Raw genomic sequence first — 112,951 nt, forward strand, 5'->3', positions numbered from 1 at the left:
TGGTGGACGCCTGGCGCAGGTTGTCGGTGGCGACCGTGGCGCGCTCGGCTGCGGCGAATGGCGCGGTGAGGTCCCGGGCGTGGTCGAGGGCCGTGCACGGGAAGCCACGGCGGCGGTTGAAGGCCGCGCGCGGGAAGGCCACAGCGGCGGGCGCGCGCAGCAATTGTCCCGGCCGGTGCGGTCGGTTCGTCCTCGAGCGTGGTCCCGGCCGGTGCGGTCGGCCGGTCCTTCGGGCTTAGTTCCGGCCGGTGCGGTCGGCCCGTCCTCGGGCCTGGTTCCGGCCGCTCGTGCGCACCGGCCCGGAGCGACTGCGGCCACCCGTCCGGGCCCGCCTTCCGCGACCCCGGTGATGTTTCTTCCGCCCACGGCTGACAGGCCGGTTCGGGGTTGCCATCCCCCGCCCCCTCTGAGGGAGGATGGCGGAATCCGTACGAAGGGAAATTCACGGTGACCATCGACCCGTCCTCGATTCCGAACTTCGGGGGCCAGCCCGAGCCGCAGCCCCAAGGACCGGCGGGCCCCGTCGTCCCGGATCAGGACCTCGTGAAGCAGCTCCTCGACCAGATGGAGCTGAAGTACGTCGTCGACGAGGAGGGTGACCTCGCGGCGCCGTGGGAGCAGTTCCGCACGTACTTCATGTTCCGCGGGGAGGCCGAACAGGCGGTCTTCTCGGTGCGGACCTTCTACGACCGCCCCCACAAGATCGACGAGAAGCCCCAGCTGCTGGAGTCCATCGACGACTGGAACCGCCGCACCCTGTGGCCCAAGGTGTACACCCACACCCACGACGACGGCACGGTCCGCCTCATCGGCGAGGCCCAGATGCTGATCGGCACCGGCGTCGACCTCAACCACTTCGTCTCCTCCACGGTCAGCTGGGTGCGGGCCGCGATCGAGTTCGACAAGTGGCTGGTCGAGCAGCTCGGTCTCGAGCAGGAGGTCAACGACTCGGACGAACCCGAGGACGACGGGGAGTAACCGAGTCCGGTCAGGTCTGGGGGCGCCGCCCCCAGGCCGCGGTCACGGCTGCCGCAACCGCTGCGCAGCCTCCCGCGGAACCTCCTCGCGCCCGCAGAAGGCGAACCGCACGAGCGGCGCCCCGGCGCCGAGTGGGCGGGGCAGGACGGCCGCCCCGTGACGCGGACGGGACGGTTGCACACGGCAGATGCCCGTGAGCTACCGGCGACGCCACGGCGCGCGCAGAACCGCTGAACTCCCGTGACCCTCGCTGTTCCTGCCGACAAGCACGCGTGCTTCGAGCGAGCCCGAAGGGGGCCCGGCTTCAGGACGTGAGGCGTCGCAGGCGGTCGGCGGCCTCGGCGAGAACGTCGTCCCTCTTGCAGAAGGCGAAGCGAACCTGGCTGCGGCCGGCATCGCGGTCGTCGTAGAAGACGGAGTTGGGGATGGCGACGACGCCGCAGCGTTCGGGGAGCGCGCGGCAGAAGGCGAGGGCGTCCTTCTCGCCGAGGGGGGTGATGTCGGTGGTGATGAAGTACGTGCCCTGGGGCTGGTAGACCTCGAAGCCCGCCGCGCGCAGGCCGTCGCCGAGCAGGTCGCGCTTACGACGGTGGTCGGCGCGGAAGGTGTCGAAGTACGCGTCCGGCAGGCGCAGCGCTTCGGCGACCGCGTACTGGAAGGGGCCCGCGCTGACGTAGGTCAGGAACTGCTTGACGGTCCGGACGGCGGTCACGAGTTCCTGGGTACTGGTCACCCAGCCGACCTTCCAGCCGGTGAACGAGAAGGTCTTGCCCGCCGAACCGATCGTCACCGTCCGCTCGCGCATCCCGGGGAAGGCGGCCAGCGGCAGGTGCTCGGCGTCGTCGAAGACCAGGTGCTCGTAGACCTCGTCCGTCACCACCAGCAGGTCCCGCTCCACCGCCAGCCCGGCGATCGCGGCCAGCTCGGCGCGCGTGAGGACCGTACCGGTCGGGTTGTGCGGGGTGTTGATCAGCAGCAGACGGGTGCGGTCGGTGACGGCGGCGCGCAGCTCGTCCAGGTCCAGCCGGAAGCTCCCGTCCTGCGGCCGCAGGGTCACCGGCACGCGCCGGCCGCCCGCCATCGCGATGCTCGCCGCGTACGAGTCGTAGTACGGCTCGAGGGCCACGACCTCGTCCCCGGGCTCCAGCAGTGCCAGCAGCGAGGCCGCGATCGCCTCCGTCGCGCCTGCCGTGACCAGCACCTCGGTGTCGGGGTCGTACGACAGCCCGTAGCGGTGCAGCTGGTGCGCGGCGACCGCGGTGCGCAGCTCGGGGATCCCCGCACCCGGCGGGTACTGGTTGCCGCGTCCGTCGCGCAGCGCGCGTACGGCGGCCTCCCGCACCTCTTCGGGGCCGTCGGTGTCGGGAAAACCCTGGCCCAGGTTGATCGCCCCGGTCGCCACGGCGAGGGCGGACATCTCGGCGAAGATCGTCGTCCCGAATTCGGCAAGGCGGCGGTTGAGGTGCGGGCGCGCGGTGGAGGTCATGCCGGTCATCCTGCGCCCAAGCTCTGGGCTTCCTCAACATGGCTTCGTCGATGAACACCTGGGGTGTTCGAAATCCAGTAGCCGAAGAAGTGCAGAGCAGAAGCTGCAGCGGAAAGCGGAGGCCGGCGGAGCGGCTTTCAGCTACTGAGTGCCTGCGGGAGGGTTTCGTGGCAGTCGATGACGGTGTCGATGCCGACGATGTGAAGGACGCGCTGCACGGATTGGCCTGGTCGGGCCAGGCGGAGCCAGCCGCCGGCTCCGCTGAGGGCGCGGTGGGCCGTGATGAGGACGTTGATGCCGCTGGAGTCCATGAAGGTCACCTGCCCCAGGTCCACCACGACTCGGGGCCGGGGCGCGTCGGAGACATCGAGGGCCTGGCGGAGCGTGTCACCGGTTTGGTGGTCGATCTCCCCGGCGACGGTCACCACATGGATACCGTCGGTCACAGAGATGGCGGTCGACAGCTTGCCCGCCTGCGCCGCCTGTTCGGTATCCGCCACTTCTCCCTCAGCCATGTCGTGATACTGGCACAGTCATGCCCTCGCGGGAATCGGTGCCCTGAAGGCACGGGGTGATGCGTGGGTGAGACGAGGACAACACAGGGGCGCCAGGCGTCACCTTCCTTGGCGCGGGTATACGCGCGAGGTGTGAACGGGGTAGCGAAGGCGGCGGTCATGGAATCAGCCCCTGTGGGCGAGGAAGGCACCACGCCGGGCGAACAGACCATCCAGACCACAGTGGCCCTGGACGGGACCGGCACGGTCATCGCCGAAGCTCGGCACTTGGCCGCCGATTTCCTCACCCGTGTCCAGGCCGACCACTGCCTGCCGGTCTCCCGGCGCGCCATGGACCTGACCCGGCTGGTGGTGAGCGAGCTGGTCACCAACGCCCTCAAGTACGCTCCGGGGCCGCTGCTGCTGGACCTGCGGATCGTCGGTGACACGGTCGAGGTCGCCGTGTGGGACGCCGACCCGGTACTGCCCGTCGCCCGGGCCGCGGATGCCGGCCGGGTGGGCCAGCACGGCCTGGAGATCGTCATGGCCGTCGCCCAGGGCTTCGAAGCGCAGCGGGAGCCGGTCGGCAAACGCATCACCGCCCGCATCGCCCTGCTGGACGACCCGGGCGGTGCGGTCGCCGGACGACGCACCCTGTAAGGGCAAGGCGGCCGAGCTCCACAGATCCGTCACCCGAGCAGTCTGGTAGCGAACGGGTCCTCTGGCTCCCCTGGCGTTCCTCGCGGTTCCCCGTACGAGCCGGCACGCGTCTGGCACGACCTCTTCGTCCCGAACTACGGGCGCGGCGGTCGCTGAGGCTTGCTGGGCCGGCCGGCCACCGCCCGGATTTCGCGCCGGGTCGCTGCTGTGGGGTGCCTCACGAGAAGATCACGGCCCCTAGACGGCCCAGTGACACCCCCACGGCCTCCGAACCGTCTTTCCATGCAGGGCAGGGGCCGTTGCCCCGCGAGAACCCTCTGGACTTCCTCAACTCTGCTTTGGCGGGGGACGAGCCTGGGCATCCCCCGTTCACCGCGGCCCATGGGGGGCCGCCTCGGGGGAACGGAAAGAAGGTGGCGCCATGGGCACCGTCTTCCTGGTGGTGATGATCGCGGTCATCTGCTTCGGGATCGTCGCGTCCGCGGTCGGCAAGGGAGGTCACGGCCGCCGGTCGTCCCGGTCCTCGTCCTACCACGGGGGCAGCAGCTGGTGGGCCGGTGGGGGAGACGGCGGTTCGTCGTCCGGCGGGCACCACTCCGGCGGGCACCACTCCTGCGGGGGCGGTCACTCGTCGTGCGGCGGGGGTTCCTCGTGCGGGGGCGGTTCGTGCGGCGGCGGGGGCGGGGGAGGCAGCTGACGGGGGTGGCTGCCAGGGGAGGCGGCTGACACGGGGCAGCCGAGCTTCCCGCGCCCGTGCGCTCGTCGGAAGAGGACATCCGGCGGGCGCACGGCCGTCTCGGCCGAGCGCTCGGCGCACGCCGTAGTTGAACAGTTGAACTGGGGAGCCCTCTGAGGGATGGAAACCCCACGAAGTTGGGTAAAAACGCTGTGGCAGCGCCACTGTTCATGATTCCCTCTCAATCACCAACGCAGCCCCTCGGACGTCCCGCAGACTCCCCTCCCCGGCCGGGCCGGCTGGGCTGACCGGGCTGACATGGCCGATCTCCCCCCTCCTTGCGTGCTAGCGGAGCCGATCCATGCTCACGACCCTGAACACCTCCTACACCGATACGCGCGCTGCCGACCTCGCCTGGGCGCTCGGACGCGAACCGCTCCCCGCCCTGGCCACCCTCGATCTCGAACTGACTGGTGCGAAACTGCAGTTGAGGCTGCTCGGCGCATCCCATCAGGTCCTGCTCGAGGAGAAGCGGGGCAACTGTTCGGAGACGGTCGCCTGCATCCCGGGCTCCAGCACCCCGCTGCCGCTGGGCGTCGCCAAGCGGGTCGGGGACTGGGAGTACGAGTTCGCGGCGCGCGTCGAGGTGCTCACGCCGGGCTCGTTCGCGGGCCGCGCCCAGGAGTTGCTGGCCCTCGTCTCCGATCATCCGCACGGACTCGCCGGCGTCTTCCCCGGCAGCCCGCACGCCTTCACCGCCATGCTGGCCCAGCGGCACGACGGCCAGGTGCACTGGCGCACCTGGCACGCCTATCCGCAGGACGGGCAGTTGGTGGCGACGCGGACGCGGGTCGGGGCGCGGGTGCCCAAGGCCCCGGCAATCTAATGCGACATAAGCCCCTCGTACGTCAACTGGCCGCATTTCCACACGTGTGGGTGACGAAGCGTACCGAGCGTGTGACGTAACGTCGCAGAGTGATCGAACCGCACGCCCCCGCGCGCCCGGGTGCACCGACCTGGACAGGCCCCGCACGGCTGCCCGTCCGGCCCGGCACCGGGCGGTTCCTGGTCCTCGTGTGCGTCTTCGTCTGCGCGGCCTGCGGACTCGTGTACGAACTCGAACTCGTCGCGTTCGCCTCGTACTTGATCGGCGACTCGGTCACCCAGGCCTCCGTCGTGCTGTCCGTGATGGTCTTCGCGATGGGCATCGGCTCGCTCGCCGCCAAGCGGCTGCGCTGGCACGCGGCCGCCGGCTTCGGTGCGATCGAGACCGTCCTGGCGCTGGTCGGCGGATGCAGTGCGATGGCGCTGTACGCCGTCTTCGCCTGGACCGGCGGCTGGGGCGGGATGTGGGTCGACGGACCGCGCTGCCTCCTGGTCGCCTTCTCGCTCGCCATCGGTCTGCTCGTCGGCGCCGAAGTCCCCCTGCTGATGGAGCTGATCCAGCGCATTCACCGCCAGGACGCGGGCGGTGCGGTCGCCGACCTGTTCGCGGCGGACTACGTCGGCGCCCTCGTCGGCGGCCTGGCCTTCCCCTTCCTGCTCCTGCCGTTCCTGGGCCAGTTGACCGGCGCGCTGCTCACCGGCGCGGTCAACGTCGTCGCCGGCGGCGCCCTGGTCCTCGGCCTGTTCCGCCGCGACCTGACCCGCCGCGCCCGCTGGACCCTTCTCCTCGTCGGCCTCACCGTCCTCGGCGTCCTCGCCGCCGCCGCCGCCCTCGCCGACGACTTCGAACGCGCCGCCCGGCACGCGGTGTACGGCAGGGACGTCCGGGTCGCCCTGCAGACCGACGTCCAGGAGGTCGTCCTCGCCGGGGGCACCCACGGCCGCCCCCTCGACCTCTTCCTCGACGGCCGGCTGCGCGTCGGCGGCCGCGACGAACGCCGCTACCACGAGGCGTTGGTCCACCCCGCGATGACCGGCCCGCACGCGCGCGTGCTCATCCTCGGGGGCGGCGACGGGCTGGCCGCCCGCGAAGTGCTGCGACACCCGGGCGTGCGCCGCGTCGACGTCGTGGAACTCGACGCCGGCCTGATCGGGCTGGCCCGCAGCGACCCCGGCCTGTCCGCCCTCAACCGGCACGCCTACGACGACCCCCGCGTCCACAGCATCACGGCGGACGCGCTCACCTGGCTGCGCGGGGCGCCGCAGACGTCGTTCGACGTGGTGATCGCGGATCTGCCCGATCCGGGCATCACGGCCAGCACCAAGCTGTACTCCCAGGAGTTCTACGGCCTGGCCCGCCGCGTCCTCGCCGACGGCGGCCGCCTGGTGGTGCACGCCGGCCCCCTCGCCAGCCGCCCCCGCGTCTTCTGGACGGTGGCCTCGACCCTCCGTGCGTCCGGCTTCGCCCTCGCCCCCTACCGGGTCCTCGGCCACGACTCCGGCTTCCCGGCCGGCCCCGACCGTTCTGCGGGAGCGTCCGGGGCCCCGCACGACTGGGGCTTCCTGCTGGCGGCGGCGGGCGACTCGGCGCCGCAGCTGCGCCTCGACCCGCGCGGACCACGGCCGCACACCCTCACCCAGCGCGACCTGGTGGCCGACGCGCTGGCGGCGGAGCGTACACGGATCGGAGGGCTGCCGGCGTCGACGCTGGTGCATCCGCGGTACTGAAGGGGGGGACGTTCCGGTCACTCGTGGGTAGGCTCAGCCGACATGGAGCACCAGGTCTTCGTTCCGGTTCCGGCCGACCGGCTCAGAGAAGCCCTCGCCGACCTCGCTCGGGTGGCCCGGGCGGTCCCCGGGCTCCAGCAGGATGCCGGGGCCCAACCCGTCGCCGGGCGGCTGAAGTTGCGCGTCGGCGGCCACTCCGTCACCTATCGCGGTGCGGTCCGCGTCTCGCCCCACCAGGACGGCACGTACGCCGTCGAGGGCGAGGCCACCGAGGCCCGCGGCACCGGCACCGTCAAACTCGCCCTCACCCTGCGCCTCACGGACACCAAGGGTGGCGCCACCGTGACGGTCGAGGGCACGGCGGACGCGGACGGACGCATCGCCGAACTGCCCGCGGAAGCGGTGCACTCGGCGGTGATCCGCCTGCTGAACCGTTTCGTGGAGAGCCTTGCCGAGAACCCCGAGGAAAGCGCGGAGAACCCGGCGGAGGGGGAGAGCGGGGCGGAGTCCGAGCGCGCCTCCGTCTTCGACACCGAGGTGCCCCCGCCCGCCCTGGACCCCGAGGCGGACCTGGACACCGACCGCCTCTCCGGCTTCGCCGAGACGGGCGAGCCGCCCGCCGAGGCCGCGCACGCGCGCCGCACGATGATCGGCCGCAGCGCGGAGGAGGTGGACCACGCCCCGCCGCGCGGCCGCTACGCCCCCGTACCGGCCCCCCAGACCGTCGCAGGCAACCCGGTCCTGCGCTGGGCGGCACCCGCCGCCGCCCTGGCCCTGGCCTCGGCGATCGTGCTGGGCCGCGCCCTGCGCAAACGACGCTGACGCCCGGGCGGGGCACCCGTCCCGAACCACGCGTGGATCGGGCGTACCTCGACCGGCACGACAGAGACGCCGGGAACGCGCTCGGCGACGGCACGCGCCCACTCGGGCTCGCGCAGTCGATCACGTAGTGGGCGGTCAGCTCTTCGGTCGTGTCCGTGCGAGGCCCGGCCGTCGTCGTCCCGGCCCTCCTCGCACCACCAGGGCGTCGTCGTGTCCGCCGGGAGGGCCCGCCGGAGGGGCCGGGCCGTTCTTCGGTATCCCGCCGGTGTCCGCCCGGCCGCGGTGGACCGGGCGGTGCCCGCGGAACCCTCGGCGCGCTGTTCGTCGGTCACGGCGGCGGTCATGGCGTAGGTGGCCGCCGGATCGGCGTACCTCGGCACCCTGTACTTCGGGAGCTCACCCTGGCACCGCTTGTCCGGCGCACGCCCTCTTGATCGCCCCAGTAGGGTCGTCCCGTGAGTAACGAAGACATCACGCTGACCGCGGGCGACGCGGAAGTGAGCGTGCGGCCCGGCAACGGCGGCCGTATCGGTGGGCTCCGGATCGGCGGCGTCGAGCTGCTGCGGCAGGGCGAGCGCTACGGCTGCTTCCCGATGGTGCCCTGGTGCGGCCGGATCCGGGAGGGCCGCTTCCTGGACGGCGCCACCGTCCGCCAGATGCCCCTCAACTCCCCACCGCACGCGATCCACGGCACCGCACGCGACGGCGCCTGGCGCACCGCCCGCACCTCGGCGGACGAGGCCGTCCTCACGTGCGACCTGGTCGACCCCTGGCCGCACCGCGGCCGCGTCACCCACGTCGTCACGCTCGCCGCGGACAGCCTGACGCTGACCATGTCCGTGGAGGCGTACGACGACTCCTTCCCGGCGCAGATCGGCTGGCACCCGTGGTTCAACCGGAACCTCGGCGGCCAGGACGCCCAGCTGGACTTCAAGCCCGCCTGGCAGGAGGAGCGCGGCGCCGACCACCTGCCCACCGGCAACCGCATCGATCCCAGGCCCGGCCCCTGGGACGACTGCTTCGGCATGCCCGACGGCGTCGACGTCACCCTCACCTGGCCCGGACAGCTGGAGCTGAAGGTGACCAGCCGGGAGGAGTGGGTGGTCGTCTACGACGAACAGGCCGAGGCCGTCTGCGTGGAACCGCAGACCGGGCCGCCCAACGGCCTGAACACCCTCCCGCGCCTGGTCACGCCCCTGGAACCGCTGGAGGCGACGACGACCTGGAGCTGGCGGCGCCTTTAAGCTGGCTGCCATGACGGACGTCAACGAAGTAATGCCGCCAGGCACACGCGCTGAGCTGCTGCAGCAGATCAAGGACAAGGCCGTGGTGCACGGCAAGGTGACCCTGTCGTCGGGTCTGGAGGCCGACTACTACGTCGACCTGCGCCGCATCACCCTCGACGGCGAGGCCGCCCCGCTGGTGGGGCAGGTGCTTCTGGACCTCACCGCGGACCTCGAGTTCGACGCGGTGGGCGGGCTGACCATGGGCGCCGACCCGGTCGCGGCCGCCATGCTGCACGCGGCCGCCGCGCGGGGGAGGAAGCTCGACGCCTTCGTCGTACGCAAGGCGGCGAAGGCGCACGGTCTGCAGCGGCGGGTGGAAGGTCCCGAGATCGCGGGCCGGCGTGTGCTCGTCGTGGAGGACACCTCGACCACCGGCGGCTCGCCGCTCACCGCGGTCGAGGCCGTGCGCGAGGCGGGCGCCGAGGTCGTCGCCGTCGCGACCATCGTGGACCGTGCGACCGGTGCCGCCGAGAAGATCGAGGCCGGGGCGGGCGTTCCGTACCGTTTCGCCTTCTCGAAGGATGAACTGGGTCTGGACTGACGACCCGGATTGACCTGGACTTGACCGGCGCATGGACCATCGGTTCATCTCTGGAAAGATGGGGACGACGATGACGTCACCCCCAAGGTCTAGGTCAGGGCCGTAGTACGCAGAACGCCAACCCGCACACTCAAGGAGCGGACCATGCCCATCGCAACCCCCGAGGTCTACAACGAGATGCTCGACCGGGCGAAGGCAGGCAAGTTCGCCTACCCGGCCATCAACGTCACCTCGAGCCAGACCCTGAACGCGGCGCTGCGCGGCTTCGCGGAGGCGGAGAGCGACGGCATCGTCCAGATCTCCACGGGCGGTGCCGAGTTCCTGGGCGGCCAGTACAGCAAGGACATGGTGACGGGTGCGGTCGCGCTCGCCGAGTTCGCGCACATCGTCGCCGAGAAGTACCCGGTCAACATCGCGCTGCACACCGACCACTGCCCGAAGGACAAGCTCGACGGCTACGTACGTCCGCTGCTCGCCCTCTCCCAGAAGCGCGTCGAGGCCGGCCTCCCCCCGCTGTTCCAGTCGCACATGTGGGACGGCTCCGCCGAGACCCTCGCCGACAACCTGGCCATCGCGCAGGAGCTGCTGGAGCAGGCCCGCCGGGCGAACATCATCCTCGAGGTGGAGATCACCCCGACCGGTGGCGAGGAGGACGGCGTCTCCCACGAGATCAACGACTCCCTGTACACCACGGTCGAGGACGCGATCCGCACCGCCGAGGCGCTCGGCCTGGGCGAGAAGGGCCGCTACCTGCTGGCCGCCTCCTTCGGCAACGTGCACGGCGTGTACAAGCCGGGCAACGTCGTGCTCCGCCCCGACCTGTTGAAGGAGCTGAACGACGGCGTCGCCGCCAAGTACGGCCTGCCGGCCGGCAGCAAGCCGTTCGACTTCGTGTTCCATGGCGGCTCCGGCTCCACGGCGGAGGAGATCGCGACCGCTCTGGAGAACGGCGTCGTGAAGATGAACCTCGACACGGACACCCAGTACGCCTTCACCCGTCCGGTCGCCGACCACATGTTCAAGAACTACGACGGCGTCCTGAAGGTCGACGGCGAGGTCGGCTCCAAGAAGACCTACGACCCGCGCACCTGGGGCAAGCTGGCCGAGGCGGGTATGGCCGCCCGTGTCGTCGAGGCCGCGCAGAACCTGCGGTCCGCGGGCAACAAGATCAAGTAGCCCGTCGCGGCACCTTCGCCGAGCCCGGCGCCTGCCCATGGCGCCGGGCTCGCTGTATACCTGGAGCATGCCCGCCGTCCGGCTGGCCTCGCCCCGGGGCAAGTGGATCCTGCTCACCACGGTCCTCGGCTCCAGCATGGCCATGCTGGACTCGACCGTCGTCAACGTGGCGCTCCCGACCATCGGCCGCGACCTCGGCGCGAGCCTCGCCGCGCTGCAGTGGACGGTCAACGCCTACATGGTCACGCTGGCCGGCCTGATCCTGCTGGGCGGCTCGCTGGGGGACCACTACGGCCGCCGGAAGGTCTTCGTGCTGGGGGTCGTCTGGTTCGCGGCCGCGTCCCTGCTGTGCGGCCTGGCCCCCACCCCCGGCGTCCTCATCGCCGCCCGCGCCCTCCAGGGCATCGGCGGCGCGCTGCTCACCCCCGGTTCCCTCGCGCTCATCCAGGCCTCCTTCCACTCCGACGACCGGAGCCGGGCGGTCGGTCTCTGGTCCGGCTTCGGCGGAATCGGCGCCGCCGTCGGCCCGTTCCTGGGCGGCTGGCTGGTGGACGGCCCCGGCTGGCGCTGGGTGTTCCTGCTCAACGTGCCGCTGGCGCTGCTCTGCGTCCCCGTCGCGGTCCGCCATGTCCCCGAGTCCGCCGACGGCGGCGGCCACGGCCGCTTCGACGTGCTCGGGGCTGCCCTGGGCGCCCTGGCGCTGGCCCTGGTGACCTACGCCCTGATCGCGGCCGGCAACGGCTCCCCGGCGGTGGCGCTGACCGCGGTGGGGGGCGTTGCCGCCGCCGTGGTCTTCGTCCGGGTCGAGCGGCACCGTCCCGACCCGATGCTCCCCCCGGACATCTTCGCCTCGCGCCAGTTCACGGTGGTCAACCTGGTCACGCTGTGCGTGTACGCGGCCTTCGGCGGGTTCTTCTTCCTCACCGCGCTCCAGCTGCAGGTGGTGGCGGGCTACTCCGCCCTGCAGGCCGGTACGGCCCTGCTCCCGACGACGGCCCTGATGCTGCTGTTCTCGGCCCGCTCCGGCGCGCTGGCCGACCGCACGGGACCCCGGCTGCCGCTGACCGTCGGTCCCCTGCTCTGTGCGACGGCGATGCTGCTGATGCTCCGGGTGGGCCCGGACGCCGACTACCCGACGGACGTCCTGCCGGCCCTGCTCGTGATGGGTCTCGGCATGGTCACCCTGGTCGCGCCGCTGACCGCCACGGTCCTCGCCTCCGTCGACACCTCCCGGGCGGGCCTGGCCAGCGGCGTCAACAACGCGGCGGCGAGGGCGGCGGGCCTGATCGCCGTGGCGGCCCTGCCGCTGCTGGCCGGGATGGGCCCCGAGGCGTACCGTTCCCCGGCCGCCTTCGACGCGGCGTTCGACCGCGCGATGCCGATCTGCGCGGGGACGCTGCTGCTGGGCTCGGCACTGGCTTTCGCCCTGGTCCGCCGACCGGCCCCGGGGTGCCGACGCCCGGAATGCCGGACCCACGGCAACGTGACGACTCCGCCGCTTGAGCAGGAGCGCCGACCGTAGCTCCGGCCCGCTGTGTCGGCCGCGGGCTGGGGGGCTTGTCGCGCAGTTCCCCGCAGCCCCGCAGTCCCGTCGGCTCACTACCTGCCCCGACCACCGGACACACTCCGTACGCCCGGGTGCGGGAAACTGAACACATGACGATTCACGAGAACCTCCTCGGCGGGCCGCCCCCGACCCACCTCCCCGACGACCCGGGGCCCCGCGAGCTGCTCGCGCAGGGCACCGCCCCCGCGGATGTCGCCGCCAAGTACCCGACCTCCTCCCTCGCCTGGGCCCAGCTGGCCGACGACGCGTTCGAGCGGGGTGCGGTCGTGGAGTCGTACGCCTACGCCCGTACGGGTTACCACCGCGGCCTGGACGCCCTGCGGCGCAACGGCTGGAAGGGCCACGGTCCGGTCCCGTGGGACCACGAGCCCAACCGCGGCTTCCTCCGCGCCCTGCACGGCCTCGCCCGCGCCGCCCAGGCGATCGGCGAGCAGCAGGAGTACGAGCGCTGCACCCAGTTCCTGAAGGACTCCTCGCCGACGGCGGCCCAGACGCTGGGCTAGCGGCCACGTACCGGCCCGCCTGCTGTGAGCAGGCGGGCCCGCCTTCCGCAGGACCGTCGAAGTGGCTGTCCTCGGGGACCGGGGATCGGCCATCGCCGGGTGCAGCGCACTCGTCAAGGTCTCCGGGTTCCCCCTTCGATGTGCCGCCGCCTGGATTCCCGCGAAGTCGCCGCATGCTGTGCGAAGCGAAGCCGGCCGCGTTTGCCATGTCCGCCACTGAGCGCCCCGACTCGAGTGACGCGGCTGCGGGGCAGGTCAGTGAGTTGGCTCGAGCCGTTCGTATACCGTCACCCTCCGTCCGCGTACCTGTCGGTCCGCGACCCGAGTGAAACAGTCCTTGAGCACTTGCTTCTTCACCTTGTCCCGCGTCGCCGACACCGGCTTGGCCACGGCTGCCGCGTCCGTGACCAGCAGTATTCTCCGCTGAGTGAGCATCGCGGCCCGGATCCGCCCGGGGCTGGTCTCCACGCCCTTGAGGGTCCCGGACTTCCTCGCGTCCTCAGCCAGCGCTATGTCCCGCAGACCGGCGAAGGCACGAGGGGAGACCAAAGCCGTGTCGCGCCGGGCCGCCGGCACGAAGAGAACCGCATCCCCGGCCTGCTTGAATCGCCGCACGTCCGACGCTATCGCCAAGACGTCGTCCACCCGGCTCGCTGGGGACCGCTTGGCCAGTGACTGGGGCAGCAGGGCACCCACCGCCACGCCGAGCGTCAGAGGCAGTATCCACATCGAGGCTCGTGGGAAGCGCGGCCCGGCTGCCCGGATGCCGGCATCCAGTCCCGCACCGATCAACAGAGCCAGACCCAGAAGGCTGAAAAGGACGTACCGATCCAGGAACAGCGGCTGGAACAGAGAAATGCCGATCAGTCCGACCTGCGGCACCGCCAGGAGCGGCAGCCCGACGGCCGCCGCTGACAACCGCCGTGCCGTTGGTCGGTCCAGACACGCACCGAGACCGCCGATCGCCAGCAGGACGGCCGGGCCGATCACCATGTGCCAAGTCAGCGGTGGTATCCAGGAGACCTGGCCGGACTGGCGTCGACTGAAAAGGATTAGCGGCAGCACACACGCTGACGCAACTACCGAGGCCGACAGCCATCGTGCCCACGTTCCGCATCTGGCCCGCGCCCAGAGCAGAGTCACCGCGTGGGCGGGAAGAATGAACAGCGACAGCCAGTTCAGTAGCCCGCACAGCAGAACCGTGCCGCCATAAGCGACCCAGTGCAGCGACGTGCCGCGCCCCTGGAGTGAAGCCACCAGGAGCAGTGTCGACGTCGCGGCCGCGGCTGCGACCAGGGCGTAAGGGCGGCCCTCCTGAAGGTAGAACTGCACGGACGGAAGCAGCCCGAACGCCAGTCCACCGCCCAGACCCGCCCAGGGACCGACCAGTCGGCGGCCGACGACCGCCACGCATGCCGCCGCCACCGCCATGCCCACCACCGACGGGAGCCGCAGGGTCGTGGTACTGGGCCCGAAGCATGCAAATAGCTCGTGCATCAGCAGGTAGTAGAGCCCGTGCACCACATCGACGCTCGCCAACATATGCCAGATGTCGGCAATAGGCCGTTCTGACACTTGCCAAGTCGCGGCCTCGTCCCGCCAGACGCTGTCCTGCCGGGACAATCCCCACAGACCGAGCGCGAGCGTCCACAGCATCGGCAGCAACCAGACGGGCAGGCGACGCCGGAGATCGGCTATGTGGGGGGTCATAAATGTTTGGCCTTGGGGTAGCGGCGAAGAGCCAGGTCAACGGTGCACGCGCAGGAACGGAAGCCTCGGGCCGATGCCATGCGTGCCGGGCACCCGATAGACGCGAAGTTCGCACGTGGAAATTCGAGTGCATGACTCGCGCCGGTCGGGAGGCTACCAGCAACTGACGTGCGAGAACTTCGGTTAATGGATTCAGGCCACCCGGAGTCGAAAATCCCCTTTGTTTTCTGTTGTCCGCATATGTGTCCATGGGTGTCGCGCCAAACGGTGTCCCATGCGGTGATCGGGCCTATGGCAGTGCGAAAGGGAGGGTATGGCGCCAAAAAGACCACCGCGGAAAAAGGCCGACAGGCAAGTGACATGGATCACATGGCCGGAAATTGTGTAACCACTGGCCAGATTTATGCGTCACCATGATCACGACAACGAGATGCCGGAGGGGGCAGGCATCATGTCGGAACTCGGCGTGGAAGGCGTCACGGCAGGGGTTTGAGCCGAAGGCCGCTTTGCATTCCCCTCCGGTGAATCCTGATGAGAAGAGTTATGAAATGACCAGAGGTATAGTCAACCGCACTCTTGCCGCAAAGATTGCGCTGACCGTCGTGCTCGGCGCCGGTGCCGGCCTGGCGGTGGCGCCGATGGCCTCGGCCACCAACGGAAACACCGTGCACAACTGTCGTGGCCAGTACTTCACGACGTCGTGGCAGCAGGCCTGCACGACCGCCGGTGCCGGCGCGACGGGGCAGTACATCTCGAAGGCCGCCTGCGACTACGAGGGTGACCCCTCCATGAACATCTGGCGCTACCAGGGCGACCGCGCGGTCGTGCCGGGCAACGACTGCACGTTCAAGGTGACCTACGTGGACACCGTGTTCCGGTAAATCGCTGATTAATTCGTGACGTCGTGGGTTCGGTGGCTCGCCGAACCCACAGCGTCATGAGAGAGAGTGCATCATGAGCCTTCGACTCGCTGACGTCTATCAGGCCTACAGTGGGACCCCGGTGCTCCACGGCCTCAATCTCGATCTCGGCGCCGGAATAACCGGATTGTTGGGGCCGAACGGAGCCGGCAAGTCTACACTGCTGCGTACCATGGCCACTGTTGTTCCGCCGCGCAGCGGTTCGGTCGAGATCTCTGGCGTTCGCGTCGAGGGCGAACGTTCCGCGCGTCGAGTGCGCAGCCGGATCGGCTACCTACCGCAGGATTTCGGGCACGACCCTGGCATGAGGGTCCTGGAATTCGTGGAGTACGCCGCTTGGCTCAGAGGTGTCCCGGCTCGGCAGCAGCGCGATTCGGCGATGCGGGCGTTGGAGCAGGTTGACCTCGCGAGTCATATTCGCACCAAGATGGGAAACCTGTCGGGCGGGCAGCGTCGCAGAGCTGGAATCGCTTGGGCTGTGGTCGGTGACCCTGACGTGATCCTGCTGGACGAACCGACGGTCGGCCTCGACCCTCGGCAGCGTATTCAGTTTCGCGGCATCATCAAGAACTTCTCTCACGCAACGGTCGTGCTGAGTACTCATTTGACGGACGACATAGAGGCTGTGTGTGATCGCGTAGTCGTCCTGAATGACGGAACAATCACTTTCGACGACACCGTTCCTGCCCTCGCCGCGCTGGGGCATGATGGCCTGCCGGGCGAGTCGGCCTTGGAGCGTGCATACATGCACCTCCTGCCCCAGGAGGAGCGAAACCTGTGAAACCGCTGATCCGGCACCTGCGCTTCTCGGGTCTTTTGTGGTGGATAATCCCCCTTGCTCTGCTCGATGTAGCGACACTCTTTCTGCGCACCAGATACTGGATCGGGATCTGGCCCGAAGCCGGTGCGGCCGCCCAGGTGCCCGCCTTTCTGCTGGGAATCGCGGCCTGCGGGGCTTCGGCCTGGATGTCGGGCGCCCGGTCCAGGAACGGGCTGGATGATCAACTGGCTGCAACCGGCAAGCCGTCCGCACTCATAGACCTGTACCGCCTGAGCGCCGTCGTCACCGCCTTCGCTTTCCCTTACCTGTGCGGGGTCGTAGCCGCCTGGTCGGTCACGTGGCCTACGGACCCACCGGGTATTTCCATGTTCTTCGGATACGTGCTTATGGGTGCCTGCGTGATCGTTTTGTCATGCAGTTGGGGTTGGCTTCTGGGTAAGCTGCTCACGGGGCGTTTCGCAGCCATAGCTTCCGTCTTGACGTGGATCATCGCAACCATGGCGTTTCGGTCGGCAACCAACATCTCCGTCATGAGCGGCCCTCCGTGGAAGGAAGTGGATTTCCCCGCCCTGGTGCTGCGCTTCGGCGCTGTGGCGGCGTTTTCTTGCGCCATACTTTTTCTTCCATCGCGCATATCGCCGCGTAAACTGCCGTCTCGCGTGGCATCTCTGGCGAGCATTGCGGCAGGAATAACAGTCGTTCTCGCAATCTCTGGAGTGCCGGCCGTCGTCGACCGTACGGCACCTGAAAGCCTGCCGTGTACGTCTGGTGCCATGAAAATGTGTTACTGGCCGGAGCATGAGAAGTACCTGGGCCTGATGAAAAAGATCGACGCCAGGGCGGCCACCCTCCCGAAGGGATTCTCTCTTCCGGATCGTGTGTACGAGTACGGCACGCGAGAAGAGGTTTTCCACGTCGATGGAGTCACCCACCGGCAGGCTACTGGGGACTTCACCATCATGGAAGGGAATAGATGGTCTTTGGCGTCCAGCATCTCGAGCGTGATCGCCGGCAAGACGTTTTCTTCCTGTGATTGGCAGGCGGCTGCCGCGAAACATGACTCCACTGCCGACGCGGTCGGACACTGGGTCGAGATCTACTTGGCCGGTGGTGGAGATCCCGACTACCGGCTCGAGGGTGCAACTCCAGAATACGTCAAAGCTAGTGAAGAGAGCGCAGCCGAAGCAAAGACCCACTCGAAAGAAGAGCAGTTCGCGTGGGTCCACAAGAAGATGGAAGACTTCCGTGCGCGGTACTGCAGGTAAAAATCACGAGCGTGCGCTTCTAAAGTGGACTCACTCGCTACCGGGATTCTACGGGCCACGGCGTCCCGTGCTCACCTTGGCGATTGCACTTGCGCTTGGGATCGTCACTGCCCTGGTCGGGCATCAGAGCTCACCTATCCCTACCGCAGATGTGCGTGTAGCGCCTCCTGCCGCTTGGCGGATTCTGCTGCTTGGGCCGGCAGTGCTCCCGGTTCTGGCGCTCTACAGTCCGCTGGCAAGCCTCGAGTCCGTATCCACAGAACAGTTCCACAGGGTACGTGCGAGGTTTCTCGTCGTCATGGCGTCGCTGTGCTCCGGGATATTCCTCGCTGCATCCTCCGTCGTACTGCCGCCTTCTCTCGTGGAGCATGTCGCTCGCTCCATCCCGGGTTGGACCGGCATCGCTCTGATATCTGGATGCACGCTCGGCTGGCGGCTGGCTTGGGTTTTGCCCGTGTGTCTGCTGTGTCCAATGCTGTATTGGGGGACGCCTGGCCCTCACGGACAGTATCCCTGGTGGGAGTTCACCGCCCGTCCGACTGGCGATGTCTGTGCGCTCGTCCTCAATGGTGCGCTTCTCGGGATGGGTGTCTTTCTCTCTTGTCTGACGCCTTGGCGGCTCCAGACGCTGAGGAACAAGTTCAGGCTTTAGAGCTTCGCTGGGACTCGGGAGTCCGGCTGGAGTACCGAGCCGCCCCACGACGGACCCGCCTGTGGTCCGGGCAGGCGGGCCTTGCCCTTATGGAGGATCATCGAAGAGGATTCCCCGCGGGGACCGGGGCCCCCGTGCCGGCATCGGCAGGGGCGGACCGCTACCCGGAGTAACACAGGAGACAGCGATGTCCCAACCGGCTCACTCCCCTCACGAGGCCGCTGAGCCCGAGACCCCGCATCTCGACTTCGCCGGCACCACGCCGTACGAGGACTACGTCAAGGCGGACGTGCTCACCCACCTCCAGCACACCCTCTCCGACGATCCCGGAGAGATGGTCTTCCTGGTCACGACCCAGGTCATGGAGCTGTGGTTCACGGTCCTCGTGCACGAGTGGGAGACGGTCGCGAAGGCGCTCCGCTCGGACGACGTCCCGACCGCCGTCGCCGCACTGAAGCGTTCCGTACGGGAACTGGAGGCCCTGAACGCCTCCTGGAAGCCGCTCGGCCAGCTGACCCCGGCACAGTTCAACTCGTACCGCAGCGCCCTCGGCGAGGGCTCCGGTTTCCAGTCGGCGATGTACCGCCGGATGGAGTTCCTGCTCGGCGACAAGTCCGCCTCCATGCTCGTCCCGCACCGCGGCGCCCCGCGCGTCCACGCGGAACTGGAGAAGGCCCTGCACGAGCCGAGCCTGTACGACGAGGTGGTACGGCTTCTCGCGCGCCGCGGCCACGCGATCCCGGAGTCGGTCCTGCACCGGGACGTGGCCCAGCGCTACGAGCACTCGGACGCCGTGGAGGCGGCCTGGCAGGCGGTCTACTCCGGCGATCAGAACGCCGAACTGGCCCGGCTGGGCGAGGCGTTGACCGACGTGGCCGAGCTGGTGTGGCGCTGGCGCAACGACCACCTGGTCGCCACCCGCCGCGCGATGGGCGCGAAGCCCGGCACGGGCGGCTCCGCGGGCGTGGCCTGGCTGGAGAAGCGCGCCCGCAAGAACGTGTTCCCGGAGCTGTGGACGGCGAGGTCCAATGTCTGAGCTCGCTGTTCGCGCGGAGAAGCTGGACGCGGCGGACGAACTGGCCCCGCTGCGCTCCCGCTTCGTCCTCGACGACGTCGACGACGCCGTCTACCTGGACGGAAACTCCCTCGGGGCCCTGCCCGCCAACGTGCCGGACCGGGTGGCGGACGTCGTCCGCAGGCAGTGGGGCGAGCTGCGCATCCGCTCCTGGGAGGAGAGCGGCTGGTGGACGGCGCCCGAGCGGATCGGCGACCGCATCGCCCCGCTGGTTGGCGCGGCTCCGGGCCAGATCGTGGTGGGCGACTCGACGAGCGTCAACGTCTTCAAGGCACTGGTGGCGGCGATCCGCATGGCGGACGCGAGCCGTGACGAGCTCCTGGTCGACGCGACGACGTTCCCCACGGACGGCTACATCGCCGAGTCCGCGGCCCGTCTGACCGGGCGCACCCTGCGCGCGGTGACGCCCGCACAGGTGCCGTCGGCGCTGTCCGACCGCACGGCGGCGGTCCTGCTGAACCACGTCGACTACCGCACCGGGCGTTTGCACGACCTGCCGTCGCTGACGGCCGCGATCCACGCGTCCGGCGCGCTCGCGGTCTGGGACCTGTGCCACAGCGCGGGCGCGCTGCCGGTGGGACTGGACGAGCACGGGGTCGACCTGGCGGTCGGCTGCACCTACAAGTACCTGAACGGCGGCCCGGGTTCGCCGGCGTACCTGTATGTGCGCGAGGAGTTGCAGGACCGCTTCGACTCGCCCCTGCCCGGCTGGAACTCCCACGCCGAACCCTTCGGGATGAGCCCGTCCTACGCCCCGGCACCCGGCGCACCGCGCGGCCGCGTCGGCACTCCGGACATCCTGTCCATGCTGGCCCTCGAGGCGGCCCTGGAGGTCTGGGACGGCGTCCCGGTCGCCGCGGTCCGGGCCAAGTCCCTGGCGCTGACGGACTTCTTCCTGGAGTGCGTCGCGGCGTACACCGAGCCGGGCCGGGTCGAATCCGTGACCCCGGAGCCGCACGAGGAGCGAGGCAGCCAGGTCGCCCTGCGCTGCGCCGACGCGGGCGAGGTGATGAAGCGTCTGATCGACCGCAAAGTGATCGGCGACTTCCGTCACCCGGATGTCCTCCGCTTCGGCTTCACCCCGCTGTACGTCGGCTTCGCCGACGCGGAGCGGGCGGCTCGGGTGCTGGGTGAGGTGCTCGGGTAGCGGATCCGAGGCAGTGGGGGGCGGGGTGCGCCGGCGCCCCGCCCACCCCTGGGCCTTCTCCCCTGAAGCCTTCCGGGCCTTCTCCCCGGGCCTTCTCCCCGGGCCTTCTCCCCGGGCCTTGTCCCCCGGTCTTCTCCCTGGTCCGGGGACGGACTCCCCAGCGAGCCGAATAATCCTCACCCTGCGTGACAACCCCATGTCCTCGCACGTCACCGGCCTGATACCGTCCCGGCCAACGGCCGACGAAGAATTCCCGCCCGGTCCGCCAAACCCTCCCCCAGTGCCGAAAGCCTGGGAGGTACCCCCATCGTCGCTGAGAGGTTGGAGCATGCCGGACGACGCCGCAGCTGCCCGCGCCGCCGCCGAAGAGGAGTCGGCCTTCTCGCACGCGCCGGTCGACCCCGACGCCACCGCCGCCTACGGCGACCACCCCGACCAGGTGATCGACTTCTACGCCCCCCGCACCGACATCCCCGTCGCCCCCCTGGTCGTCGTCCTGCACGGCGGAGCCTGGCGGGCCCCCTACGACCGCCGTCACATCACCCCCTTCGCGGACTACCTGGCCCGCAGAGGCTTCGCCGTGGCCAACGTCGAGTACAGACGAGGCGGCGACCCCCGGATCCCCGCGCGGAACAGCGGAACCGGCGCCGAAGCCCCGGCCCCCCTGGCCGGCCGCTGGCCCGACACCTTCGACGACGTGGCCGCGGCCCTGGACGCCCTGCCCACCCTGGTCCGCGAAGCGCTCCCGCAGGCCGACCCCCGCCGCACGGTGCTCACCGGCCACTCGGCGGGTGGACACCTCGCCCTGTGGGCCGCGGCCCGCCATGTCCTGCCCGCCGACGCCCCCTGGCGCCTCGACCGCGCGTCCGCCTTGCGCGGCGTGGTCGCACTCGCCCCGATCGCGGACTTCGCGGTGGCCGAGAAGCTGGACGTCTGTGGCAACGCGTCCCTGCAACTCCTGGGCGGGCATGACAGTTTCGCGGAGCGGCAGCCGTACGCCGATCCCGCGCTCCTCCTCCCGACGGGCATCGCGACGACGCTGGTCCAGGGTCGTGCCGATCTGGACGTACCGCAGGCGGTGGCCGAGTCGTACGCGGACGCGGCGGCGAAGGCGGGCGAGGTGGTGGGCCTCACGCTGCTGGAGGACGTCGGCCACTTCCCGCTGATCGACCCGGCGGCGGACGCGTGCGCGGTGGTGGCGGAGGAGATCGCCCAGCTCGCCTGGTGACACGCCTGGTTCGCCCCGGGCCGGCGGGACCTGGTGGGTGGCCCCGGTCAAACCCGTAGTACCTGAGAGCTACAGCGCAGGACAGCTCTCTGGTGGGACGCCGTCGACGGCCCCCGATTCCTAACTTCCTTGTCAGGCAAGCCCGATGGCCGGGCGGACTGAGGGGGAGACGACCATGGGGCGCGCACCGACGACGAAAGCCGTACGGAAAGGGCGACGAGCCCTCCTCCCGGCTCTTCTCACCGCCGCCATAGTCGTCCCGCTCGCAGGCGCGGCGCGCCCCGGAATCCCCGCCCCGCCCCCCGCCGCTGTCGCCCCCCTCGCCCCGTCCGCCCTGCCCACCGCGTACGCGGCGAACCGGGCCAATGCCACCGAGGCGGCCCGTATGGCCGCCGCCCACGGCGACGAGCACCGCGCCGCCGCGGACCGCGCCCTGGCCGCACCCTCCCGCCACCTCCTCTCCTTCGACGGCCGGGGCACCGGGCTGGCCACGGAGGTACTCGGCGACCTGACTCACGCCGACCATGTGGCGGTCCTCGTCCCCGGCTCCGACACCTCCCTGGACACCTACGGCCGCTTCCACAGGGCCGCGGCCGCCCTGTACGAAGACCTCACGCACCGCGCCCCCACCGGCACCCGCGTCGCCGTGGTCGCCTGGCTGGGCTACCGGACCCCGGGGACGGTCAGCACCACGGTGACGACCCCGGCCCGCGCCGATCACGCCGCCCCTCATCTGCGCGCCCTGGTACGGCAGTTGCGTGCCCTCGCGCCCGCCCGGGCACGCGTCTCCGTCCTCTGCCACTCCTACGGCTCGGTCGTCTGCGGCCGCGCCGCCGCGGGCCTGGACGCCGACGACATCGCCCTCGTCGGCAGCCCCGGCACGGGCGCCGGCACCGTCGTCGGCCTGCACACCCACGCGCGCGTCTGGGCGGCCCGCGGCAGCGACGACTGGGTGGCACACGTCCCGCACGTCCGCGTCGACCTGCTGTTCACCACCGTCGGCTTCGGCACCGACCCGGTCTCCCGGGTCTTCGGCGCCCGGGTCTTCGACGCGGCCGACGCCGACCACAGCGGCTACTTCGCCCAGGGCTCGGCCTCCCTCGCCAACCTGGCCCGGATCACCCTCGGCGAGACCTCGGAGGTCACCCGTGTCTGAGCCGGCCCCCCGCGCCCCGCGCCGCGCGCTGCACGCGATACGTCAGGGTGCCCGCCGCGTGGACACCGCCACACCGGCATCCCGGGACCGCGCGGTCGACGCGCTGCGCGCCTTGGCGATCCTCGGTGTCGTGCTCGGCCACTGGCTGGTCACGGCCCTGGTCGCGGACGACGGAGCGCTGCACACGGCGAGCCCGTTGCAGCACATGCCGTGGCTGGCCCCGATCTCCTGGGCCTTCCAGACCCTGGCCGTGTTCTTCCTGGTCGGTGGCCATGTGGCGATCCGCAGCCACGCCTCGGCCCGCGCCCGGGGCGTGCCGTACGGCACGTGGCTGCGCACCCGTCTGACCCGCCTGCTCCGGCCGGCCCTCGCCCTCCTCACCCTGTGGACGGTGGCGGCGACGGCCCTGCTGTTGACCGGCACCGCCTTCGACACGCTCCACACCCTCGTCAAACTGGCCCTGTCCCCGCTGTGGTTCCTCCTGGTCTTCGCCGCCCTGACGGCGGCCACGCCCCTGCTCACGCGGCTCAACCCGCTCTGGCCGCTGGCCGTCGTCCTGCACGTGGACGTCCTCCGCTTCGGCCTGCACACCGGCCCCTCCTGGCTGGCCTGGGTGAACCTGGCGGCGGGCTGGCTGGTCCCGTACACCCTGGGCGCCGCCTGGACCCGCGGCGAGCTGGAGACCCGCCGCGCCGCCTGGGTACTGCTCCTGGGCGGTACGACGGCCACGGCCGCGCTCGTGAGGTGGGCGGGCTACCCGGCGTCGATGGTCGGCGTCCCGGGTGCCGCGATCTCCAACCTCAACCCGCCGACCCTGGCGGCCGTGACCTTCGGTCTGGCCCAGTGCGGTCTGGCCCTCCTGTTGCGCGACCGGCTGCGCGGGGCGATGCGCCGCCCGCTCGCCTGGGCGGCCGTGGCCCTGGTGAACCTCTCCGCGATGACGATCTTCCTGTGGCACCAGACGGCCCTGATGGCCACGACGGCCCTCGCCCTCCTGGCCGGCCGCCTCCCCGGGCTGCACACCCTCCCCGACGGCCTGGGCTGGGTGGCGGCCCGGCTCCTCTGGCTCCCGGTGTTCACCGTGGTCCTGGCCCTGTGCTGGACCGCGTTCCGTTCCCGCGAACAGGGCACACACCGCCGTTCGGGCCGCACCGGCCGGAGGCGCTCACGGGTGGTCCGGGTGCACCGGACCGCGGACGGGGAGGCTGCGCGGGTGGGCCGCCGTGTCTAAGGTGGGCCGCGTGACGGAAACGGGGGGCCGCCGGGCGTTCGTGCTGCTCGCGGGCTGGGGCCGGCGCCGGCTGCGGGTGCTGCACGACGACCTGTGGACCGTCAGGCCGGATCCGCTGCCCGCCTCCGTGTGGCTGCGCTGGCTGCCGCACGGCCTGCTGTGCCTGGCCGCGTTCGGGATCACGCTCGGCGGCGTGGCACAACTCCGGGACGGCGGGCATCTCGGTGGCAGCCCGGCCTTCCTGATCGGCCTCGCCCAGGGTGGCGCGGTCGTCCTCGCGCTGTGGCGTCCCCTTGCGGGCTGGTGGCTGTCGATGGCGGCGACCGTGGCGGGAGCCGTCGCGGTCCACGGAGGCCCGGTCAAGACGTCCGGGGAGACGTTCACCTGGCCCTGGACCGCTCCGGGCATCATCGCGCACCTGCTCGTCCTGCTGCTGCTCGCGCTGCGCGTCCGCACCCGGGTGTCGGTCGAGGCGCTGGCCCTGACCGCGCTGCTCACCTACCTCCTGGAGGGGGTGTGGGGCGGGACGGACTACCAGCCGACCGGAGTCGTCGCGGCCGTACTGTCCGCGGTCGTCGTACTGCTCGGCACCGCTCTGCGCGGCCGCCGCGAGGCGCGCGCCGAACTCGTCGAGCAGACCACCCTCACCGCCGAGGAACGGGCCCGCCGCACCCTGCTGGAGGAGCGCAGCCGCATCGCGCGGGAGCTGCACGACGTGGTCGCCCACCACATGTCGGTCATCTCCATCCAGGCGCAGGTGGCCCCGCACCTCGTCGAGGACCCGTCGGAGGAGCTGATCGAGAATCTGGCGGGCATCCGGCAGAACGCGCTGGAGGCGCTCACCGAGCTGCGCCGGGTGCTCGGCGTGCTGCGTTCCGAGAACCCCGAGGACCCGTACGGGCTGGGGGATCCCGGCACCGGAGCGGCCCCGGACGCTCCCCAGCCCACCCTCGACCGGCTCGACGCGCTGATCGAGAACACCCGCGCGGCGGGCCTGGACGTGACCACCGAGGTCACGGGCAGGGCGCGGCCCTACGCTCCGGGGGTGGAGCTGTCGGCGTACCGGATCGTGCAGGAGGCGCTGAGCAACGCCCTGCGGCACGCCCCGGGGTCCCGGGTACGCGTCGAGGTCGCGCACCTGCCGGACGGCCTGCGCCTGGCGGTGACCAACTCCCGGCCGCGGCACCCCGTCCCCCCGTCCCAGGGTGCCGGACACGGCCTGCTCGGCATGCGCGAGCGCGCGACGATGCTCGGCGGCCACGTCACCGCGACCAGAGCCCCGCACGGCGGCTTCACGGTCTCGGCCTTCCTGCCCCGGGACGGCACCCCGCCCACGCTCCCGGCCGACCCGTCCCCGACAGGAGAACAGACCCCATGACGAGCGGCGCCGGCACCATCCGCGTACTCATCGCCGACGACCAGCAGATGGTCCGGCAGGGCTTCACCGTGCTGCTCGACATCAAGCCGGACATCGAGGTGATCGGACAGGCGGTGGACGGCAGGGACGCGATCGCCAAGGTCGGCGAGCTGACCCCGGACGTGGTCCTGATGGACATCCGGATGCCCGAGCTGGGCGGCATCGAGGCGACCCGCCGCATCACCGCCGAACACCCGGGCATCAGGGTCCTGGTCCTGACCACCTTCGACCTGGACGAGTACGTGTACGAGGCGCTGCGGGCGGGCGCCTCCGGCTTCCTGCTCAAGGACGCCTCCGCCGACCAGCTCGCCGAGGCGGTCCGGGTGGTGGCGGCCGGGGACGCATTGCTCGCCCCCGGTATCACCCGTCGGCTGATCGCCGAGTTCTCCCGCCTGGACGGCTCCCCGCGGTCCCCGCTCAAGCAGCGCGTGGGCGAGCTGACCGAACGGGAGACGGAGGTGCTGGCGCTGATCGCGCGGGGCCTGTCGAACGCGGAGATAGCCGGGCGGCTGGTGGTGGCCGAGCAGACCGTGAAGACGCATGTGGGCCGGATCCTGGTGAAGCTGGGGCTCAGGGACCGTACGCAGGCGGCGGTCTTCGCCTACGAGTCGGGGCTGGTGCGACCGTCCGGATACTGACCCCCGGACAGCCGTAGTACCTGAGGAGGACGGCGAAGGACCCTCCTCACTGGTGACGACCGGCTGCCCGTCCCGGCCTACCGTTCTCCACGTGACCGAGACGACCCAGACGCAGTCGATGCCGCCGGGGGGCGGGGCCAAGCCGCGCAGCCCGGAGTTCCGGCTGGCCGCGGACGCCCTGCGCGGGCTGCGGCAGGACCTGTTCCAGAACGTTTTCGCCTTTCGCCCGCTGTCCCGCACGGCCGGTGACGGTCTGCTCGGCCATCTGCTGCCGGGCCGGACGAAGCGGTACGCGGTCTGGGGCCGGCACGTGACGGTGGCGGCCGCCGGTGGGGTGGCGGTGCTCGTCGCCCTGTCGAGCAACTACATGGGCGCCACGTCCGCCGTCCTGTGTGGGCTGCTCGCGCTGGCGCCGGTCCTGCTGACGCTGGTCCGCCCGGTGGGCGCGTTCTGGGTGTCGCTCGCCGCGACCACGGCCACGGCGATCGTCGGCAACTCCTGGGGCAGCTGGCCGTGGCTGCCGAGCAGCTTCGTCTCCCACCTGGTGGTGCTCACCGTCGTGGCGATACGCACCCGGCCGCGCACGGCAGCCTGGATGTGGGTGCTGACCGCGGTGTACGGCTTCTGGGCCGCGGCCGCCTTCGGCGGGGGGCAGTACGACACGGACGTCGGCCCGATGCTGATCCTGTCCGCGCTGATCCTGCTGGCCGTCACCGTCCGGCACATCCGCAGGCAGGCCGAGCAGGAGGTGACCGCCCAGCAGACGGTGACCGCGCACGAGCGCTCGCGGCGCACCCTGCTGGAGGAGCGCACGACGATCGCCCGCGAGCTGCACGACGTGGTCGCCCACCACATGTCGGTGGTCGCCATCCAGGCGGAGGCCGCGCCCTACCGGGTGGAGAACCCGCCGCCGGAGCTGGAGAAGGCGTTCGCCACCATCCGGGAGAACGCGGTGGCGGCGCTGACCGAGCTGCGCCGGGTCCTCGGTGTGGTCCGGGCGGAGGACTACGAGGCCCCGGACGCCCCGCAGCCCACCCTCGCCGACCTGGACGGGCTGCTCGCCAATGTGCGGGAGGCCGGGCTGGACGTGGAGAAGGCGGTGACCGGCGCGGTGCGCGAACTGCCGCAGGGCGTCGAGCTGTCGGCGTACCGGATCGTGCAGGAGGCGCTGAGCAACACGCTGCGGCACGCGCCGGGGGCGGCCGCACGGGTCGAGATCGGGTACGTGCTCGGCGGCCTGGGCCTGCGCGTGGTCAACGGCCCGGCGGCCGCCCCGCACCTGATCAAGCCCTCGCCCGGCGCCGGCCACGGCATCACCGGCATGCGCGAGCGCGTCTCGATGCTGAACGGGGAGATGACGGCGGCCCCGACGGCCGACGGGGGTTACGAGGTGACGGTGTTCCTGCCGGTGTCGGCCGCCACCGCTGCCGAAGGGGACGCATGACCATCCGCGTACTGATCGCGGACGACCAGATGATGGTCCGCGAGGGCTTCTCCGTCCTGCTGAACGCGATGCCGGACATCGAGGTCGTCGGCGAGGCCGTCAACGGACGGGAGGCCGTCGAGCGGGTGCGGGAACTCGCCCCGGACGTGGTGCTGATGGACATCCGCATGCCGGAGCTGAACGGCATCGAGGCGACCCGGGAGATCGTCGCCGCGGACGCGGCGGCGAAGGTGCTGGTGCTGACCACGTTCGACCTGGACGAGTACGTCTACCAGGCGCTGCGGGCGGGGGCCTCCGGGTTCCTGCTGAAGGACGCCTCGGCGCGGCAGCTGGCGGACGGCGTGCGGGTGGTGGCGTCGGGGGAGGCGCTGCTGGCGCCCTCGGTGACCAAGCGGCTGATCACGGAGTTCTCGCGGCTGTCGGAGTCGCCCCGCATGATGCCGTCGGCGCGGGCGGCGTACGGGGAGCTGACGGAGCGGGAGACGGAGGTGCTGGTCCTGATCGCGCAGGGCCTGTCCAACGCGGAGATCGCCGAGCGGCTGGTGGTCGCGGAGTCGACGATCAAGACCCATGTGAGCCGGATCCTGGTGAAGCTGGGCCTGCGGGACCGTACGCAGGCGGCGGTGTTCGCGTACGAGGCGAGGCTGGTCACGCCGGGGTGAGCCGGGCTAGCGTCCGCCCATGGCAGCTGCTTCGGACCTCGCTTTCGACCCGTGGGACCCGGCGTTCCTCGCGGACCCGTACCCGGCCTACGCCGAGTTGCGCGCCCGAGGCCGGGTGATCCGCTACGAGCCGACCGACCAGTGGCTGGTCCCGCACCACGCGGACGTGTCGGCGCTGCTGCGGGACCGCCGGCTCGGCCGCACCTACCAGCACCGGTTCACGCACGAGGACTTCGGCAGGACACCGCCCCCGCCGGAGCACGAGCCGTTCCACACCCTCAACGACCACGGCATGCTCGACCTGGAGCCGCCGGACCACACCCGGATCCGGCGCCTGGTGTCGAAGGCGTTCACGCCGCGCACGGTGGAGGCGCTGAAGCCGTACGTGCGCAACCTGGCGAACGACCTGGTGTCCGCCCTCGTGGCGGCGGGCGGCGGGGACCTGCTGACGGACGTGGCGGAGCCGCTGCCGGTGGCCGTGATCGCCGAGATGCTGGGCATCCCCGAGTCCGACCGGGCCCCGCTCAGGCCCTGGTCGGCGGACATCTGCGGGATGTACGAGCTGAACCCGTCGCAGGAGACGGCGGCGAAGGCGGTCCGGGCGTCGGTGGAGTTCTCGGAGTACCTCCAAGAGCTGATCGCCGCCCGCCGCAAGGAGCCGGGGGAGGACCTGATCTCGGGCCTGATCGCGGCGCACGACGAGGGCGACCGGCTGACGGAGCAGGAGATGATCTCCACGGCCGTCCTGCTGCTGAACGCCGGTCACGAAGCGACGGTCAACGCCACGGTGAACGGCTGGTGGGCGCTGTTCCGCAACCCCGGCCGGCTGGCGGCCCTGCGCGCGGACCACTCCCTGATCCCGTCCGCGATCGAGGAGCTGATGCGTTACGACACCCCGCTCCAGCTCTTCGAGCGCTGGGTCCTGGACGACATCGAGATCGACGGCACGACGATCCCCAGGGGTTCGGAGATCGCCATGCTCTTCGGCTCGGCCAACCACGACCCGGCTGTCTTCGCCGACCCCGAGCGGCTGGACCTGACCCGCACGGACAACCCCCACATCTCCTTCAGCGCGGGCATCCACTACTGCATCGGCGCACCGCTGGCCCGCATCGAACTGGCGGCTTCCATGGCGGCGTTGCTGGAGAAGGCCCCGACACTGAGCCTGGCGGCGGAGCCGGAGCGGAAGCCGAACTTCGTGATCCGCGGGTTGGAGGGGCTGAGCGTCGAGGTGGGGTGATCACCGTTCGGGCGATCAACAGGTCACCGTGTTCCGGGATCCCTCGTCCAAGGGATACGAGTCACACGGGACGAGGCCGTTCGGGGAGAGGCCGGCCATTCCCGCCCCGTTCGACCGCACCCTGGACACCTCCGGCTTCCAGGCGCCCGGCTCAGGCTGAAGGCAGCACAAGCCCCCAGGCCCCCTCCACCACCCGCCACGTCCGCCGCCGTACCGGACCCGACACCGCCGCGTCCGCCCGGTAGCGGAAGTCCGTGCCGACCACGGTCACCGACCGGCCCGAAGCCCGCAGCGGTGTCGCCGCCGCGCCCAGCGACAGCGGTCGTACCTCCACCTCGGCCACCCCGCGGACGCCCGGCGACACCGACACCGCCTCCACGGGCTGGTCCAGGTCCACGATGGTCGCGCCGTCGACCTCCACGCGCAGCCGGGAGGGTCCGGGGGCCGGTACGGCGGCGAGGCGGGTGGGGCGCGGCGCCAGGGTGCGGACCAGGGAGCGGTACCTCGTGCGCAGCCAGGGATGCCCGGAGGTGACGCTCACCGGTTCGGCGGAAACCGCCCGCATCGGCGCCGGCGGAATCCCCAGCGCGCCCAGCACCACCCCGTCGCTGTCGTCCACCAGCAGGTCCAGGCGCCGTTCCGCCCCGTCCAGCACGGCCCGCGCGGCCGCCACCGTACCGGTCGGCACACCGAGGGACTCCGCCAGGACCGCGTCCCCGACCGGCACCACCGACAGCGCACATCCGGCCAGCTCCCGGTGCCGGTGCAGCAGGGTCACCGCGCGGACCAGCGCCCGGTCGTCGCCGACCACGACCGGGCGCCGGGACCCTCGCCGGCCGAGCGCCCGGGCGAATTCCTCGGGCCCCTCCGGCAGACACACCTTGGTGGTCGCACCCGCGCTGAGCACGTCTTTCGCGATTCGTACGGACTCCCCGTCCGTGTACCGCGCCGCCGGATCGATGATCACCAGCAGCTGATCGGACGTCGCGAAGGTCGCCACCTCGGTCCTGCCTCGCTTCCTCGGGTAGCATCTTTGTGCAAGAGCCCCTTGCGCTATTGCGCCAGGGGCTTCGTCTATTCCGGGGCATCCGGTCCGACGGTTGTGCGACCAACGGCGGTCGCGGTGGTACGCGGCGGTGAACCTTACGCCCACGCCCCCGACCTTGGACATGCCCCGCCCGGAAGGGGTGTACGCGCGTGCCCGCACTTGTGCTGCTCGGTGCTCAGTGGGGTGACGAAGGCAAGGGGAAGGCGACCGACCTGCTCGGTGGCTCGGTGGACTATGTAGTGCGTTACCAGGGCGGCAACAACGCCGGCCACACGGTCGTCGTCGGCGACCAGAAGTATGCGCTCCACCTCCTCCCTTCCGGAATCCTCTCCCCCGGCTGTACGCCGGTCATCGGCAACGGTGTCGTCGTCGACCCGTCGGTCCTGCTCTCCGAGCTGAGCGGTCTGAACGAGCGTGGCGTAGACACGTCAAAGCTCCTGATCAGCGGTAACGCGCACGTCATCACGCCGTACAACGTGACCGTCGACAAGGTGACGGAGCGCTTCCTCGGGAAGAGGAAGATCGGTACGACGGGGCGCGGCATCGGTCCGACCTACGCCGACAAGATCAACCGCGTGGGCATCCGGGTCCAGGACCTCTATGACGAGTCGATCCTGACCCAGAAGGTCGAGGCGGCCCTCGACGTCAAGAACCAGATCCTCACCAAGCTCTACAACCGGCGCGCGATCGCCGTCGACCAGGTGGTCGGGGAGCTGCTGGGCTACGCCGAGCAGATCAGGCCGTACGTCGCCGACACCGTCCTGGTCCTCAACCAGGCGCTGGAGGACGACAAGGTCGTGCTCTTCGAGGGCGGCCAGGGCACCCTCCTCGACATCGACCACGGCACGTATCCCTTCGTCACTTCCTCGAACCCGACCGCGGGCGGCGCCTGCACCGGTGCCGGCGTGGGCCCGACGAGGATCGGCCGGGTCATCGGCATCCTGAAGGCCTACACGACCCGCGTCGGCGCCGGCCCCTTCCCGACCGAGCTGTTCGACGAGGACGGCGAGGCGCTGCGCCGGATCGGCGGCGAGCGGGGCGTGACCACCGGCCGTGACCGCCGCTGCGGCTGGTTCGACGCGGTCATCGCCCGTTATGCGACCCGGGTGAACGGCCTGACCGACTTCTTCCTGACCAAGCTGGACGTCCTCACCGGCTGGGAGCAGATCCCGGTCTGTGTGGCGTACGAGATCGACGGCAAGCGAGTGGAGGAACTGCCGTACTCGCAGACCGACTTCCACCACGCGAAGCCGATCTACGAGAACCTGCCGGGCTGGTCCGAGGACATCACGAAGGCGAAGTCCTTCTCCGACCTGCCCAAGAACGCCCAGAACTACGTCAAGGCGCTGGAGGAGATGTCCGGCGCCCCGATCTCGGCGATCGGCGTGGGCCCGGGCCGGGACGAGACGATCGAGATCAACTCGTTCCTGTAGACCGCGGGAACCGCTTCCCGCCGGGTTGCTCCAGCCGCCCGCCGGTCCGCCCCCCGGGGTGTGATCGGCGGGCGGTTTCCCGTGGTGCGAGGTGCACAATCGGAGTATGAGTGTCCACCGGACCGCGCCGTGCCGGGGGCCGTTCGGCGGTGAGGGCGGCCAGGCCGACGGCACGGACTGCTTGGACCCGGCCGTCTTCGAGATCACCCGGTACAAGAGGCCGCCGCTGCGGGTGTGCCCGGTCCATCTGGGACCCTCCCTGCTGATGGCGAGCGGCGTGCTGTGGCCGCCGGAAATCAGGCTCATCGGCCGACCCTGACGTTTCAGCTGCCCGGCCGCCCCTGACGCATCCTTGACCGGGACATGGCTTGTTTCTGGTTTCCGGCAGACCTGACCGGCGCCACGATCTACGCGTGTAGTCCGCACGGCTCACCGTCCACCCGCTCGCACGCGTCGCAGGAGCCTCGTATGCCCGTCAGTCCCATGAACCGCCGGGAGTTCGTGAAGAAGTCGGCCGTCACCGGGGCGGCCGTGGCCGCAGCCGGCGCCGTCTCGGCCGCTCCCGCCCAGGCGGCCGGCCAAAAGCCTCAAAAGGCCCCCCGCACGTGGTCGTTCTCCATCCTCGGCACCACCGACTTGCACAGCCACGTCTTCGACTGGGACTACTACAAGGACGCCGCCTACACCGACAAGGCGGGCAACTCCGTGGGCGTGGCCCGGGTGGCCACCCTCATCAAGCAGCAGCGTGCGGCGAAGGGCGAGGACCGGGTGCTGCTGGTCGACGCCGGCGACATCATCCAGGGCACCTCCCTCGCCTACTACTTCGCCCGTGTCGACCCCATCACGGGCACCGACGGCAAGCGCGGCCCCCAACACCCGATGGCCGTAGCCATGAACCACATGCGCTACGACGCGGCCGCCCTCGGCAACCACGAGTTCAACTACGGCATCGACGTCCTGCGCAAGTTCGAGAGCCAGTGCCGCTTCCCGCTGCTAGGCGCGAATGCCCTGGACGCGAAGACGCTCCGCCCCACCTTCCAGCCGTACACGGTGAAGCGCGTCTGCGTCCCCGGCGCGCCCGACATCAAGGTCGGCATCCTCGGCCTCACCAACCCCGGTATCGCGCTGTGGGACAAGGACAACGTCAGCGGCAGGATGGTCTTCCCGGGCCTGGTCGAGCAGGCGAAGAAGTACGTGCCCCGGCTGCGGGCCCTCGGCTGCGACGTCGTCTTCCTGACCGACCACTCGGGCCTGGACGGCTCCTCGTCCTACGGCGACGAACTCCCCTACGTCGAGAACGCCTCGAACCTGGTCGCCGAGCAGGTGCCGGGCATCGACGCGATCCTGGTCGGCCACACGCATGTGGAAGTTCCGTCCTACACCGTGAAGAACGCCGAGACGGGCGAGGAGGTCCTCCTCTCGGAGCCGTACTGCTGGGGCTACCGCCTGAGCGTCTTCGACTTCGAGCTCGAACTCCACCACGGCCGGTGGAAGGTCACGAGCAAGACGGCGCAGACCCTCAACCCCAACACGGTGGACGAGGACCCGGAGATCAAGAAGCTCCTGGCGGCCGACCACGAGCTGGTCGTGAAGTACGTCAACACGGCGGTCGGCACCTGTACGGAGGACCTCTCGGCGGCGGAGTCCTGCTGGAAGGACGTGCCGATCATGGACTTCATCCACAAGGTCCAGGCGGACACGGTGAAGGCGGGCCTGTCGGCGGCCGACGCGGCGCTCCCGCTGATCTCGGTGGCGGCCCCCTTCAGCCGCACGGCGGACATCCCCCGGGGCAGCGTCACCATCAAGGACATCGCCGGCCTCTACATCTACGACAACACCCTCTACGGCAAGAAGCTGACGGGCGCCCAGCTCAAGGACTACCTGGAGTACGCGGCGAAGTACTACCACCAGGTGCCGACGGGCACGAAGGTCGACACCGCGACCCTCACCAACGCCAACAACTTCTGGGACTACATGTACGACACGGCGGCGGGGGTGTCGTACGACATCGACATCGCCCAGCCGGAGGGCTCCCGGATCAAGAACCTCAGCTACAACGGCGCCCCGGTCGCCCCCGACCAGGTCTTCGTCGTGGCGGTCAACAACTACCGCGCGAACGGCGGTTCCGGGTACCCGCACATCGCCTCGGCACAGATCGCCTACAGCTCGACCAACGAGATCCGCCAGCTGATGATCGACTACGTGACGGCGAAGAAGACCCTCGACCCGGCGGACTTCGCGGCCACCAACTGGAAGCTGACACAGGACGGGACACCGGTGTTCTGACCAGGTCGGCCGGATGGGGCGCTGTGGGGCCGCCCGCTTCTTGGCCAGTGTCGTGCTTCCGCGAGCGCCCTTGACTCGCCGCGCGGAAGCACCACCATGACCGAGGAGCGAGCGGCCCCACGGTCACTTCACGGCGTGGATGAGGAAATCGGCCCAGGCGGTGGAGGAGACGGTGAGAAGGGGGCCGTCGGGGTTCTTGGAGTCCCGTATGTGGATGGTGTGGGGGCAGGGGGCTACTTCGATGCAGTTGCCGCCGCCGCTGTCGCTGTAGCTGGACTTGATCCACCGAAGGGTGTCGGTACCGGTCATCGCTTCTCTCCTGCCAACCGTTCGACGAGGCCCAATGAGTCGTCGGGACTCAGAGCCTGTGCGCGGATCTTCGCATACCGGTGGGCGAGTTGGGACACCTCCGCCGGATCGCTGATCAGGATGCCCTGGTCCTCGACCTCCATGTAGACAACGTGCTCGTGGTCCTTGGTCACCACCAGCTTCATGCCGCCACGATCCCCGGCATACGTGCCCCGCAACCCCCGATCCATGGGGAGCACTTGAAGACAGACGTTGTCCCTCTGCGCGTCTTCCACCAGGGAGCGCAGTTGTCCTCGGAGCACCTCCCAGGAACCGAAGGGCCGTCTCAGCACGCTCTCTTCCAGGATCAGCTCGATCATCGGCACCGGGAGCCGGTCGAAGAGCGCCCTGCGAGCCAGTCGAGCCTCAACCAGTTCCTCGCGCTTCTGCTCGGTCACTGGTGGATATCCGCCACCGATCAACGCCCGCGCATACTCCTCCGTCTGGAACAGCCCGTCGACCACCAACGTCTCGTACGAACTGATCGTGACCGCTCCGGCCTCCAGTTCGGAGAAGCCCCGAAAGCGGGCCGGGTACTTCTCCAGGAGCATCCACCGCCGCGCCTTCTCGAAAACCCCCAACCCACCCCCGATCTGCTCCTCCAACGCCACCAGCATCTTGTCGCTGGCCGGCTGCGCACACGTTTCCATCGCGCTGATCGCGGAGCCCGTGTACCCGATCCGCTTGCCCAACTCGTCCTGGGTCAGCTTCTGCTGCTCGCGCAGTGCTTTCGCCAGGGCGGCGACGAGATGTGCCGTGCCGCCCGCCTCCACCTTGTTCTCCGCCCGCGCCATCGCGGTCACCCCCGGACTCAACCGAACTCAACCGGTCATCGGCTCTCCGCGTCGACTCCCGACCGTTCCGAAGGGTTGACGCAGAGTTATGGAAGACGGTAGCGGCCCCTGCTGACACTGGTCTCATGAATACGCAAAGTCACCCCGCCCTGGAATGGGTTCCCCCCACCGGCATCCAACTCCGCAAGGCGGGGGTCCAATTCGACGCCGTACGGCTCGACGGTGATCGTGGGCGCGAGGTCGCCGACCGGCTGGCGCGGATGACCGGAGGTGATCCGGGGCCGGTGGTCGAGTCGGGCAGCGGGCGGCGGTGTGTCTATTTCCTCGTGGCGGCCGGAAGCACCGCCCACCACGCCTGGCCGGAAGAGGTGACCCGGCTGACGAGTGGCCCGTACCGGGTCTGCTACATCCCGGTGCCCGCGCTGGAGGGGCAGACGTGGCCGCTGGCGTGGCGCTATCCGCCCACCGCGGCCGACCGTCTCGTCCACACGCTGCTGCTGCGCACGGCACTGGAGGCGGACCCGGTTGCCGAACCGCGCTGAACCGGAGGCGGACCCGGTTCCCCAACCGCGCCGACTTCTGCTCCGGGGCGGCCGGGTTCAGCTGAACACGATCATCGACCCCTGGGCCAGCGACCGCGTCGCCGCCGCGTGCAGGCCGAGCCACACGTGACGTTCGCGGGCGAAGGGGCTGGGGTCGAACGGCGCAGGGACGGCCGGTTCCTCCAAGTCGGTGGGGGAGGACGGCGGTTCCGGCGGCGTCGGCGGGTTGGCCGGGTCGATGCCGATCGACGGGGCCACGTACTCCAGCTCCCGCAGGAGGGACTGCGAGGAGCCCAGTGGGCCGCCCCCGGCGAGCAGCTCGTCGTTGGAGAGCGGGTGCGGGAAGTCGACGGGGACGTACGCGCCCGCGTGGTCGTAGTGCCAGACCAGGTGGGACTGCTGGGCCGTCGACTCGAACATCTCCAGCAGCTGCTCGTAGTCGCCGCCGAGTTCGTCCACCGGCGTCACCGGCAGCCCGCACACCTGGAGCAGGTAGGCACGGCGCAGGAAGTGCAGCGCGTCGTAGTCGAAGCCGGCCACCGGGGCGACCTCGCCGGACAGGCCCGGCATGTACTGGTACACCGGCACCGGCGGGAGCCCGGCCGAGGCCAGCGCGTCGTTGTAGTGCGCGAGTTCCTCGGCGAACGGGTTGTCCGGGGTGTGGCACAACACGTCGACGAGCGGTACCAGCCACAGATCACAGGCCAAAGAGAGCTCCTCGCATCGGCAGGCGCGCGTTCACGCACAGCAGCGGGTGGTCAGGGAAGGGTAGTCGGTGCGGCGCAGGCTCAGCTCCCCTTGTGCAGGTCCCATACCCAGACCCCGCCGGTCCACTTCCCCTCCCGGCCGGTCAGCTCCTTCAGAACCGTGCGCAGAGCGCCGTCGTTGGGCTGCGGGGCCAGCACCAGGGCGCCCGCCTTCCAGTAGGCGAAGTCCTGCTTGGCCTGCGCCCGCCAGTTCTTGCCGATCACCGGGACGACGCCGGTGTAGCGGACGTCCCGGAGCATGTTGGAGGTGAAGCGGGGGGCGGCGCCGTAGATGCCGACGCGCTGTTCGCCCCAGGGGCCGTTGAAGTAGCCGCCGGGCAGCCTGAAGCGCAGATGGGCCGCCGTCTGCCAGTGCAGGGCCTCGGCGGCGCCCGGGTCGGGCAGCGGCACCGGGACCAGCGTCTCGCCGTCATGGACGTACGACTTCCACGTCCCGTTCGTGAGGAACGCGGGTACCGCGACGCGCTCCGTGGACTTCAGGGGGGCCGGGATCAACGGGAGCAGTGCGAGGGTCACGCCCAGCAGGCCGATGTACTGGGTGCCCAGGTTCCGGGAGGCGGCGGCGCGGTCGACGGCGAGCGCGAGGAGCATGCCGAGCGCCGGTGCGCAGATCATCGCCACACGGCCCTCGATGACCGACTCGAACAGCGGCCTGTGGGCGAGCAGGGCCCACGGGCCGGGGTAGACGGTGTCGGTCAGCGGGATACGGACCTTCGGGCCGAGGGAGAGGACCGCCGCCGCCACCGCGGTGAACGCCAGCGCCTTGACCAGGGCGTGTTCCCACAGCCGTACGACGATCGCGAAGGCGACGGCGACCAGCGGCCAGCCGTAGAAGGCGTTCTGCTCGGTCGGGTTCAGCGACAGCGAGCCGGCGATCTCCGTGTCGCCCGCGATCAGGGAGCGTTCGGCGAAGGCGAGCAGGGACAGCGGGCTGTTGCCCGCGTTGTCCCCGTGCAGGATGCCCCGGTAGCTCTGCGGCCCGGCGAACTGCCAGTACAGCGCGTATGCCACCAGGGGCAGGCAGACGGCTCCGCCGACCAGCAGGCCCTTCAGCAGTGGCCGCCAGGCCGCCCTCGCCACATCCCGGCGTACGGCACCGTAGGCGGCCGCGAACAGGAGCATGCCGATCGACGCGAGCAGCAGGGGCTCCTCGCCGAGGAAGACCTGGTAGGCGGCCATCAAGCCGAGCACGATCCCGTCCCGGACCACCCGGGCGCCCGTGGCCAGGCGCAGGGTGCGGTCGATGATCAGCGGGATCATGAACAGGATCACGAAGTTCGGGTGCGCGTTGGCGTGGCTGACCATCGGGGGCGCGAAGGCCGCGAGGGACGCCCCGACGAAGGCAGCCGTCCGGCGTCGTACCACTCGCTTCACGATCAGCCAGTACCAGGCGCCCGCGGTGGCGGCCAGGCCCAGCGTCATGCAGAGGCTGAGGGAGGCGGCCGGGCCGAACAGCAGGGTGATCGGGGTGAACGGCACTGACAGGCCCAGCATCACCGTGTTGGCCATCAGGTTGACGCCGTCGGGGAAGCCCTGGAGGTCGGTGAAGAGCGGGTTGCGCAGATGGGCGACGCTGTCGGCGGTGACCGCGAAGAACCACTCCCACTGGTTCTGGTCCTGCATGGAGTCGGTCAGATAGCGGTGGGACGGGTCGAAGAAGCGGCCGGAGTACAGGGCCACCGACATGAGCAGGAAGAGGACGGTGGCGAGGAGGTCGGCGGGGCGCAGGGCGCGGGCCCTGATGCGGGCCAGGTCGGCGAGGACGCGGACGTAGTCGAGGGGGCCGACCTTGGAGCCGGGCCGGTGGCTCCAGCGGACCGGGACCTCGGCGACCGGCCAGCCGGCGCGGTGGAAGTGGTGCAGTACCTCCACGTCGATGCCCCAGCCGTCGAGGCGGGCGGCGCCGAAGGCCGCGCGGGCCCGGTCGCCCTCGAACAGCTTGAAGCCGCACTGGGTGTCCCGTACCCCCGGCACGGCCGTGCGGCGGATCAGGAAGTTCCCGGCGCGGCCCAGCAGCTCGCGCACCCGGTGCTGCCGGTCGGCTATCTCCGCGCCGGGCACCGACCGGGAGGCGATCGCCGCCGCGTTGCCCTCGCCGAGCTCCTTGTCCAGCCGCTCCAGCTCCTCGATGGGCGCGGAGAGGTCGGCATCGGTGATCAGGACGCGGTGCCCGCGGGAAGCGGCGACTCCGAGCCGCAGGGCATGGCCCTTGCCGCGGTTGCGGGGGCTGGCGACGAGCCGTACCCCGGGGTGGTCGAGTGCGCCGACCTCGCGGGTGCCGTCGGTCGAGCCGTCGTCGGCGACGATCACTTCCCAGGTGTCCCCGGTCCCGGCCAGATACCGGGTGACGGCTACCAGGGTGGGGCCGAGGCGCTGTTCCTCGTTGTAGGCGGGGATGACGACGGACAGGTCGACCGCCTCGGCTCCGCCTTCGGCCGGAGTGTGCCCACCCGCACCGTCCGTGCGGCTTGCGCGGTCGGACGGGCATGGCCCCTGTGGGGCGTACGCGCCGCCGGCGGCTCGCGGGTGGGGGATGGGAGCGGCTGTGGCGGGGGCGGGGCGATCCCCGGCGGGGTGGCCGCCCGAGGCGGTCGTGTGGGAGGCGGACGTGCGGGTCCGGCGGCCGCCCGCGGGTCGGTCCGGTTCGATGGCGGGTCCCGTCATTCCGCGGCCAGCCGTTCGACGAGGGCCAGGGAGTGCTCGTTGGCCGCCGCCACGATCGCGCGGGCGGTGTCGGCCTCGTGGCGGCCCAGGGCGTCGACCAGGTCGGTGTGCCCGGCCCACAGGCGGCCGCGTACGTCGGGCAGCCGGCGCAGGTACTGCACCGCGCACACCCAGGACCGCACCCGCAGCCGGTGCAGGAAGTCGGCGAGGTAGGGGTTGCCGAACAGGCCGCTCAGCTCGCGCCAGAACCGCAGGTCGTAGCCGATCAGCACGGTGAGGTCGCCGGCCGCCGCGGCCCGCTGCGCCTCCTCGCCGCGCCGGCGCACGGCCGCCAGGGCCGCCATCGTCCGAGGAGCCTGGGGGTCGAAGGCCGGGTGCCCGGTGCTGAGGCTCTGGAACATGCCGTCGGTGACCAGGGCACGGGCCTCGATCATGCCGCGGTAGTCGGCGAGCGAGTACTCGGGGACGCGGAAGCCGCGATGCTGGTCGGCCTCCAGGATGCCCTGCGCGGAGAGGTCGACCAGGGCCTCGCGGACCGGGGTCGCGGAGACGCCGTACTGGTCGGCGATCTCCTTGACGGTGAACGCCCGGCCCGGCGTGAGGCGCCCCGCCAGCACCTCGTCACGCAGCGCGTCCGCGATCTGCTGGCGCAGGGTGCTGCGCGTCACGGCGCCGTTGCCGGGCATCGTCCGGGCCTCTCCTCACACGTATGGGTGACGTACTCGCCATCTCTTACGAGCACGCCACCTTACGCGTTCGGGTTCCACCCACGGCAGCTGCGGCTCGGCTACACCGTGTACTCGTCGGCGACGCCCAGCGCCGTGTCCAGTGCCGCGAGACCCTCCTTCAACTCGGCCTCCCTCACGTTGCACGGCGGGACCACGTGCGTCCGGTTCATGTTCACGAAGGGCCACAGGCCGTGCTGCTTGGCGGCGGCCGTGAACCTGGCCATGGGGGCGTTCGCCTCGCCGGCCGCGTTGTACGGCACCAGCGGCTCGCGGGTCTCCCGGCTCTTCACGAGGTCCAGCGCCCAGAACATGCCGGTGCCGCGCACCTCGCCGACGCTCGGGTGCCGCTCGGCCAGCTCGGCGAGGGCGGGGGCGAGGACCGACTCGCCGAGCCGCTTGGCGTTCTCGACGACGCCCTCCTCCGCCATCACGTTGATCGTGGCGACGGCGGCGGCGCAGGCCAGCGGGTGCCCGGAGTAGGTGAGGCCGCCGGGGTACGGACGCTTGCCGAAGGTCTCCGCGATCCTCGGGGAGATCGCCACACCGCCGAGCGGCACATAGCCCGAGTTCACGCCCTTGGCGAAGGTCATCAGGTCGGGCACGACGTCGAACAGGTCGGCGGCGAACCACTCGCCGGTCCGCCCGAACCCGGCCATGACCTCGTCCAGGACGAAGACGATCCCGTACTTGTCGCAGAGCTCCCGGACCCCGGCCAGATAGCCGGGCGGCGGCACCATGATCCCTGCGGTGCCGGGGATGGTCTCCAGGATGATCGCGGCGACCGTGCCCGGCCCCTCGAAGGCGATCGTCGTCTCCAGGTGCTCCAGGGCCCGCGCGGTCTCCTGCTCCCGCGTCTCGGAGTAGAAGCGGGAGCGGTAGAGGAAGGGCGCCCAGAAGTGGACGACACCGGCGCTGCCATGGTCGGAGGCCCAGCGGCGCGGGTCACCGGTGATGTTCACCGCCTGCTGGGTGCCGCCGTGGTAGGAGCGGTACGCCGAGAGCACCTTCGGGCGGCCGGTGTGCAGCCGGGCCATGCGCACCGCGTGCTCGACGGCGTCCGCGCCGCCGTTGGTGAAGAAGATCTTGTCCAGATCGCCGGGCGTCCGCTCGGCGATCAGCCGGGCCGCCTCGGAGCGCGCCTCGACGGCGAACGCGGGCGCGAACGTCGTCATCGTCGCGGCCTGCTCCTGGATCGCGGCGACGACCTTGGGGTGCTGGTATCCGATGTTGGTGAAGACGAGCCCGCTGGTGAAGTCCAGGTACCGCTTGCCGTCGTAGTCCCAGAAGTACGACCCCTCGGCGCCGGCGACGGCGAGCGGGTCGATGAGGTCCTGGGCGGACCAGGAGTGGAAGACGTGCGCACGGTCCGCGGCCTTCACTGCGGCGCCGGCTTCGGGATGGGGCTGAGGGGTCATGCGGGCGAGCGTAGGTGTCCGCGGTACGGACGCGACATCGGCGTCCTGTTCCCCCTGCGGGGGGTTTCCGCGACAGGTTGTCGAAGGGGCGGGCGGCACCGCCCGGGCACCTGTCACCCGGCCGCTGTTACGGAACCGTAGACCCAGGTCCGCGCGACATCCCGGACGACCGCACTATTCTCGGTGCGTTGCAGACCTATGGGGGGGAAGGCGGCGCGGGGATGGAGAAGCTGGAACCGGGGGATCCGCTGGGGGTCCCCCCGGGCGTTCGGGCCACGGGGAGGATCGGGGCCTACCGGCTGCTGGCGCGGCTGGGCGCGGGCGGCATGGGGGAGGTGTACCTCGCCCGGTCGGACCGGGGGCGTACCGTCGCCGTGAAACTGGTCCGGGAGGAGCTGGCCGAGCAGGAGGAGTTCCGGGCGCGGTTCCGGCAGGAGGTGCAGGCGGCGCGGCGGGTCGGCGGCTACTGGACCGCGCCCGTGCTGGACGCGGACACCGAGGCCGCGGTGCCCTGGGTGGCCACCGGGTACGTCGCCGGGCCGAGCCTGCAGCAGGTCGTCGGGCACGATCACGGGGCGCTGCCCGAGCGGTCGGTACGGATCCTCGCGGCGGGGCTCGCGCACGCGCTGAAGGACATCCACGCGGCGGGGATCGTGCACCGGGATCTGAAGCCGTCCAACGTGCTGGTGACCATCGACGGGCCCCGGGTGATCGACTTCGGGATCGCGCGGGCGATGGAGACGCTGGCGGGGGACGGTCTGACGCGTACCGGGTCGCTGGTCGGGTCGCCGGGGTTCATGGCGCCGGAGCAGGTGCGCGGGGACCGGATCACGCCCGCGTGTGACGTCTTCTGCCTCGGGTCCGTGCTGGCCTACGCCTCCACCGGTGTTCTCCCCTTCGGGGGCGCGAACAGCGGGGTGCACGCGCTGATGTTCCGCATCGCCCAGGAGGAGCCGGATCTGGAGGGGCTGCCGGAGGGGATCGCGGACCTGGTCAGGGACTGCCTGAAGAAGGACCCCGCCGCCCGGCCGTCACTGGACCGGATCCTGGAGCGGACGGGGGCGGGGGACACGGTCGCCGGGGGGCGGTCCCGGGATCCCTGGCTGCCGGGCGCGCTGGTGGCGCAACTGGGCCGCCACGCCGTGCAACTCCTGGAGGCGGAGGACCCGGAGGGGACGCCGACCCCGCCCCAGGCAACGCCGGCCCCGCCCCGCCCCGTCCCGGCCCCGCGGCAAGCCGCATCCGCCGACGGCGAGTCCGCCCCCCAGGGGCCACCCGCAGCCGACGGCGAAAGCGGCACGGGTGATGCGCGGGGGAACCCACGCCCGGCCGAAGGACGGGTGGTGCCTCCCCACGTGCCCCCACCCGCGCCCGCCCCCGCACCGGTGAGCCCGCCTGCCTGGATCCACGAGCACGCACCCGCCCCCGACGACGTCCCCCCGCCGGTCAACCACCTTCCGACCATGGTCTCCGGGCAGGCACCGTCCCCCGGCACACCCGGCACACCCGGCACACCGCCGGGCGCACCCCCCGCCTCTCCCGCCTACGGAGCCCCGGGCCCCTACGGCTACCCCCAACAGCACCCCCAGCACCCCTCCGCCGCCTACGGCTACCCACAGCAGTCGTACAACCCCTACGGCGGCGCCCTCGGCTCCACCCCGCCCTACGGCCCGCCTCCCGTCGGCACGCCACCGGAGCCGGCGCGGAAGAACGGCCGCTCCACCGCGCTGCTCGTCGTGATCGCGCTGGTCGTGGCGCTGGGCGCGGGCGGCTCGGTGTACGCGCTGATGAAGCACGGAAGTGCCGACACGGCCGACGGGACGGTCAGCCCCGCGCCGACCGGCACCGCGACCGCGCCGGCCGACACCTCCCCGGCGCCCGCACCGACGACCTCGGCGCCGACCTCCGCCGCGCCCGCGGACGGCGTGATCCCGGACGCCTACCTCGGCACCTGGGAGACCACGATCGACAACGCCAACGGGTCCAACACCCGCCAACTCACCATCGAACAGGGGCAGACCGGCGACACGGTCCTCACGCTGGTCGCGGACGGCCCCACCGACGCAGGCGGCACGTACCACTGTGTCTTCGAGGCGAAGCTGACCGAACAACCGGGATCAGGCGGCCCGTTGGAGATCGGCCCGTCCACGGTCACCTCCGGTGAGCCCCGCTCGTCCTGCTCGCCGGGCGACGCCACCGAGGTCTCGCTGCTGTCGGACGGGCGGCTGAAGCGGGTGAAGAAGAGCGGTGGGGAGAGCCTGATCTACACCAAGCAGTGAGGTGAACTGCCCGGGCAGGACCCGGCTACCGGGGTTCCGGGGGCCGCTGTCGAGGCATGTTCGGGCGCGATCCGTTCGCGGGCGGCAGCGGAAACCTTCCCACGGGGGCACCGGACTCCGCCCGGGCCCCGGAAGCCACCGCCGCCTGGATCCCCAGCGGTGCCGGGCCCGTCCGGAACTCCACCATCCAGTCGGCCGTCTCCGTCCGCACCAGTTCCAGCACATCCTCCGAGAACCGCCGCAGCACCCCCAGGCACCGCTCGGCGGCCTCACTGGCCGTCCCCTCCGCGGGCCCCAGCACCTCGCGCACGCACTCCGACGCCCAGTCGAACTGCAGCACCTGGAGCCGCCGTTGCACGGCCTGTGCGGTGGCCACGTCCCTTATCCACCCGGAGGTCACCCCGAAGAACCGGTCGACCCCGACACACGCCACCGCGAGCACCAGCGCCAGATACCCCCACGGCGCCAGCCCGCCGACGGCCCCGGTCACATCCAGCAACGGCAGCGCCGCCCCGCACACCGCCCCCGCCGCCGCCCCGGCCCGCAGCGCCCGCGCCCCGCGCCGCTTCCACACCCGGTCCGCGAGATACCAGGCCGCCGTCTGCAGGGCCCCCCGCTCCACCCACCGGTACAGCTCGTCCAGCCGTTCGGCGGGCCCCCCCCAGTCCCCGAGCGGAAACTCCCGCCCGGTCAGATCGCCCGGCCGCAGCCCGGCCGCCCCCTCGCCCCACCCGTCCTGAGGCGGACCCTCGGGCTGCATCTCCGGCTGACCCACCCGGCACTCCCTACTGAACACGACACCGAACACGACACTGAACACGACATTGAAGACGACCGGTCACATTGCGTGACATTGCATGCCGACGCGCGGCACCCTTCCTACCGCCCAATGGGTGGCTCAGACGGCGCTTTCCTGACTTTTCCGCCCGGAAGGGGGCCTTGATCAGGTATAGAATCCTCTCCTTTCTCACTCGAAAGAGTGGCGGGGCGATGGCCGCGTAGACCACGTAGGCTCGTGCACAACGGAGAAACAACGGAGCAGTCGAAGAGCATCGACGAAACAGGAGCTGATCGTGATCCCCGGTGGTGGCCAGCCCAACATGCAGCAGTTGCTCCAGCAGGCCCAGAAGATGCAGGAGGACCTGCAGCGGGCGCAGGAGGAACTGGCGAACACGGAGGTCGACGGGCAGGCGGGCGGCGGCCTGGTGAAGGCCACCGTGACCGGCGCCGGAGAGCTGCGGGCCCTGAAGATCGACCCGAAGGCGGTGGACCCGGAGGACACCGAGACCCTCGCCGACCTGATCGTGGCGGCCGTACAAGCGGCCAACGAGAACGCGCAGACGCTCCAGCAGCAGAAGCTGGGCCCGCTGGCACAGGGCCTGGGCGGCGGCAGCGGCATTCCCGGCCTGCCGTTCTGACGTTCGCCACCCCCGCGAGACCGGTACCGCCTTCCGAGGAAAGGCGACAGCCAACTACCGTACGTACCGAAAGGTCTTAAGGAAGGGCAGTCCGTTGTACGAAGGCGTGGTCCAGGACCTCATCGACGAGTTGGGGCGGCTGCCCGGCGTCGGTCCCAAGAGCGCGCAGCGGATCGCCTTCCACATCCTGCAGGCGGAGCCGACGGACGTGAAGCGGCTCGCGCAGGCGCTCCTGGAAGTGAAGGCGAAGGTCCGCTTCTGCGCGACCTGCGGCAACGTGGCACAGGAGGAACTGTGCAACATCTGCCGCGATCCGCGCCGCGACCCCTCCGTCATCTGCGTGGTGGAGGAGCCGAAGGACGTCGTCGCGGTCGAACGCACCCGTGAGTTCCGCGGCCGCTACCACGTCCTGGGCGGCGCGATCAGCCCGATCGAGGGTGTGGGCCCCGACGACCTGCGGATAAGGGAGCTCCTGGCCCGTCTCGCCGACGGCACGGTCACCGAACTGATCCTCGCCACGGACCCCAATCTCGAAGGCGAGGCGACAGCCACGTACCTCGCCCGCATGATCAAACCCATGGGCCTGAAGGTCACCCGCCTGGCCAGCGGCCTCCCAGTGGGTGGCGACCTGGAATACGCGGACGAGGTCACCCTCGGCCGCGCCTTCGAGGGGAGACGACTGCTAGATGTCTGACGCCACGCTGCACGCCACTGCGCTGAACCCGGACGACTTCTCGGTCCAGATCGCCGACCAGGTTGAGAGCTTCCTGGTGGCCGTCACGGAGGTGGCGAAGGGCGACGAGCCCGCCTCGGCCGTCCCCTTCCTGCTCCTGGAGGTCTCCCAGCTCCTGCTGGCCGGCGGCCGCCTGGGTGCGCACGAGGACATCGTTCCCGACGAGCGCTACGAACCCGACCTGGGCCCCGAGCCGGACGTCGACCAACTGCGCGAGAACCTGGCCCGCCTCCTGGACCCCATCGACGTCTACTCCGAGGTCTTCGACCCCTACGAGCCGCGCACGGCCCCCGTACCGGCCCGTATCTCCGACGATCTCGCCGGCGTCATCACCGACCTCCGCCACGGCATGGCCCACTTCCGCTCGGGCCGCACCACGGAGGCCCTGTGGTGGTGGCAGTTCTCCTACTTCTCCAACTGGGGCCCCACGGCCTCCGCCGTACTGCGCGCCCTGCAGTCGGTCCTCATCCACGTCCGCCTCAACCAGCCCCTGGAAGAGCTCGACGGCCTCGACACCGACCAGGCGGTGGGCGACGAGACCCTGGAGTTCGAGGCGGGCAAGGTCATGGCGGAGGAGATCGGGGGACCGTTGGGGACGGGCCCCACCACGTAGCTCCCGCTCGGCCCGCCGACGTCCGGGTGGCGCGGCTGTGACCCGGGGCACTTTTCGCGTGGGGTGCCATGGGCTGGGCAGGTTCCGGAAGCGAGCGTCCGACGTCTCACCATGCGGGAGCAGGAGGGTGGATTTCGGACGCTCGTTAGACTGAGCCGACACAAACGAACCGAGCGAGGAGCGCACGTGGGCCTTGTCGTGCAGAAGTACGGAGGCTCCTCCGTAGCCGATGCCGAGGGCATCAAGCGCGTCGCCAAGCGGATCGTGGAAGCGAAGAAGAACGGCAACCAGGTGGTTGTCGTGGTTTCCGCGATGGGCGACACGACGGACGAGCTGATCGATCTCGCCGAGCAGGTTTCTCCGATGCCTGCCGGCCGGGAGTTCGACATGCTGCTGACCGCCGGAGAGCGTATCTCCATGGCGCTGCTGGCCATGGCGATCAAAAACCTGGGTCACGAGGCCCAGTCGTTCACCGGCAGCCAGGCAGGCGTCATCACCGACTCGGTCCACAACAAAGCCCGGATCATCGACGTCACGCCGGGCCGGATCCGTACCGCGCTGGACGAGGGCAACATCGCCATCGTCGCCGGGTTCCAGGGCGTCAGCCAGGACAAGAAGGACATCACCACGCTGGGGCGCGGCGGGTCCGACACCACGGCCGTGGCGCTCGCCGCCGCGCTCGACGCCGAGGTCTGCGAGATCTACACCGACGTCGACGGCGTGTTCACCGCCGACCCGCGCGTGGTGAAGAAGGCGAAGAAGATCGACTGGATCTCCTTCGAGGACATGCTGGAGCTGGCCGCGTCCGGTTCCAAGGTGCTGCTCCACCGCTGTGTGGAGTACGCCCGCCGCTACAACATCCCGATCCACGTCCGCTCGTCCTTCAGCGGACTGCAGGGCACGTGGGTCAGCAGCGAGCCGATTCAGCAAGGGGACAAGAAGGTGGAGCAGGCCATCATCTCCGGTGTCGCGCACGACACCTCCGAGGCCAAGATCACGGTCGTCGGCGTCCCGGACAAGCCGGGTGAGGCCGCCGCGATCTTCCGTACCATCGCCGATGCCGAGATCAACATCGACATGGTCGTGCAGAACGTGTCGGCCGCGTCCACCGGCCTGACCGACATCTCCTTCACGCTGCCGAAGACGGAGGGCCGCAAGGCCATCGACGCGCTGGAGAGGAACCGCTCCGGCATCGGCTTCGACTCGCTGCGCTACGACGACCAGATCGGCAAGATCTCCCTGGTCGGCGCCGGCATGAAGACCAACCCGGGCGTCACGGCCGCGTTCTTCGAGGCGCTCAGCGACGCCGGGGTCAACATCGAGCTGATCTCCACCTCCGAGATCCGCATCTCGGTCGTCACCCGCGCCGACGACGTGCCGGAGGCCGTGCGCGCCGTGCACACCGCCTTCGGGCTCGACTCCGACACCGACGAGGCCGTCGTCTACGGAGGCACGGGCCGCTGATGGCGCTGACCGGGAAGCCGACGCTCGCGGTCGTGGGAGCGACCGGAGCCGTCGGCGCGGTCATGCTCCAGATCCTGTCCCAGCGCGCGGACATCTGGGGTGAGATCCGTCTGATCGCCTCCCCGCGCTCGGCCGGCCGCAAGCTGGCCGTGCGCGGGCAGGAGGTCGAGGTCGTGGCCCTGACGGAGGACGCCTTCGCCGGGGTGGACATCGCCATGTTCGACGTGCCCGACGAGGTGGCCGCCGAGTGGGCGCCGATCGCCGCGGCGCGCGGTGCGGTGGTCGTCGACAACTCCGGCGCCTTCCGGATGGACCCGGACGTGCCCCTCGTCGTGCCCGAGGTCAATCCGCACGCGGTGCGGAGCCGGCCGCGCGGGATCGTCGCCAACCCCAACTGCACCACCCTGTCGATGATCGTCGCGCTGGGCGCGCTGCACGCCGAGTTCGGGCTGCGCGAGCTGGTGGTGTCGTCGTACCAGGCGGTGAGCGGGGCGGGCCGCGCGGGCGTCGAGACGCTGCGCGCCCAGCTGTCCCTGGTCGCCGGGACCGAGCTGGGGACCAAACCCGGTGACGTGCGGCGGGCCGTCGGGGACGACACCGGACCGTTCCCCGAGCCGGTCGTGCTGAACGTCGTCCCGTGGGCCGGGTCGCTCAGGGAGGACGGCTGGTCGTCGGAGGAGATGAAGGTGCGGGACGAGTCCCGCAAGATCCTCGGACTGCCGACCCTGCCGGTCGCCGTGACCTGTGTGCGGGTGCCGGTGATCACCACGCACTCGCTCACCGTCCACGCCCGTTTCCAGGGCGAGGTGACGGTCGACGGCGCCTGCGAGATCCTCGCCACCGCGCCCGGTGTGGTGCTCTGCGACGACCCCGCCGCCGGTGAGTTCCCCACGCCCGCCGACGTGGTGGGCACGGACCCGACCTGGGTCGGTCGGGTGCGGCGGGCGCTGGACGACCCGACCGCGCTCGAACTCTTCGTGTGCGGCGACAACCTCCGCAAGGGCTCGGCGCTCAACACCGCGCAGATCGCGGAGCTGGTGGCGGCGGAGATCGCAGGAGAGAATCCCGCCCGCGGATAAGACGCTTGTAGGCTCCATGTAAGAAATGTGGTCGGGAGCATGGTCCAAACCACTTGAACCGTGCTGCCCGGCAGCAGAGGATTTTCCTCCCCGCCCCCGCAACCACGCGGGAGGCGGGGAGCGTCTTTGCGGTCACCCTTGCGGGGCGTGAGACGTGAGGATCCTGGCGTGGGGACGCCGCGATCGGGGCGTGGGGGCGCCCGTTCAAATGGGATATAGGGGAAGAGCGGGACGCATGACGGCACTTAAGGCTCCGTCGGTTGTCGCACATGTGACGTCCGGCACGTACAACCTTATCGGGGGTGAACGTGTCCAACTGGCGTGGCAGAGGTACTCGAATTCACTGCGGCCCGCGGCACGGCCCTGCGGCCGCCCCGGCCGCGCCTTCCCGGCGGCATGCCGGTGATCGCGCCCATGCCCGCAGCGCGGCCCGCCCGCATACCCAGTCAGCGTGACGGCTCCGACGAGACCGAGGCGACCGCGACGACCGCGACGGCCTCGGACACCGTGGTCGCCGGCACGACCGTCGACCACCTCACCGAGACCTACCGGGCGCACTACCGCTCGCTGCTCGGCCTCGCGGCGCTCCTCCTCGACGACACCGCCTCCTGCGAGGACGTCGTCCAGGAGGCCTTCATCCGCGTCCACTCGGCCCGCAAGCGGGTCCGCGACCCCGAGAAGACGCTCGCCTACCTGAGGCAGACGGTCGTCAACCTCTCCCGGTCCGCCCTGCGCCGCCGCATCCTCGGCCTGAAGCTCCTCTCCAAGCCGATGCCCGACATGGCGAGCGCGGAGGAGGGCGCCTACGACCAACTGGAGCGCCGGGACCTCATCAAGGCGATGAAGGGCCTGCAGCGCCGCCAGCGCGAGGTCCTCGTCCTGCGCTACTTCGCGGACATGACCGAGGCTCAGGTCGCCGAGACGCTCGGCATCTCACTGGGCTCGGTGAAGGCGTACGGCTCGCGGGGCATCGCCGCCCTCCGGGTGGCCATGGAGGCACCGGTATGAGCGAGCGGACCGAAGGGGGCGATTCCGATGAGCGCCACTCCCACGAGCGCCATGAGCCCTACGCCTGGCACGAGCCGACGAAACAGAAGCAAGAGCACACGCAATCGCACGCTGGGAACGGAACTGTGAACCACGGCCCCGACGAAAAGGGCCCCGAGGGGCTCGGCCCGCTCGGTGACGGGCTCGACTCGGACGAGCTGGACCTGCGCCGGATGCTGCATTCGGCGGTCGACGACATCGAACCGCGTCACGGCACGCTGGACCATCTGCGCCGAGCCGTGCCCGCCCGACGGGCCCGCAAGCGCCAGGCCGTCGTCGGCATGGCGGCCGCCGCGCTGTTCATCGGCACCGCGATCCCCGCCCTGATCCACGTCTCGAACTCCGGCGGCACCGACCCCAACACCGCCATGGCCGGGCAGACCTCCCAGGCACAGGGCGGCGCCACCCAGGGCAAGGACCCGGACGGCGGCTCCAGCAGCGCCGGCGGCTCGCCCGGCACGAACCCCGGGCACGGCAAGGACAGCGGCAGGACCGGCGAGCACGGCAAGACCGGCGGCGACGGCACCGGCTCGTCCGCCGGCGCCGACCCGTCCTCCACCGCGGCCACGGGCGCCCCGCTGTGCACGACGGCCCAGCTGGGCTCCGCCACCCAGAGCGTCGACGCCCCGGACTCCGCGGGTGTCGTCTACGGCACTTTCCGCGTCACCAACACCTCCGGCACCGCCTGTACCGTCGGCGGCGCGGGCACGGTCGGCGTCTCGGCGCAGGGGGCCGCCGATCCCGCGAAGGTCGCCAGCGCCCGGCACATGTCGGGGGACGCGGCGGCCGGTCTGCCCGACCCCTCCCAGGAGGTCGCCACGCTGGTCCTGCAGCCGGGCTCGGCGTACGAGGAGAAGTTCGCCTTCGTGCCCTCCGAGACCTGCCCCACCACCGGCGGCAGCAACACCGGCGGCACGGACAGCGGCGGCCCCTCGCCCGACCCGACCCCCACGCAGGACGCCAGTTCCACCGGCTCCGGCGGGGGCACCGACACCGGCGGCACGGAGGGCACCACCACCCAGCTCGTCACCGAGGACGGCGTGCCGGCCGACGGCAGCGTCCTCGTCACCCACACCGCCCAGGCAGGCTCGACGGTGTCGGCGACGGTCTCCAACGCGTGCGCCGGGACGGTGTACTACACCGGGGTGCTCGTGGGGGCGTAGGCCTCGGACGGTGGGCGCAGGCCTCAGACGGTGGTCGGAGCGGAGGCGTTGCCGTGCTCCTGGTCCTGCTCCTGGTCCTGCTCAGGCACCAGGCCGAGCGCGGCGTCCCGCTGGAACTCCACCTCGCGGCGCAGCAGCCGGAACCACATGAAGACCACGAAGCCCGCGAAGACGAACCACTCCCCGGTGTAGCCGAGGTTCTGGAAGGCCTTCAGGTCGAGACCGGTGCCGTCCGGTGCGCTCGCGGGCACGGCCCTCATCCCGGCGTCGGCCCGGTCGAGGGTGACCCAGGCGTCGTACAGCTGGTACGGCACCAGGTTCACCAGCGAGGCCGAGCTGATCGCGCCCGTCTGCCCGGCGGGCAGCCCGCCCTGGGCGCTGACCCCGTTGTCCCCCGGGGTCTCGGAGGCCTGCAGCGCACCGGTGACGGTGACCTCGCCGGCCGGCGGGGCGGGTGCCTTCGCCGGATCCGCCGTGCCGGGCAGCCAGCCCCGCACCACGGGGAGGGCCTTGCCGGAGTCGGTGCGCAGCAGCGTCAGCACGTAGAAGCCGCGCTTGCCGTCCAGTTCCCGGCCCGGCACGAGGAGTTGCTTGCCGTACCGGCCGCTCGCCGTGACCCGCCGTCCCGAGGTGCTCTTGTCCACGGGCAGCATCCCGGCCAGCGGCCGCGCCCGCTCGTGCCGGTCGGAGGCGGCCTGCTCGGTGGCGGCGCGGTGTTCCTGCACCCGCCCCTCGAACCGGCTCAGCTGCCACGACCCCATGAAGACGCAGAACGGGATGGCGAGCAGCACGAAGACGTTGATCCCCCACCAGCGGGGTGTCAGCAGAAACCGGTACACGCCCTCAACGGTACGGCGCCCGTGCCGGGGGCTCGGCCCGGGGTCCGTCCGTGACGGCCCGCGGTGAGTGGACGAGCGGGATGCGCCGGGGTCCTCGCGCCGGCCCTCGGGGGCGGACCGGAGCGCGGCCGGGCGGCCCGGAGTACGGGCCGGGCGCCCGGGGCGGCCCGGGTGCTCGGGGCGGCCCGGGTGCCCGGGGGGTGGACATGTGTGCGGACTCGGTGGTCATGGTCGGGAAGTTGTCCACAGGCTGGGTGCACACGCCAGCGCATTGTCGGTGGGACCAGGCAGTATGGGCGCATGACTGGGGCCAAGAGTGAGAGCAGGACGCCGGACACACCGGACATGCCGGACTGGGAGAAGCGCTTCAGGGCGCCGCGGGTCTCGCTGCCCGACTGGGCGGAGGACGCACCGGACCGCTCCCTGTTCGTGTCGAACGCGACGGGCACGTACGAGCTGTACGCCTGGGACCGGGCGACGGGCGGCCAGCGGCAGGCGACGGACCGGCCGAACGGCACGACGGACGGCGTGCTCTCCCCGGACGGCGCCTGGATCTGGTGGTTCGACGACAAGGACGGCGACGAGTTCGGCGTCTGGCGCCGCCAGCCCTTCGGGGGCGGTGGGGACGAGACGGCCGTGCCCGGCCTCGACCCCTCCTACCCGGCAGGCCTGGCCCTGGCCCGCGACGGCCGTACGGCGGTGGTCGGCCGCTCGACCGACGAGGAGGGCACCACGATCCACCTCGCGCGCGGGGGCGACGACCCGGTCGTGATCTACCGGCACCGCGAGTCGGCGGGCGTCGGCGACCTCTCCCACGACGGCTCCCTGATCGCGATCGAGCACACCGAGCACGGCGACGCCATGCACGCCGCCCTGCGCGTGCTGCGCCCGGACGGTACGACGGTCGCCGAGCTGGACGACACCAAGGGCGGCACCGAGGAACTGGGCCTCGAGGTGCTGGGCTTCGCCCCGGTCGACGGCGACACCCGGCTGCTCATCGGCCACCAGCGCCGCGGCCGCTGGGAGCCCCTGGTGTGGAACGTGGCGACCGGCGAGGAGACGGACCTGTCCCTCGACCTCCCCGGCGACGTCAGCGCCGAGTGGTACCCCGACGGCAGCGCCCTCCTCATCGCCCACAGCCACGAGGCCCGCAGCGAGCTGTACCGCTTCGACCTGGCCGGGCGCGACCTGACCCGCATCCCCACCCCGCCGGGCACGGTCTCCGGGGCGACGGCCCGCCCCGACGGCAGCGTGGAGTACCTGTGGTCGTCGGCCGCCGAGCCGCCCGTGGTCCGCTCCACCTCCGGCGGGGTCGTGCTGGACCCGCCCGGCATGAAGTGCCCGCCCTCGGTGCCGGTCGAGGACGCCTGGGTGGAGGGCCCCGGCGGCCGCATCCACGCCCTGATCCAGAAGCCCGCCGGCGCCACCGGCCCGCTCCCCACGGTCTTCGACCTGCACGGCGGTCCGACCTGGCACGACAGCGACTCCTTCGCCGCGGGGCCGGCCGCCTGGGTGGACCACGGGTACGCGGTGATCCGCATCAACTACCGCGGCTCCACGGGGTACGGCCGCGCCTGGACGGACGCCCTGAAGCACCGGGTGGGCCTGATCGAACTGGAGGACGTGGCGGCGGTCCGCGACTGGGCCGTCTCCTCCGGCCTCTCCGACCCCGCCCGCCTGGTCCTCACCGGCGGCTCCTGGGGCGGCTACCTCACTCTCCTCGGCGTCGGCACCCAGCCGGAGGCATGGGCGGTGGGCGTCGCGGTCGTTCCGGTCGCGGACTACGTCACCGCGTACCACGACGAGATGGAGTCCCTGAAGGCCATGGACCGCACCCTGCTGGGCGGCACCCCGGAGGAGGTCCCCGAACGCTTCGAGGCGTCGTCTCCGCTCACCTACGTCGACCAGGTCAAGGCCCCGGTGTACATCTCGGCGGGTGTCAACGACCCACGCTGCCCGATCCGCCAGATCGACAACTACGTCAAGCGCCTGGAGGCACGCGGCGCGGTCCACGAGGTGTACCGCTACGACGCCGGCCACGGCTCACTCGTGGTCGACGAGCGCATCAAGCAGGTGAGACTGGAGATGGAGTTCGCGGAGAGGCACTTGGCGGGGGCGTAGGGGGCGTAGGGGGCGTAGGGAATTCCACCCGGCCCACCCACGGCCGAGACCAGCCCACCGCAGCGGGCGGGGGTGCTTTTCAGCCGGCCGAGACGGGTGGGCGGGTTCGGAAACGTGTGGGCGGGTTCGGAAACGGTGGTCCAGGGGGCGGGGCCCCTGGGGGTCAGCCCAACTCGGCCAGCCCCCTGCGAGTAGCGGCAACCACCACCCGGTCCCCCTCACCCAGCACATGATCCCCGGGCACCTCAGCACGCCCCTCCAACGCCAGCACCCGCCAGGCGCCGGCCCGAAACGCCTCCCCCACGGTCCGCCCCTCCAACTCCGGATGCCCAGCCACCTCGACCGAGGCGAACAGCAACACCCGCCGCTCCACGGGAATCGCCCCCAGCACCTGCCGCCCCAGCATCGCCCCCGCGAACGCCGGCGCGGCGAGGTGCGACACACTCCGGCTCCGAGTGGACGCCTGCGGATGAGCGGCCCGCAGCGTCCGGTACACCGCCGTGGCGAAGTCGTCGTCGTACAGCCGTAGCACCACCCGCAGATCCGGCCGCACGGACCGCGCGTACAGCACGGCCTCCAGATTCGTCGTGTCCGCGCTGGTCACCGCGAGCAGCGCATCCGCCCGATGGATCTTCGCGGCCTCCAGCACCCCCTCCTGCGTCACATCCCCCAGCACCACCGGCACCCGAAGCCGCCGCGCGGTCGCCAGCCCCCGCGCCTCCGGGTCGGACTCCACACACACCACGGGAACGCCCAGCTCCCGCAGCCGCGTCAGCACCCTCGTGCCGATCTTGCCGAGCCCGAGCAGCACCACATGCCCGCCCAGGCCGCGCGGCGGCTTCCGCAGCGCGGAGGCGGTCCGGAAGGTGCCGAGCGCCTCGAGCACCGCAGCCAGCAGCACCGGCAGCAACAGCAACCCGACCAGCCCGGAGAGGAGTTGGAGGATCTGCCGTCCGACGGGCGCCCCGATCGCCGGGTTGTCGATCGCGAACAGATCCAGCAACGTGAGATAGAAGGCCCCCAGCGGATGGATGTCGCTGACCACCCACAGCGCCACGGCGAGCGCGACGACACACCCCACCATCCCGGCCAGCGACCACCGCAGCCGCCGCGAGAAGAGGGAGGCGAGCGGCGGTACGCCCCCCACCCCGCGCCCGGACGCGGCCGACGCCGGCCCACCGGACGCGGACGACACCTGCTCCAGCACCACGGCGGCCCGTCCTGCCGCCTGCCGTACCTCCTCGTCGTCCGGCAGCAGCCGGGGCTCCTGCTCCGCGCCGCCCCCGGACCGGCCCGCCCCGGCGGTATCCGGGCCGGCGGCCGAGAGCAGGGCCAGGGTGCACAGCCCCCCGGCGACCTGTCCGTCCGCGGAGGGCGGCCGTTCCACGGCCCGCAGCAGCAGGCTGTCGGTCTGTACGACCTTGGTGGTGCCGGCGACGGCGGCGGCGGCCAGCGCGGGCGCGGCGGTGTCGGCGTCGGACAGCACGGTCGTGGACGCCTCCGGGCCCTCCGCCGTCCCCTCTCCGGAAGCCAACGCGGCCGCTTGGTCGAGGAGTTCCTCGATGTGCTGGCCCAACCGCCGGTTGTAGAGCCGCAGGACGAGCCGGAGGCGCGGGTTGAGCCGCCGGGCGGTCAGGGCGGCCCGGATGTTGGTCTCGTCGTCGTCATGGACGAGTGCCAGCGCGGCGGCCCGCTCCACCCCGGCCTCGGCGAGCACGGCCTCCGTGAGATCGGCGGCCTCCCACACCCGCTCGCCGTCGACCCTGTTGCCATTACCGCCGCTACCGCCGCTACCGCCGGCCCCGGCCGTGCCATTGCCGCCGTTGCCGCCGCCCCGTCCGACGGCGGCGCTGACCATTCGGTCGAGCAGCGCGGCCGAGGCGGCCCGGGCCCGCCCGACCACCGGGGGCCGCGCCGTGCGCCCGTCGGGCGGCACCACGAGGGTGACCTGCTCACCGTGGACTCCGCGCAACTCGGCGGCCAGCCGGTGCGCGAGCCCGTCGTCACCGCACACCACCATGTGCGCCGGTGCGCTACTGGGCCCACCCTGATACGGAACGCTCGCCACGAGGGGAAAGACTGCCCCAAGGAGACCGGTGGTTCCAGCAAGCGCGTGAACACCCGTGCCCTCGACCGCGTATGGATGGGGAGGCAGAGGGAGCACACAGCCGGAGGTACCCACCCGTGGCCATCACCGAAGACGCCCTGCCCGGCGCCGCCGAGCGGGACCCGGCGCGCCTGTCCGGCGACGGGCCCGGCGAGCGGCCCGGACGGGAGGGCCAGGAGGACCGCGAGGGCAGGGAGGGCCGGGAGGTCCGGGAAGGCCATGAGGTCCGGGAAGGCCATGAGGTCCGGGAAGGCCATGAGGACCGGGAAGGCCATGAGGACCGGGAAGGCCAAGAGGGCCATCGGGGTCGCGAGAGCCGGGAGGGCCGGCATCTCAGCTCCCCGCTGGTCCTCACCATGATCCTGCTGCTGGCGGTGCTCGCCCAGTCCCCGATCCGCGGGGCGCTCGGCACTCCGCTGATGCAGAGCTGGATGACGGTGTTCGTGGCCGTGACGGTCCAGGCGCTGCCCTTCCTCGTCCTGGGGGTCCTCCTCTCGGCGGCGATCGCCGTCTTCGTCCCTCCCTCCTTCTTCGCCCGTGCGCTCCCGAGCCGTCCCGCGCTGGCCGTACCGGTCGCCGGGATGGCGGGCGCGGTGCTGCCGGGCTGCGAGTGCGCCTCGGTCCCCGTCGCGGGTGCGCTGGTGCGCAGGGGCGTGACCCCGGCGGCGGCCCTGGCCTTCCTGCTCTCCGCCCCCGCGATCAACCCGATCGTCCTGACCGCCACCGCCGTCGCCTTCCCCCGCAATCCGGAGATGGTCCTGGGCCGGTTCCTCGCCAGCCTTCTCGTGGCCTGCACGATGGGCTGGCTGTGGCAGCGCCTGGGCCGTACGGACTGGCTGCGGCCGCCGGCCCACGGCGCGCACGAGGGCGCGACCAAGGGTGAGGCGTTCTGGAACTCGGTCCGGCACGACACCATGCACGCGGGCGGCTTCCTGGTGCTGGGCGCGATGGCCGCGGCCACACTGAAGGCGGTGGCCCCGGCGACCTGGCTGCGCACGGCGGCCGACAACCCCCTCTTCTCCGTCCTCGCCCTCGCCGTGCTCGCCGTACTCCTGTCCATCTGCTCGGAGGCGGACGCGTTCGTCGCGGCCTCCCTCACCCAGTTCTCCCTGACGGCCAAGCTGGTGTTCCTGGTGGTGGGCCCGATGATCGACCTCAAGCTCTTCGCGATGCAGGCGGGCACCTTCGGCCGTTCCTTCGCGCTCCGCTTCGCCCCCGCCACCTTCGCGCTGGCCATCGCGGGGGCGGTCCTGACCGGGGCGGTGCTCCTGTGAACCGCCAGGCCCAGGCGGCGGTCATGTTCCTGCTCGGCGCGGCCCTGCTGCACGCGGGCGCCACCGACTTGTACCTGCGCTACGTCAAGGCGGGCCTGCAGCCGCTGCTGCTGGCGTCGGGCGGGGTCCTGATCGCGGCGGCCGTGGCGACGGCGTGGTACGAGCGCAGGCGTGCCAAGGCGGCCCAGCGTGCCGAAGGGGACCACTCCCACCCCGAGCCCCGCATCTCCTGGCTCCTTGTCCTCCCGCTCCTCTCCCTCATCCTCATCGCCCCGCCGGCCCTGGGTTCCTACAGCGCGCTGCGCAGCGGCACGGCCCTGCAACAGCCGTACGGCTACGGGAAGTTGTCCTCGGCCGACCCGGTACCGCTCAGCGTGGTCGACTACGCCTCCCGCGCGGCCTACGACCACGGGCGTTCCCTGCACGGCCGCCCGGTCCGCGTCACCGGCTTCCTCGCCCTGGACCGCACCGGGGCGCCCTATCTGGTCCGCATGGCCCTCAACTGCTGTGCGGCGGACGCCCAGCCGGTGAAGATCGCCCTGACCGGCAAGCTGCCCCCGGTCCTGCAGCCGGACGCCTGGCTGGAGGTCACGGGCACCTACAGTCCCGGGCTGACCCATGACCCGGTCAACAACGGCCCGATCCCGTACCTGTCGGTCACCTCGGCTGAACCCGTACCGACCCCGCACGACCCGTACGACGAGACCTGGAACAACTGAGGCGGCGGTCCTGTCAGCCCAGGCACACCACGAGCAGGCAGACCTGGGACGGCGAGGTCGCGGCGGGGGAGGGGCTCGTCGGGGGCGTGCCGGAGTTCGTTCCGCTGTCGGTCGCGGGTGTGGCGGCGGGTGCGGACGGCTGCTGGGCCGTCGTGCCGGTGCCGGCACCGGTGCTGTTGTCGTCGGTGCCACCGGAGACGGGGGCGGCGGCCTGCTGCCGTGCGGCGGCCGTCCGGGCGGGGCGGGGTGCGGCCGCGGCGTCCAGGTGGGTGTCCCACGGGGCGGTCCGGGGTGCGGCGGCGATGGTCTGCCGGTGCGGGACGGCCGCGGTCGGCCGGGCGTGGGCGGGGCGCGTGGTACGCGGCGACGGATGGGTGCCGGGCGGTGCCGACTCGGGCCGGGCCTCGGCGGTGGTCTGCTCGTCGGCGGAGCCCATGCTGTGGTTGTCCGGTGCCGCGGCCGCCTGGGCCCGGTCGGCGGACTGCCGGTCCAGGGCGGCCAGGGTGAGCCCGCCGCCGACGAGCGCGATGGTGGTCGCGACCGCGGCCCGGCGCTTGTTCTTCTTCCACCGGGCCAGCTGGCGGCGCCGGGCCGCCCGGCCCTGCGGTGCGGCCGCAGGACCGTCCAGGTCGGCGGCAGGGTGGGTGTGCGGGGCCTCGTCCGGGCCGGACGGGCCCTGCGGTGCGGCCGGAGGGCCGTCCAGGTCGGCGGCAGGGTGGGTGTGCGGGGCCTCGTCCGGGCCGGACGGCGTCGGCTCGTCGGGGAGATCGCCGTCGAGCCACGAACCGGAGCAGGTGGCCTCCCGGGACGCCGTCCCGGCCGTCGGTATGCGGGTGGCGATGGTCGTGGGGGGAGCGATGTCCGGGGCGTAGGCGCCGCACCCGGGACACACCAGGGCGCCGTTCAGATGCCGACGGCACGAGGAGCAGTAGTCCATTTGCGGTCTTTCTGAGTCGACTGCGCCTGCGGCCTCGGCCGGGGCCTGGCCACGTTCGCACGTGGGATCGAGCGGCCAGCAACGCTAACGAGGCTTTCGGAAGACTGTGTGCTCCCCATGTGACGCTCCTGCGCACATTCTCTGCGGATTCATGACCGCCCCGACGCGTGTGTCGCAGGTCACAGCGGTGGCTGTCACATCGGGCCGAGCCGTTCCGTCATCCAGGTGTAGCCCACACCGATGGCAGAGGAGTGCACGATGGACGCTCGCTTGGACCTCTTCGGCAGCCCGCTCGCAGGCAAGTTCCTCAGGTACGTCAACTCGGCGGGCAAGACGGTCGCGGACTCGACGCTGCCCGCCGCGACACAGGAACTGGTGAAGATCCGTGCCAGCCAGATCAACGGCTGCGGCTTCTGCACCGACATGCACACCAAGGACGCCGCGCACGCCGGGGAGACGTCGACCCGCCTCAACCTCATCGCGGCCTGGCGCGAGGCCAAGGTCTTCACCGACGCCGAGCGCGCCGCCCTGGAGCTGACCGAGCAGGGCACCCGCATCGCGGACGCGGCCGGGGGCGTCACGGACGAGGCCTGGGCGAACGCCGCCAAGCACTTCGACGAGGAGCAGCTCGCCGCGCTGGTGTCCCTCATCGCCCTGATCAACGCGTACAACCGCGTGAACGTCATCGTCCAGCAGCCGGCCGGTGACTACCAGCCCGGCCAGTTCGGATGACGGCGGTCGGGCCGCGCTGAGGGAGCCGTCAGGACAGACCCGACGCTCGCAGAACCGCCCGTGCCGACTCGTCGTCGATGTGGTGGCCCAGACGCGCCACCACATCGGCTCCGTGCCGGAGCGTGCCGCGCTCCAGGGAGCGGTGCGTGCCCGTCTCCAGCTCGTGCCACAGCAGGGGACTCGCGGCGAGGACTCGGGGGTCGAGCTCCAGGCGGTCGCCGTGGGCGTCGCGCAGGACCAGGCCGCCCGATGGCCCCTCGTACTGGCGTACGGCCACCAGCGCGTCCGTCCGGACGACGTGTCGACGCCAGGGGGTGCACACCGCGATCCAGCCGGGGCCCGCGGTCACCCGGTGCGGCAGCAGCACGATGAACACCCTGGCGGACAGGGCGGCCCAGAGCAGGGCGCGCAGAGGCGTCAGGCTTCCCGCGTCCCAGTCGACCAGGAGGCACAGGGCGAAGAACGCCAGAGCGCAGTTCAGCGCGAGCCGTGCCTTCCCTCGCCAGTGGCGGTCGCCGGCCGGGGCCGCCCGTCCGCTCCTCCGCATGCCGCCGACCCTAGGCGGCCCCACCCGGCACGGCGACCGCCGCTGACGAGGCCCTGACGCCGGGCGGCCGAATCCTGACGGCGTCCTTACGCGGCCGTCCTGCCCGGCGCAGACGTCGACGCGGCGGGGACGAGTTTCCGGCGGGAGCCGGACAACCTCACCTTCCGTGGGGAGCGGGTCGCGGCGGAGCGGACCGTGCGGGCGTATGCCGTCCACCAGGGCTACGGCCGCGGGGTGCCGGGCGCTGGCCGCGGCGGGGAAGAACTCGGGTGCCGCACCCCGCTGCCGTCAGGCGTCCGTCAGCCGGGCCTCCTCCAGGTCCAGCGACCGCTGAAGCCGACGCCGGGTCGTGTCGCTGATGCGGTGTGCGTCGTACAGGCGCTGGAGTTCGGCCGTCTCCACCGCGATCAGGTCACGACGCAGCTGGCGGTAGACCAGGTCGGCGGACTCGCCGGCCGCGGCGGTGCCGTTGCCCTCGGCGAGCCGGTCGCGGGCGTCCTCCAGGCGGGCGTTCAGAGCGCGCCGCAGCCGGTCCAGGACGACGTCCGGTACGGCCTCCAGCTCCGCCAGCTCCTCCAGCCGGGCGAGTCCGGCGTGGGCGAGGCGGGAACGGGCCTCGACCTCCTCGCGTTCGGTGTGGGCGGGCGCCAGCGCGATGCCGGAGGCCCGGACGACCGGGGCGAGGGTGAACCCCTGGACGACGAGCGTGACCACCACCACCGAGGTGGTCAGGACGAGCACCAGGGGACGGTCCGCCAGCGGAGAGCCGCTCTTGGCCATCTCCGGGACGGACAGGGCGGCGGCCAGCGGCATCACACCCCGGGTGCCCGCCCAGGTCAGGACCACCGGCACCCGCCAGTTCAGCCGGCTGATCCCGCCCTTGCGCTGCACGACCGCCGACAGCGGCGCGAGCCAGAGCAGGCGTACGGCGACGAGCGTGGCGGCGACGGCGAGGGCGTACAGCGGCCAGGACCCGGCGCCGTCGGCCAGGGCCCGCACCTGCGCGGGCAGCGCCAGCCCGATGAGCGAGAAGACCACGCTCTCCAGAAGGAACACCACGGTCCCGTACACGGCGTGCAACTGCAGGCGGATGCGGGCGTTGGTGAGCCGGTCGCCCCGGCCGCCGAGGACCACGCCCGCCACCACACAGGAGGTCACGCCGGAGGTGTGCGCGGCCTCCGCCAGCAGATACGCGGCATAGGGGGTGACCAGAGCGATCACCGTCTCCAGGACCGGCTCCTCGGTGCGCCGCCGGATCAGGGCGACCACGCCGGCCACGGCGGCGCCGATCACCGTGCCACCGCCGGCCAGCAGCAGGAACTCGCCGCCGGCGGCCCCCCAGTCGGCCGCGGCCGAGGCGATCGCGATCCCGGCCGCCACCCGGACCAGCACCAGCGAGGTCGCGTCGTTGAACAGGCTCTCCGCCTGCACGAGGACCTGCACCCTCGACGGCAGGGCGAGCCGCCGGCCGAGCGCGGTCACCGCCACCGGATCGGTGCTGGCCAGCACCGCGCCCAGCACGAACGCCATCTGCCAGGACAAGGGTGTGACCAGGACCGCTACGGCGGCTACGGCCGCCGCCGAAGCCAGGACGAGACCGATGGCGAGGATCCCGACCGGTTTCCACACCGCCCGCAGCTCCCGCCAGGGCATCTCCTCGGCGCTCGCGTACAGCAGGGGCGGCAGGACGACGAGACCGATGATCTGGGGGCTGATCTCGATCTCCGGAGTGCCCGGCAGCAGGGCCACGGCGAGACCGGCGACCACGAGCAGGGACGGCGCGGGAATCCGCCACCGGCGCGCGAAGGTCGCCACGACGGTGGCCAGAACCACCAGTGCGAGAACTGTCCCTACGCTGCGCATGCCGTCCCCCTGGAGCTTCAGGAGAGCCGACCTGACTCCTCCCGGCCGACCAGACTTCCCGGCACACCGCTTTCACCCTATCGGCGCGGGCCACGTCGAGACAGTGTCAAGGTCCGCCGGGCCGCCGTATCAGGGTGCACCGCGTCGCCCCGCGGGTGAACGTCCTGGAACTCGACATCGCGCTCAAGGACCTCGCGGCACAGCGGTGACGGCCTCGCGCGACCCGTAGGGGAGCCGGCGGACCGGGAGGCATCCCGGGCCCGGCATGGGCCACCGCTGCGAAGGGCGACCACGGCCACGCGGCAGGCTCCGGCGCGTCGCAACGCGGCAACGTGGGACGACCGGACACTGCCAGAACATGCACATGAACCGGCAGCCCCGGTGCCGCAAGCTCTGTCCATGACCACCTCCTCGGACGTGACCTGCCGACCCCTGCGGGAGCGCACTCTGTGGCTCTTCGTCGGACTCGGCGCGGCCGGGGCGGCCCTGGCCGCCGTCCGCGTGGCGTACCGGGGCGACCTCCTCGACGCGTGGGCGGCCGTCGGCCTGCTCCTCGCCCTGGCCGGCGTCGCCTCGCTCCACCAGGTCACCGCCCGGGTGAGCGCCGACGCGTACGGCGTCCACTGCCGGACCCTGCTGCGCCGCCGGAGCGTGCCCTGGGCCGACATCGCCGACGTGCGCGTACATCTCGGGCACACGGACGGCTCCCGCACCCGGGAGGCCCGCCGGGTCGGTCTGGCCCTGCGGGACGGACACAGCCGGCTCCTGCCCCTGCCGAAGAGCTGGGCGCCCGACGACCCGGACTTCCGCGCGGAGCTGGACGCCCTGCGCACGCTGCACCGCCGCCACGGCGCCCCGGAGTCGAGCGACATCCGCGTCGTCTCGCACCGCACCGCGGGAAGCGGCTGGGCCGGATCACTGTGCCTGTGCGGGCTGCTGCTCGCGGGCGCCGGTGTGGCCGCCTGGCGCGTACCGGACACCGCGTCGTACGCGGCGGCTTGGCGCACGGCCCCCGCCTGCACGGCCGAGACGCCCGCCGGGCTGCGCGACGACTGCCTGACCACCGTCCCGGCCGTGATCGCGCGCACCGAGGCCCACCTGCCCGAGCAGCGCAGCCGGCTGTACTTCACCGACAGCCGGCCACTGGCCCGGCTCGACGTCTCCTCGCAGGCCGCCCGGGACTTCCGCTCCGGCGACCACGTCGAACTGACCGTGTGGCACGGCCGGGTGATGCAGGTGGCCGGGGAGGGACACGTCTGGCGCGAGCACATCACCACACCCGGTTCGCCGGCCGTCGTGGCGGCCGTACTCGCCCTGGCCGCGGGCGGCCCCGGAGCGCGGGTACTGCTGCGCCTGCGCGGCCGGGACCTGCCCGACGACGAAGTCCTGCCGTCGGCCCTGCCGTTCGCGGGAGCCCTCGCCGGCACCGCCCTGTGGCTGCTGCCCCTGTGCTACTTCCACCCCACGACGCCGCTCTCCGAGCCCGCGTCGATCGCCTGGGCGGCCGCGGGCTCGCTGCTCACCCTGGGCATGCTCGCTCGGGCCTGGCGCGCCACCCGCGTCCGTGCGCCCGAGGACGCCGGAGGGACCGAACCGCCGGAAGAGGGCGAGGTGTTCCTGCCCGCCCGCTTCCTGGAGCCCACCGACTACAACCCGCTCGGCTTCGGCACGCACATCGTCATCGGGGACGGCCCGCCCGCGGTGACACCCGGCCCGGGCCGCTTCGGGGCGAGAAGGATCCCGGTCGGGCGCCTCACCGTCAGGACCGTACGACGGGCCCGGGGCGGCGACGGCGACACGGTCCCCAGAAGCTGGCACATCGCCGAACTCGACGACGCCGGCCACCCGATCCGCCTGGCGGCCGCACCGGCCGACCTGAACCGCATCATCCGCGAGCTGGACTCGGCGCGGGCGGCACGGTCTCCCGGACGACCGGCAGAGCCGCGGCGAACAACACCCGCGCGGCACCCGCGTGAACCATCGATCAGGAATCGAGAAGCGCGGCCTGCGAGCGGAAGCTAGCGTGAGCCGGGCGACGCCGACGGAGGCCGTGGAAGCGGCCCTCACAGATGGGGACACGATGAGCATGGCCACCAGCACGGACAGGAAGTCGCCCGCGCCGCACGCTGCCGACAGCCACGATCTGATCCGGGTGCACGGCGCGCGCGAGAACAACCTCAAGGACGTCAGCGTCGAGATCCCCAAGCGCCGGCTCACGGTGTTCACCGGCGTCTCCGGCTCGGGCAAGAGCTCGCTGGTCTTCGACACGATCGCCGCGGAGTCGCAACGGCTGATCAACGAGACCTACAGCGCCTTCGTCCAGGGCTTCATGCCCACCCTGGCGCGGCCCGAGGTCGACGTACTCGACGGGCTGACGACCGTGATCACCGTCGACCAGCAGCGGATGGGCGCCGACCCCCGCTCCACGGTCGGCACCGCCACCGACGCCAACGCGATGCTGCGGATCCTCTTCAGCCGGCTCGGCAAGCCGCACATCGGCTCGCCCAAGGCGTTCTCCTTCAACGTCGCCTCGATCAGCGGAGCGGGTGCGGTCACCGTGGAGCGCGCCGGACAGACCGTGAAGGAGCGGCGCAGCTTCAGCATCACCGGCGGCATGTGTCCGCGCTGCGAGGGCCGGGGCACGGTCACCGACCTCGACCTCACCCAGCTCTACGACGACTCCAAGTCGCTCACCGAGGGCGCGATCACCGTCCCCGGCTACAAGGGGGGCGGCTGGAACTCCCGGCTCTACATCGAGTCGGGCTTCTTCGACCCCGACAAGCCGATCAGCAAGTTCACCAAGAAGGAGCTGCACGACTTCCTCCACCGCGAGCCGACCCGGATGAAGATCGCGGGCATCAACATGACCTACGAGGGCCTGATCCCGCGGATCCAGAAGTCGATGCTCGCCAAGGACCGGGAGGGGATGCAGCCGCACATCCGGGAGTTCGTGGACCGGGCGGTCACCTTCACCATCTGCCCCGACTGCGACGGCACCCGGCTCAACGAAGGGGCCCGGTCGTCGAAGATCGAGGGGATCAGCATCGCCGACGCCTGCGCGATGCAGATCAGCGACCTGGCCGCATGGGTGCGCGGCCTCGGCGAGCCGTCGGTGGCGCCGCTGCTGGTGGCGCTGGGGGAGACCCTCGACTCGTTCGTCGAGATCGGCCTCGGCTACCTCTCGCTCGACCGGCCGGCGGGCACGCTGTCGGGCGGCGAGGCACAGCGCACCAAGATGATCCGCCACCTCGGCTCCTCGCTCACCGACGTCACCTACGTCTTCGACGAGCCCACCACGGGCCTGCACCCCCACGACATCCAGCGGATGAACGACCTGCTGCTGCGGCTGCGGGACAAGGGCAACACGGTGCTCGTCGTGGAGCACAAGCCAGAGGTCATCGCGATCGCCGACCACGTCGTCGACCTCGGCCCCGGCGCCGGGACGGCGGGCGGAACCGTCTGCTTCGAGGGCACCGTCGAGCGGCTGCGGGCCAGTGGCACCATCACCGGCCGCCACTTCGACGACCGGGCAGCCCTCAAGGAGACGGTGCGCAAGCCCACCGGCACGCTGGAGATCCGCGGCGCGACGACGCACAACCTGCGCGAGGTCGACGTCGACATCCCGCTCGGCGTGCTCACGGTCATCACCGGCGTCGCCGGTTCGGGCAAGAGCTCGCTCGTGCACGGGTCGATCCCCGCCGGCGCCGGTGTGGTGTCGATCGACCAGACCGCGATCCGCGGCTCACGCCGCAGCAACCCGGCGACGTACACCGGACTGCTCGACCCGATCCGCAAGGCGTTCGCCAAGGCCAACGGCGTGAAGCCGGCGCTGTTCAGCGCCAACTCCGAGGGCGCCTGCCCGACCTGCAACGGTGCCGGCGTCGTCTACACCGACCTGGCGATGATGGCCGGTGTCGCCACCACCTGCGAGGAGTGCGACGGGAAGCGGTTCGAGGCGTCGGTCCTCGACTACCACCTGGGCGGCCGCGACATCAGCGAGGTGCTGGCGATGTCGGTGACCGAGGCCGAGGAGTTCTTCGGCGCCGGCGAGGCGCACGCTCCGGCGGCGCACCGGATCCTGCGGCGGCTTGCCGACGTCGGGCTCGGCTACCTCACCATCGGGCAGCCGCTCACCACGCTGTCCGGCGGCGAGCGGCAACGGCTCAAGCTGGCCACGCACATGGCGGACAAGGGCGGCGTCTACGTCCTCGACGAGCCGACCGCCGGCCTCCACCTCGCCGATGTCGAGCAACTGCTCGGCCTGCTCGACCGGCTCGTCGACTCCGGCAAGTCGGTCATCGTCGTCGAGCACCACCAGGCGGTCATGGCGCACGCCGACTGGATCGTCGACCTGGGCCCCGGCGCCGGCCACGACGGCGGCCGCATCGTCTTCGAAGGCACCCCGGCCGACCTGGTAGCGGCCCGCTCCACCCTCACCGGCGAGCACCTCGCGGCCTACGTCGGCGCCTGACGCAGGCGTCCCGCGCTGCGCGGAGACCGTTCAGGGGCCCGGCCCGCCACGCGGAACAGGTCCCTGACCTGGTACGGCACCCGTGGCGTGCGCAACTCAGGGACGGCGAAAGGCCCTGCCGACGGGCGCTGGTTGTCCTTGCTCCCGCTGCCCTTGTCCTTGCTCGCCCCGCCGCTTCCGGCCGTGTTGTCCGTGCCGCCGGGGGCGTTGCCGGAACTGCCTCCGCCGGAACTGCCTCCGCCGGAACTGCCTCCGTCGGAACTGCCTCCGCCGGAGCCGCCGGTGTTCCCCGCGGTGCCGTTGCTGCCGCCCCGGCCCGCGGCGCCCTCGGCGGGTTTGCCGCTGTTGCCCGGCCTGCTCGCGGCGGCTGTGGCCCGCGCCTGCTGTTCGGAGCAGTACGCGGCGACCTTGTCCTTGCCACCGGCGACCGCGACGAGCCGCTGCCAGGCCGTCGCGTCGGGCGCCTTGCCATGGTCCTTGACCTGCTCATAGGCGCGGCAGTGCGCCTCGGCGTCCCGGCCGACGGCCATGCCGTGCGTCGGACCCGGTCCGCCGGAGGACGCCGACGAAGTCTCACCGCCGGACCGCTCCGGGGCGGCCGCCGACGGATGGCCCGCTGCTCGGCCTCGCCGTCGAGATCGCCTCCGCGCAGGACGGCGGCCAGCACGCTCTCCAGCTCGGAGACGTCCCGTACGGTCCCAGGGGCAGGACACGGCGCCGCCAGGGTGCACGCGTCGACGGCCCGCGGTTCCGTCGCCGCTCCCAGTGCCATCCGCATGGCGGGCGCCTACGCGACCTTCGCCGCCTCCGGTGTCCAGACCACCCCGTACTCGGTGACCAGGGTGACCCACGACGGCTCGGCACTTCCCGGCTTCAGGGCCCCCGCCCCGGTACGGGCCATACCCGCCGCGGTCGCCGACAACGTGACCGACGTACTCCGGGGTGTCATAGTCCGGGGCACCGGAACCAAGGCCCAGGCACTCGGCAGGACGGCGGCGGGTAAGACCGGAACCACCGACGACTACCGCTCGGCCTGGTTCGTCGGCTACACCCGCCGGCTTGCCACCTCCGTGGTTCTGTTCCGGGAGGACCCGAAACACCCGCAGCTGCAGTCCCTGGCAGGTGTCGGTGGCCTGCAGAAGGTGTTCGGCGGTGACATCCCCACCGAGATCTGGACCCAGTACATGCGCGATGCCCTGGCCGGCCTCCCCGATGCCCCGTTCCCGGCACCCGCTCCACTCGGGCACGGCACAGACGAACCCGGCGCGCCCTCCCCCTCCCTCTCCCCTTCTCCCTCCCCTTCCACGCCCCCCGTCAAGCGGAGCGGCAACACCGGCAAGAAGCCCACGCCCGCCCAGCCCACCCCGACCAGCAGACCCGCGTGCCGTCACCACAAGTGCCACTGATCCGAGGTCTCTCGCTATGAGGGCCGCACGAAGCGCGCGAGGATGGAAGAGGCACCCCATACCGACTCTGAGGAGAGGAGGAGACGGGATGGCTACGGCAGCTCAGACCGTGCTCGAGCCCACCGAGCGGGTACGGGCCCAGAAGAAACCTTCCGAAGCTGCGCTGACCACGCTGGAGCCCGCCGAGCGGGTGCGGGCCCAAAGGGGGCAGCACCGGAGCCAGAGCGCGCGCACGGGCACGGGGCGTGTGCGGACTCGGCAGGAACAGTCCGGAGAGGGACATCCCGACGGCGCGGGCATCCACCTGCACACCCGCACGTTTCACCCTTCGGTTCCGATCCCTTACCCCAGCGTGGAGAACCTGCCCGCCGGCCTGGACAAAGTGCCGGCCCGGGACCTGGTCTTCTACGGGGGCCTGGGAGCACTCGCGGTGGCGGGAGCTCTCGAGTGGCCGATCGCCCTGGCCATCGGCGGAGCCACCTGGGTGGTACGCAGCAGACGAAAGGAAGACCACTGAGAGGCGGGAGAGCCGGTAGGCGAACCACGGGAGCGGCTCCAAGCTCGCCCCCCGGCCTTCTCCCACCAGCCCCCGAAGACCGCACAGGGGCCCGACCCGCTGCCCGGATCAGGCCCCTGTCAGGACCCTTGCCGCTGCCCGGCAAGGCGGGTCCGGTGGCCGTCACTGGCTGCTGACGTACCTGCCGTACGCGAGCGCGCTCGACGGGGAGGGCAGGTCCAGCTTGGCGGGGGAGAAGGCGGAGGAGCCGTTGACGCCCTCCCGGGGCAGTAGCCACACGCCGCCCGAGCCGGCGTTCTCGCCCGGGGAGCCGACCGCCCAGGCGAATTTGCGCTTGGCCGGTCGGGCAGTGCCGCGGCCTTGGTGGTGTTCCGCCCGTAAGCCTCCCACGGACACAGATCGTCCCGCCCTTGGATGGAGGCGCGGGGTGCGGGTGCCTTGTGGAGAGCTGGGCGATCTCCTAGCAGTAGCAGACCGTGTACTGCAGCTCAACGAACCCTGCCGACATGATCGCGGCGTCCCAGTACTATGTTGCGCCATCGTTCCCGGGTCTGTCGTTCCCCGTCGATCCATCGTGCTCGTACGGTGTTCGGGGGGAGTGGGAGGTCGCCCATGAAGTGCGCGATTTCGACGTAGTAGGCGTAGTAGCCGTTTTGTGTGAGCCCGCGCAAGCGGGCGATGTCAGCCGCGAGGTTGTCCCGAGCATCAAGGACCGCGTGGTGGAAGCACAGGGCCAGTTGCAGTTTGGCCGCGGCGTAGGAGATGCCGGAGACGCCGATTTCTGCGAGCTGGACGGCCGCCCGGTCAGGCAGGTCTGCAGCGAATCCTGCGTCGCGCACGAGTGTGGCGATGTGAGCGGTCATCTCGTTGGAGCGCAGACTCAAGGGCGACAGCAGACGGTCCGCGAGGTCGAGTTCGTCATCGGCCCGAAGCGGGTCGACGAAGGACACGGCGAAGGCGAGATGGGCCTGGGCCACGGCGGTCTCGCCGACCACACCGTGTTCCTCGGCCTCACTCCGGGCCGCCAGATACGCGGCTGCCGCCCGCTCCATGTCGCCCTGCACCCACCAGACGTCCCCCAGCACCCGATGGTGCCGCCCAGCCCAGCCTCCCGGCGGCCTCCACCACCGCTGGGAAATCTCCGGACACTCGGCTCAGGTGCGCCAGACCCCGTCGAGCGGCGGGAGCGAGCCGACCGCCGCCGGACGCGACACGCTGCATGCCGCGGCGGGAATCGTCGGTCAACCCGAGATCCCGCTGGGCCTTCGCTCGGTAATACGCGGCCAGTTCGACCAGGCCGTCAGGGAGCAACCCCGATTCAAGGACGGCGGAGAGCCGACTGACTGTGCGTTCCCGGTGTTCGTGCTGGCGCCGGACGATGGCACTGAGTGCTTCCACCAGGGCATCCGCAGCAGTCCGCACGCCCCCCGACGACGCGGCATCGGCGGCGGGGAGCACCAGCGGTTCCCTGAACAGCGTTCGAAGATCCCGCCCTGCCATGGCTCCCCCTGACGGCGGCGGCGCTTGCCCGCACCGGGCACGCGGATCGTCACCTTCACGTCCACCTTGCTGATGTCGATCCCCGCACAGCGTTCGTGGATCACATCCATCCCCGGCACCCCCATCTCGTGACAGCCGCGGGCGCGTGACCGGCCGGCGGGGGTCCGGCAGGCGGGAGAAACTGATTCACGTGCTCGAAGCAACACATCCGGGTGCCTGGCGATGGACCCCCAGCGTCCTACTGAGACACAGGCTCGGATCGCACCAAGTTTCCTCGACGTCCGCCGGACGGCCACGCACCGATTTTCACGCCCACGGGGTGGAGCCGCCAGGCCCCCGGAGTACTGAGACGGACGGGCGCGGGCTGACCAGGTCGTTCGGATCAGCCGTAGGCATATCCGGCCGCGGCCGGGGTCTCGTCGGCGGCCTGGCCGCTGCAGCTGGCCTGTGCGCTGCGGTACCTCGGCTTCAGGCGCCGTCGGCGTGCTGCGGCAACGGGGCTCGCCATACCTTCACGTCATGGACTTCAACATCACCGCGGGGGAGGAAGCCGTCGTGTTCCACGTGGCGAGCCGTGTACAGGATGGCTTCTCCCTCACGGATGACGACTTGGCGGAGGATCTGGGCGAAGAGGTCCGCCCACTGCTGCAATCGCTCCTGGGCAAGGGTTGGCTTGTCGTTGACGAGGATCGTGAGCTGGCCTTGTCCACGATCGCGAGGCACGTCGTGTCCAGCCGGAGCGATGCCGAGGGGCCGCAGGCATAGCAAGACCGACCCTTCTCTGCTCGGTCGTTCCCTCGGAGATCTACGGGGACCTGTGGGCCGCCGGTAGGACGCGTCCTCGCCACGGGCGAGGCCTACAGTCGTCCCACCCACCACCAGAAGGGCACGAAGCCTCGGCGCACCGGATAGACCACGAGGCCGACGACACAAGACAGAAGATCGTTGTCGGCTGTCACCTGCCTCCCGGGCGACGGTGAGATCCTTAGGCCCGTGGCTGGAGACAACACGCAGCATCAAGGCAGCTGGCAGGGACAGGTGACGCCTATTCGAGCCGAAGCCGAACGCGTGCTTGTTGAAGCAGAGCATCGAGAACGCCGTGCCGAACTACGACTGCGCTTCTGGCTCGTCATCGACGTCGCGCTCGGCTTTCCCGCTGCAGTGCTCGCCGGCATCTCCGGAGCTGCCGGCCTGACCTTCCTGCCACGTCCCGATCAGCCGAGACTGGCCTCTCCCCGTCCCCTGTCACTGCGGACGACCTCGACCTTGCCGTGCAACTCGCTGTGGCAGTCCTTCACTAGGCGCACCCAGCCGCGTGGGACGGTAGGCCGGTGTGCTCAAGGTCGAGTACGTCCACCGGCGCACCTTCACCACCCGCACCGAGGCACGGCTGAAGATCGCCACCTGGATCACCGGCTTCTACAACACCCGCAGGCTACACAGCGTGTGCGGATACCGGAGCCCGATCGACGACGAACAAGACCATCAGGCCGGCCGGGCCTGCCGCTGGCCAGCGGGGGAGCGGTGCGGGTCGTCTGAGCGGGAGTCAGCCGACCTGGGTGTGCGGGACGGTCAGGGCGTCCTCCCAGGCCGCGGCTCGGATCGGGCACACCGCGGACAGCCGTGACACGCGCCGCCCCTCGCCGAACACACTGCCGTCCGGACCGATCAGGAGCGGCGAACGGGACAGGACCCGCGAGACGAGCCGGGCGCCCCGCAGCGAGGCTCGGCCAGGGCGGCGGCCAGCGAGGCCATGGCCGCCCGGGTACGGCGAACCAGACACGGCTCAGCATGGACGGCCCACACGGGCAGCCGCGCGGCTGCAGTCACGAGCGCGTCGAACGACGGCAACCCGCAGTCCGTCACCACCAGCACGGCCCGCCACGACTCCCCCTCCCGGGCGCGCAGGAGGGCCGGCAACCGGTGCTGTGGGGCGAGCAGGGCGAGGACGTCACCGGTGCCCCCACCGGTTCGCACGGCGAGCCCCGTCGCCCGTGCCTGCGCGGCGAGCAGCCCGGCCAGCCCGGTGCTGCTGTGGTCGTCGTCGCACACCACCGTCAGCGCCGTCGGGGCGAGGGCGAGCGCGGCGTCGGCCAGGGCGCGGGCGAGGTGAGTTCGTCGGGTGCCCAGCTCAGCGCGGGCGCGCGGCCGGGGAGCAGCGGCAGCAGACAGGGCAGTCCGGCCTGCCGGTAGACGTCCAGCGCGCCGTCGGCGACCGACGGGTCGGCGTGGCCGACGACCGCCGTGAATCCGCCGGCCGCCACGGTGTGCGCGACACCGGGTGTCTCGTGGAAGACCTGCCAGTCGGCCGTTCCCGGGGCGCCGCCACGGATCCGGTCCACCTCGGCGAGGAGGACGGTGCCCGCGGCCGTTCGCGGCCCGGTGAGCGGGGCGACAACGGCGACGGCCGGTACGGGCACGGCTATCAACCCCAGATGAGGGAGTCGGAGCCGGCGGCGACGGCCGTGGTGCCCGCCGCCGGTGCACCTGCGACGGCTGCGCCGCCCGCGAGCAGGGCGGCGAGGGCCACGGCGCAGGCGACACGCCGGAGCCGGCGCCGGACGGACGCGGGGGACAGGACGGACGCCGCGGACGGAGCGGGCATGGCGAACCTCCGGGATCGGGGTGGGCTGGGTGTGCGGTGCGCGAGTACGCGGTGCGCCGTCAGCATGTGCCGGGACGGTCACCCACCGCCATGTCTCCGCTGGTTCCGGGACCGGCCATGGCCAGGCCCGGACGGCTCGCCCGGCTCCCGCCGCGTCCGTATGCCGGACCTTGTCTGGCCAGCTGAGCAGGGACGTTCCTAAGATCAACTGGGCGCCCGGCCGGGGGCGGTCGCGCCGGGGGACGACATGGAGGGGCCCGATGGATGTGAAGGAGCGTGCGCAGGAGCTCTACCGCATCGCGCTGGAGGATGCGAGCTGGCACCCCGAGAACGTGATCGGCGAGCGTGGCTGGAGCGACGCGGAGTTCGCGGACGCCATTCAACTCCTCAACAGACTACGGCTGCTCGTATCGGCCCCGGACAGCGGGAACGGGTGGACGGCGCTGTCGCCCGACACCGCGCTGCGCAACCTCCTCGTGGAGGAGGAGCAGCACACGGCCGGGCTGCTCAGCTCCGTTCAGCGCACGCGTTCCGCACTGACGCGGATCCTCACGGACTTCCAGCCGGTGCACGCACGGGAGTTGCTCCCGGTGCGGATGGAGGTGGTGACCGGTGCCGCGAACGTCTCGGCGGTGCTGGAGGACGTGTCCCGGCGTGTCGAGGAGGAGGTGCTGTCGCTGCACCCCGGACGCGCGCTGCCCGCTCAGATGGTCGAGTCGGGCTTAGAGCGGGACCTCGCGGTGATCGGGCGCGGGGTGCGCATGCGCACGATCCATCTGGGCTCCGCGGCGGCCGTGCCGCACATGGCGTCCTACCTGCGGCGGCTGAGCGCGGCCGGGGCGCAGGTGCGCACCGCGCACACGCTGCCGCTGCGGCTGATCGTCGTGGACAGCTCGACCGCGCTGGTGCCGGCGCCGCCGTCGGCCATCGGTGAGATCACGGCGGTGATCCTCCGGGGAGAGACGCTGGTCGGAGTGTTCCGGGAGATCTTCGAGCACTGCTGGGCGGCGGCGAACGTGCTGACCGACGCGACGGCCGGGCCGGACGGCGCATGGCGCCCCGAGGGACGCCACCTGGAACTGCTGCGGATGCTCGCGGGCGGACTCACCGACGAGGCCATGGCCCGCAAGCTCGGCGTCTCCGAACGCACGATCCGCCGCCCCGTCTCCGAGCTCACCGAACGCCTCGGTGCCGCCAGCCGCTTCCAGGCCGGAGCCTGTGCCGTCCGGCTCGGCTGGTTGGACGCCTGATCTCACACCGCGGCCTCAGGGCCTGTCCGGCGGATCCTGTCCCGGACGCGGGGGCCACGGCACGCCCTCTCTCACTGCCTCAAGGGCGTGGGGGTACCCCCATCGCCCCCGCTCACCTGCGCTGATGAGGCGCCGTCACTGTCCCGCGACCTGATCCACCGGACGGGCCCCGGTCCCTGTGGCCTCGGCTCCCGTCCCTGCGGCCGCCATCTCCGTAGCGTTCGCGGTTCCCCGTTCCCGGTCCGCCACCGACCGCCCCCACGCCGTGCCGGCGAGCACCAGGACCGCGCCGAGCAGGCCCAGCCAGCCGGGCCGGTCCCCGCCGACGGCGATGCCGACCGCCGCGGCCCACACCGGCTCCGTGCCGAGCAGCAGGCTCACCCGGGACGGGGAGGTACGGCGCACCGCCCACATCTGCACGAAGAACGCGAACAGGGTGCAGAACGCGGACAGATAGAGCAGTCCGAGCCAGTCCCCGGCGCCGAAGCCGGCTGCGGCCGCCCAGGGCGAGGCACCGGTGCCTGGAAGCGCCACCAGCGCGGCAAACACGACGACCGCCCCGCCTAGCTGGACGGTGGTCAGCGACAGCGCGTCCGCTCCGCGTACCGACTCCATGCGGGACATGGCGAGGACATGCACGGTACGGGCGACGGCGGCCCCCAGCATCAGCAGGTCGCCGCCGGTCGGGGTGCTGAAACCGGCGCCCTGGGTGAGCAGCGCCACGCCGAGCACCGACAGCCCGGCGGCCGCCATGAAGGCGCCCGGCAGCCGGGTGCCGCGCACCCGGCTCTCGGCCAGCGGGGTGAAGACCATGGTGAGGCTGATGATCAGCCCGGCGTTGGTCGCCGAGGTGTGCACCACGCCGTACGTCTCCAGCAGGAAGATCCCGGCGAGGATCAGTCCCAGCAGTCCGGCCCCGCGCAGTTGCACGGCGCTCAGGCCGCGCAGCCGCCGCCAGCCCGCGGCGACCAGCACCGGCAGCGCCACGGCGAACCGTAGCACCAGCACGGCCGGCACGGTCTGTTCCGTGGTGACACCCTTGGCGGCCAGATAGCTGGAGCCCCACACCACCGCGACCAGCAGAACGGGAAGATCGGTCAGCCGGCCGCTGCGGGCCGCGGTGACGGTCATGGGCACTCCTCTGCGGAACTGGGGACGACGGTGCTGCGAAGACGGTGCTGCGAAAGGGACGGGCGCCTGGCGCGCGCGGCGGTCGGCACTCAGCGTGCTGTGTACGCGATCACCAGGACGTCACGGTGTGCGGGCAGCGCGGGGTCCACCGGGGTCACCGGGGTCACCGAGTGCAGCGTGCGGCGGTCGTCGCCCAGCAGCAGGTCCCCGGGCTCGGACAGCGTAGTCGTCAGCAGGTGGGCGCCCGAGTCGGCGTACACCCCGCTCTCGCCGCCGCCGACGTTGGTGCGGCCGATCAGCAGCGAGGTGATAAAGGTGACCCCGTCGCGGTGCCGGCCCTCGGGAGCGGGCTGACCCACCTGTCCGTCGGCGGCGCTGATCCGGTACGGATGCAGCTTGACGTTCCAGCGCCGGGTGCCGTCCGTGTCCCAGCCGAGGGCGGAGCTGAAGATCCGGCCGAGCGTGACGAGCACCGAGCGCAGCAGTGGGTCGCCCACGAACGACACCGTCAGCGGGTCGAAGATCCGCTCGATGCCGCCGTTGAGCGGATTGACCTCGGTCTCCTGCCGGTACGGCTCGTGCGGCAGCAGCGTCAGCTCCCCGGCGGCCGGATCCAGGTCGAACTGGCCGTAGCGGCGGAAGCGGTAGGTGCCGCCGTCGGCCATGTAGGTGTCCAGGGTCAGCTCGTCCCAGTGCGCGGCGAACCGCGCCCAGTCGGTGGCGTCGACACCGAGCAGCGAGGACAGCTCGGCCGACGGCATCAGATGCCCGCCGGGCCCGGACAGGGTGGCGAGGGCGGCGGGGTGGGCAAGGGCGGTGGTCATGGGTGCAACTCCGTACGTCGTGAAAGTGGGGGTGGTCAGGCAACCGCAGGAAGCAGCGCGGGGACGGCGGGAGCGTCGAAAGGCGCCGACTCGGCGGCGATCGCCAGTTCCTCCCACTCCTCCCGGTCCCGCAGGTACAGCGGCCGGTCGGCGGTGATGGACCGGGTGTCGGCACCGCCCGTACGCAGCCGCCAGGTGACGCTGCCGCTGGTCCGGGACGCGCAGACGTCGACGAACGACTGGGCAGCCAGCCGCAGTTCGCCGAACCACCGGCCCTCCAGCGCCTCCCGAACCCACAGCTGCTCCAGGTGCCGCTTCTCCCGGACGAGTTCGGCATCAAGGCAGGCGCTCTCGATGTGCCGGTAGGTGCTCAGCAGCAGCCAGGCGGCCGGCATCTCGCGGATCTCCAGAACCTTCTCGCCGTGGTCCAGGTGCTCCAGGCCCGAGTAGCGGCCCAGCCCGTAGGCGCCCACGCGCCGGTTGAGCAGCTCAATCAGTTCGGTGAGCGGCAGCCGGGCCCCGTCCAGTGCGACCGGGCGGCCGTTCTCGACGGTGACGGTGAGCAGTTCGGTGGCGCCCGGCGCGGCGGTGGGCCGGCTCCACGCGTACATCTCCTCCGGCACCTTGTGCTGTTCGGGATCGTCGAGGATGCCCGACTCGAACTCTCGGCACCACAGGTTGGAGTCGCCGCTCACGATCCGTCCGGCCAGCAGGTCGACCCCGGCGGCGCGCAGGGCGGTCAGCTTGTCCTCACGGGTGACGGGGTCGAGGTCGTACGGGCTGCCGTACGCGCCCTCGTACCCGAGCAGCGCCAGCGCTCCGTTGAGCCGGCGCAGGGTGTTCTGCGAGCGGTTGGCGGTGTGCAGGACGGCCTGCGCGCCCAGCGAGTGGGCCAACTGCACCGCGGTCTCCGCGATGAGCGGACGGCTGAGCGTGGAGCTGACGGGGTGGATTCCGAGGTACACGGCCTGCGCGGCGATGGCCGGTGCGACGAAGCGGTCGGCGAACTCCGCGCGCCGGTCGAACAGGTGGAGCCGTGCGCCGAGCGCCTCGGCCACCTGGCGTTTGTAGGGGCCGGACTCGTCCTCGCCGATGTCCACGCTCACGGCGTGCACCTCGCGCAGGCCCATCCGGCGCAGGCGCAGCAGCAGATAGGAGCTGTCCAGCCCGCCGCTGAACAGGGTCACGACCGGTCGGTCGGGGTCCAGGTCCGCGAGCTGGCCGAAGGAACGGACGAGCGGGGACGGTGCGGTGTTCGCAGCCTCTGTTGTGGTCACGGGGAGCAGACTTCTGCCCGGCGGCGCCTGGCACAACGCTTTCCCGACGGCCGCGCCCGGCCATGACCGGACCCGGACGCCACACGCGGCGGCGGGCTCCGGTGGGTGGACACCGGCAAGCCCTCACGCGGCGGCGGTCAGCGTGCCCCCGCCCGCCATTGCTGATGGTCGTGTCCCCCGTCGTGGTGTAGCCGATCACGGTCCGTCGCCTCCGCTTCGGAAGCGTCTCGCACGTGCCGCCGCGGTCCGTCGTGCGATCACCGCTGGTCCCAGCTTGGCGATCCCCAACAGGGCCTCCGGCGAGGCGATTTGGGCCGCGACCTGCGGATTCCGCCAGCTTGATCGGCTACACCACTCGGCGGGACGCCACCTTGCTGATCCCGCCCGTCGCCCAGCGGGGACGGAGTCATCCCGTGCCGTCGGGGTCGACGGTGAAGCGGTCGCGAGGGGATTGACACATCGGGAACATGCTGGCGGTGGGGTGGATCTTCAGGCGGGCTCTTTCTCGGACGGAGTGCCGGTGGCACCTTGCTGGTGCCCTGCGGTCTTGTGGGGCCGGGCAGGGCTGCAGTTGTTGAGCTGAGTGGGCCTATCGGCGCTGTCCTTGCTGTTGTTCGGCAGGTGTCGTGAGTGCCGTTGCGGGCTGTGGGCTTCGGGTCTGGTGTGTGTGGGGCGAGGACGTCATGGGTCGGACGACGTCGGGCGGCTTCGGCTCGGGGGTTGGGTGCGGGGTTGCGGCTGGTGTGCTGGATGCGGGTGATCAGGACGCGGGCGGGTTGGCGGGCGGTGGTCAGTTGGCGTTGGGCGGCGGCTTCCTTGAGTAGGTGGTGCGGTTGGTGGCCTCGGGCTTCGGCGTCGACGAGGACGGTAGAAAGGGCTGGCCATGCGGGGTCGGTGAGGATGCGGTCGGCGTAGTACACGCGGGCGCGGAACCGCAGCTATCGGTGAGGTTCCCCCGCTGTGCGGGGCGGCTGACTAGCTGGTCAGGGCGGTTTGACGTGGTTTCAGGTTCACTTGTTCGGTCGTTGCCTGGTTGGCGTAGTGCTTCTCCTCGTACTCGATCGGGCTGAGGTAGCCGAGTCGTTTCTGGATGCGGCGGGGGTTGTAGAAGCCGTCGATGTACTCGAAGAGTGCGAGGTTCGCTTCGGCTCTGGTGGCGAAGATGCGGCCGCGGATGCACTCGGTCTTGATGACCATCCACAGGTTCTCCGCCAGGGCGTTGTCGAACGAGTCGCCGACCGATCCCATGGACGCCTGGATACCCGCCCTGAGCAGGCGAGTTGTGAGCTTCACGGACGTGAATTGACAGCCGTGATCGGCGTGGTGAATGAGCTCGCCGGGGGCGACTTCGCGGCTGGCCAGGGCATACTCCAGCGTGGTCAGGACCAGGTCGGCGTCCGCGCGGGCGGAGGTTTCCCAGGCCACCACCCGGCGGGAGAACGCGTCGCGGATCGCGGACAGCCACAGCGGGCCCTCCTCGGTCGCGATCATGGTCAGGTCGGTGACCCACAGCCGGTTCGGCACGTTCGCGGTGAAGTCGCGTTGCACCAGGTCGGGGGCCAGATCCGCGTTCGGGTCACGTCGGGTGAAACCCTTGCCCCGCCGGGGACTGATCCCGGCAAGGCCGGCCTGGCGCATGAGCCGTTCAACGCGTTTGCGGCCGACATGGACGCCTTCACGCTGGAGGACGGCGTGCACGCGGGGTGAGCCGTAGGTCCCGCCGGAGTCGGCGTGGACCTGCCGGATCCTCCCTGTGAGCTCGGCGTCTTGTTGTAGGCGTAGGGCGACAGGGTGCGTTTGGCGCAGCGGGGGCTGGTTCGGGGACGGCGCTTGGCGGGGTGGAGGTTGCGGCTGTCGACCAGGACCGCGATGAGGTCGGCCGGGTTCCGCTGCCCGACATCTGCCTGGCGGCGCTCCGGCTCCGTAAGAAGGAGCAGGAGGCGACAAGGGAGCGGGCCGCGGATCTCTGGACGGAAACGGACCTCGTCTTCACCACCCGCAACGGCACCCCGGTGGAGCCGCGGAACTTCACCCGCGAGTTCGACCGCCGCTGCGAGCGTGCCGGCGTCCGGCGGATCCGCGTGCACGACACCCGCCACACGTGTCCTCGCTCCTGGCTGCCCTCGACGTCCACCCCCGGGTCGCCATGCAGATCCTCCGCCACTCCGAGATCGCGGTGACCATGGAGGTCTACACGCACGTCCCCTCGGCGGACACCAGGCGGGCCCTCCGGAAACTCGGGAAGGCTCTGGGCGGCAGCAAGCAGAGGGACGGCAAGAAGAAGGGCAAACGCAAGCAGGAGGAGCGGCCGGCCGGGGACGGCCGTCAAGAGCCATAGCGGTTGCTGTACTCCGCTGCTGTACAAACACTCAGAGGCCCATTCACGATCACGTGAATGGGCCTCTGACCTGTGTCGGGGTGGCGGGATTTGAACCCACGACCTCTTCGTCCCGAACGAAGCGCGCTGCCAAGCTGCGCTACACCCCGATGTCGCTGCTTGCCGCGGCGACGACGTTTACTTTAGCCCACCGGTGGCTGGAGACGAAATCCGGTTTAGACGTGGCGGCGGGACGGGGTCGGGCGGGTGTGGTCCAGGGCGATCAGGAGGACCGCCAGGGCGTAGATGGCGAGGCCTGTGAGGAGGGCGTTGGCGAGGGTGCCGCGGTAGCCGTGGGCGTCGGCGTCGAGGAAGGGGTAGAGGTAGTGGGCCGGGGTGGCGGGGGCGAGGAGCGCGGCTCGGGTGAGGTAGAAGGCCAGGTAGGCCAGGGGGTAGAGGAGCCAGGCCGCTGCCTGGCGGAGGTGCAGGCGGGCCGCGGGGGTGAGCAGGAGCCAGTCCAGGAGGACTGCCGTGGGGACCACCGTGTGCAGGAGCTGGAGGGCCGCCCACTGGGCGTGCCAGCGTGCGGGGGGTGCGGTCGCGTCCGTCATGGAGAACGGGGGTGTCGTGTGGGCCAGGAGCAGGTGGTAGACCAGCGCCGTGATCACGGCGTAGAGGAGTGTGGCGCCTGTCACCGAGGACGGCAGCGGGCGGCGGGCCCGCCAGGCCCTGGATGCCGACAGGAGCATGACTACGGCCACCAGGATGTTCGTCTGGACGCTGAAGTGGCTCAGGGTCCGGGCGGGGGTGCCGAGGAGGAGTTGCAGGGCGACGGCGGCCGCCGCGGCCAGGGCGGTCAGGAGGCGGAACACCGCCGCCAGGGGGCGGCGGATCGGGGCGACCACCGCCGTGGCCGGGACCGGGGCGGGCAGCAGGAGGGGCGGCCCCGGGACCGCGGGCAGGTCCGGGATATCCCTGGGTATCGGAGCGGTCATGCCCCTCACGCTAGGTAAAAAGGAGGAATGCGGCCATGTGGGGCACTCCGGGTGGGTTAATCCCCCTGGCTGCGCAGCGGCGCATCCGACGGCGTCGGCAGGGTGCCGCCGGTGGTGTCACCCGTGGTGCCCCTGTCCCCCTGGCTGCTCCGTCCGCCTGGCCCGCTCACTCAGGTGCCCTCACGGAGTCCTCCTGGTCCCGCGGGCCCGGCCCGCTCACCCAGGTGTCCTGACGGAGTCTCCTAGTCCCGCGCCACCAACGTCAGCAGCGTCGCCTCCGGCGGGCACGCGAACCGTACGGGGGTGTAGCGGTTCGTACCGCAGCCCGCCGAGACGTGGAGGTAGGACGTACGGCCCTGAGCCGTGTGCCTGGACAGGCCCTTCACCCGGTCCGTGTCCAGGTCGCAGTTGGTGACCAGGGCGCCGTAGAAGGGGATGCACAGCTGGCCGCCGTGGGTGTGGCCGGCCAGGATCAAGGGGTAGCCGTCCGCGGTGAAGGAGTCCAGGACGCGCAGGTAGGGGGCGTGGACGACGCCCATCGAGAAGTCGTACGTGCCCGACGGGCCCCCGGCGACGCGTGCGTAGCGGTCGCGTTTGATGTGGGGGTCGTCCAGGCCGGTCAGTTCGACCGACACGCCCTCGACCTTCAGAACACCCCGGGTGTTCGTCAGGTTCAGCCAGCCCGCCGCGTCGAAGCCGTCCCTGAGGTCCTCCCAGGGGTTGTGGATCACGCCCACCGCCGGCGGATTGCCGTTGAGGCCGTGGCGGCCGCTGGTCTTCTCCAGCAAGTAGCGGGCCGGGTTGCGGAGTCTGGGGCCGTAGTAGTCGTTGGAGCCGAAGACATACGCGCCCGGGAACTCCATCAGCGGCCCCAGCGCGTCGAGGACCTCGGGGACGCCCGCGGGGTCCGAGAGGTTGTCGCCGGTGTTGATCACGAAGTCGGGGCGCAGCCCCGCCAGCGACTGCAGCCAGCGCTGCTTCTTGCGCTGGCCGCCGACCATGTGGATGTCGGAGACCTGGAGCACGCGCAGCGGGCGCATGCCCGGCGGGAGGACCGGGACCGTCACTCGTCGGAGGCGGAAGGAGCGGGCCTCGAAGCCCGCCGCGTACGCCAGTCCGGCGGCTCCTGCCGCCATGATTCCCAGGGGTACTCCGTATCGCGCGCGCATACGACCATCGTGTCAGACCCGGCCGGTGCCAGGGGCCGGCCGGCGGGTAAACCGGGGGCGCCCCCGCTCTCGTACCTGCGACAATCGACCCCATGACCACCACGCTCAAGTCGAAGCTGCAGGACGACCTCAACGCCGCGATCAAGGAGCGCGACGAGCTCCGCTCCTCGACGCTCCGGCTGACGCTCACCGCGATCACCAAGGAGGAGGTCGCGGGCAAGGAGAAGCGGGAGCTCTCCGACGACGAGGTCCTCAAGGTGATCACCAAGGAGGCCAAGAAGCGCCGTGAGGCGGCCGACGCCTTCGCGCAGGGTGGCCGTCCCGAGTCGGCCGAGCGGGAGAAGGCGGAGGGCGAGGTCCTCGCCGCGTACCTGCCCAAGCAGCTGTCCGACGAGGAGCTGAACGCGATCGTCGCCCAGGCCGTCGAGGAGGCGAAGGCGGCCGGTGCCGAGGGGCCGCGGGCCATGGGCGCCGTCATGAAGATCGTGAACCCGAAGGTGGCCGGCCAGGCCGAGGGCGGCCGCGTCGCCGCCGCGGTGAAGAAGCTCCTTCAGGGCTGAGCCCGGAAGGACCCGGCTGCGCGCACGATCGCAGCCATCGGCCACGACGCGGGGCCGCACCCATCCCGGGGGTGCGGCCCCGCCGTCGTGCCGGGAAGGACTCAGCGGGATCCGGAAGCGACGACCACGCGACAGATGCGCGGGCCGGACCCCGCGTCAGCGGGATCCACCGGACAGCTACCGCCGCCCCCCGTTCCCGTTCCCGTTGTTCCCGCCGTTGGTCTGACCCTGGATGAAGTTGCCGGGGAGGGAGAAGGTCGGCGTCGGGAGGGTGCCGCCGGTGGTGTCACCCGTGGTGCCCCCCGTTGTTCCCCCGTCCGTCAGTCCGCCGATCAGTCCCCCGATCACTCCGCCCGTGTTGTCCCCCTTTCTCCCCCCGTCGGTCCCCCCCTGGCCTTTTCCCTGGCCGTCCCCGGTGTTCTCGTCGTCGGGGATGTCGACCAGGTTGAAGTCCGGTGCGTCCTTGCCCTCGAGGGCGCCGGTCATGGCGTCCTTCCAGATCGGGCCGGGGACCTGACCGCCGTAGACGAGGTCGTGGTAGACCCCGCCGATGGTGATGCGGGTCATCTCCACGTTCTGCTTGGCGCTGCCGACCCAGACCGCGCCGGCCATGTTGGGCGTGTAGCCGACGAACCAGGCGTTCTTGCGGGAGTCGGTCGTACCCGTCTTGCCCGCGCTCTCCCGGTCGGACAGACCCGCCTCCTGGCCGGTACCGGAGTCGATCACGCCGCGCAGCAGGGTGTTGACGGTGTCGGCGGTCTTCTCGCTCATCGCGCGCGAGCAGGTCGACCTGGGCACCTCGAGCGACTTGCGCTCATTGCCGACCCTCTGGGTGATGGACTCGATGGCGATCGGCGTGCAGTACATGCCGCGGGCGGCGAAGGTGGCGTACGCGTTCGCCATGGTCAGCGGGGAGAGGCCGATCGAACCGAGAGCGATGGAGGGGGTCTCCGGGAGCTTCGAGCCGTCGCCCTGAACGACGTGCAGCGCGTCGGTCATCTTCACCACCGGGCACAGGCCGATGTCGGAGATCAGCTGCACGAAGTAGGTGTTGATGGACTTCGCCATCGCCTCCTTCATGCGGTAGGGGCCCTTCTCCGACTCGTTCTCGTTCTCGACGGTCTCGTTCTTGGTGTTGACGTACGGGTTGCTGCTGCACCGCTGGACGGGGCTCGGATAGTTCATCTTGTACGGCGCCGAGTACTCCTGGGTCGCCGGCTTGCCGCCCTCGATCGCGGCCGCCGCCACGAACGGCTTGAACGTCGAACCGGTCGGGAAGCCGTAGTTGGAGCCGCCCATGTCCCGGTTGACGGAGAAGTTGTACTCGGTCTCGTTGTTGCCGTAGCCGAAGGGCTTCGACTGGCCCATCGCCAGGACCTTGCCGGTGCCGGGCTCGACCAGCGTGGCCGCCGCGGCGACCTTGTCCGACTTGTAGACGTGCTCCTTCAGGGAGGCCTGCACGGACGCCTGCGCCTGCGGGTCCAGCGTCGTACGGATGGTCAGGCCGCCCCGGTTCCAGAGCTTGGCGCGCTCCTCGCGGGTCTTGCCGAAGGTCGGATCGGTCAGGAAGACGTGCTCGACGTACTTGCAGAAGAAAGCGGAGCTCTTGGAGGCGGTGATGCAGCCGTTCTTCGGCTGGCTGACGTGCAGGCCGAGCGGCTTCTCCTTGGCCTGGTCGGCCTCCGCCCGGGAGATGTCGCCGACCTCGGCCATGCGCTGCAGGACGATGTTGCGCCGCTTGGTGGCCTCGGCCTCGTCGTTCACCGGGTCGTAGCGGCTCGGGGACTGGACGATGCCCGCCAGCAGCGCGGATTCCTGCAGGTTCAGGTCCCTGGCGTGCTTGTGGAAGTAGCGCTGGGCCGCGGCCTCGACGCCGTAGGCCTGCTCGCCGAAGAAGGTGATGTTCAGGTAGTTCTCGAGGATCCTCTTCTTGCCGAGCTTCTCCTCGATCTGGATCGCGTACTTGAGCTCGCGGACCTTGCGGCCGAGGGTCTGCTGGGTGGCCTCGGCGACCTTCGTCGGGTCGTCGCCGGCCTCCTCGATGAAGTAGTTCTTCACCAGCTGCTGGGTGAGCGTGGAGGCGCCCTGGGCGACCCCGCCCTCCTGCGCGTTCTTGTTCAGGGCACGCAGCACGCCCTTGAGGTCGATCGCGCCGTGCTTGTAGAAGCGGGAGTCCTCGATCGCGACGATCGCCTTCTGCATGTACGGCGAGATGTCCTTGAGGGCCACCACCGTACGGTCGCGGGAGTAGACGGTCGCGAGCTGGTGGCCGTTGCTGTCCAGTATGGTCGTGCGCTGGCTGAGCTGGGGGCTCTTGAGGTTGGCCGGGATCTCGTCGAAGCCCTTGACCGAGCCCTTGGCCGCGAGGCCCAGCGCGCCGGCCGCGGGCAGCGCGATGCCGGCCATCACGGCTCCCGCGAGCACACTGACACCGAGGAACTTGGCGGCCTGCTGCGTTGCCGACAGGCCACCGCCCGAGCGCTTCTTTGGCATGGGGGCAGCCTAATCCGTACTGATGAGCGTTCCGATGGAGCGACCGCTTCTCGGGATGTTCGGGTGCCGGATCGTGATGTCCGGAATGTCCGATAGGTGACGCATTGCGGCAGGCCGGGGGGTAGGGGTCCCCTCACGGCACGGCGCAGCCGGCGCCTACGTTCTCATTCGCCGGACACGCCCGCAGGCCTTGGCCTAAGCTGCTCTCAACTGTCACAGCCACGCGGACACGTATCAATACGTCCGGCAACCCCGAATCGTTCCGGAAGTACCCCGATTTTCTGGTGGCGGCGTGTCCGAATCCGCCTCGTGTGTCATCCGGTGTCCGGTGTGGCGCACCACGGCTGTCCCGGTTTGCCGGGATGGTCACGCATGTCGCCAGCTCACTCCCGCGGGTGATCTGCCGCTTACCCATAGTCCGTTCGGGCCATTCAAGATTGGGCCCGAAGGGGGTGTTGCGGTGCCCACACCTTCCGTAACGTCCTCAACTGGCGGCGGTGAATATGCCGCTGCCGCCGTGGGGGAGCCTCGATTCGGGAGAGGACGGCGCCGGTATGGGCTGGGTAATCGACTGGAGTGCGCAGGCTGCCTGCCGCACTACGGATCCGGATGAACTGTTCGTTCAGGGAGCAGCGCAGAACAGGGCCAAGGCGGTGTGCACCGGGTGCCCGGTGCGCACGGAATGCCTGGCCGACGCGCTGGACAACCGCGTGGAGTTCGGTGTGTGGGGAGGCATGACGGAGCGGGAGCGCCGCGCACTGCTGCGCCGGCGGCCCACCGTGACCTCCTGGCGCAGGCTGCTGGAAACCGCCCGCTCGGAGTACGAGCGGGGCGTCGGCATCGTGCCCCTCGACAGTGACGAGGTGTACGAGAACTACGCGGCGGTGAGCTGAGGGCATCGCCCCCGGCGCAGACCCGGGGCCACTCCGGCCGGCCATGAGCCATGGGAAGCAGCGGCCGGACGTGTGTTCTGGGGCACCACCCGGTGAACGCGCGCGGGGACACCCCCTGTGCAGGGGCGTGCCTTGAGGCGCGCCCGGGGAGCACGCGCGTATGAGGGCGGCGAATCGTCCACGCATCCACGGGCCATGGCTCAGCCAGGCGTGCGCTCGTATGCGGCCGGTGCTACGACAGCTCTGTTCGCCCGGCCGCCAGCCGGTCGCCGATGTAGCGCAGACCCGTGAGGTCGTGTACGTCACCGGGCAGTGCGGGCACCTCGACGACCGCCACCTCGGGGTGGCGGGCGGTGAAGCGGTCACGCGTGCGCTGCTCGCGCGCGAGCAGCTGCATGCGCTCGGCGTGCAGCCTTAGCAGGGCCGAGGCGAGCTGGTCGACGGAGCGCTCCGTGGTGGCGGGGGAGCCTTCTTCGGAAGCGGTGTCCTCAGCTGCGGCCTCGGAAGCGGGAGATCCTGAACTGCCGTACGTGTCGGGAGAGTTACGAAGTCCAGCTTTCCCGCCCCCCTGATCGACAATGCGGGGCTCCTCAAGATTTTCCGCAGCGGCGAGCGCCCGCTCGGCCGACAGCCGGCCGGCGCCGCTGCCGTGGACGCGGTTGAGCACCAGTCCCACCAGCGGCATGTCCTCCGCGGCCAGGCGCTCCACGAAGTACGCGGCCTCGCGCAGCGCGTCCCGCTCCGGGGCCGCCACCACCAGGAACGCCGTACCGGGCGCCTGGAGCAGCTTGTAGGTGGCGTCCGCGCGCGTACGGAAACCACCGAACGTGGTGTCCATCGCGGCCACGAAGGTCTGTACGTCCTTCAGCAGCTGGCCGCCGAGCAGTTTGCCCAGCGTGCCGGTCATCATCGACATGCCGACGTTGAGGAAGGCCATTCCCGCGCGGCCGCCGAGCTTCGCCGGAGCCGTCAGCAGCCGGATCAGCCGGCCGTCCAGGAAGGAGCCGAGTCGCTTGGGCGCGTCCAGGAAGTCCAGCGCCGAGCGGGACGGCGGGGTGTCCACGACGATCAGGTCCCACTCGTCCCTGGCCCGCAGCTGGCCCAGCTTCTCCATCGCCATGTACTCCTGCGTGCCCGCGAAGCCCGCCGAGAGCGACTGGTAGAAGGGGTTCGCCAGGATCGTGGCCGCCCGCGCGGGGTCCGCGTGCGCCTCGACGACCTCGTCGAAGGTGCGCTTCATGTCGAGCATCATGGCGTGCAGCTCGCCGTCGCCCTCGGTGCCCTTCACCCTGCGGGGCACGTTGTCGAGGGAGTCGATGCCCATCGACTGGGCGAGCCGCCGGGCCGGGTCGATGGTGAGGACGACCACCTTGCGGCCCCGCTCGGCCGCCCTCAGGCCCAGCGCCGCCGCCGTCGTCGTCTTGCCCACTCCGCCCGAGCCGCAGCACACCACGATGCGGGTCCGCGGATCGTCCAGCAGCGGGTCGACGTCGAGTACGCGGGAGGGGGAGAGGGGGGAGCGGGCGCCGTCCCTGGGGGAGGGCTGGGTGGGCGCCGAGGTCGTGGACTGCGCCGGGTCCGGACTCATGACAACCCCTGCTTCCGCAGCTCGGTGGCGAGTTCGTACAGGCCCGCGAGGTCCATGCCCTCGGCGAGCAGTGGCAGTTCGTGCAGCGGCAGGCCCAGCTCGCCGAGGACCGCGCGCTGCTCCTGCTCCAGCGTGTACCGCTCGGCGTACTCCGCGGCCTGCTCCAGCAGCGGGTCCACCAGCCGCTCGGCGTGCCCGCCCCGTCGCGCCCCGCCGAGGCCCGCGGCCGACAACGCCTGTGCGACGGAAGAACGCTCCACGGTGCGTACGAGTTCCAGCTCGGCCGCGTCCAACACCTCGGGCCGGACCATGTTCACGATGACCCGGCCCACCGGCAGCCGTGCCGCGCGGAGTTCGGCGATGCCGTCGGCGGTCTCCTGGACGGGCATCTCCTCCAGCAGCGTCACCAGGTGCACCGCCGTCTCCGGCGACTTCAGCACCCGCATGACGGCCTGCGCCTGATTGTGTATCGGGCCGATCTTCGCCAGGCCCGCCACCTCGTCGTTGACGTTCAGGAAGCGGGTGATCCGGCCGGTCGGCGGGGCGTCCATGACGACGTAGTCGTACGCGAACCTGCCGCTCTTGTCCTTGCGGCGCACCGCTTCGCACGCCTTGCCGGTCAGCAGGACGTCCCGCACGCCCGGCGCGATGGTGGTGGCGAAGTCGATCGCGCCGAGTTTCTTCAGGGCTCTGCCAGCCCCGCCCAGTTTGTAGAACATCTGGAGGTAGTCCAGAAGGGCCAGTTCGGCGTCGATGGCGAGGGCGTACACCTCCCCGCCGCCTGGAGCGACCGCGATCTTCCGCTCCTCGTAGGGCAGCGCCTCCGTCTCGAAGAGCTGTGCGATGCCCTGCCGGCCCTCGACCTCCACGAGAAGCGTCCGCTTCCCCTGGGTGGCGAGGGCAAGCGCGAGTGCGGCGGCGACCGTCGTCTTTCCGGTCCCGCCCTTGCCGCTGACGACCTGGAGCCTGCTCACGTCTTCGAGCCTAACCAGTCCGGCCGACGACCACGCGCGGGGCTGTGGACAACAGCGCTCATAGTCGGCCACGGTCCGGCGGACCACAGCGGCTACAGTCGGCCCATGACCAAGTGGGAATACGCAACCGTGCCGCTGCTCGTCCATGCCACGAAGCAGATTCTGGACACCTGGGGCGAGGACGGCTGGGAGCTCGTCCAGGTCGTGCCCGGGCCCAACAACCCCGAGCAGCTCGTGGCCTACCTGAAGCGGGAGAAGCAGGCGTGAGCGCGGTCGAGGCCAAGCTGGCCGAACTGGGCCTGACCCTGCCGGAGGTCGTACCGCCGCTGGCCGCGTACCAGCCGGCCGTGCGGTCCGGCGGGTACGTGTACACCGCCGGCCAGCTGCCGATGGTGGAGGGAAAGCTGCCGGTCACCGGCAAGGTGGGCGCCGAGGTCACACCGGAGGAGGCCAAGGACCTGGCCCGCATCTGCGCGCTGAACGCGCTGGCCGCCGTGAAGTCCGTGACCGGCGACCTGGACCGCATCGCGCGCGTGGTGAAGGTCGTCGGCTTCGTCGCCTCCGCCTCCGACTTCACCGGGCAGCCCGGTGTGGTCAACGGCGCCAGCGAGCTGCTCGGTGAGGTCCTCGGCGACAAGGGCGTGCACGCCCGCAGCGCGGTGGGCGTCGCGGTGCTGCCGCTGGACGCGCCGGTGGAGGTCGAGATCCAGGTCGAGCTGGCTCCCTGAGTTCCCCGAGCCCCTCTGACCTCGGGCACCTCTCGAACATTCGCCCTATACGGGATAGCCTCCGGCCATGGCGAATGGGCAGTGGTACCCCCCGGAGTGGCCGGACCGCATCCGTGCGCTCGCGGACGGCACCCTCACCCCGGTGTCACCCAGGCGCGCGGCCACGGTGCTGCTCCTGAAGGACACACCGGACGGCCCCGCCGTCCACATGCTGCGCAGACGCGCCTCCATGGCCTTCGCCGGGGGCGCGTACGCGTATCCCGGCGGCGGTGTCGACCCGCGCGACGACGAACGTCACGTCCGCTGGGCGGGCCCCACGCGCGCGTGGTGGGCGAACCGGCTCGGCGTGGACGAGCCCGGCGCCCAGGCGATCGTCTGCGCGGCCGTGCGGGAGACGTACGAGGAGGCGGGCGTCCTGCTCGCCGGCCCGGGCCCGGACTCCGTCGTCGGTGACACCACCGGCGACGACTGGGAGGCGGACCGAGCCGCCCTGGTCGCGCGCGAGCTGTCCTTCGCCGAGTTCCTGGACCGCCGCGGACTGGTGCTGCGCTCCGACCTGCTGGGCGCCTGGACCCGCTGGATCACCCCGGAGTTCGAGGCCCGGCGCTACGACACCTGGTTCTTCGTCGCCGCGCTCCCGGAGGGCCAGCGCACCCGCAACGCCTCGACGGAGGCCGACCGCACGGTGTGGATCCGCCCGGAGGAGGCCGCCGCCGGGTACGACAAGGGCGAGCTGCTGATGATGCCGCCCACCATCGCCACCCTGCGCCAGCTGCTTCCGTACAGCGCCGCCGCCGAGGCGCTCGCCGCCGCGTCCGCGAGGGACATGACCCCGGTGCTGGCGCGCGCCCGCCTGCAGGACGGCGAGATCGTGCTGTCCTGGCCGGGGCACGACGAGTTCACCAAGCACGTCCCGACGGTTCCGAGCACCGGTGGAGGTCCCTCATGACCGACGCCGCAGCCCTGCCCGGCCAGCCCCGGGGCGGAGTCCTCTCCGGGCCCGCGACCGAACGGGCCGTCAACGTCCTGGCTCCCAACGCCTCCGCGATGACCCTGGACGGCACCAACAGCTGGCTCGTCGCCGAGCCCGACTCCGACCTCGCCGTGGTGATCGACCCGGGTCCTTTGGACGACGCCCACCTGCGCAACGTCGTCGACACGGCCGAGAAGGCCGGCAAGCGGATCGCCCTCACCCTGCTCACCCACGGCCACCCCGACCACGCCGAGGGCGCCGCCCGCTTCGCGGAGCTGACCGGCACGCGTGTGCGTGCCCTCGACCCGGCGCTGCGGCTCGGCGACGAGGGCCTGGCCGCCGGGGACGTGGTCACCGTCGGCGGCCTGGAGCTGAGGGTGGTACCGACCCCCGGGCACACCGCGGACTCCCTGTGCTTTCATCTCCCGGCCGACCAAGCCGTGCTGACCGGCGACACCATCCTCGGACGCGGTACGACCGTGGTGGCGCACCCCGACGGCCGCCTGGGGGACTATCTGGACTCCCTGCGCCGTCTGCGGTCGCTGACCGTGGACGACGGCGTGCACACGGTCCTGCCGGGGCACGGGCCGGTCCTGGAGGACGCCCAGGGAGCGGTCGAGTTCTACCTCGCCCACCGGGCCCACCGCCTCGCCCAGGTCGAGACGGCCGTCGAGGACGGCTACCACAGCCCCGCGCAGGTCGTCGCCCACGTGTACGCCGACGTGGACCGCTCCCTGTGGCCGGCGGCCGAGCTGTCGGTGCGGGCCCAGATGGACTACCTGAGCGAGCACGGTCTCATCTAGGCGCGCCTTCCGGGCCGCGTCGTCCGGCCGGGGCGTGTCAGTCCGGCCGGGGCGCCTTGATGCCGTGCACGCGCGCGTACTCCTCGGCGAGCCAGGGGCCGAGGTCGTCCACGTACGACCGCAGGACGTCCGGGTCGCCGACGGGCTCGCAGCCGTACTCCGCCGCGCTGAGCAGCTGCGCGGCACGCCGCGGGTAGTACGCGCCGAACGCCTCGGCCATCTCCCGCAGGTCGCTGGTCCAGCCGTGCCAGCGGGGCATGACGAGGGTGAAGCCGGTGCGGACGAGGTGCCGGGACATGAAGCGCACCAGGGGCCGCCGCGCCTCCTCGCAGTCGTCGGCGGTGGCGATCCGCTCCCGCCAGCGGGGAAGGAGGAGCGCGAGGTCGCCGTTGGTCTCCCGGGCGAGCAGGGGCTCGGGGCGGTAGCGGGGCAGGTACTGGGCGAGGTCGTCACCGAGCAACGGTGTGCACAGGCAGGCCACGAACCAGCCGAGGTCGTAGGTCTCCAGGTCGCTCAGCAGTCGTGCCCGGCCGTACAGCAGCGTGCCGACGCCGTCGATCTGCGGGAACTCCTTGTCGAGCGCCTCACCGAGGGCGCGGGCGGCCTCCCGGTCGGCTGCGGCCGGCTCCTCGCGCAGGGCGACGAGCAGGTCCAGGTCGCTGCGCCCCACGCGCGCGGTGCCGCGCGGAATCGACCCGTTGAGGTAGGCGCTGTGCAGACGCGAGCCGAAGACGTCCGGCAACCGTTCGCGTACCGCGGCCACGACCGGCCGGAAGGCGTGCGACACGCGCGCGAGGGAGCCCTCGCGCGCGATGAAGCCGTGGGCGTCGAGTCCGGGACGGTGAACGGTGTCGGCCATGCGTGCACTCTGCCCGGTCGTGAGCCGCGGGGCAGGTGACTTGCGGAGGGGCCCGCGGCGGCTTCGCGGCGCCGATCGGCGCGGGCCCCGTAGGGCGTCCGCGCCGAGGGTCGTTGGCCGGGCCTGGAAGCCGCAGCCCCCAGGGACGTCAGCGCGAGCGCTTCGCCAGGCGCTCCACGTCCAGCAGGATCACGGCCCGTGCCTCGAGGCGCAGCCACCCGCGCTGCGCGAAGTCCGCCAGCGCCTTGTTCACGGTCTCGCGCGAGGCGCCGACCAGCTGGGCCAGCTCCTCCTGCGTGAGGTCGTGGACGACGTGGATGCCCTCCTCGGACTGCACGCCGAAGCGGCGGGAGAGGTCCAGCAGGGCGCGCGCCACACGGCCGGGGACGTCGGAGAAGACGAGGTCGGACATGGCGTCGTTGGTCTTGCGCAGTCGGCGGGCGACGGCGCGCAGCAGGGCCGTGGCCACCTCGGGGCGGGCGTTCAGCCAGGGCTGGAGGTCGCCGTGACCGAGGCCGAGCAGCTTGACCTCGGTCAGCGCGGTCGCGGTCGCCGTGCGCGGGCCCGGGTCGAACAGCGACAGCTCGCCGATCAGCTCGCCGGGTCCGACGACGGCCAGCATGTTCTCGCGGCCGTCGGGGGAGGTGCGGTGGAGTTTGACCTTGCCCTCGGTGACGACGTACAGCCGGTCGCCCGGGTCGCCCTCATGGAACAGGGAGTCGCCACGTGCGAGGGTCACCTCACTCATGGAGGCGCGCAGTTCCGCGGACTGCTCGTCATCGAGCGCCGCGAAGAGCGGGTTGCGCCGCAGAACGTCGTCCACGAGTTCTCTCCTTGTCGACCTGCTCAGGGGATCTTGCTCCCCCGTGTGCCAGGGGACCGTGTTCCCCATTTTGCCGGACGGTCCAAACAGTGTGATCTGTCACAAGGATGCCGCACCGGTGTCACGGGGTAAGCGGCAGGGGTCCAATCGGGCGCCGATCTTTCGGGTCCGGGGCGGATATCGGTGCCGGGCTTTAGGCTGGCCGGGTGTCCAAATCGCCGGTGAGAGCACAGGCCAAGGGGGCTGGGCGGGTGGTTGTCCGTCGAGATTCCGCTGTGGGTGAACAAGACCCCAACGGTAGTAAGAAAAAAGGCAAAACGGCCAAAAAGGTCGCTCCTGCCAAGAAGATTACGCCTGCCAAGAAGGCCGTGTCCGCCAAAGAGGCCGTTACGGCCAAGAAGGCCGCGCCCGTCAAGAAGGTGGCCGTGAGGCCCCCGGGAGACGAGTCCCGCACCGCCCTGGTCCGCCGCGCCCGCCGCATCAACCGCGAGCTCGCCGAGGTCTACCCGTACGCCCACCCCGAGCTGGACTTCGAGAACCCCTTCCAGCTGCTGGTCGCCACGGTGCTGTCGGCCCAGACCACCGACCTGCGCGTCAACCAGACGACCCCGGCGCTCTTCTCGAAGTACCCCACCCCCGAGGACCTGGCCGCGGCCAACCCGGAGGAGGTCGAGGAGATCCTGCGCCCCTGCGGCTTCTTCCGGGCCAAGACCAAGTCGGTGATAGGGCTCTCCAAGGCCCTGGCCGAGGACTTCGGCGGCGAGGTGCCCGGAAGGCTGGAGGACCTGGTCAAGCTGCCCGGCGTCGGCCGCAAGACCGCCTTCGTCGTCCTCGGCAACGCCTTCGGGCGGCCCGGGATCACCGTGGACACCCACTTCCAGCGGCTGGTACGGCGCTGGCGGTGGACCGGCGAGACCGACCCCGACAAGATCGAGGCGGCCGTCGGCGCACTGTTCCCCAAGAGCGACTGGACCGACCTGTCCCACCACGTCATCTGGCACGGCCGCCGTATCTGTCACGCCCGCAAGCCCGCCTGCGGCGCCTGCCCCATCGCCCCGCTCTGCCCGGCCTACGGCGAGGGCGAGACGGACCCGGAGAAGGCGAAGAAGCTCCTGAAGTACGAGAAGGGCGGCTTCCCGGGCCAGCGCCTGAAGCCCCCGCAGGCCTACCTCGACGCCGGAGGCAGGCCCGCCCCGCCGCTGGGGGCCGGATGACGGAACGATCTCGGTGCCCTCGGGCGTTGGACACGGCAGGACAGGGGTGGCGATGACGTACACGCATGACACGCACAGGGGGCTGGTGACGCTGAGCAAGGAGGGCCTGCCGCTCTGGCTGGACCCCGTGGTGCGGGCGGCGGAGACGGTCGAGCCGCTCCAGCTCAGCCGCTTCCTTCCGCCGGAGAACGGCTCGGGACGCCAGTCGGCCGTGCTGATTTTGTTCGGCGAGGGTGAGCGCGGCCCCGAGCTGTTGCTCATGGAGCGCGCCGGATCCCTGCGCTCCCACGCGGGCCAGCCCTCCTTCCCCGGCGGCGCCCTCGACCCGGAGGACGGCGACCCGCACGGCGACGGGCCCCTGCGGGCGGCGCTGCGCGAGGCCGAGGAGGAGACCGGCCTCGACCCGGCCGGCGTCCAGCTCTTCGGTGTCCTGCCCGCCCTCTACATCCCGGTCAGCGGCTTCGTCGTCACACCCGTGCTCGGCTGGTGGCGCGAGCCCAGCCCGGTCGGCGTCGTCGACCCGAACGAGACGGCCCGCGTCTTCACCGTCCCCGTGGCGGATCTCACGGACCCCGCCAACCGCGCCACCACCGTCCACCCCAGCGGCCACCGGGGCCCGGCATTCCTGGTCGAATCGGCTCTGGTCTGGGGTTTCACGGCCGGAGTGATCGACCGCCTGCTGCACTTCGCGGGCTGGGAGCGCCCCTGGGACCGGGAGAAGCAGGTCCCGCTCGACTGGCGGTCGTGACAGGGTGTCTGCCGTGCTGTGTTTTTCCGGGGGCGCCCACCCCCGGACCCCCGGCCGAGCCGCTGGGACCGGAGTGAATAGGCGAGGCCTGAAGCAGTGAACGTGCTGGACATCCTGTTGCTGGTCGCGGCCGTGTGGTTTGCGGTCGTGGGCTACCGCCAGGGCTTCGTCGTCGGCATCCTGTCGGTGATCGGGTTCCTCGGCGGCGGTCTCGCCGCCGTGTACACGCTGCCCGTCGTCTGGGACGCCGTGACCGGCAACGCGGAGGTCGGCACCACCGCCGCCGTTGTCGCCGTGGTGGTCGTCATCGTCTGCGCCTCCGTCGGCCAGGCCCTCACCACCCACCTCGGCAACAAGCTGCGCCGCTACATCACCTGGTCCCCGGCCCGTGCCCTGGACGCCACCGGCGGCGCCCTGGTCAACGTCGTCGCGATGCTGCTCGTCGCCTGGCTGATCGGGTCCGCCCTCGCCCAGACAACGCTGCCGACGCTGGGCAGGGAGGTCCGCAGCTCCAAGGTGCTGCTGGGCGTCTCGCGGACGCTGCCCGCCGAGGCCGACACCTGGTTCAAGGACTTCACCTCGGTCCTCGCGCAGAACGGCTTTCCGCAGGTCTTCAGCCCCTTCTCCAATGAGCCGATCAAGGACGTCAGGCCGCCCGACCCGGCCCTGGTGAACAGCCCGGTCGCCACCCGCGCCCAGCGGTCCATCGTCAAGGTCACCGGCACCGCCCAGAGCTGCGGCAAGGTCCTGGAGGGCACCGGCTTCGTCTTCGCCGACCGCCGGGTGATGACCAACGCGCACGTGGTCGGCGGCGTCGACGCGCCCACGGTGCAGATAGGCGGGGAGGGCCGCAAGTACGGTGCCAAGGTGGTCCTGTACGACTGGAAGCGCGACATCGCCGTTCTCGACGTACCGGATCTGAAGGCGAACGCCCTCAGGTTCACCACGCGGGACGCCGCCGGCGGTGACGGGGCGATCGTCGCGGGCTTCCCCGAGAACGGCTCCTACGACGTCCGCGCCGCGCGCGTGCGCGGGCGCATCACCGCCAACGGCCCGGACATCTACCACCGCGGCACGGTCAGCCGCGACGTCTACTCCCTGTACGCGACCGTCCGTCAGGGCAACTCCGGCGGCCCGCTGCTCACGCCCGACGGCAAGGTGTACGGCGTGGTGTTCGCCAAGTCCCTCGACGACGCCGACACCGGCTACGCGCTGACGGCGGACGAGATCCAGCGGGACGTCGTCCGGGGCCGTACGGCGAACGAGCAGGTGGGCACCGACAGCTGCGCCCTGTAACGGGGTTGTGGGCAACGACAGGTGTCGCCCTGTGACGAGGTGGTGGGATGCGTCCCGCGGGGCTCAGCCGCGCGGGTGACGCAGACGCACGGAGACCCAGCGGGCCCGGCGGCGCAGGATGCGCGGAATCCCCACCCGTAGATCCGCCTCCGCGAGCTGCGGAGTGCCTCGCTGCGGGGAGCTCAGCCCGGAGACCGAGCGGCGGTTGCGGGGTGCGTCACTGTAGTCGTGCGTCCAGCCCATACCCCGACGTGTGCCCCCGCCCGAAGGTCGATAACCGCTTCCGCGCCCCCCAATTGGCCTATGCGGAAGGCATGTGGCCGTTCGAAGGACAAGTGTTCAGGAACCGGATACTCCACGCACCGATCCGGTCACCGGATCGGTCGTCCGGTCACTGGTCCGGTCATCGGTGGGGCACTGCTGCGGTCACCGGTCGGTCACCGCTCCGGTCACCGGTCCGGTTCGGGATCCTTGAGCCAGTTGATCAGTTCGGTGGAGAACACCGCGGGATCCTCCTCGTGCGGAAAGTGGCCGAGTCCGTCGAACAGGCGCCAGCGGTACGGCGCTTCGACGTACTCGCCCGAACCGGCCGCGCTGCGTGTCCGGGTCACCGGGTCCAGCGAGCCGTGCAGATGCAGCGTCGGCACCCGTACCGGCCGCTTCATCCGGCGGTTGAACTGGATGCCGTCCGGGCGGGCCAGCGAGCGCACCAGCCAGCGGTACGGCTCGATCGCGCAATGCGCCGTGGACGGGATGCACATGGCCCGCTGATACGTCTGAACGGCCTCGTCCTCCGGCAGCCGCGGCCCGGACCACTCCCGGATCAGCCGGCCCACCAGCGCGCCGTCGTCGGCGGTCAGCTGCCGCTCCGGGACCCACGGCCGCTGGAAGCCCCAGATGTAGGAGCTGGCGGCCGTCTGCCGGGCGTCCCGGAGCATCGCGGAACGCCAGCGCCGGGGGTGCGGCATCGAGACCACCGCGAGCCGTCGCACGAGCTTGGGCCGCATCGCCGCCGCCGTCCACGCCAGATAGCCGCCCAGGTCGTGGCCGACCAGCGCGGCGTCCGGCTCGCCCAGCGAGCGGATCACGCCGGTGACGTCCAGGGCGAGGTTGGCGGGGTCGTACCCGCGCGGGGTGCGGTCGCTGCCGCCGACGCCCCGCAGGTCCATGGCCACCGCCCGGTAGCCCGCGTCGGCGAGCGCGACCAGTTGGTGCCGCCACGTCCACCAGAACTGCGGGAAGCCGTGCAGCAGCAGCACCAGGGGGCCGTCGCCGAGTTCGGCGATGTGGAAACGCGCGCCGTTGGCGGCGACGTCCCGGTGCGTCACCTTCGCCCCGTGGGGAAGGTCGATCCTTACGGCCGATGCCGCGGCGGGCTCCGTCATGACGACGCGCGCACCCCGGCCTCGATGGCCTCGGGGGCGCGGTCCCGGGGCAGCTCCGGGCGCGGGTGCGGCTTGGCGTTCTGCAGGACGCCCGCCGTCTCCTTCACCGATGCGGCGACCTTCTGCGGGCCCTGGCTCTTCTTGGCCTTCTTCGCGAACACCACGCCGATCAGGGCGAGGAGGCCGGCGACCAGTACGTTGGCCGCGAAGGACAGCAGGAAGCAGACGGCCAGGTTCCAGCCGCTCCAGGTCCGAATGCCGTACGCCAGGGCGAAGTTGAGCATCGGCAGGGAGAAGAGCAGGAGCACTCCGGCCGCCGAGAACGCGCCGCCGCTCGTCGCGCCGCGCTTCACGTCCTGCTTGAGCTGCGCCTTTGCCAGCGCGATCTCGTCGTGCACCAGCGCCGACAATTCGGTCGTCGCCGAGGTGAACAGCTGGCCGATGCTGCGTTCGGCGCCGACCGGGCTGCCGTCGGGTGCGCTCATCGCGTTCTCCCTCTGAAGTCTTTGGTGCCGTCTTGATTTGTACCGTCTCGTCAGATCATGCCGGATGGCCGCCCTCCTCGCCTGCCCCGCCCGGCACTTACCGAAGCCCGTGGCGCGCCGCGGCGGCCTTCTCGGCGGCCAGGCGCCGGTGCTCGGCGGCCTTCCGCTCGAGGATGTCCGCCATGCGCAGGTGGTAGGCCGGGTCGTCCTGCTCGTAGATGTCCGGGATGCCGTCCAGGTCCTCGTCGCGCTCCTCGTCCTCCCACAGCCTGCGGTACTTGGCGTTCCGTATCTTCAGCAGCACCGTGGCGCACCCGGCCGCGATCAGCGATCCGGCGAGGACGGCCGTCTTCACCTCGTCGGTCAGTACGGCGTCGCCCGCGAAGGCGAGCTCGCCGATGAGCAGCGACACGGTGAAGCCGATCCCGGAGAGGGCGGCCACCGCGAAGACGTCGGCCCAGGCGAGATCCTCGCTGAGCGAGGCGCGGGTGAAGCGGGCGGTGAGCCAGGTTCCGCCGAAGATACCGAGCGCCTTGCCGACGACCAGGCCGAGTACGACCCCGAGTGTCTCCGGCCTGGTGAACACGTCTCCGAGCGCCCCGCCGGACACCGACACTCCGGCACTGAACAGCGCGAACAGCGGTACGGCGAGACCTGCCGACAGTGGCCGCACCAGGTGCTCGATGTGCTCGCCCGGCGCGTGCTCCTCACCCTCGCGGGGGGTGCAGCGCAGCATGAGGCCCATCGCCACGCCCGCGATGGTGGCGTGCACGCCGCTGTTGTACATCAGCGCCCAGATCACCAGCGCCAGCGGCACGTACACGTACCAGCCGCGTACGCCCTTGCGCAGCAGCAGCCAGAAGACCACCAGTGCGGCGACGGCCCAGCCGAGCGCGGCGAAGTCGATCCGGTCGGTGAAGAAGATCGCGATGATCAGGATCGCGAAGAGGTCGTCGACGACCGCGAGGGTCAGCAGGAAGGCCCGCAGGGCACTGGGCAGCGAGGTGCCGATGACCGCGAGGACGGCGAGTGCGAAGGCGATGTCGGTGGCGGTGGGCACCGCCCAGCCCTGCATGGAGCCGTGTCCGGTGAGGTTGGTGAGGGCGTAGACGAGCGCCGGTACGGCCATGCCGGACAGCGCGGCGACCACGGGCAGCACGGCCGCCCTGGGGTCGCGCAGGTCCCCGGCGACCAGTTCTCGCTTGAGCTCGATGCCGGCGACGAAGAAGAAGACGGCGAGGAGACCTTCGGCGGCCCAGTGGGTCACGGACAGGTTCAGGCCGAGGGCGCTGGGGCCGAGGTGGTAGTGGCTGACGGCCTCGTAGCTGTGGTGCAGCGCCGGGATGTTCGCCCAGATCAGTGCCGCGACCGCTGCCAGAAGGAGCAGGGCGCCGCCGACGGTCTCGGTGCGCAGCGCGTCCGCGACGAAGGTCCGCTCGGGCAGGGACAGGCGTCCGAGGACCTTGCGGGTGGTGTTCGGGGTGCGGGGTGCGGCCACGGCGGGGACCTCCGGGTCGGTACGGCGGATCGTCGGCCGTCGTCGGGGTCGCCGACGGCCTTGCCGACCAGACTTCCCGGCACACCTGGAGGTTCTCTTCGCCCTGGGGGCTTTGCTTAGTTTACCTAAGGTCGCCGGGGGGTGCATCCGGTGCTGCCCACGGTATGCACAAAAGGGGTGCCCGGCGTGGTCGCCGGGCACCCCTCGTGCCGCACCGCCTAGTCCTCGCTCGGCGCCGCCGGGAGCTTGGTCTGGATGAGGTCCATGACGGTGGAGTCCGTCAGGGTGGTGACGTCGCCGAGCTGGCGGTTCTCGGCCATGTCCCGCAGGAGCCGGCGCATGATCTTGCCGGAGCGGGTCTTCGGCAGCTCGGCCACCGGCAGGATCCGCCTCGGCTTGGCGATCGGGCCGAGCGTGGCGCCGACGTGGTCGCGCAGCCGGCTGATCAGCTTCTCGTCCTCGGACGCCGTACCGCGCAGGATGACGAAGGCGACGATGGCCTGGCCGGTGGTCTCGTCGGCGGCACCGACGACGGCCGCCTCGGCGACCGACGGGTGCGAGACGAGCGCCGACTCCACCTCGGTGGTGGAGATGTTGTGCCCGGACACCAGCATGACGTCGTCCACCCGGCCCAGCAGCCAGATGTCCCCGTCGTCGTCCTTCTTCGCGCCGTCACCGGCGAAGTACTTGCCCTCGAAGCGCGACCAGTAGGTGTCGAGGAACCGCTGGTCGTCGCCCCAGATGGTGCGCAGCATCGCCGGCCACGGCTCGGTGAGGACCAGATAGCCGCCCCCGCCGTTGGGCACCTCGTTCGCCTCGTCGTCGACGACCGTCGCGGAGATTCCGGGCAGCGGGCGCTGCGCCGAGCCGGGCTTGGCCTCGGTGACGCCGGGCAGCGGCGAGATCATCATCGCGCCGGTCTCCGTCTGCCACCAGGTGTCCACGACCGGCGTCCGGTCGGCACCGATGTGCTTGCGGTACCAGATCCAGGCCTCGGGGTTGATCGGCTCGCCCACGGAGCCGAGGACCCGCAGCGAGGTCAGGTCGAACTGCGCGGGGATGTCGTCGCCCCACTTCATGAACGTACGGATCGCGGTCGGCGCGGTGTAGAGGATCGTGACCCGGTACTTCTCCACGATCTCCCAGAACCGGCCCTGGTGCGGGGTGTCCGGGGTGCCCTCGTACATGACCTGCGTCGCGCCGTTGGCCAGCGGCCCGTACACGATGTACGAGTGCCCGGTGACCCAGCCGACGTCGGCCGTGCACCAGTAGACGTCCGTCTCCGGCTTGAGGTCGAACACCGCCCAGTGCGTGTACGCCGCCTGGGTGAGGTAGCCGCCGGACGTGTGCAGAATGCCCTTCGGCTTCCCCGTCGTGCCGGAGGTGTAGAGGATGAACAGGGGGTGCTCCGCCTCGAACGCCTCCGGGGTGTGCTCGGCCGGCTGCCGCCCGACCAGCTCGTGCCACCAGACGTCCCGCTCGCCGTTCCAGGCCACGTCCTGTCCGGTACGGCGTACCACCAGCACGTGCTCGACGTTGTCGACCTTGGCGATCGCCTCGTCCACGGCGGGCTTGAGGGCGGACGGCTTGCCGCGCCGGTAGCCGCCGTCGGCGGTGATGACGACCTTGGCGTCCGCGTCCTGGATGCGGGTCGCGAGCGCGTCCGCCGAGAAACCGCCGAAGACGACCGAGTGCGCGGCGCCGATCCGGGCCGAGGCCAGCATCGCGATCGCGGTCTCCGGGATCATCGGCATGTAGATGGCGACCCGGTCGCCCTTGCGGACGCCCAGCTCCAGCAGGGCGTTGGCGGCCCTGGAGACCTCGTCCTTCAGCTCCGCGTAGGTGATCGCCCGGCTGTCGCCGGGCTCGCCCTCGAAGTGGATGGCGACCCGGTCCCCGTGCCCGGCCTCGACGTGCCGGTCCACGCAGTTGTAGGCGACGTTCAGCTCGCCGTCCTTGAACCACTTCGCGAACGGAGGGTTCGACCAGTCCAGTGTCTCGGACGGTTCCTTGGCCCAGGTCAGCCGGCGGGCCTGCTCGGCCCAGAAGCCGAGCCTGTCAGCCTTGGCCTGTTCGTACGCCTCTGCCGTGACGTTGGCGTTCGCGGCCAGGTCAGCGGGCGGCGCGAAGCGTCGCTCCTCCTTCAAGAGGTTGGCCAGGCTTTCGTTGCTCACGACATCTCCCTTTCCCAGGGTGTCCGTTGTGTCCCAGGCCACAGCTCATCAGACGCGGGGGGCCGATGACAAGGGTCGACGGCAAAATTGGTTTAGACCTGTCTGGAGGTGGACCGTTCACACCGGACTGCGTTCTTCCTCCACCGCTCCCATGTTCTCTCTCCCGTCCTCCGTCACTTCCTCGAACACCTTGCCGTCTCCGGCCCCGGCGAGCAGATAGGCCTGGGCCTCGCCCACGTGGAAGTACATGCCGTGCAGTTCCAGCGCGCCTGCCGCCAGGGCGCGCGCGACCGGGCCGTGCGCCCGCAGGTGCTCCAGCTGCTGGACCACGTTGGTCAGACACAGCTGCTCCGCCGCGTCGGCGGGGGGCCGCCCGGCCAGCCGGGGCCGGTCCCGGTGGTCCTCGGCCATCCGGGCGAGGCTCGGCAGCCCGTGCCTGAGCCACCGCTTCAGCGGGGTCACCGCGCTCCCGGGCCCGGCGGCCAGCAGCGCCTGCATCGCCCCGCACCCGGAGTGCCCGCACACCGTGATGGAGCGCACCCCGAGCACCTCCACCGCGTACTCGATGGCGGCCGCCACCGAGTCGTCGCCGTGCTCCTCGCCCGGCGGCGGCACCAGGTTGCCGACGTTGCGGACGACGAACAGGTCGCCGGGACCACTGGCGGTGATCATGGACGTGACGAGCCGGGAGTCGGCACAGGTGAGGAAGAGCTGCGAGGGCCGCTGGCCCTCCCGCGCCAGCCGCGCCAGCTCCGCCCGCACCAGCGGGGCGGTGTTCCGCTGGAACGAACTGATGCCACGGGCCAGTTCATGGGCTGCCCGTGCCGCGGGGGCCGAAGGTGCCCCGCTGAAGCAGCTCTGATGGTTGCGCCAAGGCGTCCAGGGCCGGCACCGGCAGGCGGCGGACGGGGCGGGGTCCGCGGTCCGGACCCCGCTGCGCCGGCCCGTCAGCTCGGCGGAACCGCCCCGCGCGGTGTGGGCGCTCTGCCAGTCCTGCAGTGACTCGTACGCCGCGTGGTCCATGAACGAACCGTCCAACTCCACGATGGCGTGGGCGCCTTGGGGTACGAGATGCAGGGCTCTGCTGAGCCGGGGCACCGCGAGGAACGTCAGCTGGCCTCGGACATGTACGTGATGGACTCCTTCCTTCTCATCGCGCGTGATCCGGGTGCGGGTGAGGCGGTGCAGGGCGAGGGCGACTGCCACGGCGACCCCGAGGGCGACGCCCTCCAGGACCCCGAGGAACACCACGCCGAGTGTGGTGGCGGCGTACACCAGCACTTCGCGGTGGCGGGTCACCGTGCGAATGTGGCGCAGGGACACCATCTGGATGCCGACGGCCATCACCAGGGCGGCGAGCGAGGCGAGCGGGATCTGCTCCAGGAGCGGGACCATCAGCAGCGCGGCGACTACTACGAAAACGCCGTGCAGCATCGTGGAGTTCCGGCTCACGGCACCTGACTTCACATTGGCCGAACTCCGTACGGCCACCCCCGCGACCGGCAGCCCGCCGAGCGCCCCGGAGACGATGTTGGCGGCGCCCTGCCCGAGCAGCTCGCGGTCGAGGTTCGAGCGCCCGACGTGGGCCTGGGGCCCGGGCCGGGCGGCGACCAGCTTGTCCACGGCGACCGCGCCGAGCAGTGACTGCACGCTGCACACCAGGGTGGTGGTGAGTACGGCCGCGGCGATGCCGAGCACCGGTCCCTCGGGCAGTCCGGCCAGGGCGTGGCTGCCCCAGGACGGCAGGTCTACCCGGGGGAGCGTCAGCCCGGTCAGCGCGGCGGTGGCGGTGGCCCCGGCGACGGCGACCAGAGCGGCCGGGATCCTCTGCAGCAGGCGGCCGGTGCGACCGGGGATGCGCGGCCAGGCCAGCAGCAGGGTCAGGGTGAGCGCGCTCATCGACGCGGCGGCCGGATGCAGGTGGACCAACTGGGCAGGCAGAGCACGCAGGTTGGCGAGCACGGAGCTGTCCGGGCTGCCGCCCAGGACGATGTGCAGCTGGGCGACGGCGATGGTGACGCCGATGCCGGCGAGCATGCCGTGCACCACAGCGGGGCTGACGGCGAGCGCGCCGCGGGCCACGCGCAGGCAGCCGAGGCCCAGTTGGGCGAGGCCCGCGAGGACGGTGATGCCACACGTGGCCTGCCAGCCGTAGCGGTGGATCAGATCGGCGGTGACCACCGTGAGTCCGGCGGCGGGGCCGCTGACCTGCAGCGGGCAGCCGCCGAGCCGTCCGGCGACGAGTCCGCCGACGGCGGCGGCGACCAGGCCGGCCTGGAGCGGGGCGCCGGTTGCCAGGGCGATGCCGAGGGACAGGGGCAGGGCGATCAGGAAGACCGCCATGGACGCGGACACGTCGGCGCCCTCGATGCGGAAGCGGCGGCGCCGGGCCGGCGGGGGGCTGTGCGGCGGGTGGGGGCGCTGGGTGCGAGGGGGTGCGCAGGCTGGCATGGTCCCGTCTCCTCCGGGCGGCGCGGTCGCGGACCGGGGGCTCTCCTGGGGCGGGGACTCGGTCGCGGCCGGGTGGTCACGGCGTTGCAGCGGCGGGATGAGATCAACGCTTGGTAAATGAACCGTAATGCGAAGTAAAGGTCATGCATAGCTTTTCCCGGCAAACGGCGCAATAAGTCACCTGGGCGAATGAAGCGGTCATTTCATCGGCTTGTCGTATTAATTCCCTCTCGGCTCCGTGCGACCTTGGCGGCGCTGTCGGCACAGCCCGGCACATCACCACAAAACACCCTCGTCAGCGTTTGCCTGAGAGAAGGAAGAAGGTGGGCGGAACATGGCCGCCACCCAGAGGATCGCCGTCGGCGCCATGGTCGCCGCGGCCTGTGCGACGTCACTCGCCGGTTGCTCGACCGGCTCCCACGCATCCAAGGAAGGGGTGCCCGGCCCGCAGAAGGGGGCCCCGGCGCCCGGGAGCGTGGTCCGTCTGATCGGCGACGGATCCACCGCGTACACCGGTGCACAGCCGCACCTGCCCGCCCCCGAGCGGCTGAAGCCCGGTGAGAAGCCTCCGCAGTTCGTGGTGTTCTCCTGGGACGGCGCGGGTGAGGACAGCCAGAAGCTGTTCTCCCACTTCCGCAAGATCTCCAAGGAGAACCACGCGACGATGACCTACTTCCTCAGCGGCGTGTACATGCTGCCCGAGGAGAAGCGCGACCTCTACAGACCGCCGCAGCACTCGCCCGGCAGCTCGGAGATCGGCTTCAACGACGAGCAGGGCATCGCCGACACACTCAAGCAGGTGCGGCTGGCCTGGCTGGAGGGCAACGAGATCGGCACCCACTTCAACGGCCACTTCTGCGGTGCCGACGGCGGGGTCGGCACGTGGTCGGTGAAGGAGTGGAAGAGCGAGATCGCCCAGGCCAAGCAGTTCGTGAAGACCTGGAAGACCAACACCGGCATGAAGAAGGCGGCCCCGCTGCCCTTCGACTACGACAAGGAGCTGATCGGCGCCCGTACCCCGTGTCTGGAAGGGCAGAAGAACTTCGTGAAGGCGGCCCGCGAGCTGGGCTTCCGCTATGACTCCAGCGGGGTCGACAACCAGGTCTGGCCCAAGAAGCGCCAGGGTTTGTGGGACGTGTCGATGCAGCTCGTCCCCTTCCCCGGGCACAGCTACGAGCAGTTGACCATGGACTACAACTTCATGGCCAGCCAGTCCGGCACCAAGACCCAGGGTGACCCCGACAAGTTCGACTACTGGGGCGATCAGATGCGCGACGGCCTGCTCAAGGGCTTCTACCGGGCCTACGACGGCAACCGCGCGCCCCTGATCATCGGCAACCACTTCGAGTCCTGGAACGGCGGCACCTACATGCGTGCCATCGACGAGGTGGTGAAGGAGGTGTGCAACAAGCCCGAGGTGCGCTGTGTCTCCTTCCATCAGCTCGTCGACTGGCTGGACGCCCAGGATCCGCAGGCGCTGGCGAAGCTGCGCACCCTCAAGGTGGGCGAGGCGCCCCGGCAGGGCTGGGCGTCCTTCCTCTCCGGCCGCCCGGCCCCGGCGCCGAAGGGTGTCCCCGGGGCGCCGGCGATCAAGCAGTAGGAGTCAGGCGGGGGTTGCCACTTCCTCGCCGAGCACGAACCCGGGGTCGACCTGCGCCGCCAGGTCGGCCCCTGTGCGCTCGTTGCCCCACGCCTCGGCGTTCTTCAGATGGAAGTGCACCATCTGGCGGGTGTAACGCTCCCAGTCGCGCAGCTCGTACGTGGCGTCGGCGGCGGCCCGGAGGGTGTGCAGGGCGCGGGCGTTGGCCTCTTCCAGGAGGTCGAACCGGGGCGGGCGCCCCTTCTCCATGGCGCGCACCCAGTCCGAGTGCCCGACCGTCACGAGCAGGTCGTCCCCGACCTCCGCGCGGAGGAAGGCGATGTCGTCCTGCGCCTGGACCTTGTTGCCGACGACCTTCAGGGCGACGCCGAAGTCGCGGGCGTACTCCTTGTACTGGTGATAGACGGAGACCCCCTTCCGGGTCGGCTCGGCGACGAGGAACGTCATGTCGAAGCGGGTGAACATGCCGGAGGCGAAGGAGTCCGAACCCGCCGTCATGTCGACCACGACGTACTCGTCGGGGCCGTCGACGAGGTGGTTCAGGAACAGCTCCACCGCTCCCGTCTTGGAGTGGTAGCAGGCGACCCCCAGGTCGGCGTCCGTGAAGGGGCCGGTGACCATCAAACGGACGGCGCCGCCGTCGAGTTCCACCGGACGGGCGCAGGCGTCGTAGACCGGGTTGGGCTCCCGCACCCGGACCAGCCGCGAGCCCTCGCCGGGCGGAGTCGTCTTGATCATCGTTGCTGCGGAGGCGATGCGCGGGTTGCGGCCGCGCAGGTGGTCCTTGATCAGCGAGAGTCGTTCGCCCATGGCGGGCAGCGCGGCCGCCTGTGCCTCCTCCAGGCCGAGTGCCGGGCCGAGGTGCTGGTTGATGTCCGCGTCGATGGCGACCACCGGAGCACCGGCGGCCACGAGGTGGCGGATGAAGAGGGAGGAGAGCGTGGTCTTGCCGCTGCCGCCCTTCCCGACGAAAGCAATTTTCATGTTCACCAAAGGTAGTCACGTCGTAGCTGTAGGTGACAGTCGGAGCAGAGAAGACCACTCCTTCGTGGGGTGGGCCGATCGGGAGGGGCGCGAAGCTGCCTGGGGGTGCGGCCGGGTGACAGGGGTGGGCGCGTAGTGTCGTACTCATGAGTACGACAGGCGCGACCGCCGATCCGCTTGCGGCCCTGGGCTCGTTGCCCGGTGTGGCCGAGTCCGTGGAGTCCGTGCGCAAGGCCGTGGACCGGGTCTACGGGCACCGGATCATGCGGCGCCGCAGCAACGAGATCACCTCCGAGGCCGCGCTGCGCGGCGCCCGTGGTTCGGCGGCTCTCTCCGGCGCCGACTGGGGCCTGGAGGAGGTGCGGCGGCGTAGCGACTTCAGCGCCGACGCCGAGGCGCGCGTCATGGGCGCGGCTCTGCGGCTGACGGCCGAGGCGGGCCAGCTGCTGTCCATCTGGCGGCAGTCGCCCCTCAGGGTGCTGGCCCGGCTGCATCTGGTGGCCGCCGCGAGCGAGGATGCCGAGGTCGGCCGACCGCGCCAGGCGGGCGAGTCCGTCGACGAGCCGCTGATCGAGCTGCCGCTGCCGGACGCCCAGGAGGTGTCCGGCCGGCTGGAGGGCCTGGCGGACCTGATCATCGCCGGTAGCTCCGCGCCCGCGCTGGTGACGGCCGCCGTGGTGCACGGCGAACTGGTCGCCCTGCGCCCCTTCACCTCGTACAACGGCCTGGTCGCGCGCGCGGCCGAGCGGATCGTCCTGATCGGCAGCGGTCTCGACCCCAAGGCGGTCTGCCCGGCCGAGGTGGGTCACGCGGAACTGGGCCGCGCCTCCTACCTCGCCGCGCTGGACGGGTACGTCTCCGGCACCCCCGAGGGCATGGCGGCTTGGATCGCCCACTGCGGACGGGCGGTCGAACTGGGCGTGCGTGAGTCCACGGCGGTGTGCGAAGCGCTGCAGCGCGGGGCGGCCTGACGAAACCGCCCGGACAAGGGTTGCGGCGGTACGATTTCTCGTACCGCCGCTGGCATGCTCACCCGGTTACCAAGCGTCCTCGATATGTTGCCCATCAGGTCGGGTACTTTGCCCGTCACCTGGTGCGGCTGGCCCGTAATCGACGGGTCGACGTCGCGTGGGTGCCCGGTGTTCATGCGGGGTCCGTGGGCCAGTGCGTAGTAGGAGGGGATCCTCTCGGATGTCCTTTGGTCTCGCGGGCCTGAGACCTTTGTACTGCAAGCCGGGAACAAGCGGAACCCCTGCCTGCACTTCTTTACTTTCAGGTTCAAACAGGGGTGAATCGGTCAGGAGGCGATGCCCCGCCGTCGACTGGTGTACCAGACGAGGCCCGCTGTGGCGGCCGCGGCTCCTATGGCCGCCGCCGCGACGAGGGCCGGGCGGGGCGGTACGGAGAGCGCGGGCAGCCGCTGCTTGAGCCGGACGGGCCGGCGGAACTCCAGGACCGGCCACCCCCGCGCGAGGGCCTCGCGGCGCAGTGCACGGTCCGGGTTCACCGCGTGCGGGTGTCCCACCGCCCGGAGCATCGGCAGGTCGGTCGCCGAGTCGCTGTAGGCGTAGCAGCGCTCGAGGTCGTACCCCTCGGACACGGCCAGCTCCCTGATCGCCTCGGCCTTGGTCGGGCCGTAGGCGTAGTACTCCACCTCCCCGGTGAAGCAGCCGTCCTCGCCGACGACCATGCGGGTGGCCACCACCCGGTCCGCGCCGAGCAGCTCGCCGATCGGCTCGACCACCTCCGCACCCGACGTGGACACGATCACGACGTCACGACCGGCCGTGTGGTGCTGCTCGATGAGGGAGGCGGCCTCGTCGTAGATGATCGGGTCGATCAGGTCGTGCAGGGTCTCGGCGACGATCTCCTTCACCTGCTGGACGTTCCAGCCGCGGCACAGCGCGGACAGGTACTCGCGCATGCGCTCCATCTGGTCGTGATCCAGGCCGCCGACCAGGAAGACGAACTGGGCATATGCGGTACGCAGCGCGGCCCTGCGGTTGATCAGCCCGCCCTGGTAGAAGGACTTGCTGAAGGTGAGCGCGCTCGACTTCGCAATGACCGTCTTGTCCAGGTCAAAGAAGGCTGCTGCGCGGGGCAAGGACTGGTTTTCCACGGCCCTGAGCATAGGCGCCCACCATTCGGCGTAAGGTGTGGCGCGTGGGTTTGCCTGAGAGGGCTCTCGGGTACACCATGGAAGTCACGGATCGTTCGCGACCGTGCTAACCCGGTCCGACTCCTCCCCCCCCGAGTCGGCCGTGGGGACGACCCCCGCTCTCCCCCCCGGCGGGGGTCGTCGCATGTCCGGACGGGTTTTCATCCGTCCTTCAACAGTCGAGAGGGCGGCAGCGGTCAACGCTGCCGCCCTCTCGCTGTGCCCCCTTCTATTACTCAGGGTAATCGCAGGGCTGCTCTCCGGGACCCGCACGAGGGTGCTGCGGCGGTCACCGGCATGGGTGACAGCGATATTCACAACCACTGAGTTGTCCACGGTTTTCGACCAAGATCCACACGATTTCCCGGTTCGCTGCACCGTGATTCCAGCGCGCTCCGGCCAGCGGCGAGTTCATGGCCGGTTCCGATTGCCGGAGTGCGTATGGCCGGTTCCTATCGGCCGTTCATATGGAGGCCGCTTGCCGGTTCTTCACATCTTTGGGAATCGCGTGGCCGCAGGGGCTGCGCGGAAGACGCAGCGAAGGGGGACCACGCGTGTCCGGAACCGTCACCCATGACCCTCCGCCCGCCACCGGAGGCCGGCCGGGACGGCCACTCATCGTCACCGAGGACGCCGAACTCCTCGACGATCTGCTGCGCCTGTGCGCGGCCGCGGGCGCCACGCCAGAGGTCCACCACGGCGTGCCGGACCACGGCGGTGGCTGGGAAGCGGCCCCGCTCGTCCTGGTCGGCGACGACGCCGTCCCCCGGGTGCGCGGGGCCGCGCGCCGACGCGGTGTGGTGCTGGTCGGCCGCGACCAGGACGACTCCGGGGTGTGGAAAAGGGCCGTCCAGATCGGCGCCGACCATGTCCTGATGCTGCCGGACGGCGAGCAGTGGCTGGTCGACCGGATCGCGGATGTCGCCGAGGGCGTCGGCCGTCCGGCCCTCACCGTCGGCGTCATCGGCGGTCGGGGCGGGGCCGGTGCGTCCACACTGGCCTGCGCGCTCGCCGTCACCTCCGCGCGCGAGGGGCTGCGCACCCTCCTCGTGGACGCCGATCCGCTGGGCGGCGGACTCGATGTACTCCTCGGCGGCGAGAGCGCCGAAGGACTGCGCTGGCCCGCCTTCGCCGCCTCGCGCGGCCGGGTCGGCGGCGGCGCCCTGGAGGAATCGCTGCCCCGGCTTCACGCGTTGCGGGTGCTCAGCTGGGACCGCGGCGACTGCGTCGCCATCCCGCCCCAGGCCGTGCGTGCGGTGCTCGCGGCCGCCCGGCGGCGCGGCGGCACCGTCGTGGTCGACCTCCCGCGCCGCCTGGACGACGGGGTCGCCGAAGCCCTCGCCCAGCTCGACCTCGCCGTGCTCGTCGTCCCGGCCGAACTGCGCGCGGTCGCGGCCGCCGGCCGGGTCGCCTCGGCGGTCGGCATGGTGGTGCGGGACCTGCGGGTGGCGGTCCGGGGGCCGTACGCGCCCGGTCTGGACGACCGCGAGGTGGCCCGGTTGCTCGGCCTGCCCCTGGCCGGCGAGGTGCCCGTGGAACCGGCGCTGCTGCACCCCCGGGGCACCGGGAAACCACCCGGCGCGAGCGGACGCGGCCCCCTGGCCCGCTTCTGCACCACCTTCTGGGAACAGGCCCTTCTCGAGGCAGGAGGCGCGCGATGACACTCCCCGGACTGGACCTGGCCGACGGCGCGGCCCTGCTCGACGGAGTCCGCCGGCGGCTGGCCGAGAGCGGTGCCGAACCCACGCCCGCGCGCGTGGCCCAGGCGCTGCGCGAGCAGGGCCGGGTACTGGGCGACGCCGAAGTCCTCGGCGCGGCCGAGCAGTTGCGTTCCGAGCTCGTCGGCAGTGGCCCCCTGGAACCGCTGCTCGCCGATCCGGGCGTCACCGACGTCCTGGTGTCCGCGCCGGACCGGGTGTGGGTGGACCGCGGCGGCGGCCTGGAGCTGACCCCGGTGACCTTCCCCGACGCGGCGGCCGTGCGGCGCCTCGCGCAGCGGCTCGCCGCCGTGGCCGGACGCCGGCTGGACGACGCGCGACCCTGGGCGGACGCCCGGCTGCCCGACGGAACCCGGCTGCACGCGGTACTGCCTCCGGTGGCCGTCGGCTGCACCTGTCTGTCCCTGCGGGTGGTACGCCCGCGGGCGTTCACCCTCGAGGAACTGGTCGAGGCGGGCACCGTGCCACCCGGTGGCGACCGGATCCTCGGAGCGCTGCTGGCCGCCCGGCTGTCCTTCCTCGTCAGCGGCGGCACCGGCAGTGGCAAGACGACCCTGCTGAGCGCCCTGCTCGGCCTCGTCGGTCCCGGGGAACGGATCGTGCTCGCCGAGGACTCGGCCGAGCTGAGACCGGAACACCCGCACGTCGTACGGCTGGAGACCAGGCCGGCGAACCAGGAGGGTGCCGGCCTGGTCACCTTGGAGGACCTCGTCCGGCAGGCGCTGCGGATGCGGCCCGACCGGCTGGTCGTCGGCGAGGTGCGCGGCCCCGAGGTGGTGCATCTGCTGGCCGCGCTCAACACGGGCCACGAAGGCGGGTGCGGCACCGTGCACGCCAACGCGGCAGCGGACGTACCGGCCCGCCTGGAAGCGCTCGGCACGGCGGCCGGGCTCGACCGGGCCGCGCTGCACAGCCAGTTGGCGGCCGCGCTGTCGGTGGTGCTCCACCTCGTACGGGACCGGTCCGGGCGGCGCCGGATCGCCGAGGTGCACGTGCTGGAACGGGACGCCTCGGGGCTGGTGCGGACGGTACCGGCACTGCGGTGGGCCCCGCGGGCCTTCGTCCGGGAACGCGGCTGGGACCGGCTGCGGGAGCTGTTGCACGGCGACTTCGCGGAGGAGAGGCACGAGGGGCGTGAGAAGCATGAGGGGCGCGAATGGCACGAGAGGAGTCAGAGCAGTGACGGCAGTGAGCACTGAGATGTCCATGGGTGCGGCGATGGCCTGCGCCGGGGCCGCGATCTGGCTGCTGGGCGGGCGGCACTACGGGGTGCGGCGGGCGCGGCTGCTGCTGGCCGGCGACGGGGTGGTGGCGACCGGTCCGCCTTCCTGGGAGCAGGCCGTTGGTGAACTGCGGCGGCTGGGACGCCGGTTGGGGGTCGAGTGGTGGTCGCTCGCGGCGGGGCTGCTGCTCGCGCTGCTGGGGACCTCACTGATTCCGGTCGTCGCGGGGGCGGCGGGGGTGCCGGTGCTGCGCCGGATGCGCCTGGCCCGGCAGGCCGGGCGGGCCCGGGAGCGGCGCGCGGACGCGGTGATCGGCCTGTGCGGGGCACTTGCCGCCGAGGCGCGGGCGGGACGGCAGCCCGGTGAGGCGCTGCTGCGGGCCGCCCGGGACACCGGCGGGCTGGGGGACGCACAGGCGGCCGTGGTCGCGGCGGCGCGGTTCGGCGGGGACGTGCCGGGTGCGCTGGCCGTGGCGGCCCGGCAGCCGGGATCCGAGGGGCTGCTGGGCCTCGCCGCCTGCTGGCGGGTGGCCGTGGACCAGGGCGCCGGACTCGCCGCCGGCCTCGACCGGCTGGACGGGGCCCTGCGCGCGGAGCGGGACCAACGGGCGGACCTGCGCGCCCAGCTGGCGGGCGCCCGGGCGACGGCCCTGCTGCTCGCCGCCCTGCCCGCCCTCGGGTTGCTGCTGGGCTCCGCCATGGGCGCCGACCCGCTGCGGGTGCTGCTGCACAGCGGCGCCGGGATGGGCTGCCTGGTGGCCGGAGCGGTGTTCGAGGGCGCCGGGATGTGGTGGGCGGCCCGGATCGTGCGGGGAGCCGAGGCGGTATGAGCGGGGAAGCCGTCCACAGGCTGGGGACGACCGTGGCCGCCGTGCTGGCCCTCGGCTGGGCGGTCCGATGGCTGGAGACGGCCCGGCGCCGGCGCCGGGCACGGCGCCGGGTGGCCGACCTGCTGGCCCTGGAGAAGGCCGAGTACGGGCTGCCCTTCGAGGTGCGGGGCGCGCTGCGGCAGTGGCTGCCCGTGGCCGGAGCGGTGTGTGGTGCGTGGGTGCTGGTCGGTGGGGTGGCCGGCGCGGTCGTCGGGATCGGCGTCGCCGCGGGACTGTGGCGGTGGCGCCGCCGACAGGCACGGGCGGCCCCGGCGGAGGAGTTCGACACGGCCTTGGCCGCCCGCCAACTCCCGCTCGCGGCCGATCTGCTGGCCGCCTGTATCGCGGCCGGCGCAGGTCCGGTGATCGCCGCGCAGGCGGTGGGCGAGGCCCTCGGCGGACCCGTCGGGGACGCGCTGGCACGGGGCGCGGCGGAGGCGCGGCTCGGCGGCGAACCGGCGGGTGCCTGGCGGCGGTTGGCGCAGCTGCCGGGTGCTGGGGCCCTGGCCCGGCTGCTGGAGCGGGCCGACGAGTCGGGGCTGCCCGCGGCAGGGCCCGTCGCCCGGCTCGCCTCGGACGCGCGTGCGGAGTGGGCGCGCGACGCCACGACCCGGGCGCGCAGGGCGGCCGTGCTGGTCTCCGCTCCGGTGGGGCTGTGCTTCCTG

At 71.4% G+C, this 112,951-nt stretch carries 105 protein-coding genes, 1 tRNA gene and 1 pseudogene (1 of these 107 cut by a window edge); 64 read left to right on the top strand and 43 right to left on the bottom strand.

Annotation, left to right across the window (positions count from 1 at the left end):
- Positions 1–447: 447 nt before the first annotated feature.
- Entirely contained in the window at positions 448–978 is a 531-nt protein-coding gene (locus ACFZDC_RS05655; RefSeq protein WP_391320413.1) for a YbjN domain-containing protein, read from the top strand.
- 304 nt (positions 979–1,282) lie between these two features.
- Here ACFZDC_RS05655 and ACFZDC_RS05660 read toward each other — a convergent pair whose 3' ends face one another.
- Complete coding sequence (locus ACFZDC_RS05660) at positions 1,283–2,473, bottom strand: pyridoxal phosphate-dependent aminotransferase (RefSeq protein ID WP_391320415.1); 1,191 nt, start codon at positions 2,471–2,473, stop codon at positions 1,283–1,285.
- Between the two features lie 128 nt (positions 2,474–2,601).
- Positions 2,602–2,979, bottom strand: a complete 378-nt coding sequence (locus tag ACFZDC_RS05665; RefSeq protein ID WP_391320417.1) for an anti-sigma factor antagonist — start codon at positions 2,977–2,979, stop codon at positions 2,602–2,604.
- A gap of 159 nt (positions 2,980–3,138) precedes the next feature.
- On the opposite strand from ACFZDC_RS05665, the gene ACFZDC_RS05670 reads away from it, so the two are divergent.
- The 10 genes from ACFZDC_RS05670 to ACFZDC_RS05715 all read left to right on the top strand — a co-directional run bounded on the left by ACFZDC_RS05670 (position 3,139) and on the right by ACFZDC_RS05715 (position 12,802).
- Positions 3,139–3,618 (top strand): ATP-binding protein, encoded by a 480-nt coding sequence (locus ACFZDC_RS05670; protein WP_391320419.1) that lies wholly within the window; start codon positions 3,139–3,141, stop codon positions 3,616–3,618.
- Positions 3,619–4,039: 421 nt separating this feature from the next.
- Positions 4,040–4,315, top strand: coding sequence for a hypothetical protein (locus ACFZDC_RS05675; RefSeq protein ID WP_391320420.1), 276 nt, complete (start codon positions 4,040–4,042; stop codon positions 4,313–4,315).
- A 340-nt stretch (positions 4,316–4,655) separates the two neighbouring features.
- Entirely contained in the window at positions 4,656–5,180 is a 525-nt protein-coding gene (locus tag ACFZDC_RS05680) for a DUF2617 family protein (protein WP_391320422.1), read from the top strand.
- A gap of 89 nt (positions 5,181–5,269) precedes the next feature.
- Positions 5,270–6,907 carry a polyamine aminopropyltransferase gene (locus tag ACFZDC_RS05685; protein WP_391320423.1) on the top strand — a complete coding sequence of 546 codons (1,638 nt, stop codon included), beginning with the start codon at positions 5,270–5,272 and terminating at the stop codon, positions 6,905–6,907.
- Positions 6,908–6,949: 42 nt separating this feature from the next.
- The gene (locus ACFZDC_RS05690) at positions 6,950–7,729 is read left to right on the top strand and encodes an SRPBCC domain-containing protein (RefSeq protein ID WP_391320425.1); all 780 of its coding nucleotides are present in this window, start codon (positions 6,950–6,952) and stop codon (positions 7,727–7,729) included.
- Positions 7,730–8,184: 455 nt separating this feature from the next.
- Complete coding sequence (locus ACFZDC_RS05695) at positions 8,185–8,973, top strand: aldose 1-epimerase (protein WP_391320427.1); 789 nt, start codon at positions 8,185–8,187, stop codon at positions 8,971–8,973.
- A 10-nt stretch (positions 8,974–8,983) separates the two neighbouring features.
- Positions 8,984–9,556 (top strand): orotate phosphoribosyltransferase, encoded by a 573-nt coding sequence (gene pyrE / locus ACFZDC_RS05700; RefSeq protein ID WP_391320428.1) that lies wholly within the window; start codon positions 8,984–8,986, stop codon positions 9,554–9,556.
- 144 nt (positions 9,557–9,700) lie between these two features.
- Positions 9,701–10,732 carry a class II fructose-bisphosphate aldolase gene (gene fbaA / locus ACFZDC_RS05705; protein WP_391320430.1) on the top strand — a complete coding sequence of 344 codons (1,032 nt, stop codon included), beginning with the start codon at positions 9,701–9,703 and terminating at the stop codon, positions 10,730–10,732.
- A gap of 67 nt (positions 10,733–10,799) precedes the next feature.
- Positions 10,800–12,254: a DHA2 family efflux MFS transporter permease subunit gene (locus ACFZDC_RS05710; protein WP_391320432.1), complete on the top strand. Its 1,455-nt coding sequence runs from the start codon at positions 10,800–10,802 to the stop codon at positions 12,252–12,254.
- Between the two features lie 134 nt (positions 12,255–12,388).
- Positions 12,389–12,802 carry a DUF3151 family protein gene (locus ACFZDC_RS05715; protein ID WP_391320433.1) on the top strand — a complete coding sequence of 138 codons (414 nt, stop codon included), beginning with the start codon at positions 12,389–12,391 and terminating at the stop codon, positions 12,800–12,802.
- A gap of 255 nt (positions 12,803–13,057) precedes the next feature.
- On the opposite strand, the gene ACFZDC_RS05720 is transcribed toward ACFZDC_RS05715, so the two are convergent.
- Positions 13,058–14,512, bottom strand: coding sequence for a hypothetical protein (locus tag ACFZDC_RS05720; RefSeq protein WP_391320435.1), 1,455 nt, complete (start codon positions 14,510–14,512; stop codon positions 13,058–13,060).
- 548 nt (positions 14,513–15,060) lie between these two features.
- Between ACFZDC_RS05720 and ACFZDC_RS05725 the strand changes: the two genes are divergently transcribed.
- From ACFZDC_RS05725 to ACFZDC_RS05785, 13 genes are all read left to right on the top strand, one after another.
- On the top strand, positions 15,061–15,393 hold the full coding sequence (locus tag ACFZDC_RS05725) for a hypothetical protein (protein WP_391320437.1): 333 nt from the start codon (positions 15,061–15,063) through the stop codon (positions 15,391–15,393).
- A gap of 73 nt (positions 15,394–15,466) precedes the next feature.
- A complete protein-coding gene (locus ACFZDC_RS05730) occupies positions 15,467–16,213 on the top strand; it encodes an ATP-binding cassette domain-containing protein (protein ID WP_391320439.1) in 747 nt (248 codons plus the stop codon).
- Positions 16,210–17,478, top strand: a complete 1,269-nt coding sequence (locus tag ACFZDC_RS05735) for a hypothetical protein (RefSeq protein WP_391320441.1) — start codon at positions 16,210–16,212, stop codon at positions 17,476–17,478. The genes ACFZDC_RS05730 and ACFZDC_RS05735 overlap by 4 nt, the downstream gene beginning before the upstream one ends.
- A gap of 839 nt (positions 17,479–18,317) precedes the next feature.
- A complete protein-coding gene (locus tag ACFZDC_RS05740; protein WP_391320442.1) occupies positions 18,318–19,166 on the top strand; it encodes a tryptophan 2,3-dioxygenase family protein in 849 nt (282 codons plus the stop codon).
- The gene (kynU, locus tag ACFZDC_RS05745) at positions 19,159–20,352 is read left to right on the top strand and encodes a kynureninase (RefSeq protein WP_391320445.1); all 1,194 of its coding nucleotides are present in this window, start codon (positions 19,159–19,161) and stop codon (positions 20,350–20,352) included. Before ACFZDC_RS05740 ends, kynU begins: the two co-directional genes overlap by 8 nt.
- Positions 20,353–20,680: 328 nt before the next feature.
- Positions 20,681–21,580: an alpha/beta fold hydrolase gene (locus ACFZDC_RS05750; protein ID WP_391320447.1), complete on the top strand. Its 900-nt coding sequence runs from the start codon at positions 20,681–20,683 to the stop codon at positions 21,578–21,580.
- Positions 21,581–21,755: 175 nt separating this feature from the next.
- Positions 21,756–22,736, top strand: coding sequence for an alpha/beta hydrolase (locus ACFZDC_RS05755; RefSeq protein WP_391320449.1), 981 nt, complete (start codon positions 21,756–21,758; stop codon positions 22,734–22,736).
- The gene (locus tag ACFZDC_RS05760) at positions 22,729–23,967 is read left to right on the top strand and encodes an acyltransferase family protein (protein WP_391320451.1); all 1,239 of its coding nucleotides are present in this window, start codon (positions 22,729–22,731) and stop codon (positions 23,965–23,967) included. The genes ACFZDC_RS05755 and ACFZDC_RS05760 overlap by 8 nt, the downstream gene beginning before the upstream one ends.
- Positions 23,960–25,345: a histidine kinase gene (locus ACFZDC_RS05765; RefSeq protein WP_391320453.1), complete on the top strand. Its 1,386-nt coding sequence runs from the start codon at positions 23,960–23,962 to the stop codon at positions 25,343–25,345. Before ACFZDC_RS05760 ends, ACFZDC_RS05765 begins: the two co-directional genes overlap by 8 nt.
- Complete coding sequence (locus ACFZDC_RS05770) at positions 25,342–26,022, top strand: response regulator (RefSeq protein WP_391320455.1); 681 nt, start codon at positions 25,342–25,344, stop codon at positions 26,020–26,022. Before ACFZDC_RS05765 ends, ACFZDC_RS05770 begins: the two co-directional genes overlap by 4 nt.
- Before the next feature lie 91 nt (positions 26,023–26,113).
- Positions 26,114–27,466 (top strand): histidine kinase, encoded by a 1,353-nt coding sequence (locus tag ACFZDC_RS05775; protein ID WP_391320457.1) that lies wholly within the window; start codon positions 26,114–26,116, stop codon positions 27,464–27,466.
- Positions 27,463–28,128, top strand: coding sequence for a response regulator (locus tag ACFZDC_RS05780; protein ID WP_391320459.1), 666 nt, complete (start codon positions 27,463–27,465; stop codon positions 28,126–28,128). Before ACFZDC_RS05775 ends, ACFZDC_RS05780 begins: the two co-directional genes overlap by 4 nt.
- Before the next feature lie 19 nt (positions 28,129–28,147).
- A complete protein-coding gene (locus ACFZDC_RS05785) occupies positions 28,148–29,368 on the top strand; it encodes a cytochrome P450 (RefSeq protein WP_391320461.1) in 1,221 nt (406 codons plus the stop codon).
- A 151-nt stretch (positions 29,369–29,519) separates the two neighbouring features.
- Here ACFZDC_RS05785 and ACFZDC_RS05790 read toward each other — a convergent pair whose 3' ends face one another.
- The gene (locus tag ACFZDC_RS05790; RefSeq protein ID WP_391320463.1) at positions 29,520–30,368 is read right to left on the bottom strand and encodes a diacylglycerol kinase; all 849 of its coding nucleotides are present in this window, start codon (positions 30,366–30,368) and stop codon (positions 29,520–29,522) included.
- A gap of 197 nt (positions 30,369–30,565) precedes the next feature.
- On the opposite strand from ACFZDC_RS05790, the gene ACFZDC_RS05795 reads away from it, so the two are divergent.
- From ACFZDC_RS05795 to ACFZDC_RS05805, 3 genes are all read left to right on the top strand, one after another.
- On the top strand, positions 30,566–31,849 hold the full coding sequence (locus ACFZDC_RS05795) for an adenylosuccinate synthase (protein WP_391320465.1): 1,284 nt from the start codon (positions 30,566–30,568) through the stop codon (positions 31,847–31,849).
- Between the two features lie 106 nt (positions 31,850–31,955).
- Positions 31,956–32,168 (top strand): hypothetical protein, encoded by a 213-nt coding sequence (locus tag ACFZDC_RS05800; RefSeq protein ID WP_391320467.1) that lies wholly within the window; start codon positions 31,956–31,958, stop codon positions 32,166–32,168.
- Between the two features lie 149 nt (positions 32,169–32,317).
- A complete protein-coding gene (locus tag ACFZDC_RS05805; protein ID WP_391320469.1) occupies positions 32,318–34,135 on the top strand; it encodes a 5'-nucleotidase C-terminal domain-containing protein in 1,818 nt (605 codons plus the stop codon).
- A 123-nt stretch (positions 34,136–34,258) separates the two neighbouring features.
- Here the strand turns inward: ACFZDC_RS05805 and ACFZDC_RS05810 are convergent, their stop codons facing one another.
- Together ACFZDC_RS05810 and ACFZDC_RS05815 are read right to left on the bottom strand one after the other, a co-directional pair.
- Positions 34,259–34,444, bottom strand: a complete 186-nt coding sequence (locus ACFZDC_RS05810; RefSeq protein ID WP_391320471.1) for a DUF397 domain-containing protein — start codon at positions 34,442–34,444, stop codon at positions 34,259–34,261.
- On the bottom strand, positions 34,441–35,286 hold the full coding sequence (locus tag ACFZDC_RS05815) for a Scr1 family TA system antitoxin-like transcriptional regulator (RefSeq protein WP_391320473.1): 846 nt from the start codon (positions 35,284–35,286) through the stop codon (positions 34,441–34,443). The genes ACFZDC_RS05810 and ACFZDC_RS05815 overlap by 4 nt, the downstream gene beginning before the upstream one ends.
- A 116-nt stretch (positions 35,287–35,402) precedes the next feature.
- Between ACFZDC_RS05815 and ACFZDC_RS05820 the strand changes: the two genes are divergently transcribed.
- The gene (locus ACFZDC_RS05820; RefSeq protein WP_391320475.1) at positions 35,403–35,819 is read left to right on the top strand and encodes a hypothetical protein; all 417 of its coding nucleotides are present in this window, start codon (positions 35,403–35,405) and stop codon (positions 35,817–35,819) included.
- Positions 35,820–35,876: 57 nt separating this feature from the next.
- Here ACFZDC_RS05820 and ACFZDC_RS05825 read toward each other — a convergent pair whose 3' ends face one another.
- The 4 genes from ACFZDC_RS05825 to ACFZDC_RS05840 all read right to left on the bottom strand — a co-directional run bounded on the left by ACFZDC_RS05825 (position 35,877) and on the right by ACFZDC_RS05840 (position 41,393).
- A complete protein-coding gene (locus tag ACFZDC_RS05825; RefSeq protein WP_391320477.1) occupies positions 35,877–36,527 on the bottom strand; it encodes a hypothetical protein in 651 nt (216 codons plus the stop codon).
- A gap of 80 nt (positions 36,528–36,607) precedes the next feature.
- Positions 36,608–39,250 (bottom strand): glycosyltransferase, encoded by a 2,643-nt coding sequence (locus tag ACFZDC_RS05830; RefSeq protein ID WP_391320479.1) that lies wholly within the window; start codon positions 39,248–39,250, stop codon positions 36,608–36,610.
- A complete protein-coding gene (locus ACFZDC_RS05835) occupies positions 39,247–39,936 on the bottom strand; it encodes a GntR family transcriptional regulator (protein ID WP_391320481.1) in 690 nt (229 codons plus the stop codon). Before ACFZDC_RS05835 ends, ACFZDC_RS05830 begins: the two co-directional genes overlap by 4 nt.
- A 101-nt stretch (positions 39,937–40,037) precedes the next feature.
- Positions 40,038–41,393 carry an aminotransferase class III-fold pyridoxal phosphate-dependent enzyme gene (locus ACFZDC_RS05840; RefSeq protein WP_391320483.1) on the bottom strand — a complete coding sequence of 452 codons (1,356 nt, stop codon included), beginning with the start codon at positions 41,391–41,393 and terminating at the stop codon, positions 40,038–40,040.
- A gap of 221 nt (positions 41,394–41,614) precedes the next feature.
- On the opposite strand from ACFZDC_RS05840, the gene ACFZDC_RS05845 reads away from it, so the two are divergent.
- Entirely contained in the window at positions 41,615–43,672 is a 2,058-nt protein-coding gene (locus ACFZDC_RS05845) for a protein kinase (protein ID WP_391320714.1), read from the top strand.
- A 25-nt stretch (positions 43,673–43,697) separates the two neighbouring features.
- Here the strand turns inward: ACFZDC_RS05845 and ACFZDC_RS05850 are convergent, their stop codons facing one another.
- The gene (locus ACFZDC_RS05850) at positions 43,698–44,447 is read right to left on the bottom strand and encodes an SLATT domain-containing protein (RefSeq protein ID WP_391320485.1); all 750 of its coding nucleotides are present in this window, start codon (positions 44,445–44,447) and stop codon (positions 43,698–43,700) included.
- Between the two features lie 298 nt (positions 44,448–44,745).
- Here ACFZDC_RS05850 and ACFZDC_RS05855 point away from each other — a divergent pair, with 298 nt between their 5' ends.
- The 7 genes from ACFZDC_RS05855 (at position 44,746) to ACFZDC_RS05885 (ending at position 51,189) form a co-directional block, all read left to right on the top strand.
- A complete protein-coding gene (locus ACFZDC_RS05855) occupies positions 44,746–45,090 on the top strand; it encodes a YbaB/EbfC family nucleoid-associated protein (RefSeq protein ID WP_391320487.1) in 345 nt (114 codons plus the stop codon).
- A gap of 94 nt (positions 45,091–45,184) precedes the next feature.
- Positions 45,185–45,784: a recombination mediator RecR gene (gene recR / locus ACFZDC_RS05860; RefSeq protein ID WP_067004569.1), complete on the top strand. Its 600-nt coding sequence runs from the start codon at positions 45,185–45,187 to the stop codon at positions 45,782–45,784.
- A complete protein-coding gene (locus ACFZDC_RS05865) occupies positions 45,777–46,436 on the top strand; it encodes a DUF5063 domain-containing protein (protein ID WP_391320488.1) in 660 nt (219 codons plus the stop codon). Before recR ends, ACFZDC_RS05865 begins: the two co-directional genes overlap by 8 nt.
- 186 nt (positions 46,437–46,622) lie before the next feature.
- Positions 46,623–47,900 (top strand): aspartate kinase, encoded by a 1,278-nt coding sequence (locus ACFZDC_RS05870; RefSeq protein WP_391320490.1) that lies wholly within the window; start codon positions 46,623–46,625, stop codon positions 47,898–47,900.
- Positions 47,900–48,979 (top strand): aspartate-semialdehyde dehydrogenase, encoded by a 1,080-nt coding sequence (locus ACFZDC_RS05875; protein WP_391320491.1) that lies wholly within the window; start codon positions 47,900–47,902, stop codon positions 48,977–48,979. Before ACFZDC_RS05870 ends, ACFZDC_RS05875 begins: the two co-directional genes overlap by 1 nt.
- A 321-nt stretch (positions 48,980–49,300) precedes the next feature.
- Complete coding sequence (locus ACFZDC_RS05880) at positions 49,301–49,987, top strand: SigE family RNA polymerase sigma factor (protein ID WP_391320493.1); 687 nt, start codon at positions 49,301–49,303, stop codon at positions 49,985–49,987.
- Positions 49,988–50,112: 125 nt separating this feature from the next.
- On the top strand, positions 50,113–51,189 hold the full coding sequence (locus tag ACFZDC_RS05885; RefSeq protein WP_391320495.1) for a hypothetical protein: 1,077 nt from the start codon (positions 50,113–50,115) through the stop codon (positions 51,187–51,189).
- Positions 51,190–51,212: 23 nt separating this feature from the next.
- Here the strand turns inward: ACFZDC_RS05885 and ACFZDC_RS05890 are convergent, their stop codons facing one another.
- Positions 51,213–52,028, bottom strand: coding sequence for an SURF1 family cytochrome oxidase biogenesis protein (locus tag ACFZDC_RS05890; protein ID WP_391320497.1), 816 nt, complete (start codon positions 52,026–52,028; stop codon positions 51,213–51,215).
- A gap of 300 nt (positions 52,029–52,328) precedes the next feature.
- Between ACFZDC_RS05890 and ACFZDC_RS05895 the strand changes: the two genes are divergently transcribed.
- Positions 52,329–54,149, top strand: coding sequence for a prolyl oligopeptidase family serine peptidase (locus ACFZDC_RS05895; protein WP_391320499.1), 1,821 nt, complete (start codon positions 52,329–52,331; stop codon positions 54,147–54,149).
- A gap of 163 nt (positions 54,150–54,312) precedes the next feature.
- Here the strand turns inward: ACFZDC_RS05895 and ACFZDC_RS05900 are convergent, their stop codons facing one another.
- Complete coding sequence (locus tag ACFZDC_RS05900) at positions 54,313–56,169, bottom strand: NAD-binding protein (RefSeq protein ID WP_391320716.1); 1,857 nt, start codon at positions 56,167–56,169, stop codon at positions 54,313–54,315.
- A gap of 164 nt (positions 56,170–56,333) precedes the next feature.
- Here ACFZDC_RS05900 and ACFZDC_RS05905 point away from each other — a divergent pair, with 164 nt between their 5' ends.
- The gene (locus tag ACFZDC_RS05905; protein ID WP_391320501.1) at positions 56,334–57,530 is read left to right on the top strand and encodes a permease; all 1,197 of its coding nucleotides are present in this window, start codon (positions 56,334–56,336) and stop codon (positions 57,528–57,530) included.
- Positions 57,527–58,249 (top strand): TIGR03943 family putative permease subunit, encoded by a 723-nt coding sequence (locus ACFZDC_RS05910; RefSeq protein ID WP_391320503.1) that lies wholly within the window; start codon positions 57,527–57,529, stop codon positions 58,247–58,249. The genes ACFZDC_RS05905 and ACFZDC_RS05910 overlap by 4 nt, the downstream gene beginning before the upstream one ends.
- Before the next feature lie 13 nt (positions 58,250–58,262).
- Here the strand turns inward: ACFZDC_RS05910 and ACFZDC_RS05915 are convergent, their stop codons facing one another.
- Entirely contained in the window at positions 58,263–59,186 is a 924-nt protein-coding gene (locus tag ACFZDC_RS05915; protein WP_391320505.1) for a hypothetical protein, read from the bottom strand.
- Positions 59,187–59,444: 258 nt separating this feature from the next.
- On the opposite strand from ACFZDC_RS05915, the gene ACFZDC_RS05920 reads away from it, so the two are divergent.
- The gene (locus tag ACFZDC_RS05920; RefSeq protein WP_391320507.1) at positions 59,445–59,918 is read left to right on the top strand and encodes a carboxymuconolactone decarboxylase family protein; all 474 of its coding nucleotides are present in this window, start codon (positions 59,445–59,447) and stop codon (positions 59,916–59,918) included.
- Positions 59,919–59,946: 28 nt separating this feature from the next.
- Here the strand turns inward: ACFZDC_RS05920 and ACFZDC_RS05925 are convergent, their stop codons facing one another.
- Positions 59,947–60,465, bottom strand: a complete 519-nt coding sequence (locus tag ACFZDC_RS05925; protein ID WP_391320509.1) for a hypothetical protein — start codon at positions 60,463–60,465, stop codon at positions 59,947–59,949.
- Between the two features lie 288 nt (positions 60,466–60,753).
- Entirely contained in the window at positions 60,754–62,328 is a 1,575-nt protein-coding gene (locus ACFZDC_RS05930) for a Na+/H+ antiporter (RefSeq protein WP_391320511.1), read from the bottom strand.
- Between the two features lie 399 nt (positions 62,329–62,727).
- On the opposite strand from ACFZDC_RS05930, the gene ACFZDC_RS05935 reads away from it, so the two are divergent.
- Positions 62,728–64,350, top strand: a complete 1,623-nt coding sequence (locus ACFZDC_RS05935; RefSeq protein ID WP_391320513.1) for a PH domain-containing protein — start codon at positions 62,728–62,730, stop codon at positions 64,348–64,350.
- A 58-nt stretch (positions 64,351–64,408) separates the two neighbouring features.
- Complete coding sequence (locus ACFZDC_RS05940; RefSeq protein ID WP_391320516.1) at positions 64,409–66,799, top strand: ATP-binding cassette domain-containing protein; 2,391 nt, start codon at positions 64,409–64,411, stop codon at positions 66,797–66,799.
- On the opposite strand, the gene ACFZDC_RS05945 is transcribed toward ACFZDC_RS05940, so the two are convergent.
- A complete protein-coding gene (locus tag ACFZDC_RS05945) occupies positions 66,784–67,329 on the bottom strand; it encodes a hypothetical protein (protein WP_391320518.1) in 546 nt (181 codons plus the stop codon). The genes ACFZDC_RS05940 and ACFZDC_RS05945 overlap by 16 nt on opposite strands.
- 195 nt (positions 67,330–67,524) lie before the next feature.
- Between ACFZDC_RS05945 and ACFZDC_RS05950 the strand changes: the two genes are divergently transcribed.
- Both ACFZDC_RS05950 and ACFZDC_RS05955 read left to right on the top strand, forming a co-directional pair.
- Positions 67,525–68,205 carry a penicillin-binding transpeptidase domain-containing protein gene (locus tag ACFZDC_RS05950; protein WP_391320520.1) on the top strand — a complete coding sequence of 227 codons (681 nt, stop codon included), beginning with the start codon at positions 67,525–67,527 and terminating at the stop codon, positions 68,203–68,205.
- Positions 68,206–68,293: 88 nt separating this feature from the next.
- Positions 68,294–68,722: a hypothetical protein gene (locus ACFZDC_RS05955; protein WP_391320521.1), complete on the top strand. Its 429-nt coding sequence runs from the start codon at positions 68,294–68,296 to the stop codon at positions 68,720–68,722.
- A 162-nt stretch (positions 68,723–68,884) separates the two neighbouring features.
- Here the strand turns inward: ACFZDC_RS05955 and ACFZDC_RS05960 are convergent, their stop codons facing one another.
- A complete protein-coding gene (locus ACFZDC_RS05960; protein WP_391320523.1) occupies positions 68,885–69,112 on the bottom strand; it encodes a hypothetical protein in 228 nt (75 codons plus the stop codon).
- Positions 69,113–69,210: 98 nt separating this feature from the next.
- The gene (locus ACFZDC_RS05965) at positions 69,211–69,807 is read right to left on the bottom strand and encodes a hypothetical protein (RefSeq protein WP_391320525.1); all 597 of its coding nucleotides are present in this window, start codon (positions 69,805–69,807) and stop codon (positions 69,211–69,213) included.
- A 73-nt stretch (positions 69,808–69,880) separates the two neighbouring features.
- Here ACFZDC_RS05965 and ACFZDC_RS05970 point away from each other — a divergent pair, with 73 nt between their 5' ends.
- The 3 genes from ACFZDC_RS05970 to ACFZDC_RS05980 all read left to right on the top strand — a co-directional run bounded on the left by ACFZDC_RS05970 (position 69,881) and on the right by ACFZDC_RS05980 (position 71,849).
- On the top strand, positions 69,881–70,234 hold the full coding sequence (locus tag ACFZDC_RS05970) for a hypothetical protein (RefSeq protein WP_391320527.1): 354 nt from the start codon (positions 69,881–69,883) through the stop codon (positions 70,232–70,234).
- 507 nt (positions 70,235–70,741) lie between these two features.
- Positions 70,742–70,987 carry a hypothetical protein gene (locus ACFZDC_RS05975; protein WP_391320529.1) on the top strand — a complete coding sequence of 82 codons (246 nt, stop codon included), beginning with the start codon at positions 70,742–70,744 and terminating at the stop codon, positions 70,985–70,987.
- A gap of 568 nt (positions 70,988–71,555) precedes the next feature.
- Positions 71,556–71,849 (top strand): IS3 family transposase, encoded by a 294-nt coding sequence (locus ACFZDC_RS05980; RefSeq protein ID WP_391320531.1) that lies wholly within the window; start codon positions 71,556–71,558, stop codon positions 71,847–71,849.
- A 41-nt stretch (positions 71,850–71,890) separates the two neighbouring features.
- Here ACFZDC_RS05980 and ACFZDC_RS05985 read toward each other — a convergent pair whose 3' ends face one another.
- The 3 genes from ACFZDC_RS05985 to ACFZDC_RS05995 are packed head-to-tail and all read right to left on the bottom strand — an operon-like array spanning position 71,891 to position 72,827.
- Positions 71,891–72,274, bottom strand: coding sequence for a hypothetical protein (locus tag ACFZDC_RS05985; protein WP_391320533.1), 384 nt, complete (start codon positions 72,272–72,274; stop codon positions 71,891–71,893).
- 5 nt (positions 72,275–72,279) lie between these two features.
- Entirely contained in the window at positions 72,280–72,642 is a 363-nt protein-coding gene (locus ACFZDC_RS05990) for a hypothetical protein (RefSeq protein ID WP_391320535.1), read from the bottom strand.
- A gap of 5 nt (positions 72,643–72,647) precedes the next feature.
- Positions 72,648–72,827: a hypothetical protein gene (locus tag ACFZDC_RS05995; RefSeq protein ID WP_391320537.1), complete on the bottom strand. Its 180-nt coding sequence runs from the start codon at positions 72,825–72,827 to the stop codon at positions 72,648–72,650.
- Between the two features lie 260 nt (positions 72,828–73,087).
- Between ACFZDC_RS05995 and ACFZDC_RS06000 the strand changes: the two genes are divergently transcribed.
- The gene (locus ACFZDC_RS06000) at positions 73,088–74,077 is read left to right on the top strand and encodes a LuxR C-terminal-related transcriptional regulator (protein WP_391320539.1); all 990 of its coding nucleotides are present in this window, start codon (positions 73,088–73,090) and stop codon (positions 74,075–74,077) included.
- Positions 74,078–74,212: 135 nt separating this feature from the next.
- Here ACFZDC_RS06000 and ACFZDC_RS06005 read toward each other — a convergent pair whose 3' ends face one another.
- The 5 genes and pseudogenes from ACFZDC_RS06005 to ACFZDC_RS06025 all read right to left on the bottom strand — a co-directional run bounded on the left by ACFZDC_RS06005 (position 74,213) and on the right by ACFZDC_RS06025 (position 79,256).
- A complete protein-coding gene (locus ACFZDC_RS06005) occupies positions 74,213–75,208 on the bottom strand; it encodes an EamA family transporter (RefSeq protein ID WP_391320541.1) in 996 nt (331 codons plus the stop codon).
- Positions 75,209–75,297: 89 nt separating this feature from the next.
- Entirely contained in the window at positions 75,298–76,032 is a 735-nt protein-coding gene (locus ACFZDC_RS06010) for a 2OG-Fe dioxygenase family protein (RefSeq protein WP_391320543.1), read from the bottom strand.
- A gap of 35 nt (positions 76,033–76,067) precedes the next feature.
- Positions 76,068–77,309 carry an argininosuccinate synthase-related protein gene (locus tag ACFZDC_RS06015; RefSeq protein ID WP_391320545.1) on the bottom strand — a complete coding sequence of 414 codons (1,242 nt, stop codon included), beginning with the start codon at positions 77,307–77,309 and terminating at the stop codon, positions 76,068–76,070.
- Between the two features lie 589 nt (positions 77,310–77,898).
- Positions 77,899–78,223: pseudogene (locus tag ACFZDC_RS06020) on the bottom strand (mobilization protein); the annotation flags it as partial.
- Between the two features lie 61 nt (positions 78,224–78,284).
- The gene (locus tag ACFZDC_RS06025) at positions 78,285–79,256 is read right to left on the bottom strand and encodes an IS3 family transposase (RefSeq protein WP_391320547.1); all 972 of its coding nucleotides are present in this window, start codon (positions 79,254–79,256) and stop codon (positions 78,285–78,287) included.
- Positions 79,257–79,410: 154 nt separating this feature from the next.
- Between ACFZDC_RS06025 and ACFZDC_RS06030 the strand changes: the two genes are divergently transcribed.
- On the top strand, positions 79,411–79,647 hold the full coding sequence (locus ACFZDC_RS06030) for a hypothetical protein (RefSeq protein WP_391320549.1): 237 nt from the start codon (positions 79,411–79,413) through the stop codon (positions 79,645–79,647).
- Positions 79,648–79,722: 75 nt separating this feature from the next.
- Here ACFZDC_RS06030 and ACFZDC_RS06035 read toward each other — a convergent pair.
- The 3 genes from ACFZDC_RS06035 to ACFZDC_RS06045 form a co-directional block, all read right to left on the bottom strand.
- A tRNA-Pro gene (locus ACFZDC_RS06035) sits at positions 79,723–79,796 on the bottom strand.
- Positions 79,797–79,862: 66 nt separating this feature from the next.
- Positions 79,863–80,621, bottom strand: a complete 759-nt coding sequence (locus ACFZDC_RS06040) for a Pr6Pr family membrane protein (protein ID WP_391320551.1) — start codon at positions 80,619–80,621, stop codon at positions 79,863–79,865.
- Between the two features lie 242 nt (positions 80,622–80,863).
- Positions 80,864–81,790 (bottom strand): metallophosphoesterase, encoded by a 927-nt coding sequence (locus ACFZDC_RS06045; RefSeq protein ID WP_391320553.1) that lies wholly within the window; start codon positions 81,788–81,790, stop codon positions 80,864–80,866.
- Positions 81,791–81,882: 92 nt separating this feature from the next.
- On the opposite strand from ACFZDC_RS06045, the gene ACFZDC_RS06050 reads away from it, so the two are divergent.
- Complete coding sequence (locus tag ACFZDC_RS06050) at positions 81,883–82,350, top strand: GatB/YqeY domain-containing protein (RefSeq protein ID WP_391320555.1); 468 nt, start codon at positions 81,883–81,885, stop codon at positions 82,348–82,350.
- A gap of 177 nt (positions 82,351–82,527) precedes the next feature.
- On the opposite strand, the gene ACFZDC_RS06055 is transcribed toward ACFZDC_RS06050, so the two are convergent.
- Positions 82,528–84,843, bottom strand: a complete 2,316-nt coding sequence (locus ACFZDC_RS06055) for a transglycosylase domain-containing protein (RefSeq protein ID WP_391320557.1) — start codon at positions 84,841–84,843, stop codon at positions 82,528–82,530.
- A 554-nt stretch (positions 84,844–85,397) separates the two neighbouring features.
- Here ACFZDC_RS06055 and wblA point away from each other — a divergent pair.
- Positions 85,398–85,736 carry a transcriptional regulator WblA gene (gene wblA, locus ACFZDC_RS06060; protein ID WP_391320559.1) on the top strand — a complete coding sequence of 113 codons (339 nt, stop codon included), beginning with the start codon at positions 85,398–85,400 and terminating at the stop codon, positions 85,734–85,736.
- Positions 85,737–85,968: 232 nt separating this feature from the next.
- Here the strand turns inward: wblA and ACFZDC_RS06065 are convergent, their stop codons facing one another.
- Together ACFZDC_RS06065 and ACFZDC_RS06070 are read right to left on the bottom strand one after the other, a co-directional pair.
- Entirely contained in the window at positions 85,969–87,324 is a 1,356-nt protein-coding gene (locus tag ACFZDC_RS06065) for an ArsA-related P-loop ATPase (protein WP_391320561.1), read from the bottom strand.
- Positions 87,321–88,298 (bottom strand): ArsA-related P-loop ATPase, encoded by a 978-nt coding sequence (locus ACFZDC_RS06070; RefSeq protein ID WP_391320563.1) that lies wholly within the window; start codon positions 88,296–88,298, stop codon positions 87,321–87,323. The genes ACFZDC_RS06065 and ACFZDC_RS06070 overlap by 4 nt, the downstream gene beginning before the upstream one ends.
- Positions 88,299–88,403: 105 nt before the next feature.
- Here ACFZDC_RS06070 and ACFZDC_RS06075 point away from each other — a divergent pair, with 105 nt between their 5' ends.
- The 4 genes from ACFZDC_RS06075 (at position 88,404) to ACFZDC_RS06090 (ending at position 90,802) form a co-directional block, all read left to right on the top strand.
- On the top strand, positions 88,404–88,565 hold the full coding sequence (locus ACFZDC_RS06075; protein WP_003975360.1) for a DUF4177 domain-containing protein: 162 nt from the start codon (positions 88,404–88,406) through the stop codon (positions 88,563–88,565).
- Positions 88,562–89,026 carry an Atu1372/SO_1960 family protein gene (locus ACFZDC_RS06080; protein ID WP_391320565.1) on the top strand — a complete coding sequence of 155 codons (465 nt, stop codon included), beginning with the start codon at positions 88,562–88,564 and terminating at the stop codon, positions 89,024–89,026. The genes ACFZDC_RS06075 and ACFZDC_RS06080 overlap by 4 nt, the downstream gene beginning before the upstream one ends.
- Before the next feature lie 67 nt (positions 89,027–89,093).
- Positions 89,094–89,975, top strand: a complete 882-nt coding sequence (locus ACFZDC_RS06085; protein WP_391320567.1) for an NUDIX hydrolase — start codon at positions 89,094–89,096, stop codon at positions 89,973–89,975.
- Positions 89,972–90,802, top strand: coding sequence for an MBL fold metallo-hydrolase (locus ACFZDC_RS06090; RefSeq protein WP_391320569.1), 831 nt, complete (start codon positions 89,972–89,974; stop codon positions 90,800–90,802). The genes ACFZDC_RS06085 and ACFZDC_RS06090 overlap by 4 nt, the downstream gene beginning before the upstream one ends.
- A gap of 37 nt (positions 90,803–90,839) precedes the next feature.
- Here the strand turns inward: ACFZDC_RS06090 and ACFZDC_RS06095 are convergent, their stop codons facing one another.
- Together ACFZDC_RS06095 and ACFZDC_RS06100 are read right to left on the bottom strand one after the other, a co-directional pair.
- A complete protein-coding gene (locus tag ACFZDC_RS06095) occupies positions 90,840–91,661 on the bottom strand; it encodes a nucleotidyltransferase (RefSeq protein ID WP_391320571.1) in 822 nt (273 codons plus the stop codon).
- 148 nt (positions 91,662–91,809) lie between these two features.
- Positions 91,810–92,484: a Crp/Fnr family transcriptional regulator gene (locus ACFZDC_RS06100; RefSeq protein ID WP_018547939.1), complete on the bottom strand. Its 675-nt coding sequence runs from the start codon at positions 92,482–92,484 to the stop codon at positions 91,810–91,812.
- Between the two features lie 275 nt (positions 92,485–92,759).
- Here ACFZDC_RS06100 and nth point away from each other — a divergent pair, with 275 nt between their 5' ends.
- From nth to ACFZDC_RS06115, 3 genes are all read left to right on the top strand, one after another.
- Positions 92,760–93,698 carry an endonuclease III gene (gene nth, locus ACFZDC_RS06105; RefSeq protein WP_391320573.1) on the top strand — a complete coding sequence of 313 codons (939 nt, stop codon included), beginning with the start codon at positions 92,760–92,762 and terminating at the stop codon, positions 93,696–93,698.
- A 52-nt stretch (positions 93,699–93,750) separates the two neighbouring features.
- Complete coding sequence (locus tag ACFZDC_RS06110; RefSeq protein WP_391320575.1) at positions 93,751–94,446, top strand: NUDIX domain-containing protein; 696 nt, start codon at positions 93,751–93,753, stop codon at positions 94,444–94,446.
- Between the two features lie 96 nt (positions 94,447–94,542).
- Positions 94,543–95,742 carry a MarP family serine protease gene (locus ACFZDC_RS06115; RefSeq protein ID WP_391320578.1) on the top strand — a complete coding sequence of 400 codons (1,200 nt, stop codon included), beginning with the start codon at positions 94,543–94,545 and terminating at the stop codon, positions 95,740–95,742.
- Positions 95,743–95,805: 63 nt separating this feature from the next.
- Here ACFZDC_RS06115 and ACFZDC_RS06120 read toward each other — a convergent pair whose 3' ends face one another.
- From ACFZDC_RS06120 to ACFZDC_RS06145, 6 genes are all read right to left on the bottom strand, one after another.
- Positions 95,806–95,985, bottom strand: coding sequence for a hypothetical protein (locus ACFZDC_RS06120; protein ID WP_391320580.1), 180 nt, complete (start codon positions 95,983–95,985; stop codon positions 95,806–95,808).
- 206 nt (positions 95,986–96,191) lie between these two features.
- Positions 96,192–97,127, bottom strand: coding sequence for an alpha/beta fold hydrolase (locus ACFZDC_RS06125; RefSeq protein WP_391320582.1), 936 nt, complete (start codon positions 97,125–97,127; stop codon positions 96,192–96,194).
- On the bottom strand, positions 97,124–97,612 hold the full coding sequence (locus tag ACFZDC_RS06130; RefSeq protein ID WP_391320584.1) for a phage holin family protein: 489 nt from the start codon (positions 97,610–97,612) through the stop codon (positions 97,124–97,126). The genes ACFZDC_RS06125 and ACFZDC_RS06130 overlap by 4 nt, the downstream gene beginning before the upstream one ends.
- 97 nt (positions 97,613–97,709) lie before the next feature.
- Positions 97,710–99,110 (bottom strand): Na+/H+ antiporter NhaA, encoded by a 1,401-nt coding sequence (gene nhaA / locus ACFZDC_RS06135; RefSeq protein ID WP_391320586.1) that lies wholly within the window; start codon positions 99,108–99,110, stop codon positions 97,710–97,712.
- A 218-nt stretch (positions 99,111–99,328) separates the two neighbouring features.
- Entirely contained in the window at positions 99,329–101,284 is a 1,956-nt protein-coding gene (acs, locus tag ACFZDC_RS06140) for an acetate--CoA ligase (RefSeq protein WP_391320588.1), read from the bottom strand.
- A gap of 117 nt (positions 101,285–101,401) precedes the next feature.
- Entirely contained in the window at positions 101,402–103,735 is a 2,334-nt protein-coding gene (locus tag ACFZDC_RS06145) for a SulP family inorganic anion transporter (RefSeq protein WP_391320589.1), read from the bottom strand.
- Between the two features lie 334 nt (positions 103,736–104,069).
- Between ACFZDC_RS06145 and ACFZDC_RS06150 the strand changes: the two genes are divergently transcribed.
- Positions 104,070–105,335: a hypothetical protein gene (locus ACFZDC_RS06150; protein ID WP_391320591.1), complete on the top strand. Its 1,266-nt coding sequence runs from the start codon at positions 104,070–104,072 to the stop codon at positions 105,333–105,335.
- Positions 105,336–105,338: 3 nt separating this feature from the next.
- Here the strand turns inward: ACFZDC_RS06150 and ACFZDC_RS06155 are convergent, their stop codons facing one another.
- Positions 105,339–106,319: an ATP-binding protein gene (locus ACFZDC_RS06155; protein ID WP_391320593.1), complete on the bottom strand. Its 981-nt coding sequence runs from the start codon at positions 106,317–106,319 to the stop codon at positions 105,339–105,341.
- Positions 106,320–106,465: 146 nt separating this feature from the next.
- Here ACFZDC_RS06155 and ACFZDC_RS06160 point away from each other — a divergent pair, with 146 nt between their 5' ends.
- Entirely contained in the window at positions 106,466–107,290 is an 825-nt protein-coding gene (locus ACFZDC_RS06160; protein ID WP_391320595.1) for an oxidoreductase, read from the top strand.
- Positions 107,291–107,616: 326 nt separating this feature from the next.
- Here the strand turns inward: ACFZDC_RS06160 and ACFZDC_RS06165 are convergent, their stop codons facing one another.
- Complete coding sequence (locus ACFZDC_RS06165; RefSeq protein WP_391320597.1) at positions 107,617–108,450, bottom strand: HAD-IB family hydrolase; 834 nt, start codon at positions 108,448–108,450, stop codon at positions 107,617–107,619.
- A 581-nt stretch (positions 108,451–109,031) separates the two neighbouring features.
- Here ACFZDC_RS06165 and ssd point away from each other — a divergent pair.
- The 4 genes in view from ssd to ACFZDC_RS06185 are tightly spaced (at most 7 nt apart) and all read left to right on the top strand, a layout consistent with a single transcriptional unit that may run on beyond the window.
- Complete coding sequence (gene ssd, locus ACFZDC_RS06170; RefSeq protein WP_391320599.1) at positions 109,032–110,138, top strand: septum site-determining protein Ssd; 1,107 nt, start codon at positions 109,032–109,034, stop codon at positions 110,136–110,138.
- Complete coding sequence (locus ACFZDC_RS06175; protein ID WP_391320602.1) at positions 110,135–111,394, top strand: TadA family conjugal transfer-associated ATPase; 1,260 nt, start codon at positions 110,135–110,137, stop codon at positions 111,392–111,394. Before ssd ends, ACFZDC_RS06175 begins: the two co-directional genes overlap by 4 nt.
- A 7-nt stretch (positions 111,395–111,401) precedes the next feature.
- Positions 111,402–112,247, top strand: a complete 846-nt coding sequence (locus ACFZDC_RS06180; RefSeq protein WP_391320718.1) for a type II secretion system F family protein — start codon at positions 111,402–111,404, stop codon at positions 112,245–112,247.
- Positions 112,244–112,951, top strand: partial view of a type II secretion system F family protein gene (locus ACFZDC_RS06185; protein WP_391320604.1) — the 5' portion only. The gene runs 78 nt beyond the window's last position; the window shows 708 of its 786 coding nt (coding positions 1–708); the start codon lies at positions 112,244–112,246; its stop codon lies beyond the right edge, outside the window. Before ACFZDC_RS06180 ends, ACFZDC_RS06185 begins: the two co-directional genes overlap by 4 nt.

The organism is Streptomyces sp. NPDC007905 (assembly GCF_042959345.1).
Lineage (GTDB): Bacteria > Actinomycetota > Actinomycetes > Streptomycetales > Streptomycetaceae > Streptomyces.

Excerpts from the sequence above, each read along its gene's own strand:
- ACFZDC_RS05660 (WP_391320415.1), bottom strand. The coding sequence starts at position 2,473 with ATGACCGGCATGACCTCCACCGCGCGCCCGCACCTCAACCGCCGCCTT.
- ACFZDC_RS05665 (WP_391320417.1), bottom strand. The coding sequence starts at position 2,979 with ATGGCTGAGGGAGAAGTGGCGGATACCGAACAGGCGGCGCAGGCGGGC.
- ACFZDC_RS05670 (WP_391320419.1), top strand. The coding sequence starts at position 3,139 with ATGGAATCAGCCCCTGTGGGCGAGGAAGGCACCACGCCGGGCGAACAG.
- ACFZDC_RS05675 (WP_391320420.1), top strand. The coding sequence starts at position 4,040 with ATGGGCACCGTCTTCCTGGTGGTGATGATCGCGGTCATCTGCTTCGGG.
- ACFZDC_RS05680 (WP_391320422.1), top strand. The coding sequence starts at position 4,656 with ATGCTCACGACCCTGAACACCTCCTACACCGATACGCGCGCTGCCGAC.
- ACFZDC_RS05690 (WP_391320425.1), top strand. The coding sequence starts at position 6,950 with ATGGAGCACCAGGTCTTCGTTCCGGTTCCGGCCGACCGGCTCAGAGAA.
- pyrE (WP_391320428.1), top strand. The coding sequence starts at position 8,984 with ATGACGGACGTCAACGAAGTAATGCCGCCAGGCACACGCGCTGAGCTG.
- fbaA (WP_391320430.1), top strand. The coding sequence starts at position 9,701 with ATGCCCATCGCAACCCCCGAGGTCTACAACGAGATGCTCGACCGGGCG.
- ACFZDC_RS05710 (WP_391320432.1), top strand. The coding sequence starts at position 10,800 with ATGCCCGCCGTCCGGCTGGCCTCGCCCCGGGGCAAGTGGATCCTGCTC.
- ACFZDC_RS05715 (WP_391320433.1), top strand. The coding sequence starts at position 12,389 with ATGACGATTCACGAGAACCTCCTCGGCGGGCCGCCCCCGACCCACCTC.
- ACFZDC_RS05720 (WP_391320435.1), bottom strand. The coding sequence starts at position 14,512 with ATGACCCCCCACATAGCCGATCTCCGGCGTCGCCTGCCCGTCTGGTTG.
- ACFZDC_RS05725 (WP_391320437.1), top strand. The coding sequence starts at position 15,061 with ATGACCAGAGGTATAGTCAACCGCACTCTTGCCGCAAAGATTGCGCTG.
- ACFZDC_RS05730 (WP_391320439.1), top strand. The coding sequence starts at position 15,467 with ATGAGCCTTCGACTCGCTGACGTCTATCAGGCCTACAGTGGGACCCCG.
- ACFZDC_RS05740 (WP_391320442.1), top strand. The coding sequence starts at position 18,318 with ATGTCCCAACCGGCTCACTCCCCTCACGAGGCCGCTGAGCCCGAGACC.
- kynU (WP_391320445.1), top strand. The coding sequence starts at position 19,159 with ATGTCTGAGCTCGCTGTTCGCGCGGAGAAGCTGGACGCGGCGGACGAA.
- ACFZDC_RS05750 (WP_391320447.1), top strand. The coding sequence starts at position 20,681 with ATGCCGGACGACGCCGCAGCTGCCCGCGCCGCCGCCGAAGAGGAGTCG.
- ACFZDC_RS05755 (WP_391320449.1), top strand. The coding sequence starts at position 21,756 with ATGGGGCGCGCACCGACGACGAAAGCCGTACGGAAAGGGCGACGAGCC.
- ACFZDC_RS05770 (WP_391320455.1), top strand. The coding sequence starts at position 25,342 with ATGACGAGCGGCGCCGGCACCATCCGCGTACTCATCGCCGACGACCAG.
- ACFZDC_RS05780 (WP_391320459.1), top strand. The coding sequence starts at position 27,463 with ATGACCATCCGCGTACTGATCGCGGACGACCAGATGATGGTCCGCGAG.
- ACFZDC_RS05785 (WP_391320461.1), top strand. The coding sequence starts at position 28,148 with ATGGCAGCTGCTTCGGACCTCGCTTTCGACCCGTGGGACCCGGCGTTC.
- ACFZDC_RS05800 (WP_391320467.1), top strand. The coding sequence starts at position 31,956 with ATGAGTGTCCACCGGACCGCGCCGTGCCGGGGGCCGTTCGGCGGTGAG.
- ACFZDC_RS05805 (WP_391320469.1), top strand. The coding sequence starts at position 32,318 with ATGCCCGTCAGTCCCATGAACCGCCGGGAGTTCGTGAAGAAGTCGGCC.
- ACFZDC_RS05810 (WP_391320471.1), bottom strand. The coding sequence starts at position 34,444 with ATGACCGGTACCGACACCCTTCGGTGGATCAAGTCCAGCTACAGCGAC.
- ACFZDC_RS05820 (WP_391320475.1), top strand. The coding sequence starts at position 35,403 with ATGAATACGCAAAGTCACCCCGCCCTGGAATGGGTTCCCCCCACCGGC.
- ACFZDC_RS05830 (WP_391320479.1), bottom strand. The coding sequence starts at position 39,250 with ATGACGGGACCCGCCATCGAACCGGACCGACCCGCGGGCGGCCGCCGG.
- ACFZDC_RS05835 (WP_391320481.1), bottom strand. The coding sequence starts at position 39,936 with ATGCCCGGCAACGGCGCCGTGACGCGCAGCACCCTGCGCCAGCAGATC.
- ACFZDC_RS05840 (WP_391320483.1), bottom strand. The coding sequence starts at position 41,393 with ATGACCCCTCAGCCCCATCCCGAAGCCGGCGCCGCAGTGAAGGCCGCG.
- ACFZDC_RS05845 (WP_391320714.1), top strand. The coding sequence starts at position 41,615 with ATGGAGAAGCTGGAACCGGGGGATCCGCTGGGGGTCCCCCCGGGCGTT.
- ACFZDC_RS05865 (WP_391320488.1), top strand. The coding sequence starts at position 45,777 with ATGTCTGACGCCACGCTGCACGCCACTGCGCTGAACCCGGACGACTTC.
- ACFZDC_RS05875 (WP_391320491.1), top strand. The coding sequence starts at position 47,900 with ATGGCGCTGACCGGGAAGCCGACGCTCGCGGTCGTGGGAGCGACCGGA.
- ACFZDC_RS05895 (WP_391320499.1), top strand. The coding sequence starts at position 52,329 with ATGACTGGGGCCAAGAGTGAGAGCAGGACGCCGGACACACCGGACATG.
- ACFZDC_RS05900 (WP_391320716.1), bottom strand. The coding sequence starts at position 56,169 with ATGGTGGTGTGCGGTGACGACGGGCTCGCGCACCGGCTGGCCGCCGAG.
- ACFZDC_RS05915 (WP_391320505.1), bottom strand. The coding sequence starts at position 59,186 with ATGGACTACTGCTCCTCGTGCCGTCGGCATCTGAACGGCGCCCTGGTG.
- ACFZDC_RS05920 (WP_391320507.1), top strand. The coding sequence starts at position 59,445 with ATGGACGCTCGCTTGGACCTCTTCGGCAGCCCGCTCGCAGGCAAGTTC.
- ACFZDC_RS05925 (WP_391320509.1), bottom strand. The coding sequence starts at position 60,465 with ATGCGGAGGAGCGGACGGGCGGCCCCGGCCGGCGACCGCCACTGGCGA.
- ACFZDC_RS05930 (WP_391320511.1), bottom strand. The coding sequence starts at position 62,328 with ATGCGCAGCGTAGGGACAGTTCTCGCACTGGTGGTTCTGGCCACCGTC.
- ACFZDC_RS05935 (WP_391320513.1), top strand. The coding sequence starts at position 62,728 with ATGACCACCTCCTCGGACGTGACCTGCCGACCCCTGCGGGAGCGCACT.
- ACFZDC_RS05940 (WP_391320516.1), top strand. The coding sequence starts at position 64,409 with ATGAGCATGGCCACCAGCACGGACAGGAAGTCGCCCGCGCCGCACGCT.
- ACFZDC_RS05945 (WP_391320518.1), bottom strand. The coding sequence starts at position 67,329 with ATGGCCGTCGGCCGGGACGCCGAGGCGCACTGCCGCGCCTATGAGCAG.
- ACFZDC_RS05955 (WP_391320521.1), top strand. The coding sequence starts at position 68,294 with ATGGCTACGGCAGCTCAGACCGTGCTCGAGCCCACCGAGCGGGTACGG.
- ACFZDC_RS05975 (WP_391320529.1), top strand. The coding sequence starts at position 70,742 with ATGGACTTCAACATCACCGCGGGGGAGGAAGCCGTCGTGTTCCACGTG.
- ACFZDC_RS05995 (WP_391320537.1), bottom strand. The coding sequence starts at position 72,827 with ATGCCCGCTCCGTCCGCGGCGTCCGTCCTGTCCCCCGCGTCCGTCCGG.
- ACFZDC_RS06000 (WP_391320539.1), top strand. The coding sequence starts at position 73,088 with ATGGATGTGAAGGAGCGTGCGCAGGAGCTCTACCGCATCGCGCTGGAG.
- ACFZDC_RS06005 (WP_391320541.1), bottom strand. The coding sequence starts at position 75,208 with ATGACCGTCACCGCGGCCCGCAGCGGCCGGCTGACCGATCTTCCCGTT.
- ACFZDC_RS06010 (WP_391320543.1), bottom strand. The coding sequence starts at position 76,032 with ATGACCACCGCCCTTGCCCACCCCGCCGCCCTCGCCACCCTGTCCGGG.
- ACFZDC_RS06040 (WP_391320551.1), bottom strand. The coding sequence starts at position 80,621 with ATGACCGCTCCGATACCCAGGGATATCCCGGACCTGCCCGCGGTCCCG.
- ACFZDC_RS06045 (WP_391320553.1), bottom strand. The coding sequence starts at position 81,790 with ATGCGCGCGCGATACGGAGTACCCCTGGGAATCATGGCGGCAGGAGCC.
- ACFZDC_RS06050 (WP_391320555.1), top strand. The coding sequence starts at position 81,883 with ATGACCACCACGCTCAAGTCGAAGCTGCAGGACGACCTCAACGCCGCG.
- ACFZDC_RS06055 (WP_391320557.1), bottom strand. The coding sequence starts at position 84,843 with ATGCCAAAGAAGCGCTCGGGCGGTGGCCTGTCGGCAACGCAGCAGGCC.
- wblA (WP_391320559.1), top strand. The coding sequence starts at position 85,398 with ATGGGCTGGGTAATCGACTGGAGTGCGCAGGCTGCCTGCCGCACTACG.
- ACFZDC_RS06065 (WP_391320561.1), bottom strand. The coding sequence starts at position 87,324 with ATGAGTCCGGACCCGGCGCAGTCCACGACCTCGGCGCCCACCCAGCCC.
- ACFZDC_RS06075 (WP_003975360.1), top strand. The coding sequence starts at position 88,404 with ATGACCAAGTGGGAATACGCAACCGTGCCGCTGCTCGTCCATGCCACG.
- ACFZDC_RS06085 (WP_391320567.1), top strand. The coding sequence starts at position 89,094 with ATGGCGAATGGGCAGTGGTACCCCCCGGAGTGGCCGGACCGCATCCGT.
- ACFZDC_RS06090 (WP_391320569.1), top strand. The coding sequence starts at position 89,972 with ATGACCGACGCCGCAGCCCTGCCCGGCCAGCCCCGGGGCGGAGTCCTC.
- ACFZDC_RS06095 (WP_391320571.1), bottom strand. The coding sequence starts at position 91,661 with ATGGCCGACACCGTTCACCGTCCCGGACTCGACGCCCACGGCTTCATC.
- ACFZDC_RS06110 (WP_391320575.1), top strand. The coding sequence starts at position 93,751 with ATGACGTACACGCATGACACGCACAGGGGGCTGGTGACGCTGAGCAAG.
- ACFZDC_RS06120 (WP_391320580.1), bottom strand. The coding sequence starts at position 95,985 with ATGGGCTGGACGCACGACTACAGTGACGCACCCCGCAACCGCCGCTCG.
- ACFZDC_RS06125 (WP_391320582.1), bottom strand. The coding sequence starts at position 97,127 with ATGACGGAGCCCGCCGCGGCATCGGCCGTAAGGATCGACCTTCCCCAC.
- ACFZDC_RS06130 (WP_391320584.1), bottom strand. The coding sequence starts at position 97,612 with ATGAGCGCACCCGACGGCAGCCCGGTCGGCGCCGAACGCAGCATCGGC.
- ACFZDC_RS06145 (WP_391320589.1), bottom strand. The coding sequence starts at position 103,735 with ATGCCAGCCTGCGCACCCCCTCGCACCCAGCGCCCCCACCCGCCGCAC.
- ACFZDC_RS06150 (WP_391320591.1), top strand. The coding sequence starts at position 104,070 with ATGGCCGCCACCCAGAGGATCGCCGTCGGCGCCATGGTCGCCGCGGCC.
- ACFZDC_RS06155 (WP_391320593.1), bottom strand. The coding sequence starts at position 106,319 with ATGAAAATTGCTTTCGTCGGGAAGGGCGGCAGCGGCAAGACCACGCTC.
- ACFZDC_RS06160 (WP_391320595.1), top strand. The coding sequence starts at position 106,466 with ATGAGTACGACAGGCGCGACCGCCGATCCGCTTGCGGCCCTGGGCTCG.
- ACFZDC_RS06165 (WP_391320597.1), bottom strand. The coding sequence starts at position 108,450 with ATGCTCAGGGCCGTGGAAAACCAGTCCTTGCCCCGCGCAGCAGCCTTC.
- ACFZDC_RS06175 (WP_391320602.1), top strand. The coding sequence starts at position 110,135 with ATGACACTCCCCGGACTGGACCTGGCCGACGGCGCGGCCCTGCTCGAC.
- ACFZDC_RS06180 (WP_391320718.1), top strand. The coding sequence starts at position 111,402 with ATGGGTGCGGCGATGGCCTGCGCCGGGGCCGCGATCTGGCTGCTGGGC.